At 44.8% G+C, this 115,343-nt stretch carries 103 protein-coding genes, 1 tRNA gene and 1 pseudogene (3 of these 105 cut by a window edge); 42 read left to right on the top strand and 63 right to left on the bottom strand.

Annotated features, from left to right (window positions below):
* On the top strand, nt 1-1,004 hold the final stretch of the coding sequence (locus MUK70_RS23170) for a DEAD/DEAH box helicase (protein ID WP_234655320.1). The gene continues 2,779 nt to the left of window position 1, outside the view; the window shows 1,004 of its 3,783 coding nt (coding positions 2,780-3,783); its start codon lies off the left edge, out of view; it ends in the stop codon at nt 1,002-1,004.
* A 14-nt stretch (nt 1,005-1,018) separates the two neighbouring features.
* Here MUK70_RS23170 and MUK70_RS23165 read toward each other — a convergent pair whose 3' ends face one another.
* The 6 genes from MUK70_RS23165 to MUK70_RS23140 form a co-directional block, all read right to left on the bottom strand.
* Nucleotides 1,019-1,336, bottom strand: a complete 318-nt coding sequence (locus tag MUK70_RS23165; protein ID WP_234603498.1) for a hypothetical protein — start codon at nt 1,334-1,336, stop codon at nt 1,019-1,021.
* Nucleotides 1,337-1,488: 152 nt separating this feature from the next.
* Nucleotides 1,489-1,872 (bottom strand): RidA family protein, encoded by a 384-nt coding sequence (locus MUK70_RS23160; RefSeq protein WP_234655319.1) that lies wholly within the window; start codon nt 1,870-1,872, stop codon nt 1,489-1,491.
* Between the two features lie 34 nt (nt 1,873-1,906).
* On the bottom strand, nt 1,907-4,057 hold the full coding sequence (gene recQ / locus MUK70_RS23155) for a DNA helicase RecQ (protein ID WP_234655318.1): 2,151 nt from the start codon (nt 4,055-4,057) through the stop codon (nt 1,907-1,909).
* Nucleotides 4,058-4,116: 59 nt separating this feature from the next.
* Nucleotides 4,117-6,231 carry a helix-hairpin-helix domain-containing protein gene (locus MUK70_RS23150; RefSeq protein ID WP_234655317.1) on the bottom strand — a complete coding sequence of 705 codons (2,115 nt, stop codon included), beginning with the start codon at nt 6,229-6,231 and terminating at the stop codon, nt 4,117-4,119.
* A 25-nt stretch (nt 6,232-6,256) separates the two neighbouring features.
* Entirely contained in the window at nt 6,257-7,120 is an 864-nt protein-coding gene (gene nadC, locus MUK70_RS23145) for a carboxylating nicotinate-nucleotide diphosphorylase (protein WP_234603491.1), read from the bottom strand.
* A gap of 57 nt (nt 7,121-7,177) precedes the next feature.
* Nucleotides 7,178-8,962, bottom strand: a complete 1,785-nt coding sequence (locus MUK70_RS23140) for a capsule assembly Wzi family protein (RefSeq protein WP_234655316.1) — start codon at nt 8,960-8,962, stop codon at nt 7,178-7,180.
* A 125-nt stretch (nt 8,963-9,087) separates the two neighbouring features.
* Here MUK70_RS23140 and upp point away from each other — a divergent pair, with 125 nt between their 5' ends.
* Nucleotides 9,088-9,732 carry a uracil phosphoribosyltransferase gene (upp, locus tag MUK70_RS23135; RefSeq protein WP_234603486.1) on the top strand — a complete coding sequence of 215 codons (645 nt, stop codon included), beginning with the start codon at nt 9,088-9,090 and terminating at the stop codon, nt 9,730-9,732.
* A gap of 8 nt (nt 9,733-9,740) precedes the next feature.
* Here upp and MUK70_RS23130 read toward each other — a convergent pair whose 3' ends face one another.
* Nucleotides 9,741-12,821 (bottom strand): carboxypeptidase-like regulatory domain-containing protein, encoded by a 3,081-nt coding sequence (locus MUK70_RS23130; RefSeq protein ID WP_234655315.1) that lies wholly within the window; start codon nt 12,819-12,821, stop codon nt 9,741-9,743.
* A 297-nt stretch (nt 12,822-13,118) separates the two neighbouring features.
* On the opposite strand from MUK70_RS23130, the gene MUK70_RS23125 reads away from it, so the two are divergent.
* The 3 genes from MUK70_RS23125 (at nt 13,119) to MUK70_RS23115 (ending at nt 14,789) form a co-directional block, all read left to right on the top strand.
* Nucleotides 13,119-14,186 carry a mannose-1-phosphate guanylyltransferase gene (locus MUK70_RS23125; protein ID WP_234655314.1) on the top strand — a complete coding sequence of 356 codons (1,068 nt, stop codon included), beginning with the start codon at nt 13,119-13,121 and terminating at the stop codon, nt 14,184-14,186.
* A 92-nt stretch (nt 14,187-14,278) separates the two neighbouring features.
* The gene (locus MUK70_RS23120; protein ID WP_234655313.1) at nt 14,279-14,548 is read left to right on the top strand and encodes a hypothetical protein; all 270 of its coding nucleotides are present in this window, start codon (nt 14,279-14,281) and stop codon (nt 14,546-14,548) included.
* Entirely contained in the window at nt 14,508-14,789 is a 282-nt protein-coding gene (locus MUK70_RS23115; RefSeq protein ID WP_234655312.1) for a type II toxin-antitoxin system RelE/ParE family toxin, read from the top strand. The genes MUK70_RS23120 and MUK70_RS23115 overlap by 41 nt, the downstream gene beginning before the upstream one ends.
* Here MUK70_RS23115 and recF read toward each other — a convergent pair.
* Nucleotides 14,786-15,889: a DNA replication/repair protein RecF gene (recF, locus tag MUK70_RS23110; RefSeq protein WP_234655311.1), complete on the bottom strand. Its 1,104-nt coding sequence runs from the start codon at nt 15,887-15,889 to the stop codon at nt 14,786-14,788. The genes MUK70_RS23115 and recF overlap by 4 nt on opposite strands.
* A 127-nt stretch (nt 15,890-16,016) precedes the next feature.
* Between recF and pdhA the strand changes: the two genes are divergently transcribed.
* Both pdhA and tatC read left to right on the top strand, forming a co-directional pair.
* Nucleotides 16,017-17,048 (top strand): pyruvate dehydrogenase (acetyl-transferring) E1 component subunit alpha, encoded by a 1,032-nt coding sequence (gene pdhA, locus MUK70_RS23105; protein ID WP_234603470.1) that lies wholly within the window; start codon nt 16,017-16,019, stop codon nt 17,046-17,048.
* A 137-nt stretch (nt 17,049-17,185) separates the two neighbouring features.
* Nucleotides 17,186-18,055, top strand: a complete 870-nt coding sequence (gene tatC, locus MUK70_RS23100; protein WP_234655310.1) for a twin-arginine translocase subunit TatC — start codon at nt 17,186-17,188, stop codon at nt 18,053-18,055.
* 5 nt (nt 18,056-18,060) lie between these two features.
* On the opposite strand, the gene MUK70_RS23095 is transcribed toward tatC, so the two are convergent.
* The 5 genes from MUK70_RS23095 to MUK70_RS23075 form a co-directional block, all read right to left on the bottom strand.
* A complete protein-coding gene (locus MUK70_RS23095) occupies nt 18,061-19,164 on the bottom strand; it encodes an aminotransferase class I/II-fold pyridoxal phosphate-dependent enzyme (RefSeq protein ID WP_234655309.1) in 1,104 nt (367 codons plus the stop codon).
* 19 nt (nt 19,165-19,183) lie between these two features.
* Nucleotides 19,184-20,197, bottom strand: coding sequence for a dipeptide epimerase (locus tag MUK70_RS23090; protein ID WP_234655308.1), 1,014 nt, complete (start codon nt 20,195-20,197; stop codon nt 19,184-19,186).
* 11 nt (nt 20,198-20,208) lie between these two features.
* Nucleotides 20,209-21,084, bottom strand: a complete 876-nt coding sequence (locus tag MUK70_RS23085; protein WP_234603461.1) for an NAD kinase — start codon at nt 21,082-21,084, stop codon at nt 20,209-20,211.
* A 90-nt stretch (nt 21,085-21,174) separates the two neighbouring features.
* Nucleotides 21,175-21,846, bottom strand: a complete 672-nt coding sequence (locus tag MUK70_RS23080; RefSeq protein ID WP_234603459.1) for a CBS domain-containing protein — start codon at nt 21,844-21,846, stop codon at nt 21,175-21,177.
* 84 nt (nt 21,847-21,930) lie between these two features.
* Nucleotides 21,931-22,704: an alpha/beta fold hydrolase gene (locus tag MUK70_RS23075; protein WP_234603457.1), complete on the bottom strand. Its 774-nt coding sequence runs from the start codon at nt 22,702-22,704 to the stop codon at nt 21,931-21,933.
* 361 nt (nt 22,705-23,065) lie between these two features.
* On the opposite strand from MUK70_RS23075, the gene MUK70_RS23070 reads away from it, so the two are divergent.
* Nucleotides 23,066-23,989, top strand: a complete 924-nt coding sequence (locus MUK70_RS23070) for an alpha/beta hydrolase (protein ID WP_234655307.1) — start codon at nt 23,066-23,068, stop codon at nt 23,987-23,989.
* Nucleotides 23,990-24,000: 11 nt separating this feature from the next.
* On the opposite strand, the gene MUK70_RS23065 is transcribed toward MUK70_RS23070, so the two are convergent.
* The 6 genes from MUK70_RS23065 to glpK form a co-directional block, all read right to left on the bottom strand.
* Nucleotides 24,001-25,398 carry an NADH-quinone oxidoreductase subunit N gene (locus MUK70_RS23065; protein WP_234655306.1) on the bottom strand — a complete coding sequence of 466 codons (1,398 nt, stop codon included), beginning with the start codon at nt 25,396-25,398 and terminating at the stop codon, nt 24,001-24,003.
* A 7-nt stretch (nt 25,399-25,405) separates the two neighbouring features.
* Nucleotides 25,406-26,854: a complex I subunit 4 family protein gene (locus MUK70_RS23060; protein WP_234655305.1), complete on the bottom strand. Its 1,449-nt coding sequence runs from the start codon at nt 26,852-26,854 to the stop codon at nt 25,406-25,408.
* Between the two features lie 47 nt (nt 26,855-26,901).
* Nucleotides 26,902-28,818: an NADH-quinone oxidoreductase subunit L gene (gene nuoL / locus MUK70_RS23055; RefSeq protein ID WP_234655304.1), complete on the bottom strand. Its 1,917-nt coding sequence runs from the start codon at nt 28,816-28,818 to the stop codon at nt 26,902-26,904.
* Between the two features lie 30 nt (nt 28,819-28,848).
* Complete coding sequence (gene nuoK, locus MUK70_RS23050; protein ID WP_026629568.1) at nt 28,849-29,202, bottom strand: NADH-quinone oxidoreductase subunit NuoK; 354 nt, start codon at nt 29,200-29,202, stop codon at nt 28,849-28,851.
* Between the two features lie 104 nt (nt 29,203-29,306).
* A complete protein-coding gene (locus tag MUK70_RS23045; protein ID WP_233855060.1) occupies nt 29,307-30,116 on the bottom strand; it encodes a 3'-5' exonuclease in 810 nt (269 codons plus the stop codon).
* A gap of 131 nt (nt 30,117-30,247) precedes the next feature.
* On the bottom strand, nt 30,248-31,753 hold the full coding sequence (glpK, locus tag MUK70_RS23040; RefSeq protein ID WP_234655303.1) for a glycerol kinase GlpK: 1,506 nt from the start codon (nt 31,751-31,753) through the stop codon (nt 30,248-30,250).
* 105 nt (nt 31,754-31,858) lie between these two features.
* Between glpK and pbpC the strand changes: the two genes are divergently transcribed.
* A complete protein-coding gene (gene pbpC, locus MUK70_RS23035; protein WP_234655302.1) occupies nt 31,859-34,156 on the top strand; it encodes a penicillin-binding protein 1C in 2,298 nt (765 codons plus the stop codon).
* A 2-nt stretch (nt 34,157-34,158) separates the two neighbouring features.
* Here pbpC and MUK70_RS23030 read toward each other — a convergent pair whose 3' ends face one another.
* From MUK70_RS23030 to MUK70_RS23020, 3 genes are read right to left on the bottom strand one after another with little or no spacing between them, the layout of a single operon-like run.
* Nucleotides 34,159-35,157, bottom strand: coding sequence for a M28 family peptidase (locus MUK70_RS23030; protein ID WP_234655301.1), 999 nt, complete (start codon nt 35,155-35,157; stop codon nt 34,159-34,161).
* Nucleotides 35,158-35,159: 2 nt separating this feature from the next.
* A complete protein-coding gene (cysS, locus tag MUK70_RS23025) occupies nt 35,160-36,662 on the bottom strand; it encodes a cysteine--tRNA ligase (RefSeq protein WP_234655300.1) in 1,503 nt (500 codons plus the stop codon).
* Between the two features lie 32 nt (nt 36,663-36,694).
* Nucleotides 36,695-37,081 carry a DUF5618 family protein gene (locus MUK70_RS23020; protein ID WP_234655299.1) on the bottom strand — a complete coding sequence of 129 codons (387 nt, stop codon included), beginning with the start codon at nt 37,079-37,081 and terminating at the stop codon, nt 36,695-36,697.
* 185 nt (nt 37,082-37,266) lie between these two features.
* Between MUK70_RS23020 and MUK70_RS23015 the strand changes: the two genes are divergently transcribed.
* Both MUK70_RS23015 and MUK70_RS23010 read left to right on the top strand, forming a co-directional pair.
* Nucleotides 37,267-38,184 carry a PfkB family carbohydrate kinase gene (locus tag MUK70_RS23015; RefSeq protein WP_234603440.1) on the top strand — a complete coding sequence of 306 codons (918 nt, stop codon included), beginning with the start codon at nt 37,267-37,269 and terminating at the stop codon, nt 38,182-38,184.
* Nucleotides 38,185-38,263: 79 nt separating this feature from the next.
* The gene (locus MUK70_RS23010) at nt 38,264-39,067 is read left to right on the top strand and encodes a glycerophosphodiester phosphodiesterase family protein (RefSeq protein ID WP_234655298.1); all 804 of its coding nucleotides are present in this window, start codon (nt 38,264-38,266) and stop codon (nt 39,065-39,067) included.
* Here the strand turns inward: MUK70_RS23010 and MUK70_RS23005 are convergent, their stop codons facing one another.
* The 4 genes from MUK70_RS23005 to kdsA form a co-directional block, all read right to left on the bottom strand.
* A complete protein-coding gene (locus MUK70_RS23005; protein ID WP_234655297.1) occupies nt 39,068-39,619 on the bottom strand; it encodes a DNA-3-methyladenine glycosylase I in 552 nt (183 codons plus the stop codon).
* A gap of 23 nt (nt 39,620-39,642) precedes the next feature.
* A complete protein-coding gene (locus tag MUK70_RS23000; protein WP_234655296.1) occupies nt 39,643-40,104 on the bottom strand; it encodes a GyrI-like domain-containing protein in 462 nt (153 codons plus the stop codon).
* 84 nt (nt 40,105-40,188) lie between these two features.
* Nucleotides 40,189-40,872, bottom strand: a complete 684-nt coding sequence (locus tag MUK70_RS22995) for a phosphatase PAP2 family protein (RefSeq protein WP_234655295.1) — start codon at nt 40,870-40,872, stop codon at nt 40,189-40,191.
* The gene (gene kdsA, locus MUK70_RS22990; protein ID WP_234655294.1) at nt 40,872-41,684 is read right to left on the bottom strand and encodes a 3-deoxy-8-phosphooctulonate synthase; all 813 of its coding nucleotides are present in this window, start codon (nt 41,682-41,684) and stop codon (nt 40,872-40,874) included. The genes MUK70_RS22995 and kdsA overlap by 1 nt, the downstream gene beginning before the upstream one ends.
* 231 nt (nt 41,685-41,915) lie before the next feature.
* Between kdsA and MUK70_RS22985 the strand changes: the two genes are divergently transcribed.
* The 5 genes from MUK70_RS22985 to MUK70_RS22965 all read left to right on the top strand — a co-directional run bounded on the left by MUK70_RS22985 (nt 41,916) and on the right by MUK70_RS22965 (nt 46,623).
* On the top strand, nt 41,916-42,152 hold the full coding sequence (locus tag MUK70_RS22985) for an acyl carrier protein (RefSeq protein WP_026629555.1): 237 nt from the start codon (nt 41,916-41,918) through the stop codon (nt 42,150-42,152).
* Nucleotides 42,153-42,195: 43 nt separating this feature from the next.
* On the top strand, nt 42,196-43,449 hold the full coding sequence (gene fabF, locus MUK70_RS22980; RefSeq protein ID WP_234603429.1) for a beta-ketoacyl-ACP synthase II: 1,254 nt from the start codon (nt 42,196-42,198) through the stop codon (nt 43,447-43,449).
* A gap of 13 nt (nt 43,450-43,462) precedes the next feature.
* The gene (gene rnc / locus MUK70_RS22975) at nt 43,463-44,209 is read left to right on the top strand and encodes a ribonuclease III (RefSeq protein ID WP_234655293.1); all 747 of its coding nucleotides are present in this window, start codon (nt 43,463-43,465) and stop codon (nt 44,207-44,209) included.
* A gap of 231 nt (nt 44,210-44,440) precedes the next feature.
* A complete protein-coding gene (locus MUK70_RS22970; protein ID WP_234603425.1) occupies nt 44,441-44,872 on the top strand; it encodes an Hsp20/alpha crystallin family protein in 432 nt (143 codons plus the stop codon).
* A gap of 215 nt (nt 44,873-45,087) precedes the next feature.
* The gene (locus tag MUK70_RS22965) at nt 45,088-46,623 is read left to right on the top strand and encodes a Do family serine endopeptidase (protein WP_234603424.1); all 1,536 of its coding nucleotides are present in this window, start codon (nt 45,088-45,090) and stop codon (nt 46,621-46,623) included.
* Between the two features lie 80 nt (nt 46,624-46,703).
* On the opposite strand, the gene MUK70_RS22960 is transcribed toward MUK70_RS22965, so the two are convergent.
* A complete protein-coding gene (locus MUK70_RS22960) occupies nt 46,704-48,383 on the bottom strand; it encodes a pseudouridine synthase (protein ID WP_234655292.1) in 1,680 nt (559 codons plus the stop codon).
* Nucleotides 48,384-48,676: 293 nt separating this feature from the next.
* On the opposite strand from MUK70_RS22960, the gene MUK70_RS22955 reads away from it, so the two are divergent.
* From MUK70_RS22955 to MUK70_RS22940, 4 genes are all read left to right on the top strand, one after another.
* Complete coding sequence (locus tag MUK70_RS22955; protein ID WP_234655291.1) at nt 48,677-50,626, top strand: acetoacetate--CoA ligase; 1,950 nt, start codon at nt 48,677-48,679, stop codon at nt 50,624-50,626.
* Between the two features lie 137 nt (nt 50,627-50,763).
* Entirely contained in the window at nt 50,764-52,467 is a 1,704-nt protein-coding gene (locus tag MUK70_RS22950) for a S41 family peptidase (RefSeq protein WP_234603420.1), read from the top strand.
* 43 nt (nt 52,468-52,510) lie between these two features.
* The gene (locus tag MUK70_RS22945) at nt 52,511-53,263 is read left to right on the top strand and encodes an SDR family NAD(P)-dependent oxidoreductase (protein WP_234655290.1); all 753 of its coding nucleotides are present in this window, start codon (nt 52,511-52,513) and stop codon (nt 53,261-53,263) included.
* 2 nt (nt 53,264-53,265) lie between these two features.
* Nucleotides 53,266-54,498, top strand: coding sequence for an MFS transporter (locus MUK70_RS22940; protein ID WP_234655289.1), 1,233 nt, complete (start codon nt 53,266-53,268; stop codon nt 54,496-54,498).
* 173 nt (nt 54,499-54,671) lie between these two features.
* Here MUK70_RS22940 and MUK70_RS22935 read toward each other — a convergent pair whose 3' ends face one another.
* From MUK70_RS22935 to MUK70_RS22925, 3 genes are all read right to left on the bottom strand, one after another.
* Nucleotides 54,672-55,352 carry a peptidoglycan DD-metalloendopeptidase family protein gene (locus MUK70_RS22935; protein ID WP_234655288.1) on the bottom strand — a complete coding sequence of 227 codons (681 nt, stop codon included), beginning with the start codon at nt 55,350-55,352 and terminating at the stop codon, nt 54,672-54,674.
* An 85-nt stretch (nt 55,353-55,437) separates the two neighbouring features.
* A complete protein-coding gene (locus MUK70_RS22930; RefSeq protein ID WP_234655287.1) occupies nt 55,438-58,017 on the bottom strand; it encodes a zinc-dependent metalloprotease in 2,580 nt (859 codons plus the stop codon).
* A gap of 97 nt (nt 58,018-58,114) precedes the next feature.
* The gene (locus MUK70_RS22925; RefSeq protein ID WP_234655286.1) at nt 58,115-59,050 is read right to left on the bottom strand and encodes a Ppx/GppA phosphatase family protein; all 936 of its coding nucleotides are present in this window, start codon (nt 59,048-59,050) and stop codon (nt 58,115-58,117) included.
* A 156-nt stretch (nt 59,051-59,206) separates the two neighbouring features.
* Between MUK70_RS22925 and rpsU the strand changes: the two genes are divergently transcribed.
* The 3 genes from rpsU to MUK70_RS22910 all read left to right on the top strand — a co-directional run bounded on the left by rpsU (nt 59,207) and on the right by MUK70_RS22910 (nt 63,033).
* Nucleotides 59,207-59,401 (top strand): 30S ribosomal protein S21, encoded by a 195-nt coding sequence (gene rpsU / locus MUK70_RS22920; protein ID WP_026629542.1) that lies wholly within the window; start codon nt 59,207-59,209, stop codon nt 59,399-59,401.
* Between the two features lie 107 nt (nt 59,402-59,508).
* On the top strand, nt 59,509-60,381 hold the full coding sequence (locus MUK70_RS22915; RefSeq protein WP_234655285.1) for a tyrosine-type recombinase/integrase: 873 nt from the start codon (nt 59,509-59,511) through the stop codon (nt 60,379-60,381).
* A 66-nt stretch (nt 60,382-60,447) separates the two neighbouring features.
* Nucleotides 60,448-63,033, top strand: coding sequence for a phosphoenolpyruvate carboxylase (locus MUK70_RS22910; RefSeq protein ID WP_234655284.1), 2,586 nt, complete (start codon nt 60,448-60,450; stop codon nt 63,031-63,033).
* 80 nt (nt 63,034-63,113) lie between these two features.
* On the opposite strand, the gene MUK70_RS22905 is transcribed toward MUK70_RS22910, so the two are convergent.
* The 3 genes from MUK70_RS22905 to MUK70_RS22895 form a co-directional block, all read right to left on the bottom strand.
* A complete protein-coding gene (locus tag MUK70_RS22905) occupies nt 63,114-63,644 on the bottom strand; it encodes a hypothetical protein (protein WP_234655283.1) in 531 nt (176 codons plus the stop codon).
* Between the two features lie 75 nt (nt 63,645-63,719).
* The gene (locus MUK70_RS22900) at nt 63,720-64,322 is read right to left on the bottom strand and encodes a hypothetical protein (RefSeq protein ID WP_234655282.1); all 603 of its coding nucleotides are present in this window, start codon (nt 64,320-64,322) and stop codon (nt 63,720-63,722) included.
* A gap of 7 nt (nt 64,323-64,329) precedes the next feature.
* Nucleotides 64,330-66,189: a zinc-dependent metalloprotease gene (locus tag MUK70_RS22895; RefSeq protein ID WP_234655281.1), complete on the bottom strand. Its 1,860-nt coding sequence runs from the start codon at nt 66,187-66,189 to the stop codon at nt 64,330-64,332.
* 240 nt (nt 66,190-66,429) lie between these two features.
* On the opposite strand from MUK70_RS22895, the gene MUK70_RS22890 reads away from it, so the two are divergent.
* The 3 genes from MUK70_RS22890 to MUK70_RS22880 all read left to right on the top strand — a co-directional run bounded on the left by MUK70_RS22890 (nt 66,430) and on the right by MUK70_RS22880 (nt 68,242).
* Nucleotides 66,430-66,864 (top strand): MarR family winged helix-turn-helix transcriptional regulator, encoded by a 435-nt coding sequence (locus MUK70_RS22890; protein WP_234603401.1) that lies wholly within the window; start codon nt 66,430-66,432, stop codon nt 66,862-66,864.
* Between the two features lie 191 nt (nt 66,865-67,055).
* Nucleotides 67,056-67,787, top strand: coding sequence for an SIMPL domain-containing protein (locus MUK70_RS22885; RefSeq protein WP_234603400.1), 732 nt, complete (start codon nt 67,056-67,058; stop codon nt 67,785-67,787).
* Between the two features lie 122 nt (nt 67,788-67,909).
* Nucleotides 67,910-68,242: a YtxH domain-containing protein gene (locus MUK70_RS22880; protein WP_234603399.1), complete on the top strand. Its 333-nt coding sequence runs from the start codon at nt 67,910-67,912 to the stop codon at nt 68,240-68,242.
* Nucleotides 68,243-68,251: 9 nt separating this feature from the next.
* Here the strand turns inward: MUK70_RS22880 and nudK are convergent, their stop codons facing one another.
* The gene (gene nudK, locus MUK70_RS22875; RefSeq protein WP_234655280.1) at nt 68,252-68,878 is read right to left on the bottom strand and encodes a GDP-mannose pyrophosphatase NudK; all 627 of its coding nucleotides are present in this window, start codon (nt 68,876-68,878) and stop codon (nt 68,252-68,254) included.
* A 156-nt stretch (nt 68,879-69,034) separates the two neighbouring features.
* Between nudK and MUK70_RS22870 the strand changes: the two genes are divergently transcribed.
* Nucleotides 69,035-69,541 carry a cupin domain-containing protein gene (locus tag MUK70_RS22870; RefSeq protein ID WP_234655389.1) on the top strand — a complete coding sequence of 169 codons (507 nt, stop codon included), beginning with the start codon at nt 69,035-69,037 and terminating at the stop codon, nt 69,539-69,541.
* Nucleotides 69,542-69,557: 16 nt separating this feature from the next.
* Here the strand turns inward: MUK70_RS22870 and MUK70_RS22865 are convergent, their stop codons facing one another.
* Nucleotides 69,558-70,898: a hypothetical protein gene (locus MUK70_RS22865; RefSeq protein WP_234655279.1), complete on the bottom strand. Its 1,341-nt coding sequence runs from the start codon at nt 70,896-70,898 to the stop codon at nt 69,558-69,560.
* A gap of 47 nt (nt 70,899-70,945) precedes the next feature.
* Nucleotides 70,946-72,712, bottom strand: coding sequence for a gamma-glutamyltransferase (ggt, locus tag MUK70_RS22860; protein ID WP_234655278.1), 1,767 nt, complete (start codon nt 72,710-72,712; stop codon nt 70,946-70,948).
* Between the two features lie 144 nt (nt 72,713-72,856).
* Between ggt and MUK70_RS22855 the strand changes: the two genes are divergently transcribed.
* A complete protein-coding gene (locus MUK70_RS22855) occupies nt 72,857-74,098 on the top strand; it encodes an ABC transporter permease (RefSeq protein ID WP_234603389.1) in 1,242 nt (413 codons plus the stop codon).
* 66 nt (nt 74,099-74,164) lie between these two features.
* On the top strand, nt 74,165-74,614 hold the full coding sequence (locus MUK70_RS22850; RefSeq protein ID WP_082217555.1) for a DUF8785 domain-containing protein: 450 nt from the start codon (nt 74,165-74,167) through the stop codon (nt 74,612-74,614).
* 108 nt (nt 74,615-74,722) lie between these two features.
* Here the strand turns inward: MUK70_RS22850 and MUK70_RS22845 are convergent, their stop codons facing one another.
* The gene (locus tag MUK70_RS22845; protein WP_234655277.1) at nt 74,723-75,058 is read right to left on the bottom strand and encodes a translation initiation factor; all 336 of its coding nucleotides are present in this window, start codon (nt 75,056-75,058) and stop codon (nt 74,723-74,725) included.
* Nucleotides 75,058-75,936: a diacylglycerol/lipid kinase family protein gene (locus MUK70_RS22840; RefSeq protein ID WP_256464056.1), complete on the bottom strand. Its 879-nt coding sequence runs from the start codon at nt 75,934-75,936 to the stop codon at nt 75,058-75,060. Before MUK70_RS22840 ends, MUK70_RS22845 begins: the two co-directional genes overlap by 1 nt.
* A gap of 225 nt (nt 75,937-76,161) precedes the next feature.
* Here MUK70_RS22840 and MUK70_RS22835 point away from each other — a divergent pair, with 225 nt between their 5' ends.
* Entirely contained in the window at nt 76,162-76,596 is a 435-nt protein-coding gene (locus MUK70_RS22835; protein ID WP_234603380.1) for a YybH family protein, read from the top strand.
* Nucleotides 76,597-76,648: 52 nt separating this feature from the next.
* Here the strand turns inward: MUK70_RS22835 and MUK70_RS22830 are convergent, their stop codons facing one another.
* A complete protein-coding gene (locus tag MUK70_RS22830; RefSeq protein ID WP_234655275.1) occupies nt 76,649-77,128 on the bottom strand; it encodes a lipocalin-like domain-containing protein in 480 nt (159 codons plus the stop codon).
* Nucleotides 77,129-77,267: 139 nt separating this feature from the next.
* Nucleotides 77,268-78,254, bottom strand: a complete 987-nt coding sequence (gene meaB, locus MUK70_RS22825) for a methylmalonyl Co-A mutase-associated GTPase MeaB (RefSeq protein ID WP_234655274.1) — start codon at nt 78,252-78,254, stop codon at nt 77,268-77,270.
* Nucleotides 78,255-78,391: 137 nt separating this feature from the next.
* Here meaB and MUK70_RS22820 point away from each other — a divergent pair, with 137 nt between their 5' ends.
* Nucleotides 78,392-80,386: a M1 family metallopeptidase gene (locus tag MUK70_RS22820; RefSeq protein WP_234655273.1), complete on the top strand. Its 1,995-nt coding sequence runs from the start codon at nt 78,392-78,394 to the stop codon at nt 80,384-80,386.
* Between the two features lie 73 nt (nt 80,387-80,459).
* Here MUK70_RS22820 and MUK70_RS22815 read toward each other — a convergent pair whose 3' ends face one another.
* The 5 genes from MUK70_RS22815 to yihA form a co-directional block, all read right to left on the bottom strand.
* Nucleotides 80,460-81,404 (bottom strand): 3-oxoacyl-ACP synthase III family protein, encoded by a 945-nt coding sequence (locus MUK70_RS22815; protein ID WP_234603370.1) that lies wholly within the window; start codon nt 81,402-81,404, stop codon nt 80,460-80,462.
* Between the two features lie 144 nt (nt 81,405-81,548).
* A complete protein-coding gene (locus tag MUK70_RS22810; protein WP_234655272.1) occupies nt 81,549-82,670 on the bottom strand; it encodes a glycosyltransferase in 1,122 nt (373 codons plus the stop codon).
* Complete coding sequence (deoC, locus tag MUK70_RS22805) at nt 82,667-83,326, bottom strand: deoxyribose-phosphate aldolase (RefSeq protein ID WP_234655271.1); 660 nt, start codon at nt 83,324-83,326, stop codon at nt 82,667-82,669. Before deoC ends, MUK70_RS22810 begins: the two co-directional genes overlap by 4 nt.
* A gap of 79 nt (nt 83,327-83,405) precedes the next feature.
* The gene (locus MUK70_RS22800; protein ID WP_234655270.1) at nt 83,406-83,927 is read right to left on the bottom strand and encodes a DUF5606 family protein; all 522 of its coding nucleotides are present in this window, start codon (nt 83,925-83,927) and stop codon (nt 83,406-83,408) included.
* 106 nt (nt 83,928-84,033) lie between these two features.
* A complete protein-coding gene (yihA, locus tag MUK70_RS22795; protein ID WP_234655269.1) occupies nt 84,034-84,642 on the bottom strand; it encodes a ribosome biogenesis GTP-binding protein YihA/YsxC in 609 nt (202 codons plus the stop codon).
* A 155-nt stretch (nt 84,643-84,797) separates the two neighbouring features.
* On the opposite strand from yihA, the gene MUK70_RS22790 reads away from it, so the two are divergent.
* Nucleotides 84,798-85,277, top strand: coding sequence for a thioredoxin family protein (locus MUK70_RS22790; protein ID WP_234655268.1), 480 nt, complete (start codon nt 84,798-84,800; stop codon nt 85,275-85,277).
* A 78-nt stretch (nt 85,278-85,355) separates the two neighbouring features.
* Here the strand turns inward: MUK70_RS22790 and gmd are convergent.
* Both gmd and MUK70_RS22780 read right to left on the bottom strand, forming a co-directional pair.
* Nucleotides 85,356-86,464, bottom strand: a pseudogene (gene gmd, locus MUK70_RS22785) (GDP-mannose 4,6-dehydratase).
* Between the two features lie 58 nt (nt 86,465-86,522).
* Nucleotides 86,523-87,149, bottom strand: a complete 627-nt coding sequence (locus MUK70_RS22780) for an SPOR domain-containing protein (RefSeq protein ID WP_234603356.1) — start codon at nt 87,147-87,149, stop codon at nt 86,523-86,525.
* Between the two features lie 55 nt (nt 87,150-87,204).
* Here MUK70_RS22780 and murB point away from each other — a divergent pair, with 55 nt between their 5' ends.
* Complete coding sequence (gene murB / locus MUK70_RS22775) at nt 87,205-88,221, top strand: UDP-N-acetylmuramate dehydrogenase (RefSeq protein WP_234655267.1); 1,017 nt, start codon at nt 87,205-87,207, stop codon at nt 88,219-88,221.
* 2 nt (nt 88,222-88,223) lie between these two features.
* Here the strand turns inward: murB and MUK70_RS22770 are convergent, their stop codons facing one another.
* The 4 genes from MUK70_RS22770 to MUK70_RS22755 all read right to left on the bottom strand — a co-directional run bounded on the left by MUK70_RS22770 (nt 88,224) and on the right by MUK70_RS22755 (nt 92,796).
* Nucleotides 88,224-90,215, bottom strand: a complete 1,992-nt coding sequence (locus MUK70_RS22770; protein ID WP_234655266.1) for a T9SS type A sorting domain-containing protein — start codon at nt 90,213-90,215, stop codon at nt 88,224-88,226.
* 121 nt (nt 90,216-90,336) lie between these two features.
* Complete coding sequence (locus MUK70_RS22765) at nt 90,337-91,047, bottom strand: glycosyltransferase family 2 protein (protein WP_234655265.1); 711 nt, start codon at nt 91,045-91,047, stop codon at nt 90,337-90,339.
* A gap of 55 nt (nt 91,048-91,102) precedes the next feature.
* Nucleotides 91,103-92,011, bottom strand: a complete 909-nt coding sequence (locus MUK70_RS22760) for an ROK family protein (RefSeq protein ID WP_234603345.1) — start codon at nt 92,009-92,011, stop codon at nt 91,103-91,105.
* A gap of 74 nt (nt 92,012-92,085) precedes the next feature.
* Nucleotides 92,086-92,796, bottom strand: a complete 711-nt coding sequence (locus MUK70_RS22755; RefSeq protein WP_234655264.1) for an SDR family oxidoreductase — start codon at nt 92,794-92,796, stop codon at nt 92,086-92,088.
* A gap of 62 nt (nt 92,797-92,858) precedes the next feature.
* Here MUK70_RS22755 and MUK70_RS22750 point away from each other — a divergent pair, with 62 nt between their 5' ends.
* On the top strand, nt 92,859-93,587 hold the full coding sequence (locus tag MUK70_RS22750; protein WP_234603343.1) for an MlaE family ABC transporter permease: 729 nt from the start codon (nt 92,859-92,861) through the stop codon (nt 93,585-93,587).
* A 41-nt stretch (nt 93,588-93,628) separates the two neighbouring features.
* Nucleotides 93,629-94,375 (top strand): ABC transporter ATP-binding protein, encoded by a 747-nt coding sequence (locus MUK70_RS22745; RefSeq protein ID WP_234603342.1) that lies wholly within the window; start codon nt 93,629-93,631, stop codon nt 94,373-94,375.
* Nucleotides 94,376-94,380: 5 nt separating this feature from the next.
* Here the strand turns inward: MUK70_RS22745 and MUK70_RS22740 are convergent, their stop codons facing one another.
* The 7 genes from MUK70_RS22740 to MUK70_RS22710 all read right to left on the bottom strand — a co-directional run bounded on the left by MUK70_RS22740 (nt 94,381) and on the right by MUK70_RS22710 (nt 103,965).
* On the bottom strand, nt 94,381-95,883 hold the full coding sequence (locus MUK70_RS22740) for a lipopolysaccharide biosynthesis protein (protein WP_234655263.1): 1,503 nt from the start codon (nt 95,881-95,883) through the stop codon (nt 94,381-94,383).
* A gap of 128 nt (nt 95,884-96,011) precedes the next feature.
* The gene (locus MUK70_RS22735) at nt 96,012-96,617 is read right to left on the bottom strand and encodes a TetR/AcrR family transcriptional regulator (RefSeq protein WP_234603339.1); all 606 of its coding nucleotides are present in this window, start codon (nt 96,615-96,617) and stop codon (nt 96,012-96,014) included.
* 248 nt (nt 96,618-96,865) lie between these two features.
* Nucleotides 96,866-96,936, bottom strand: a tRNA-Gln gene (locus tag MUK70_RS22730).
* Between the two features lie 66 nt (nt 96,937-97,002).
* Entirely contained in the window at nt 97,003-97,881 is an 879-nt protein-coding gene (fabD, locus tag MUK70_RS22725) for an ACP S-malonyltransferase (protein WP_244784507.1), read from the bottom strand.
* A gap of 96 nt (nt 97,882-97,977) precedes the next feature.
* Nucleotides 97,978-100,251 carry a T9SS type B sorting domain-containing protein gene (locus MUK70_RS22720; protein ID WP_244784505.1) on the bottom strand — a complete coding sequence of 758 codons (2,274 nt, stop codon included), beginning with the start codon at nt 100,249-100,251 and terminating at the stop codon, nt 97,978-97,980.
* Nucleotides 100,211-100,864, bottom strand: coding sequence for a hypothetical protein (locus MUK70_RS22715; RefSeq protein WP_244784503.1), 654 nt, complete (start codon nt 100,862-100,864; stop codon nt 100,211-100,213). The genes MUK70_RS22720 and MUK70_RS22715 overlap by 41 nt, the downstream gene beginning before the upstream one ends.
* A 215-nt stretch (nt 100,865-101,079) precedes the next feature.
* Complete coding sequence (locus tag MUK70_RS22710) at nt 101,080-103,965, bottom strand: T9SS type B sorting domain-containing protein (RefSeq protein WP_234655261.1); 2,886 nt, start codon at nt 103,963-103,965, stop codon at nt 101,080-101,082.
* 287 nt (nt 103,966-104,252) lie between these two features.
* Here MUK70_RS22710 and MUK70_RS22705 point away from each other — a divergent pair, with 287 nt between their 5' ends.
* The 3 genes from MUK70_RS22705 (at nt 104,253) to MUK70_RS22695 (ending at nt 107,840) form a co-directional block, all read left to right on the top strand.
* Nucleotides 104,253-104,924: a succinate dehydrogenase cytochrome b subunit gene (locus MUK70_RS22705; protein ID WP_234655260.1), complete on the top strand. Its 672-nt coding sequence runs from the start codon at nt 104,253-104,255 to the stop codon at nt 104,922-104,924.
* 60 nt (nt 104,925-104,984) lie between these two features.
* On the top strand, nt 104,985-106,973 hold the full coding sequence (locus MUK70_RS22700) for a fumarate reductase/succinate dehydrogenase flavoprotein subunit (RefSeq protein ID WP_234603331.1): 1,989 nt from the start codon (nt 104,985-104,987) through the stop codon (nt 106,971-106,973).
* Between the two features lie 114 nt (nt 106,974-107,087).
* Nucleotides 107,088-107,840: a succinate dehydrogenase/fumarate reductase iron-sulfur subunit gene (locus tag MUK70_RS22695; protein WP_234603606.1), complete on the top strand. Its 753-nt coding sequence runs from the start codon at nt 107,088-107,090 to the stop codon at nt 107,838-107,840.
* A 2-nt stretch (nt 107,841-107,842) separates the two neighbouring features.
* On the opposite strand, the gene MUK70_RS22690 is transcribed toward MUK70_RS22695, so the two are convergent.
* The 5 genes from MUK70_RS22690 to MUK70_RS22670 all read right to left on the bottom strand — a co-directional run bounded on the left by MUK70_RS22690 (nt 107,843) and on the right by MUK70_RS22670 (nt 113,966).
* On the bottom strand, nt 107,843-109,495 hold the full coding sequence (locus tag MUK70_RS22690) for a hypothetical protein (RefSeq protein WP_234655259.1): 1,653 nt from the start codon (nt 109,493-109,495) through the stop codon (nt 107,843-107,845).
* A gap of 161 nt (nt 109,496-109,656) precedes the next feature.
* Nucleotides 109,657-110,277 (bottom strand): OmpH/Skp family outer membrane protein, encoded by a 621-nt coding sequence (locus MUK70_RS22685; RefSeq protein ID WP_234603329.1) that lies wholly within the window; start codon nt 110,275-110,277, stop codon nt 109,657-109,659.
* 96 nt (nt 110,278-110,373) lie between these two features.
* On the bottom strand, nt 110,374-110,700 hold the full coding sequence (locus tag MUK70_RS22680) for a hypothetical protein (RefSeq protein WP_244784501.1): 327 nt from the start codon (nt 110,698-110,700) through the stop codon (nt 110,374-110,376).
* An 8-nt stretch (nt 110,701-110,708) separates the two neighbouring features.
* Entirely contained in the window at nt 110,709-113,195 is a 2,487-nt protein-coding gene (locus MUK70_RS22675) for a penicillin acylase family protein (protein WP_445438795.1), read from the bottom strand.
* 42 nt (nt 113,196-113,237) lie between these two features.
* The gene (locus MUK70_RS22670; RefSeq protein WP_234655256.1) at nt 113,238-113,966 is read right to left on the bottom strand and encodes a copper homeostasis protein CutC; all 729 of its coding nucleotides are present in this window, start codon (nt 113,964-113,966) and stop codon (nt 113,238-113,240) included.
* 114 nt (nt 113,967-114,080) lie between these two features.
* Between MUK70_RS22670 and MUK70_RS22665 the strand changes: the two genes are divergently transcribed.
* Nucleotides 114,081-114,458: a helix-turn-helix domain-containing protein gene (locus MUK70_RS22665; protein WP_234655255.1), complete on the top strand. Its 378-nt coding sequence runs from the start codon at nt 114,081-114,083 to the stop codon at nt 114,456-114,458.
* Between the two features lie 159 nt (nt 114,459-114,617).
* Entirely contained in the window at nt 114,618-114,839 is a 222-nt protein-coding gene (locus MUK70_RS22660) for a DUF2795 domain-containing protein (protein ID WP_013927448.1), read from the top strand.
* A gap of 188 nt (nt 114,840-115,027) precedes the next feature.
* Nucleotides 115,028-115,343, top strand: the 5' portion of a protein-coding gene (locus MUK70_RS31010; protein WP_310590016.1) for an AlbA family DNA-binding domain-containing protein. 2 nt of this gene lie beyond the right edge of the window; only the first 316 of its 318 coding nucleotides appear in the window; the start codon lies at nt 115,028-115,030; only part of the stop codon is in view: it crosses the right edge, with 1 base visible at nt 115,343.
* Nucleotides 115,311-115,343: the beginning of a hypothetical protein gene (locus MUK70_RS31005; RefSeq protein WP_310590015.1), read on the top strand. 339 nt of this gene lie beyond the right edge of the window; 33 of the gene's 372 nt are visible here — the first part of the coding sequence; its start codon is at nt 115,311-115,313; its stop codon lies off the right edge, out of view. The genes MUK70_RS31010 and MUK70_RS31005 overlap by 35 nt, the downstream gene beginning before the upstream one ends.

The raw sequence follows: 115,343 nt of genomic DNA, 5'->3' as shown, positions 1-115,343 counted from the left end.
CCATAAAAAATCCGGATTCGCTCACTTCGAAAGCTTCCAGATTATTGCATGCAAAGAACCGCTTGACGATGACGGGAACGCCGGTTGAGAACAACACATTTGACCTTTATTCGCAATTTGAGTTCTTGAATCCCGGAATGCTGGGCCACGCGGACTTTTTCCGCAGCGAATACGCGACGCCAATCGACAAATATCAGGACAAGGAAAAGGCGGCAGAATTGCGCAAGCTCGTCTATCCTTTTATGCTAAAACGTACAAAAGAGGAAGTTGCAACAGATTTGCCGGATAAAACAGAAACGATATTGTTCTGCGAAATGGGCGTTAAGCAACGCAAGGTTTACGATACATTCCGCGAAAAGTACAGGCTTGAAATTGCAGAAAAACTCGCTACGGAAGGCTTGAATAAGAGCAGCTTCCTGATCCTGGAAGCACTGTTGAAGCTAAGACAGATCTGCGATTCACCCTCAATATTATCAGGTGATGAAGACTTTGGAAATGAATCAGCCAAGCTGGAAGAGATTGTAAGGGAAATTGAGGAGAATGCTTCAAATCATAAAATATTGATTTTTAGCCAGTTCCTGGGAATGCTGGATTTGATTCGTCAGCATCTTGAAAAAGTTAACATTCCATATGAATACCTGGACGGGCAAACAGTAGACCGCGCCGGTCGTGTAAATCGTTTTCAGAGTGATCAGACTTGCCGCGTGTTCCTGATGAGCCTTAAAGCAGGTGGTGTAGGCCTTAACCTCACCGAAGCGGACTACGTCTACTTAGTTGATCCATGGTGGAACCCCGCCGTGGAGCGCCAAGCCATTGACCGGACACACAGAATCGGTCAGACGCGTAAAGTGTTTGCTTATAAGATGATTTGCAAGGATACGATTGAAGAGAAAATTCTTTTGCTTCAACAACGGAAGCAAGACCTGGCGGAAGACCTGGTTGGAGGAGAATCGGGTTTTATCAAAAAACTTAGTCAGGAGGACATTATGGGGCTTTTCAGTTAAGCTCCATAATGCCTTTAGTTATTTAGCATTTTCGTTCCCGATGAAATATTGAGCAAGCTGTTGTTCATCAATTTCACTGAACTTACCGACTGTGAAGAACTGTCTAACGAAGCAAAATCAAACAAATCCGTTTTAGACAGGATAGTTACCTCATCCGCCCGGTTCGTTTTCAAAATTTTCTTGTCGGCCAACTCGCCACTTCTGTCAATTGAGGGAATATTGTACATTTTTTCTACATTCCCACCAGTCATTGCCTTATAACGTGCTTCCTTTTGTAATACACAAAGCCCTAGTAAAAAGGTGGCTATGAGCAACGTATGTTTGTTTTTCATAATAAGATGTCTATTTTTTACGGGTCTTTATCAGACAACTACACCACAAAGAGCAATTTTCGCTCCAGATGGTTGTAACCATTAAAAAATTATTTAAGTACAAAAAAAGCCCATATTACTTTGTTTAGGCGTTTTGTAACTTTACTAATACTTTATTGCGCAACTGCGGTAAATTCAATTTCTACCAGGTATTCCGGAGCAACGAGTTTACTGATCTCATAAATGCCCGTAGTAGGCTTGATATCCTTAAAATATGCACCGTGTGCTTTGGCAATGTCTTCAAACAGGCTGATATCTGTTGTGAAAATGCGTGTTCGGATAACATCACTTAATCCTGCTCCGGCATCCTGCAAAACTTTTTCAATTCTTTCAATAATATTATTCGTCTGCGCAAAAGCATCGTCTGCCTTCACTTTTTCTCCGTCGACGATGGCGACTGTTCCTGCAACTTCTATAATGTTACCAATGCGCACCGCGCGGCAGTAACCCATTTTGTCTTCCCAGGGAGAACCGGAGAGTATATTTTGTCTTGACATGGCGTAAATGTTCTAGCTGGTGTAAAGATAAAACTTAATTTCGTGATTCCTCGAAAAGTGCAAGTGCGAGCCGGATTTGCCCATAGTCAAATTGCTCGTTCAAAAGCTCGAACAATGGTTTCAGCGGATCGTTTTTTCCTACTTGTATTTCCGCCGCAGCCTGTATAATGGTGTTATAGGCTTGATTATCAATTAGTCCTCGCAAATCAATGTCATGGCCGTCTTCCTTTAATTTTATTAGATGAGAAATAATTGTGACTGTACTCAGATCACGTTTTTCTGCAATTATTTTTAAAGAGTAACCTTCTTTGTACAAATCCAGTGTTTCTACGTAGGTCAATCCCTTTACGACGCGGGTTCCGGGCTTTGTATTTTCTCTTGCAAAGGCCAGGATTTCATTGATGAATGTTTCTCCGTAGCGACGGAATTTTTCTGCACCGATCCCCGAAACAGCTTTCATCTGCGCTTCGGAGATCGGTTTTTTCTGTGCCATTTCAGAAAGTGTTGCGTCACTGAAAACCACGTAAGGCGGAACACCCAGTGCATCAGCCATTTGTTTTCTCAAAATGCGCAGTCTTTCGAAAAGCGCGTCGCGGATGATTTCCTGTTTTGGTTTTTCTTTCGGGACAAGCTCTTCTTCCTTGGCTTTGCGCTCAGAAATTGGAATAAATTTCACCAGCTCAACTTTCCGCTCGCCTTTCAAAACCTGCTTACTGACCGGATTCAGCTTAAATGAATGTGCTTCGTCATAGGCAATGTCCATCACCCCGGAATTCAACAGCTGGCTAATGTATTCCGCCCATTCTTCGCCGCGCAACTCATTGCCCACGCCGAAAGTTGGCAGCCGGTCGTAACCGTGCTGTAAGATGTTTCGGTTGCGGCTGCCTCTCAAAATGTCAATTAGCATACCCATAGCGATCTTTTGATCTGTTCTGGCAATGCCGGAGAGCGCTTTCTGGGCAATTACAGTGGCGTCAAATCTTGTTCTGGGGTTTCGGCAAACGTCGCAGTTCCCGCAATCATAATCAACGGCTTCATTGAAATAACTCAGCAGAATGCGTCGCCGGCAGATATCCGCTTCCGCATATTGCTTCATCCGGTTCAGTTTGGCGTGCAAAAGCTCCTTCTGCTCCGCCGACTGATCGGAATTATTGATCATATCCTGTCTCGTAATGATGTCCAGAAAGCTGTAAAATAACACCGTGTCCGAAGCAGATCCATCGCGACCGGCCCGGCCGATTTCCTGGTAAAAGCTCTCGACATTCGAGGGCAGGTTGTAATGAATAACCCAGCGCACATTGGATTTATCGATCCCCATTCCGAACGCAATCGTGGCCACGATTACTTGAATGTCGTCTTTCAGAAACTGCTCCTGCACGCGCGACCGCTTATCCGGCGCTAATCCTGCGTGGTAATAATCGGCTTTGAAACCGGCGTTTTTCAGGCTTGCAGCCACGGTTTCGGTTCCCTTCCGGCTCAGACAATAAATGATGCCGGCTTGTCCTTCGTGTTTTTTCAAAAATTCCTGGATCTGCTGCATGCGCTTCCTGCCCGGAAGCACGCTCAGGCTGAGGTTGGGCCTGTCGAAACTGGCGATGAATGTTTCAGCAGATTCAATGTTAAGCTGTTTCAGAATGTCGCGGCGTGTCACCCGGTCCGCCGTTGCGGTTAATGCGATCACCGGAATGTCCGGAAAACGCATTTTCAATGTGTTCAGCGACCTGTATTCCGGTCGAAAATCATGTCCCCAGGAAGAAATACAATGCGATTCGTCCACAGCGAATAACTTTACATTCCACTCGCGTAGAAAATCAAATGTATTGCCTGAGAAAAGCCGCTCGGGCGCAATGTAGAGCAATTTTAATTCTCCTACTTTGGCCTGCCACATAACGCTATCCTGCTCAGAGCCAGACAGTGAAGAGTTTAAAAAGGCAGCATTTACACCATTTCCCCGCAGGGCTTCCACCTGATCTTTCATCAATGCGATCAATGGTGAAATGACCACCGTCAGACCGTCTTTGAGGATGGCAGGAATTTGAAAGCAAACTGATTTTCCGCCGCCGGTCGGCATGAGGACGAGGCAATCTTTGCCTGCCATAACGGTGTCAATGATTTCGGCTTGCTGCGGGCGGAAGGAGTCGTAACCAAAATATTTTTTTAGTGCTTCTAGTTTGTTGTCTTGCATTGGATCTTGAAAAAGAGGTCAAATTTTGGGATTAATTACGGGCAATCAAAAACATTTAATTAAAACTGATACATTACCTGGGCCTTCAACTCGCTTCGTTTGTCACCATTAATTTCATTGAGGCCCGAACTGATTTTATCCAGATTAGCATAACGCGTTTGCGACCATCTGAGCCACAGCTTCATATTTTTAGAAACCGCATAACGTGCCATGAGATAATGCCGTGTACCGACGTCAGAATAGGCCGGAATAGAGAAGGCGTAAAGCATGTCTTTTTCATAAACATATTGGCGGCTGTCATAATCATCCGTTTTGAAATACGCCACACGCGCACTCAATTCCAGCCTGGGAAATTGCCAGCTCACATCTTGCAAAACAGTAAAACCATTTGATTTTGAAATTTTTATGTAAGCGAGGTTACCACTCTGCAAGCGTGTTTTTAGGGAAAACCGAAGCGGTTTTTCATATTCCACATTAATCGTAGCCGTTTTGCGGACTGTGGAAAAAAGCCCGTCTTCATTTTTATCTGCGGGCGCATTACGCTGCTTTTTCTTTTGGTGATACAAAGCATAAGCGTTGAAGCGCTTATTGGGCTTCCAGAGAATGTGGAAATAATAATCATAGCCCTTCGAAGGCGCATCGACCAGATATTTCAGCCAGGGAAATTTGAAATAATCATAATAAGCACTTAGCCTCCAACGCCGGTTTGGCGCATAACGAAAGCCCGCATATCCGCCCGTTTCATTGATCGGCCGCGTTGCCTCAGCAGTGGCATTTCCATAAAATGTGTGAAAATTGCGGTCATAATGTCTTCCCAGCAAGCTGAAATCAAACTTTTTGCCTAATGCTGCGATCAAACCAGCGATAGCTCCCAAACCGCCACTTTCAGAGCGGGCGGCTTCTCCGAAAAAATGCACATTCTGCCATCGGTAATCGCCATGGAGGCCCACAATCAGATTGTGCTTTCCGGCAAATTCATAGCGATTGTAGGCAGCGTTTCGCTTTTGCAGCGTCATGTTATAGTTTGTATTGAGCAATGTCAGGCCAAGCTGGCCCGCCCTGGAAGGCAATTTGAAGAGCAGATGCGTGCCGATATTTTGTTCTGAAAGATTATTATGCTTGTCCCGTTCGCTGGCTGTACGATGGTAACCGGTTACAGGCAACGAGCTGGCAATGTGATCATTATCATTACTTACAGTTGCATCCCTTTTAGCGTAGGAATAAAAAGTAGTAAGCTCAAAATGCTTTGATATTGAAAATGTCGCTGCGGTTCCGCGGAAAAAGTTGGATTCCAATGCGGATGTGTAAGGTTTCAGCCCTAATGTGCTTCGGTATGCAGCGCTTATGACTTCCGCGCCCTTGCCCAGCGAAAATCCTGCTGCCATAACAAGCCCTTGTCCGGTCTGCATTTGATAATCGCCAACGATCAGGTTTTTGATCTTGCCCTGATTCATGATCTGGGCGTGAAAGGAAGAGAAATCCGAGCCGAGGATCTGCCGTTTTACATTCCAGTTCCACCACGTCTCGCCGGCGTCTTTTTCCATGGAGAAGCCGTAACTGTAAACACCGGCGCGGGAATTTCTGTATTTCAGATAGCCGTAAAGTGGCTTACCATTATATCTTGACGCCGTGGAGCCGGAATCAGCGGGTAGGAAGCCCTTTTGTTTTTCCATTAATTGGCCGGACCGGACAATCAGGAAATGCTGGGAAGGATTTTTCAGCGACTTGGCCAGGGACAATGTTTGCGGATGAACCGTCACAAATGGCAGTAACCGATAAATCGTGGCCAGATCAAAGTCTGGAATGGCTTGTAATTCGTAAAGGGAAATGAGCGAACCGAGCTGCTCGCGGTATTTGAAAAAGGAATTTAGCTGGATTTCGGAAAGGAGCATTAAGGCTGCCAGGTCATCCCGGTTGACCTTATTAATGTCCATTGGCTCTGCATATAATGCAAAGAGCGATTCGTAGAGTTCGCTGTAATCGGCCTCTTCGGAAGGATCGGTGATCAGGTTTTGGATGAAGGGATCAATGTCAATTTCCCTGCGTGGCGGCTCCTGGGCGGAAAGGTTTTTTGAATTAAATACAAAAATGAGTGCGAGGACGAGACGCGGCAGAACCGCCCGATGCAGCATTTTCAACTTAAATGCGTATGTTAATGTAGTTTGTTTAATCATACGCTTTTAGGTTTTTAGTGAAAGGTTAGAAAGCTTTTAAACTTAAATCCAGACTCCTTGCCTGGTGTGTTAATGCACCGCTCGAAATGCCGTCGATCCCGGTTTCCGCAACGGCACGCAATGTTTTCTCCGTAATGTTTCCTGAAGCTTCCGTTTCATACCGTCCGCCAATGCGCTTTACGGCCTCGCGCAAGTCATTGAGTGAAAAATTATCCAGCATAATAATGTCGACCATCCCCACACGCAGCACTTCGTCGACTTCTTCGAGATTTCTCGTCTCTATTTCGATTTTTAAATTCTTACCTAATTCCTGCCGATAGGCGCTTGCGCGCAAAATCGCCGGTTCAATGCCGCCTGCATAATCCACATGATTGTCTTTCAGCATGATCATGTCGTACAAGCCCATTCTGTGGTTGACCGCGCCGCCGATTTTTACAGCCAATTTTTCAAAAACCCGAAAATTAGGCGTCGTTTTTCTGGTATCAAGCAACTTTACGGGTAAATCCTTGATCAAATCTGACATCTGGCGGGCGTAGGTTGCAATGCCGCTCATGCGCTGCATGGTGTTGAGAACCAGCCGCTCAGCTTTCAGGATCAATCTTGCATTTCCTTCAACCGTAAATACCACGTCCTTGCTTTTGACGTAGGTTCCGTCAAGAAGTAACACATTTATTTTTAGGGGGGGATAATTATATGTAGCGGCGGTCTCGTCAAAAATGATCTGCGCAACTTCAACGCCCGCCAAAATTCCATCCTGCTTCACGAGCAATTGCGCGCGCTTGGTCGCATTTTCGGGCACGCAGGAGAGGGAAGAATGATCGCCGTCTCCAATATCTTCCAGCAAGGCAAGCCGGATCAGATCGCGCAATTCATGGGGGTTCGTTTCCATATTAATTATGGTTTTGATAAAAAATATCAGTTTAAAAATAAAGGAAGTCGTTGATTACTAGTAAGTCTGCTGGCGAAAAGCCATGTTGTAGCGCAGTGCGAGTGACCAAACGGTTGACTTGGCGGCTATTGATTCGTCGGGAGAATTAATTCTTCTTTGGAGAAAACGGCCGTCGATAAAAAGATTGTGCGCCAGCGAGTAGCTTGCCCGCAGGTCCGTGTAAGCAGTGGAAGCCTTAATGCCCTGACCGATCTTTTGGTTGAATTCCCCGTCACGGTCTACACTCCGGTTTTCGTAGCTTTTGGTAATGTCGCCCCCGTAACTCATGTTTACATTGTTACTCGGATCACGGCCTTGATTTGCCATCATGATCGTTCCGTAAAATGACAGTCGCGAAGTGGCCTTATAGCGAATTATGCCCAGATATTCCCGGAAATTCGCTCCTAACGGATGCGATAATGATTGTCCGTAATGTACATAATTGGCGCCGCCGTCCTTGTGCGAGTAAGTGTAGGGCCGCACCACATTATACTCGGCCTGTAAATCCAGGTTAGGCACGCCGAATGCATCCACATATTTCCCGCCAAGCTGAAAGCTGTATTTGTTGGCCCAGTAGCCGCTTCCGTTGAAAAGATATTTTGTCAAAAACTCATCCAACACAAATTGACTGTAAATAGAAGCTTTATTAGCAACCAGCCAGCGGAAATCGAAACCCAAAAGCGCATTATCCTCGCTTCCAAGGTAAGATTCTACGTAACGATAAAAAATGATCGGGTTCAGATAATTCAGATCATAACCCCCGCCCACAGAATCGCGGTTGAAAACCTCCGCTTCGAATACACCAATGTTGATGCGATCTGTCAGGTTAACGCTGAGATGGTGAATGGCAGCGAACTTTTTACCTCTTAACAGGCCGTTCTGAGCACTTTCGTAGGAATTGATCATGCTTGTATACAAATTGGTATAATGAAACTTACCAAGCTGTGTATCAAGTCTTAGGAATAAGTATGGACTGCTATTATCAGATAAGATCAATGATCTGTAACCGCTTCCAAAAACATTGTGGTCATGGCCAAATTTAACATTAATGCTTTTCAATGGCCGGAATGTAATGTAACCTCTGGCTGTCAAAAAATCGATTCCACGATTCCGGGTGCCTTTTCCGAAACCTTCGCCGGGGAAGCTGTTTTCGTGTTTAAAATCGTTGACATAACGTGGGTAACGTCCCTGTGTATCTGATACAAACGTATAAAAGCCAAGCTTTTCATTGATCATACCTCGAATTTCGACGCCGCGGGTGGTTCCCCAAAGTTGTGTAGGAGTTGAATCCTTATGTATGCCAAAGTTTTTACCGTAGCTGTTATCTTTACCTATGAAATTTGTTGTAGTAAAGTTAAAATGCAGGTCGAAATCTTCGTTATGTATGCTGTAAAGGTCGGCGGGATGATTAAAGAACCTGCGTTTCTCGCCGGGAGGCGGATCTCTGAAAAGGCCCAGGCGGGCCATTTTGTCATATTCAAGTGAATCTGTGGCGATCATTCCTCTTGTCCATTCCCAACTGTCTTCCCGCAGATAATCAATGGTTTCCCAGTCACGGTCGGTAAGGTTGATCGTTCCTTCCTTTAATATCGAATCCGTAAGTGCCACAATTGCCTTACGCTCAAAGGGTTTTACATTGGAATGAAATCCTTCTGTGAACTTGCCCCTTTTTATCTCCAAACGATCAATTAAATGGTAATAATCGTCATTGAAAGGAACAAACGAACTTTGTGCATGTACGTATGACAGGGATAACAGTGATAAAATCAATATTTTGACAAGTCGGATAATTCCTTGATCCATAGGCAAAAAAAATCTACTGTTCACACCATTCACCGTTTGCGGATGATTTTTCAAATAACTCTTCCAAATTACGTCAATGAATTTGTATTATCTTGCATGGAGTAGTTTAAAAAACTGTCCGAACTATGTTTTTACTTTCCCAAAAACCTTCTATTGCCGACCATTATCTGGCTGAATTGCGTGATGTAAATTTGCAGAAAGACCGGATGCGATTCCGCAAAAATCTGGAAAGGGTGGGAGAGTTGCTGGCCTACGAACTTTCTAAAACGCTCACATTTAAAACCGAGAAAGTAGAAACGCCATTGGGCCAGGCTTCGTCGCGCACATTGCTCCAACCCGTAGTTCTGGCCACGATTTTGCGCGCCGGGCTTCCTCTGCATGAGGGCTTTTTGAATATGTTTGATAAGGCGGATAATGCATTTATAGGCGCTTATCGTGGTCATCATATCAATATGGAAGAGGAATTCGAGGTTGAAATGGACTATATTACCAGCCCGGACCTGACTGGGAAAATATTAATCTTAATTGATCCGATGCTGGCAACGGGCCGTTCCATGGAAAAGGTCTATCATGCTTTGCTTCGTTTCGGAATCCCTGCGCAAACGCACATTGCCTCCGTGATCGCAAGCCCGGAAGGCGTCGATTATTTGCAGAAGCGCATTCCGCACTGCCGGTTATGGCTAGGTGCGATCGATCAGAAGCTCAATGAGCATTGGTACATTGTTCCCGGACTTGGCGACGCGGGCGATCTGGCCTACGGCGAAAAGTAAGCCGTTCTCTAATTCAGTAATTCGTCAAATGTAATGGACACGTAATAAGTCGAACCCACATTTGGGCTTCCGTAAGCCTGTATATACGACTTGCCAAACAAATTAGTGCCGCCCAGTTTGATAATGGATTTCAATGCATTCACCTTGTAACTGACCTGCGCATCAAGTACGCTCACCAAAGGCACACGCGTGTTTGAGAAAACCGGCACGTCCGTTGTTGTCGGCAAAACAAAGCTTGATTCCCACAAAAACGCCTGCTGATATTTGTATGCAATGTTAAATCCAACCAAGTTGTTGCTCGTAATTCTTCTGCCGAAAGAGAGGTTATAGCGATATTTTGGTGTGTTAAACTGCGAATACTGGACTTCCGGTGACGGTTTAAAGTCATTCAGCTCATTGTTGGCAACATTTCCTCCAATGTTAAATCCTTTTGGCAACGCATAAGTTAGTCCAATCGCAAACCCTCTTGTAGTAATGGTCTCCGTAGTGTTCACCGTTCTGGAATAACCATTGAAATTCCCAACACCAATGCCCGATTCGATAGGCAGACCAGGAGCAGCTGCGGCTGTCGGCACAACGATCACTGTTCCACCGATGAAATTTTTGTATTTGCTAATGTAGTAATAAGCGTCAACGAAAAGTTTTTTTGCAATAACTGCTTTATAGCCAATCTCATAAGAAGCAATGCGTTCGGGTTTAAGCTTTACCGGCTTGTATTTAGGCAATTTTCCCAAAGCATAGGCTTTTGCCAGATTAGGCACTAAACCCGGAACCTGCGCTGCTAAAATTCCCGGAAGCTGGGCAGCAAGAACGCCGGGTAATGCCTGATTTACACCCGCTGTAATCGCCGCCTGAATGGCGCCCGGTGTGTTGGGGATGGTCCCGGAGGCAACGCCCTGGTTTACGGCTGTTGTAACTTGCGCGGTTACGGCTGTGGCAATAGCTGTGGTGGCTTGCTGGGTTACGACTGCTTTCGCATAATTTGTGGCATTCTGCACAATGCTCGGGTCGCCCGCAATCACCTGTTTGATAGCATCTTCTGATAAATTCTGTCTTAAAATACCATTGGAAAGATTGTATCTGGCATCAAACTCAGGTAACCCGCCAATCAATGTTCCTGAAGGCGTTCTCAGGTCAATGTATTGGTTTTGAGTGGTGGGGATGCGGAAGCCGGTTTGGTAGGACAGGCGAATGTTGTGTTCGCCGAATGTGGTTACTGCGGAGATCCTGGGCGTAAACTGTCCGTCGAAATTTTCGTTTTTATCATAACGGATTGAACCGGTTAGTTTCAAATGATCGCTCAGAATGGTTTTTCCGGCCTGTAAAAATGCGCCGAATTCGGAGATGGGGATTTTGCCATCACGGCCTTCCTTCGTGTCTGCAAACAACGTTCCCGCTGATCTCAGCTCGTAAAGCCGGTAATTCGCACCGGCCAGCAGCTCCACAAATTTGATCTGGTTTTTGAAATTATAAAATCCTTCAATGTGGTAAAGGTTGGTTTTATCCGCAAAACCGCCTCCGCCATTTACAATCGCAAGATTTCTGTATTTGTCCAGTAACTGAGCATATTCGGCTGTTCCCGGCATAGGCATGCCTTTGTCCGCCACGCCGCGCGCCGCCAAATGCGCCTGATTTTCAGGCATTCCAGCGCCCCGGGCAGTTGCAAATGCGCCCACATATTCGCCAAACCAAGTGGCATGTGGTTTGATATCATTGAGCATGGAAACGGCAGCGAGTCCGGCGAGATAGGATTTTCCCGAGCGTTCCTGCGTTGTGTAAGCACGCACGGTAAAATTGTCAGCCTTCAATTCCAGTTTAGCTTGTGTCAGGTTGAAATCACGGAGCGAATAGCGGCCCGTTCCGGTATAAACCGTTGTTCCATAACCATAATTGACCTGTGCAATGGCTTCTATTTTCTCATTAATCCTATAATGAACTGCCGCATTGGCTTTGAAACTCTTGGTATTATAATCAACAATGTCCTTTTCCTGGTAACCCGTGCGACTTACAAATGTACTGGGAACGAGCGCCACGGCAGCTTGTGGGATCAAGCCGTTGGCCGCTAATGTGCCCGCAACAGCATTAATGTTGGTCTGAACCTCATCCCCATAAACATTCACACCATCATAATCGTTATCGGTTCCCGCGCCACGCCGGGGATCGGATGCGCCGCCTACGTTCAAATTGTTATAATTGGTTGCTTCCCAGTCTTTTGCAGTAATGTAAGACAAGTTGACCTTGAACGCCACTTTGTTATTGAATGCCTTGGCATAGCGAATGGTGCCATCGATAAACGGCGTCGTTGCTTTGGAGCGGTTCGACTCGTGCATCACACCCGATTTCACATTCGCGCTTAATCCCTGATATAAAAACGGGCTTTTGCTGTTCATCAAAATAAGGCCGTTGATCGCGTTAGGTCCGTAAAGTGCCGAGGCCGCGCCCGGTAAAACCTCTACATTCTCCACATCCAGCTCGGACATGCCGATGATATTATCCAAAGGAAAATTCAGGCCAGGAGCCTGATTATCCATCCCGTCGATCATTTGGACCGTCCTGGGGTTACCGGTGCTCCCAAATCCGCGCATGTTAACTGATTTGAACAAAACTCCCTGCGTGGTCATATCAATGCCTTTCAGATTCGCCAGGGCATCGTAAAAGTTGGCAGAAGGTGTTTCCCGGATATTCCTGATGTCCATTTTTTCGATCGCAACAGGCGATTTCATGACGCTTTCTTCTACTCTTGACGCCGAGACAATGATTTCCTGGCCAAGAACGACTTGTTCGGCCAGCTTAATGTCCAGTTTAGACATGCCGCCGGTCACCGCTATCTCCTGGGTTTGGAAGCCGACGGAGGAAACGATCAATACAAAAGGTGGATTGGATGTCGTAGTGAGGCTGAATGCTCCTCTGTTATCAGTAATGGTGCCGATTACTTTCCCTTTTACCTGAATGCTCACACCGGCAAGTGGTTCGGCAGTTGAAGATTCTGTGACTTGCCCGTCGATGGTAATCTGCCCGTATGCGGTGGAAAAGAGCATTAGCGGCAAAACCAGAGGGCATAATTTTAGAATAGTAAAGAAATGTTTCATGGTTATTAATGGGTTGATGTTGTCTTAGCAAGATAAAATAATAATGCATTATCGCATAGCATTATTATACTATTTTTTCTTCGAATCATTTTAAATTATACTTTCTTATCCTGTCTTGTATTTGAAAAAATTCTCCTGCACTTTTTGCTGACATAATTTGAATTTGATATGCTCTTAAAATGCGCTTTCACGCTACTTTCCCGACGCATTGATTCGGTCGGATTGGTCATAACTGCGGGTTTATGGTTAGCTTTGGGTAGTTTTTCATAGTGTGGATAAATAAAATTACCTTTCACAATGCAGGATTCTTTTGTTATTATAATGGCCGGTGGGGTTGGCACAAGGTTTTGGCCTTTCAGCAGAACGGACTTCCCTAAACAGTTTCACGATGTGTTAGGAACTGGAAAAACACTTTTACAGCAGACAGTTGAGCGTTTCGACGGCGTTTGCCCGATCGAAAATATTTATATTGTTACAAGTCAGGAATACAAGGACATTGTAAAAGAGCAGATTCCTGCTTTGACGGAAGATCAGATCCTTTTGGAACCAAACCGTCGCAATACGGCGCCTTGCATTGCTTATGCGTGTTACAAGATTGCCGCTAAAAATCCGAATGCGAATGTGGTTGTCGCCCCGGCGGATCATATTATTTTGAAGGAAGAAAATTTTAGGGATACAATTAACATTGCCTTGGGCGCAACGCGCAATGAGGATATTCTGGTGACGTTGGGAATCCAGCCAAGCCGCCCTGACACGGGTTATGGCTACATTCAATATATCCCTGATAAGATGACGGTTAAGAAAGTGAAATCTTTCACCGAAAAGCCTCATCTGGAATTGGCATTGCAGTTTCTGGACAGCGGTGATTTTGTTTGGAATGCCGGGATTTTTGTTTGGAATGTGAATGCATTTAAAAAAGCACTGAAATCGTTTCAACCGAATATTGCCGAGATTTTTGAAGGCGGTGACAACCATTATTATCTTGAAACCGAAGATGCATTTGTCCAAAGAGCCTACCAGCATTGCGGCAGCATTTCCATCGATAACGGGATTATGGAAAAAGCCGATAATGTGCACGTCGTGCTAAGTAATTTCGGCTGGTCGGATCTGGGAACCTGGAAATCGCTTTACGAAGTTTCGGAAAAGGACGCCAACCTGAATGTTATTGACGGCAATCTGATCCTGCACAACACAACGAATTCAATCATTAAAACGCCAAAAGACAAACTGGTAGTTGTCAACGGCCTGGATGGCTTCATCGTCGCAGAATACGATGGCGTCCTCCTCATCTGCAAAAAAGAAGACGAGCAGAAAGTGAAGGAGTTTGTGGCCGAGGCTAAGGAGTTGGATGTGAAGTACGTTTAAAAGCAGCCTATTGAGGCCAGATCGAGCAGTCTGGCTTTCTTGTTTTTAATGTGTAGATTTGTCTTAGTATTGCCATTTAAACAATGCTTTCTATGTCCAACCGGGAGTTGAAATCTGAGGTAATCCGACTCGTTAACGAAGTAGATGAAAACCGTATGGAAGACTTACTGCTTTCGATACGTTCCTTCATGGAACATCAAAACGTGGACAACGGCATTGACGCAAATTCTCCGGAACTACTCAAAGAACTCAACCAATCTTTACTTCAAGCAGAATTAGGACAACTGATTTCCAACAACGATGTCTTAACAGAAGTAAAGCGTGTCTTACGAGATAAAATGGACTCCGCTCGCAAAGGATAATTACTCTGAAACGGTATCCTACATTTATGATACCTGGGGAGAAGTAAGTGCTGAAAAATTTACAGATGATTTGGAAGCCAGTTTGAAAAACCGGGAACGTTTTCATTTTTTAGGTAAACCTTACGCCTTATTGCCATCTGTTCGCGAGTTGGTATTAGGCAAGCACCAAAGCTTGTTTTATACTGTATTTGAAAATAGTGTTTTGATCCTTAACCTGATCGATTCGAGAAGGAAGGTTTAATCTTTGCCCGGCAGCACCTTCTCAATCTCAAAAAACCGGACATCCGCTTTCACATTCTCTAAAATCTTCTGAGAACGTTCTGGCCGTGCATCGGTGATGAAGACCTGGCCTAGGAAGCCGGTGTCGATTAGTTCTATTAGTTTTTGAATGCGGCGGTCGTCGAGTTTGTCGAAGATGTCGTCTAGTAACAGGATAGGCGTTTTTTCTTTTTCTTCTTTCAGAAGTTCGAATTGAGCTAGCTTTAACGCAATCAAAAAAGACTTCTGCTGGCCTTGCGAGCCAAACTTTTTGAGCGTCACCCCGTCGATTTCAAAAGTGTATTCGTCCTTATGGACACCTTTTCCGGTTCGCTGCGCATGCAAGTCGCGGGCGCGGTTCTTTCTAAATTCGGCTGGGAAGTTTTCACTTGCGACCTCGCTTTCATAGACCACGTCCACTTGTTCATGACCGCTGCTCAGGAAATCGTAATTTTTATAAAATAGTGGCACAAACCGATTCATGAATGCGCTGCGGTGACTATGAATGCGCTGGGAAAGAATGATCAGCGGCTCATTATAGGTTTCCAATAAGTCTTCGTCTACATAATTCCGCTCTGCAAAAAGCTTTAGAAGTCCGTTTCGCTGACTCAGGATCTTATTATATTGAAGAAAATCGGTGAGATAACCCGGAGCGGCTTGTGCCAGAACGCCGTCAAAAAAACGTCTGCGCTCCTCACTGCCTTCACGGATCAGGTCAGTATCATTGGGTGCGATCAGAACCAATGGGAAAAGGCCTATGTGATCGCTTAGCCGGTCGTAGTTCTTTTTATCGGCCATGAATATTTTGCGTTGGCCGCGCTGCATGCTACAGGTGATCTGCGTATGTTTTTCGGAATTGTTAAAAATGCCATCCAGGACAAAGAAATCAGCCGTATGCCGGATACCAAGTGCATCCTGATTATGGAAAGCGCTTTTGGTAAGACTAAGAAAATAAATGGCGTCCAGGAGGTTCGTTTTTCCACTCCCATTCTCCCCAACCAGACAATTTACATGTTGCCCAAAGGTGAAGGCTTTCTCTTCATAGCTTTTAAAGTATGTAAGATGGAGCTTTTCTAGCCACATGAACTTCTTTGTTATTTAGTTTATGCTTATTTTCGCAAATCTAATGCGTGAGTACGGCAAAAACAGACTCTGTTCAAACCTCAAACTTTAAGACAAAGTTCTGTCTTTATAAACGAGAACCAAATACATGGCCACCGTTACTGAAAAAAAGAAAAAATCAGACCCAAAGAAGTTACAGCATCCGAAAGAACAATACATGTTCTGGTTCGAGAATATGCTTTTACAGCGTCGTTTTGAAGAAAAAGCCGGCCAATTATACGGTCAGCAAAAAATCAGAGGATTTTGTCACCTGTACATTGGCCAGGAAGCTTGTTCTTCCGGGGCCGTTACTGCGCTTAAACAAGGCGACAAATACATTACTGCTTACCGCGATCACGGAATTCCGCTGGCATTAGGAACTTCTCCTAACGCGATCATGGCTGAACTTTACGGAAAGAAAACAGGGACTACCAAAGGAAAAGGTGGATCCATGCACATTTTTGATAAAGAAAAAGGCTTTGTAGGGGGCCACGGAATTGTTGGTGCGCAAATTCCTTTGGGAGCAGGAATCGCTTTTGCTGAGAAATATAACAAAACCGGAAACATCTGCATTTGCTATTTCGGTGATGGAGCAATTCGTCAGGGTGCATTTCACGAAGCATTGAACATGGCGATGAGCTGGAAATTGCCTGTTATTTTCGTTGTTGAAAACAACGGATATGCAATGGGAACTTCGGTTGCAAGGTCGTCCAATGTAACGGAGCTTTACACATTGGGTGAAGCATACGATATTCCTTCTGAGCCTGTTGACGGCATGAGCGTTGAAGCCATTCACGAAGCAGTTGGCAGAGCAGCCGAGCGTGCGAGAAGCGGTGAAGGACCTACATTCCTGGAATTCAGGACTTACCGTTACAGAGGCCACTCGATGTCCGATCCTCAGAAATATCGTTCTAAGGAAGAAGTAGAAGAATACAAGCACCGCGATCCAATTGAGCAGATTCGTGCGGTGATCCTGGAAAATCAGCTGGCAACAGAAGAGGATCTGGAAAACATTGATAAGAAAGTCAAAGACATTGTTGCCGAATCCGTTCAATTTGCGGAAGATTCAGAGTTCCCCGATCCGAAGGAGGCCTACACCGATGTTTATGTAGAGAATGACTATCCTTTTGTAATGGATTGATCAGTTATAAAGCAATTTAAAAAAAACCCGCCGGATTATTTCGACGGGTTTTTTAAGTAAATTCGGCTTTTGCAATTACAGAACAATCTTGTTCCTGTTTTTTTACGTAAATAGAATTTTAGTAATAATATAAGAATATGCCCCTAGACCAGGACTTAGAAAGCGAAGAAGACGAAGAAGTTGGCAAGGAGATGTCATTTATCGGGCATCTTGAAGAATTAAGATGGCATGTGATTCGGGCAGGTGGATCTATTCTTGTTTTTGCAATTCTGGCTTTTGTTTACATCAAAGAAATTTACCATTATGTGATCATAGCACCTTCACAGCCCGATTTCTGGACTTATCGAATGCTATGTAAGCTTGCAGACAAAGTTCAGTATGATGAGTTGTGTATCAAGGCGTTGAACTTTAAATTGCAGGCAATTGGCGTAGGGGACCAGTTTACAATGAGTATGACTTCTGCTGTCATTGCAGGTCTGGTTTTCGCGTTTCCTTATGCATTCTGGGAAGTGTGGCGGTTTATCAAACCGGGGCTAAGGCCGGCAGAAAGGCGCTCGGCAAGAGGAGCCGTATTTTATGTGACATTTCTTTTCTTCTCAGGCGTATTTTTCGGGTACTATATTGTAACCCCTTTGGCTATCAACTTTTTAGCAAATTTCACATTAGATCCGTCTATCATTAACGAATTCAGTTTATCTTCCTATATTTCCCTGGTTGCAACGCTTACACTGGCTTGCGGAATCGCCTTCCAACTTCCAATCGTGGTTTACGTCCTCGCAAAAGTGGGTGTACTGACGCCTGCTTTTATGCGGGAATACAGGAAACACGCGATGATCGTCATCCTGATTGTAGCAGCTGTAATCACCCCATCCCCAGACATTTACAGCCAGGTAATCGTGGCTATTCCCTTGTTCCTGCTTTATGAACTGAGTATTTTGGTTGCAGGCAAGGTGGAAAGAGAAAAGATAGCGGAGGAAAAAGCTTTGGCTAATTCGGCAGAAGGCTGAGATTTTTAGAGAAACGAAGACTTAAAACTATTACAGACCTCAGCCAATCGGTTGAGGTCTTCTTTTTGATGGATTGCGCTGATGGCGATTCTGGTTACCGGAGTATCGTTGGCGCTTGGATAGGAAAAGCAGGAGGTCATGATCTGCTCGCCAAGTAAATGGTCGAAAAGAAGTGGATTTCGGCTGCAAAAGACGGGATAGCCGGGAGCGCATACAAAAAGGTCCTGAGCGATTAGTTTCTGATTGAAGTAATCAATATTGGCCGAAAGCATTGTATGCACGTTTGCAAAACGATTCGTTTCCAGAAGTTTCGACAGCGCATAGATATAGCCGGGTGCTGGCGGAGAGGCGCCTGCAAACCATGGCGCGTTGTGAAGTAAATCATATGTGGAACGCTCACAAGCTATTACGCCCCCGGGAATGCCCAGTGCTTTGTTCAGCGAAGAAACCATAATTACATTGGCTTTTCCAGATCCCTCAATCAATTGGTAAATGTCCTTTCCAAAGGTTTTGTGAACACCTAATGTGTGCGATGCATCAACAACAATCCAAATGTTTCTTCCAGAAGGCAAATTCGCAAAAACCGAAAAGTCGAACGCTTCCACCATTGGAGAACCGATTGCATCTGTGCATATAACGTGCGCTGTATTTGTTGATGAATGAATTATTTCATCAATGACTTGATATGCCCAGTCAATCCAATGATCGCCGGAAATTTTCAGGTTGTTTCCCCAGATCGCAGGGTGTGCTTTCGGTGCATAATGATATTGAACGGAGGATGTAGATGAGGTAAAATGCACAATGTTTTCTATACACTTCATTACGAGCTGGCCCGCCCACATGCCGGAAGAGATGAGTAGGGAGGTGGGGGTACCTATCCAGTTGGCTAGGTGCAACTCGGCCTCTTCGTAAATATCGAGTCTCAGACTGTTGTTTCGCGACGCTCCAAAATGTAGCCCGTATGCGTCAATCCCTTCCTGCAAGTAACTACGAAAGCTTTCGTCGTGACCCATTCCGAGGTAATCTGTTCCGCTGAACCAGAGATATTCCGAGCCGTCACTCGTTTGTACTGTTCTGCCGGGAAGATGGTTAGTTTGAAAGATCTTCACTTATAATTGGAAGTCAAAGTCAGGCATTGAGCATTGCGCCGGAGCCATTGCGGTTTGGGAAGATAATTTTTCCGTAATCGAAAGTTACCCCGGAAGCCGGATCATTTTTGATTAATAATGATCCGTCCATATCCACATAATCCAACAAAGGCAAAAAATGAGCGATGGAGGAAATGCCAACACTTGTCTCGGTCATACAACCGATCATTGTTTTCATTCCAAGGCTTTTAGCCTCGGCAATCATCCTTTTTGCAGCAGTAGGGCCGCCGCATTTCGTAAGCTTTATATTGATCCCATGAAATAATCCCTGGCAGGCTTTCACATCACTTTCGATAATACAGCTCTCATCCGCAATGACAGGAAGTGCACATTCAGCATACACTTTTTTCATTCCTACTATGTCGTTTGCTGCGAGCGGTTGTTCGATAAACTCAACTCCCAACTTTTTCAGTTCCGGAGCCAATGCAATAGTCTGCTCAGCTGTCCAGGCACAATTAGCGTCTACACGAAAAAGCGCATTGGTATTCTTGCGCAGTTCTGACACGATACGAAGGTCTTCGTTGGTTCCTAATTTGATCTTATAAATCGGCCAGGGAAGTTCTTTCATTTTCGACACCATTCTTTCAACCGTATCGATGCCGATCGTAAAATTGGTGAGCGGTATTTTTTCAATATTCAATCCCCATGCTTGATAAAGCTTCTGATTTTTCTTTTGAGCGAAAAGATCGTGCGCGGCTTCGTCCAAAGCGCATTGTGCAAAAGAATTCGATTCAAGAAGAGGGTGAACTAAACTCCAAAGTTCATCCGCGCTGCTATATGCGCCGTTTTCAATGACATCTTTCGCTGCTTCCATCGATTCGATCATATTCTGAATCGTAATGCCATAGTATGGGTTGCTTGTAGCTTCGCCTAAGCCGCTTAGGTCACCGTCACGCAGCTCTACGATTAATGTCGGCTGGACGTCGCGGGAATCGTGTGCAATGGTGAAGGTGTGCCTGTGTTGCAGGTCAAATGTGTGAAAGATAAGTTGCATCCGTGATCGTGTTAATTCCGCATATCCAGTCCCCAGGATAATTTATTCCGTAATGTATTCAGGAAACTGTCATCACGCATCTTTATTAATCGTGCCATGAAGCTGGCTTTTCTTACGGTGAGCAAGGTGTTTTCATCAACAACCCTTGATCTTGCATCTAAGGAAACCAGAAAGTTGTTGCTACGGCTCTTCACTTCGAGCCTGATCACCGCAGTATCTTCCACAACCAGAGGACGAACGTTCAAATTATGTGGGCTGATGGGTGTGATGATGAAGTTTTGGGAGTGCGGAACGAGCACCGGGCCTCCGCAACTGAGCGAATAGCCCGTTGAACCGGTTGGTGTGGAGACTATCAGGCCGTCGGCCCAGTAAGAATTCAAAAATTCATCATTCAGGTATGTATGAACGGTGATCATCGATGAAGTATCGGTTTTGGTGATCGTGAAATCATTCAAACCAAAATTCTGACCGTCGAACAAATCAATGTTGGATTCTATTTCTACGAGCGTTCTTTCGTCAATCCTGTACTGGCTGTTTTCGAGCGCCTGGATCATATCGGTGATCCGTTCGGGCGGAACAGTGGCCAGGAAGCCAAGGCGGCCTACATTGATCCCTATGGCCGGAATCTGTCTTTTTCCCACGTTTGAAATGGTTTCAAGCAATGTGCCGTCCCCACCCATGCTTACGATCAATCGCGCGTCAAATAGTTCGTCGGGTTTCTCATATACAAGCTCGGAGTAGTGCGTGATCCCGTTCTGATCCAAAAAAGTCCGAAAGGGTTTGGAGAGCTGGACTTCAACTTTCCGGCGAGACAGCTCACTGAACATATTTTCAATGAACGGACGGGCGGACTCATTAAAGTTGCGTCCGTGAATGGCTATTTTCATGGAAGAAAAAGTAGATCATCTTGTTTCTTCCGAAAGATACGCGCAAATATGCCGATTCAAAATAGCGGCATAAGAAGTAATGTGAAGAAATCAGGTGGCAAGATATCTCAAAAGCATATCCAAACGCTCCTGATCGACGCTTTCGATGGGATCGTTGGCGTGTGCTTCTTCAATCTCGTAGCCGAAACGCTCGAGTGTAGCGATGATAGGGGTAATATGCGTCCGGTTGAGCTTTAATGTAAGCCTTGCTTCATTCAACGGATTGTAAGTTTCTCCTGACGAATAATAGCTGCTCAGGACCTTTGTTCCGTTGGATTCTATCAAACGGCTGATTTCGGAAAGCGAATAGCTGCGTTCCGCGATTTTAAGCACAATGACGGCTCCTTTTTCCTGAACACCGAGTTCATTTACGAAATGTTCGATCAGATCATTCACCAAAATGCTTCCTGCAAAACTCCGGTCTTCATGCAACACGGGGATAATCTGCAAGCCAAACTGGTTTACCAGCCGCAAAAGTTCGTAGGGATGCTGATCTTCACCAGCGAAAATATCTTTGTGCTGGATTATGATCCTCGCGAGCGGATCGGAATTGTCAGTTACATCAAACAGGATATCTTCGGATACAATACCCTGATAAACGCCCGAATCTGCAACAATAAGCTGTTTTACACTGAATTCATCCATCCAGTCCAGTGCTGTACTCACCGAATCGGTCAGTTTCAGAACAGGGATCATTGGATTAATCAGGGTAGCAGCAAGCATATTTCAGTCCGTCATTTTTCGAATCTATAAAAAAACTATATATGTAACAACTTTCGTACCAAAAGAAATTCCCTCAGAAAATATTCAGGCAACGGGCACAGAAACGTTTTTTTCCAAAAAGCTTTCCAGTATCACATTGAATTCGTTTGGCTGTTCCATCATTGGCGCGTGGCAGCATTTATCTATAAAATATAACTCCGAACCAGCAATAAGCCTGTTGAATTCGTAGCCGACATGCGGCGGCGTAATGGTGTCGTTCAATCCCCAGACCAGCAATGTCGGAACATTGATCTCATGCAGGTCTTTGGCAAGATTATGGCGTTGCGCCGATTTGGCGATGCCTACAATGCTCATACATTTCGGAATGCTCGATGTTGTCTCAAAAACCTCGTCGATCAGATCTTTTGTGGCCACCTTCGGATCGTAGAATGTGTAAGCAACGCGTTCTTTGATGTAATCGTAGCTGCCCCGTTTTGGGAAAGAGCCGCCCATTGAATTTTCAAACAAGCCAGAACTTCCTGTTAAAACCAGCTTATGAACGTTCTGCTGGTTCTTTAAAGTATATAATAATCCAATATGCCCGCCCAGTGAGTTGCCAATTACAGTAACATTGGTGAGGTTTTTGAATATTACAAAGTCTTCCAGAAATGCAAGGAGCGCTTCCAATCCGGCCTCGCGCGGAGGCAGTTCATAAATAGGAAGTAGGGGAATTATGACGCGGTAACGATTTGAAAAATGATCAATGATGCCGTCCCAGTTGCTCAATGCACCGAAAAGGCCATGCAAAAGCAGTAATGTTTCGCCTTTTCCCTCGTCGATAAAATGAAACCTGCCTTCTGCATGTACTGTATATTTCATTCTGTTATTTTGAAATTATTATGATATGGACGAATTATAACGCATCAAAGAAACTAGTGCATGATTTCCATAAGCTACAAAACTAGTTAATTTTTTTTATCGAAAACAGATATAAAGTAACAAAGCAAATTCTATTTTCTTGTAAATATTATATTAATAATGTCAAAACCGGAAATATAACATAGAATGGTGCAATTTGGTTTATCTCCTTGCGGAAGTGGCTGCTATGGCGTAAACTTTCCGGTGACAGGTAAAAAGATGCTTTCAATTGCTTCAATTGGACAAAGGCAAGTGTAATCGAAATTTAGTTACATTTTACAGTTATCCTGATTAGAAAAATATTAAAACATAAATATTTAATATGACGCGCCAAAAAACATTTGTCACAAGATTGGATTTCATGTGTTTATTACTGGTTTTCTGGGCATTTTCAGCTGCCGCCCAGACTGTCATGCCGCTTTATCCAGGCAAAGTCCCGAACGCGATTGCGGGGCCTGATGAAGAAAGCAGCAAAGATCAGGTCATCAGAAAGGTGTCCAAGCCAACATTAACCGTCTTTTTGCCTCCCGCGGGAACAGCCAATGGGTCGGCGGTGATCGTGTGCCCCGGTGGCGGTTACGGCGTGCTGGTGATGGAATGGGAAGGTTACAGGATCGCCAGGGAATTGAACAAGTCGGGAATCGCTGCCATTATATTGAAATACAGGTTGCCCGACGACAAGACCATGAAGGATAAGTCCCTCGGCCCGTTGCAGGATGCGCAGCAAGCCATTAAGACGGTGCGGGAGCGTGCAAAGGAGTGGAAAATAGATCCGGCAAAAATTGGGATCATGGGCTTTTCGGCAGGCGGCCACCTGGCAGCAACGGCCGGGACACATTATGACAGCACATTCATTGACAATCCTGAAAAGACCATCCTCCGCCCTGATTTTATGATTCTGGTTTATCCTGTGATCAGTTTACTGGATAAAATCGGTCATAAGGGTTCCAGCAGCAATCTATTAGGTGCGTCGCCTACGGCTGAAAAGGTCAGGTATTTTTCAAACGAGCTGCAAGTAAAGAAAACAACGCCGCCCGCGTTCCTCACACACGCCGGGGATGACACCGTTGTGCCTGTTTTAAATAGCATTAAATTCTATGAGGCGCTCAATGCCAATGGCGTTGCGACGGACATGCACATTTATTCGAAAGGGGAGCATGGCTATCCCGAGACGCCTGGTCTGAATGAATGGTTTGGTCGCTGCCTGCATTGGATGAGCGTCAACGATTTTTTACCACCGAACTAATTACAGGTGATTTATATCAGGCCCTCGAATATACCCGGAGCAAGTCCGAAGAGAATTGTCAGGAACGTGGCAAGCAATAAAATCAATTGATAAAATGGTGCGACGCGGATTTTGATCATATCTCCTTCTCTTAAATAAGAAGCGATAATTACACGGAAATAATAGTAAATCCCAACCGCCGACATCAAAACGGCAACGACTGTGATCCAGATGATCCCTCTGTCCGCTGCACTCGTAAAGATGAAAAATTTACCCCAAAAACCGGCTGTTAACGGAATCCCCGCCAATGACAGCATCGAAACCGCCAGTACGAATGCGAGCAAAGGATTTTGTTTTGCCAGACCATTAAATGCCTCGTAGCGCTCGTTAGGCTGTCCTTCGAATGTCTTTTCTTTTGAAACCAACATTAAAACGCCAAATGCGCAAATGGTTGAAAGCGAGTAAGCAAACGAATAAAATACGATGGCGCTTTGCGATGGTTTGGTCAATGCAGTCAATGCAATAAGCATATAACCGGCATGTGAAATTCCCGAGTAAGCCAGCATTCGTTTGAAGCTGTTCTGACTCGTTGCACCAATGTTCCCGACAAGCAATGTGAGCACAGCAATGGCAGCGATAACAACCCACCAGAAACTGTAAATACCACTGAAAGAAGTGCTTAACAATCTAAAAAGTGCAGCAAAACCAGCCGTTTTGACGATTGTTGACATGAATGTTGTGAAAATCGTCGGAGCGCCTTCGTAAACATCCGGCGTCCAGAAATGGAAAGGCGCTGCTGAAACTTTGAAAAGCATTCCAATTAACAAAAGCAATAAGCCCGCATATAGAATGTAAGGCTGGCTGTTTGCCTGAATGTTGGATGCAAAACCTTGAATATGGGCGATTTTGAATGATCCGGTTGCTCCATAAATCAATGTAATTCCAAAAAGCATAAAGCCTGTTGCAAACGCGCCCATCAGGAAATATTTCAATGCAGCTTCATTCGAACGAAGATTTCGTTTGTTGCTTCCTGTCAGAATATACATCGCAACGGACAAGATTTCAACACCTATAAAAAGCATGATCATGTGTTCAAATCCGATCATCATCAGCGCTCCCACAAGCGAAAAGAGCATTAATCCAAAATATTCTGCCGGCTCTGAATCCGGGTTGTCTTGAAAACCTCCTGAAATGGCCACGATCATAAATGCGGATAGCAAGACAATGCCATTGAATGCAAGTGTCAGATTGTCAACGCGCAGCATGTCATAAAAATAAAGCAACGGGCCTTTGTTCCATTCCACGAAATTGCTGGCTAGGGCAAGAACGAGGAAGAATAACACGGCAGGAAGCAAAATATTCTTTGATTTCGAAAAGCCCAAAAACAGGGTTACGATGCCAAGAACAGACAACAATATAATGGGATACATATTTTGACTAGTTATTAACCATTTGTAAAAGTTGACTTACAGCTGGCTCTGTTAATTTCAGAAACGTGTTGGGATAAATGCCAATCCAGAAAACCATGATAACCAACGGCAAAAGCACAGCGCGCTCGCTCATGGTAAGATCCTGAAAACCTTCAACCCATTTGGAACGAGGCCCGAACATGGATTTTTGAAAAAGGCGCAGCATATAAACCGACCCTAAAATGATGGTAAGACCGGCAATGGCACCCAGCCAGCCGTCATATTGGAAAACGCTCGATAATAGCAGGAATTCGCCCACAAAACCATTCGTCAGCGGAAGGGCAACGCTTCCCAGCAGCAAAATCATAAAGTAAACGCTCAAATGCGGCGTACTCTGCGTAATGCCGCCCAGCTGATCCAGATAGCGCGTTTTGGTGCGGGAATAAATAATGTCAATGATAAAAAACAAGCCGATTACATTGATTCCGTGCGCCAGCATTTGAATAAGCGCTCCCTGTAATCCATTGATGGAATAAGAGAAAACCCCTGCCGCCATTAAGCCAACGTGCGCAAAGGAAGAATAAGCGATTAACCGCTTCATATCACTTTGCTGGATGGCTATGATGGAACCGTAAATAATGCCGATAACCGATAGGACCATCGCCATTGTGCCCCAAACCTCCATCCCGCCCGGGACGATTGGGAGCAAAAAACGGATCAAACCGTAAACCCCCATTTTCAGCATAATCCCTGAAAGCAGCATGGTCGCTGGCGTAGGGGATTCTGTATAAGTGTCTGGTTGCCAGGTGTGGAAAGGGAAAAGTGGCATTTTGATCGCAAAAGCAATGAAGAATGCCCAGAAAATAAAGCCCTGAACCTGCTTGCTAAGCTGTAATGCGTAAAATGCGGTGATCTCGGAAGTATGCGTGCCGGGAGTTTGGTAATACAAATAAACCAGGCCAACCAACATTAACAAACTCCCGAAGATGGTGTAAATGAAGAACTTGAATGTGACTTTTAAACGATTCTCGCCACCCCAGATGGCCGCAAGGAAATAGACCGGAATAAGTGCCGCTTCGAAAAACAGATAAAACAAAAATGCATCCGTAGCCGTAAAAACGCCGATTAATGCGGCTTCCATGAACAAGATCAGGGAATAAAAGGAAGCGGGTTTTCTGTAATCGTGATTGAATGCAGAAAGGATAATAAGTGGTGTCAGAAATGTCGTAAGCAGAACGAGAACCAAACTGATCCCGTCGATCCCGGCAGCGAAGGAAATGCCTCCCGATGCCAGCCAAGCATATTTAAAGCTGAATTGCGTGCCCGCAGCCGGATCAAATTGCAGCCAGGCAGCAATGGCAACGCCGAGAACGGCCAGACCGCTCACCAAAGCAACTTGCTTCGCCAGGCGTTCGCCCGAAAGAAGCGTAAGAACGCCTGCGGCAATGGGTAAAAGTATTAAAAGAAGAGTAAGCATATTTTCAAGTCAACGGTCAGCAACAAATGGTGAACGGATTTTAATGATCAAAGTAAAAGCTTCCAGAACAAGATGATCACCATGCCTAAAACCATGGCAAAAACATAGTCTCCCGTGGATCCTGTCTGTGTTTTTTTCAAAAGTCCTGCTAAAAACTGCGTCAGTCGGACAAAAGCATTCACCACAAGATCAATGAAAAATTCTCCGAAACTGTAAAGGATATTGGATAAAGTTTTGATCGGCTTCACAAAAACATTGTCGTAAAGCTCATCGACATAATATTTGTTGTAAACCAAACCTTGCAATGCTGATTTTGGCTGAGAATCCGGAGCGGGAACGGATGCTTTTTGCACATACATAACATAAGCCACAACCGCCGAAACCAACGCCACAGCCACAGAAACGCCCATGAGCAAATATTCTTCCGAATGTGAAAGCTCCGTTGGCAAGAAAGCCGCAGGATTAACCTGACGCGAGGCATCATACAACGGACTCATGAACTCAGCCAGATGATGCGTGCCATGCAATGCTTCCGGAACACCGATAAAACCGCCTAATGCTGATAAAACTGCCAAAATAACCAAAGGAATCGTCATCGAAGCAGGCGACTCGTGCAAATGATGCTCCTGCTCATGCGTGCCGCGGAATGTTCCAAAGAAGGTAAGGAACAGCAATCGGAACATATAAAATGAAGTCATCAGTGAGCCTAAAACCCCGATCACCCAAAGCAGTTTGTTGTGTTCAAAAACGTGCGCAAGAATTTCATCTTTGGAGAAAAACCCAGCAAATGGCGGAATCCCGGAAATTGCGATGGTTGCAATCAGGAATGTCAGGAATGTGATCGGCAGCTTTTTCCGCAAGCCACCCATGGAACGAATATCTTGCTCGTCGGACATGGCGTGAATCACGCTTCCTGCGCCTAAAAACAACAATGCTTTAAAAAATGCATGGGTAATAACATGGAACATGGAAGCCGAATAAGCCATTGCGCCCAAGCCCATAAACATATAACCCAGCTGACTCACAGTCGAATAAGCCAGCACTTTCTTAATGTCATTTTGTAAAAGACCAATGGAAGCCGCAAACAATGCAGTCGCCGCGCCAATAATGCCGACGATTTCCAATGTGGAAGGAGCCAGCGAATAGAGGACATTGGAACGAATCACCATATAAATCCCAGCCGTAACCATGGTTGCAGCGTGAATCAATGCGGAAACAGGCGTTGGACCTGCCATCGCATCTGGTAACCAAGTATATAAAGGAATCTGAGCCGATTTTCCCATTGCACCAATAAACAGGAACAATGTAATGGTGATGATCACCGGATCGCCGATTTCAAAATCCGTTGCTTGGCTGAAAACCTCAAGATATTCAACCGAACCGAATGTGGTAATGATCGTGAAAATCCCAAGTAAGAATCCCAAATCTCCTACCCGGTTCATGATGAATGCTTTACGAGCAGCATTATTGTAGTTTGTATTTTTATTCCAAAACCCGATCAGCAGGTAAGAACACAATCCAACGCCTTCCCAGCCAATGAACATGATCACATAATTGGAACCCAGGACAAGCAGCAACATGAAGAACAAAAACAGGTTCAGATAAGCGAAAAACTTACCAAAACCCTCGTCATGATGCATGTAGCCGATGGAATAAATGTGGATCAGTGAACCAACTCCGGTAATGATCATGAGCATTAAAAGCGAAAGCTGATCAACCTGGAAAGAGAACGGAATGTTAAGGTTCCCAACCGTGATCCAGTCGAAAAGCGGCACGATAACAGGCTGACTTCCAGCTACTAAAAACGCATTAAATGTCATAAGTGACAGCACGAAACTCGCCACAACAGCCAATGTTCCGATAATGCCGACAGCGCCTTTGGGTATGGTCTTAAATCCGATTCCGTTGATCAGGAAACCAATCAGGGGTAAAAGTGGAATCAGAATGAGTAATGATGCAGACATGTTTAATATTTAATCTTTATGGGCGGATGCTTACCACTTCAATTTGTTGAGAAATCCAATATCCGTATTTCTTGTGTTTCGATAGATCATTACGATGATTGCAAGCCCCACAGCCACTTCCGCAGCGGCAACAGCCATGATAAAAAACACAAAAACCTGCCCGGAAGGGTCAGATCTGTATGAAGAAAACGCGATAAGAAGCAAGTTCGCAGCATTTAGCATCAATTCCACAGACATGAAAATGATGATCGCATTCCGACGCGTCAAGACGCCGATAATGCCAATTACAAAAAGTAAAGTGCTGAGTATTAGATAATGTTGAAGTGGAATGTTCTGAATAACCGCTGGTATATTGACCTCTGGAATGTTAGGGTTTGGGATCATAGCAGGTTTACCTGGTTGGATATTCGGTTAAAATAGTCAAAAATAGATTTCCGGCAAAAATAGACATAAATACCGCTTACTCAAGTTAGTTCGCAACGATTATGTCATCGCTGGGTTAATGCCCTCAGTTTAATCTCGGTAAGTTTTCTTTTGGTATCTAAGGGAAATTCACCTTTCATGATCCAGTCAAAGAAAGAAGGCTCATTTTTCAAAACATCCAAGACACGTTTGCCATTGTGTTTACCAAAATTGAAAACTTCCTCACCTTTATCATTATAAGTCATACGACCAGCGAAATCGATCAATTTAGAAGCCGTAAGCTCGTGCAATGCAGCCACATCATTTTTGATAGGCTCGGTTTCAACGCCATGTGAATCAACGACTTTGACGCCTTCATAGCGAGCAATTTGTCCCTGCAAAACTTCGAATGTTGCAATCGTATCGGCTTCTGCGCTGTGCGCATTCAAAAGCTCTTTTCCACAATAGAATTTGTAAGCTGCGCCAAGGTTCCGGGGCTCCATCATGTGGTAAATGCGTTGCGCATCAACAGTCCGGCGATTCTTCATATCAAATTCAACACCAACGCGCAGAAATTCTTCCACAAGCATGGGAATGTCAAACCGATTGGAATTAAAACCAGCCAGATCGCATCCTTCAAGAAATGTTGCAAGATTTTTGGCGATGCCTTTGAATGTTGGTGCATCCTTAATGTCCTCGTCATAAATGCCATGTATCAGACTGCTTTCCAGCGGAATAGGCATTTCGGGATTAATCCTTCTTGTGCGAATTTCGGTTTCGCCATTAGGAAGTGCCTTTACGACAGATATCTCAACAATACGGTCGCGGACGATGTTGACTCCGGTTGTTTCAAGATCAAAAAAAGCAAGCGGCTTTTTCAGACGGAGGGTATGCATAAGGCACTCAAATTTGATTTTCGAGCCGTGAAGTTACGCCTAAACCTAAGATACCGCAAGAAAGAGGTTAGTTTATACAGATTATAAAAAAGTTAAAAATTTGAATGGGTGGGCTCGGTTATAAATCAGTCTTAATCCATCCAGCCATAAGATTTGGTAACCGCCTTCTGCCAGCCTTTATAAAATTTATCCCTGGATTCGTCGGGCATGTCTGGGTTCCAGGTGTGGGCGATGGCCCAGTTTTGCTTTAATTCGTCGGTGTTTTTCCAATAACCAACTGCCAGACCAGCGGCGTATGCAGCGCCAAGTGCTGTTGTTTCTGCTATTGCCGGTGATACGACTTGCGTATTGAGAATGTCGGATTGAAATTGCATTAAGAGCTCGTTCAACACCATGCCGCCATCAACACGGAGTGAAGCAAGCTTAATGCCGGAATCCTGTTCCATGGCGCGAACAACATCCACGGTCTGATAAGCAGTTGCCTCCAAAACAGCCCTTGCAATGTGGCCCTTGTTGACATATCGTGTTAACCCAGCAATGACACCCCGCGCGTCATTGCGCCAGTAAGGTGCATATAAGCCTGAAAATGCCGGTACAAAATAGGCTCCGCCGTTGTCTTCAACGGTTTTTGCCAGTTTTTCAATGTCACTGCTTTTTTGTATTAAACCCAAATTGTCCCTAACCCATTGCACCAACGCACCGGTTACCGCGACACTGCCTTCCAATGCATATTGAACCGGATTATCACCAAATTTATAAGCAATGGTCGTTAACAAGCCGTTTTCAGAAGTTTTAAGTTCGTTACCCGTGTTCATCACCAGGAAGCAGCCGGTTCCGTAAGTGTTTTTCGCCATGCCCGGCTCAAAGCAAGTTTGTCCGACCAATGCAGCATGCTGATCGCCTAAATCACCTGCAACCGGCACGCCAGGCAGGATTTCATTATTGACATAACCATAAATTTCACTGCTGCTTTTGATTTCAGGCAGCATATTTTCCGGAATGTCGTAAGCCGTTAGCATTTCCTTATCCCACTGTAATGTTTTGAGGTTCATAAGTTGCGTGCGGCTTGCATTGGTGACGTCGGTTACATGAATGCCGCCTTCTCCATGCGTTCCGCCAGTAAGATGCCAGATCAGGAATGTGTCCATGTTTCCAAAAATGGCTTCACCTTTCTCCGCGTCTTCACGGATGCCTTCGACATTGTCCAGAAGCCATTTTAATTTAAGGCCGCTGAAATAGGTCGAAACGGGTAATCCGGTAATGTCGCGAAACTGGTTCAGGCCGCCTTCGCGCTCATATTTTGCTACAAGTTCCGTCGTCCGCGTATCTTGCCAGACCAAAGCATTATAGTAAGGCTTGCCCGTCCGCTTGTTCCAGACAACCGTTGTCTCCCGTTGATTTGTAATGCCAATGGCCGCAATGTCCGCCGCCGTTGCCGACACATTGATCCGTGCAATAGCAATCACCTCCAATGTATTTTTCCAGATTTCGGTCGGATTATGCTCTACCCAGCCCGGATGCGGGTAAATTTGTTCGTGTTCCTTTTGTCCTACCGAAACAATATTTCCCTGATGATTGAAAAGTATGCAACGCGTGCTGGTGGTTCCCTGGTCAATGGCGGCGACGTATTTCGACATGGTGGTATTTTGATTGGCTTTTTTTGCAATAAAGTCAGTAATTAGGGAAAATTACCTGATCTGGACAAATCAGAACCAAAATGAACCCTCCCACACATTCCGGAAATGAAGCGTAAATTCAAAATAGCAGGACTGGCCGTGCTGTCCGCCGTTTGTTTGTTTCTAATCCTCGATTTCAGCTTTCCTTTCCAGCCCAAGATCAGTTATGCGACGCAGATTACCGATCACAAAGGCAATGTGATCCATGCTTTTTTGAGTAAAGATGATAAATGGCGCTTGTATGCGAGTGTTTCAGAAATCACGCCGCTGCTTCGAAAGACATTGATTTATAAGGAAGATCAATATTTTTATTCGCATCCCGGCGTGAATCCATTTGCAATCGTGCGAGCTGGCGTTCGCAATGTTTTCAGTGGCCGAAGAACTTCCGGCGCCTCTACAATCACGATGCAAGTTGTGCGGTTGATCGAGCCAAGAAAACGCACTTATTTGAACAAAATTCTCGAAATCCACCGCGCATTGCAGCTTGAACTGCATTATTCCAAAGCGGAGATCTTGCAAATGTATCTCAATCTGGTGCCTTATGGCGGGAACATTGAAGGAATCAAAGCGGCTTCATTACTCTATTTTGGTAAACCGCCTCAGTTGCTCAGCTTGTCGGAAATTACGGCATTAACCATTGTGCCAAACCGACCTTCCAGTTTGCGGCCCGGAGCGCGTAATGAAGCTTTGGTTATTGCCCGAAATGAATGGTTGCGCCGGTTTGGGGAAGAGCAGGTTTTTGATAAAAATATTATTCAGGATGCATTGAATGAGCCTTTGGTCATAAAGCGCTTGCAAGCGCCCAAACTGGCTCCGCATTTAGCATTAAGATTAAAAAAAGAGCATCCCGACCAGCCGGTGATTCACAGTCAGCTTAAAATTCAGCTACAAAACCAAATCGAGGAGCAGGTCAAAAACTACATTAACCGGCGCAAAATGATGAACATTCATAATGCGTCGGTGCTGGTGGTCAATAACGAGACGATGGAAGTGGAGGCTTACATTGGCTCGGCGGATTTTAATAATCCGTTTGATGGCGGTCAGGTGGACGGCGTAAAAGCGGTTCGTTCGCCGGGGAGCACTTTAAAACCATTGCTTTATGCCGCAGCATTTGACCAGGGATTGATCACGCCGAAGAACATTGTAAATGATGTTCCGAGTAATTTTAGCGGTTATGAGCCTGAGAACTTTGACCAGCACTTTAATGGTCCGGTTACCACGGAGTTCGCATTGGCCAATTCCCTGAACATTCCGGCGGTGAAGATATTAAAGGAAGTGAGCACGCCCTTTTTGATTTCGAAACTGCGAAAAGCCGGATTTAAAACTATTGACAAACAAGCCAAAGATCTCGGGCTTTCCATGATTCTCGGCGGCTGCGGCGTAACATTGGAAGAATTGACGCGGTTATTTGCAGCATTCTCTAATGAAGGCGAGCTGAAACGCTTGCGTTACACATCCGAAACGGCTTTGGACAAAAAAGGAACGCCCATCATTTCCCCCGAGGCAGCCTATTTATTAACCAATATCTTAACCCAAATCACCCGCCCTGACTTGCCCACGAACTTTGATAACACTTATCATTTGCCGAAAATCGCCTGGAAAACGGGCACTTCGTATGGCAAGCGGGATGCGTGGAGCATTGGTTACAACCGCAGATATACAATAGGCGTTTGGGTTGGTAACTTTTCCGGCGAAGGCGTTCCGGAACTCAGCGGTGCGAATACGGCCACGCCGTTATTGTTTTCGATTTTTAATGCTCTGGATTACAATTCGCCAAAGGGCTGGTATCAAACGCCGGCCAATGTTTCGCTAAGAAAAGTTTGTGCAGCCAGCGGCGATATTCCATCTGAGTTTTGCACGCACCAAATTCTGGATCAATACATTACAGGAGTGTCTGCTTACAAAAAGTGTCAGCATTTGAGATGGGTTTTTACAGATAAAACCGGCAAAATCTCCTACTGCACTTACTGCATTCCTGAAAACGGATTTGAGAAACGGGCTTATGCTAATCTGGCACCGGAGTTGATCGCTTATAATGAGCTGCAAAAAATCCCTTACCAAAAGATCCCGCCGCATAACCCTGATTGTGAGCGCGTTTTCCATGAAGGTCCGCCTTTAATAGTAAGTCCGAATGACGGAAGTGAATATTATTTACGCCCCGACGAGCCACAGCAGATCCAGCTGGCCTGCCAGACTTCCAATGATGTGCAGGAAGTTTTTTGGTATATTAATGATAAGCTGAGCAAAAAATCCGCTCCGCATGAAAGCGTTTTTGTAAGCCTTCCGCTGGGCAGAGTCAAGATTTCGTGCAGCGACGACAAAGGCCGAAACGCAAATATCTGGGTGACCGTAAAGAAGATGTAATGTTAAAGCGCCTGGCCTTCCGCCTCTTGATATACAACCTGGATCAACGTTTGCCCAACAGCCTTTAATGTCTTAGGATCAATGTGTTCCATGGTGTCATCGTTCGTGTGCCATTGGTCAAAGAATGTTTTTGACATGTTGTTTGGCTTCGTGTGAATGATGTCGATCATCGGGATTTTGGCGATTTTATTCACTGCCAAATGGTCGTCTGTGATCGAACCGCCTCTTTCGTTGATGAAGAAATTGCTGTAACCCAATCTGCTGGCCGTATTCCAAACCGAGTTTACAACGCTTTCAGCCATTTGAACAGAATAACCTTCCTTGAAGAATGTCGCACCTTTTGCGCCAGCCATATCCAGCAGAATTCCAAAGTAAGCCGTGTAATTAGGGGTGTGCTTATTAGCTGCCCAATATTGGGAGCCCAGGCAGAAACCGCCATATTCATCACCTGCCTTTTCTGAATTTCCCCAGTCTTCTGCATCAAAGAAAATAATATCAACGCCGATTTCAGGAGCCGGTTTTTGTGAAGAAAGCACTCGTGCAACTTCTAAAAGAATTCCTACGCCGCTCGCGCCATCATTGGCGGCCAGCACAGGCTTGTCTTTAACTAATGAATCCTGATCAGAGAATGGTCGTGAATCCCAGTGTGCTGCGAGCAAAATACGCTTTGAAGCCGTTGGATTAAAGCTGCCTATGATATTTCGGCCATTCAGAATCGTGTTATCAAAAGTTGTGTCTTTGAAAGTTTGCTCAGTAACTTGAAGTCCGTAAGCTTTTAATTTTGCTACCAAAAAGTCCCCGCAAGCATCATGCTGCTTTGTATTAGGGACTCTTGGTCCGAAATCAACCTGCTTTTGCACGAACTGATAAGCCGAATCTTCACTGAATGCTGGGCTTTTCACAAGTGCCGGAGCCTGTTCAGCTGCTTGTTCGGAACTGTCTTTGGTTTTGCAGCCGTAAGCCAGCACGAAAACAAACAATAATAGGGGTAACTTTTTCATAATCACTCTTCGTAGGCCCAGTCAATACGCGTTTTGGAGTCGCGGATTACCAGTCCCTGGTTTTTGAAGTAAGAACGGATTTCGTCTACTTTTTCGTAGTTCATTGATAATTTATATTCGCGATACAATTTCAGCATGCCGTCGAGGATCGCATAACCTTCGCTGACTTCTTCTTTCAAGCCTAAAACATCCTCGAAAAAAGTAACAAAATTGCTTTTCAAGGCATTGAATGTCTCTTCTCCAAGCGCAGCCGATTTAAGCTGGCCCATGTTGAGCATATTAATGTATTTAAGCAAATTGAAAAGATTTGCGAATGCAACCGATGTATTCAGGTCGTCATTCATGGCTCCATAGAAACCTTCAATGGCTTTTTCAATTTCGATTTTCTTGGTCTCGTCAATGCTTACGCCTTCTTCGTGCACATAGGAAAGCAGTTTCGCATTTCTCAAACCATTTGCCAATTTTTTATAACCCTTATGCGCAGCCTTCAATGCTTCATTGGAAAAATCAAGCGTGCTGCGATATTGACTTTGCAGCATGAAAAAGCGCACGGTCATTGGACTGTAAGCCTGATCTAATAATGGATGGCTTCCGGAGAAAAGCTCGGCGGGCAAAAATGAGTTGTTCAGCGATTTGGACATTTTCTGTCCGTTCACTGTCAGCATATTGGTGTGCATCCAGTAACGCACGGGTTCCTCATTTGTGAGCGATTTACCTTGCGCGATCTCGCATTCGTGGTGCGGGAATTTTAAATCCATACCTCCGCCGTGAATGTCGAATTGTTTGCCTAAATACTTGCCGCTCATGCAAGTACATTCCAAATGCCAGCCCGGAAAGCCCATTCCCCAGGGAGAATCCCATTGCATAATGTGCTCAGGACTGGCCTTTTTCCAAAGTGCAAAATCCAACGGATTGCGCTTTTCAGCCTGACCATCCAGCTCGCGGGTTTCGTTCAGAAGATCCTCAATAATACGGCCAGAAAGCTTGCCATATTCATTTCCGTCAGCCTGATATTTATTAATGTCGAAATAAACAGAGCCGTTGGATTCGTAAGCCGCGCCTTTTTCTATTAATGTTTTAACCGCTTCAATTTGTTCAATCAAATGTCCGGTTGCAGTGGGCTCAATGCTCGGCGGGATTAAATTAAATGTGGCCGAGACGTCGTGAAAATCATTCGTATAGCGCTGCACGATTTCCATAGGTTCAAGCTTTTGCAGCTTCGCCATTTTACCGATTTTGTCCTCACCTTCATCGCCATCGCCCACCAAATGTCCCACATCCGTAATGTTGCGCACGTAGCGAACCTTATATCCGATGTGCGTCAGATATCTGTAGAGAATGTCAAAAGATAAAAACGTGCGGATGTTTCCTAAGTGAACATTATTGTAGACCGTGGGACCGCAGACATACATGCCGACATAGGGAGGGGCAATCGGAACAAATACATCCTTTTTACGGGTAAGTGTATTGAATATTCTAAGCGGCTGGAAAGTTTGCGCGGTCATCTATGTTTTTACTTTCTTAAAAACTGATTCTATTAATGTTGTGTCTTTTCAAGCCGGGTTTCGACCCACTTGATGATTTTTTCTGCTTCTTCAAGTCCTACGGACGCTAGCTTGGCACTTTTGCTTCCCTGATAACCCATATCAATGTGCAAAACTTGATACGCTGTTGTAAACTTGGACAACAGGCTTTTGTCAACCTTGCTAAGTTCCATTTGATACCACTCCACGCTTTTCGGAGTTTTTTTATTTTTCTCGCCTAATAATTCATTCAATGCCAACAAGATGCCGGTGTAAGCTGTGTGTCCTGCAATCTTGACATATTTTTTGTCCTGATACATGCCATCCTGCTTCTTAGCATTGTTGCTCAAAAAATCCTTTGCATTATCAATGTGCCTTCTGGCTTCGCTTATTGCTTCCATAGTTATGTGCTAGTGGTGAAAGTGGTAAATTTTACAAAAATAGCAAATAACCGATGATAGAGTTAAACAGTTTGGCATAATACAATGCGGGCCGGATGCTATTCGGGCGTTTTGATTATCTTCGCAGCGCTTTTGCGAAGAAGGCCTAGTTTGAAACTATCTTAAAATCAATACAATACTAATTTATGAGTTTATTAACCGTAGGATCTGTCGCTTTCGATGCGCTCGAAACACCTTTTGGAAAAACAGATAAAATTATCGGCGGTGCGGCCACTTACATCACACTAGCAGCATCATATTTCACCAAAGAAAACAATCTCGTGGCCGTTGTCGGTGGCGACTTTCCCGATGAAATGATCTCCCTTTTGCAGGATCACGGCGTTAATACAGAAGGACTTGAAATCGTACAGGACGGGAAAACATTCTTCTGGTCGGGGAAATATCATGAGGATATGAACACCCGCGACACGCTTGTGACGGAACTGAATGTGATGGAGCATTTCGATCCCATCATTCCGGAATCTTACCAGGGAACGACGTTCTTAATGTTAGGAAACACGGTTCCTGCAACGCAAAAACTGATTATCGAGCGCATGACCACGCGTCCGAAGCTCATTATGCTCGACACGATGAACCTTTGGATGAACATTGCGATGGACGATCTGAAAGCGGTTTTGAAAATGGTCGACCTGATTACAATCAATGACGAGGAAGCACGCCAGCTTTCAGGTGAATATTCGTTGCGGAAAGCTGCGAAAAAAATCCTTGAAATGGGACCAACGACATTGATCATTAAAAAAGGAGAACACGGCGCATTGTTGTTCCAGGGAGACAGGATTTTCTTCGCACCGGCATTGCCTTTGGAAGAAGTTTTTGACCCAACCGGCGCCGGGGACACATTTGCAGGCGGATTTATCGGTTATCTGGCCAGCACGGATGACATTTCGTTTGAAAACATGAAACGTGCCATTATATATGGATCTGCTATGGCGTCGTTCTGCGTGGAGAAATTTGGAACTGAGCGCATTGTGAATCTTACACAAGAAGAGATTAATGCGAGGGTTCAGGATTTTGTAAATTTGTCAAGTTTCGAAATTCAATAATAAGTTTAAAGAGTTTATGAGTCTATGAGTTGAGAAGTTTTTATTCTTGCTTGTAGACTTGTTTTTTATTAAGCCAGTCATGCTCAACAAAGCCACAAACCCTTTCTTCCTGTCGTTATTAATGTCTTTGAGCGCAATTGCTCAGCAGGTTTTGCCTGAGGTTAAGCACAAAATCGTAGTTATTGCGCACCGAGGAAATCATGTTTCCGTTCCCGAAAATACGCTCGCTGCTGCCAGGGAAGCCATTGCTGCCGGAGCGGATTATGTGGAAGTGGATCTGCGGACAACCAAAGACGGCCATTTGGTCGTGCTGCATGACGCAACCGTGGATAGAACCACAAACGGCGCTGGTAAAGTAAGCACGATGACGCTGGATGAGGTTAAGCATTTGCAGGTTTTTAACAGGAATAAGAAGACAAACAGAATTCCCGAGTTCAAGGAATTGCTGGCTGTTTGCAAGGATAAGATCAACATTTACCTTGATTTCAAAGCAGCGGATGCGGCCCAAACGTGGAAGCAGATTCAGGCCGCGGGGATGGAAAAGCAGGTGATTGTTTACCTTAATAAAGAAAGCGATTTTCAGGAATGGCAGAAAGTGGCACCCACGGTTCCGTTAATGTCAAGTTTGCCCAAAGACATTGATACAAAAGAAAAGCTTACGAGCTTTTTGGAAAAATTACCTTTAAAAATCGTTGATAACCTTCCGCATCCGCATCTTTTGAGTGCATTAAATGAGGCAGGCGTGCAGGTCTGGCTGGATGTTCAGAGTGCAACGGAAGGGCCGGTTTCCTGGAAAGCGGCTTTACAAAAAGGCGTTCAAGGCTTGCAAACGGATCAGCCTGCTGCACTGATAAAATATTTGCAGGAAAATGAGGCACGATAATCAGGCTTTTGCAGTTGCCTCAATCAATTTGACTTTTTCAAAAATCGGACAGTCAGGCATGTGTGCGCCGGGCAGATAGCCCGTGCTCATGAGGAATTCGTTCACGATTTCGCCGCCGGTAAATTTAAATGTCTTTTTGAAAAGCTTGATCCATTCGTCCTTTGTCAAAGGATGATGCGCGTCGATCCAACCTTTGAAAGATCCGTAGTCTTTTCTCAATTCCAGAATCTTTTGCGCATTCACAATCGCAGCATTGATTTTCAATTTGTTGCGAACAATTCCCGCATCCAGTAAAAGTCTTTCGCGATCAGCCTCAGTGTATTGCGCAATTTTCTCAATCGAAAAGTTATCGTAAGCTTTTTTAAAACTCTCCTGCTTCCGCAACATCAATGTCCAGCTCAGCCCCGCCTGATTTATTTCCAGGATCAAACGGCCGAAAAGCTCGTCGTCATCCGTGATTTGGAAACCATATTGATTGTCGTGATAATGCTTGTTTAGCAGAAAGTCAGTCGTTTCTAAAACATTATTGTTGATATAGCTGCAATAAGACATGAGGTAAAATTGGTTTTGAAAACTTAATTGAGAATGCCGATCTGCACTTCGGTAATGTTGTTTTCCGGGTTTTGAAAATCCATATTTAAATATATTTCCCGGTTTTGGCCTGTCATAACGAGTTTGTTCGACATCAGTTCTGAAATCAGTTCACCGTATATTTTTCCCAAGCCAGCCCAACTTCCATAAAGCTGCACGGCAACGCAATGGAATGGTTCCAGATATTTTAATTTGAATTCAGAATCAGTCAAAGGTGTTTCGGGAGCCGTGACAGGCAATGCAATTGTCAGGTGAAATCTGGTTTCGGGCTTGCCGTCGGCACCATTGTAAATCCAGTAAATCGGACCGGTGATTTCCATTTCTTTGCGGATTGCTTCCCGATATAACCGGTGTGCCACAATGCGCACATAATCCATCAATTCATTCAGGGAAGTCTCGGTTTCGAAATATAGCACGTGTATCGGCTGAATGGTTTTCGTTTGCATATTTGACAAGGATTAAATGTTTTATGCAAATGAAGCAGCCTCTTGTGACAACCCTATGTCAGTTGATTTTTGCAAAACTGAAATTTAATGTTTCATCCTGCGAACGGTCTTTTGCAGCCAGGGATAACTTATATAAAGCGCTTTTGTGGCACCAATCCCTACCCCGGCGCCCATGAGGACGTCTGCGAGCCAATGTTTGTTATTTAAAATCCTTACTCCACCAACAGCCGTTGCCGTCCCGTAACCGCCAATGCTGTATAAAACGCTTCGCTGGCCATATTCTTCGTGCAGAATAGTCGCATTAGCAAAAGCTGTGGTGGTGTGGCCGGAAGGAAAGGAATGATAATCCGATTGATCCGGTCGTGGATATTTGATGACCCGCTTTAAACTTTGTGTCACGCCTTGTGCTATAATGTTGGAAAGTAATGCAAGAATCACCTGATCACCTAGCTTATGCTTGCCCTTTACGCCTGCCGAAGCCAGCCCAAGACTTATTACGCCAGGCGCATAGGGTAGAAATTCATCTGCTTTGGAATGAAAATTCGGATAATTCGAACGGACATCATCATGAAAATGTCGGCTGATTTTTCCCTGGGTTATTAGTCCAGCCAAAGCCAACGTTACAGGCGGAATTACATCACCTGGTTTGATGATCCAAAGCTTTGAATCCTTTGAAATGGAATCGTTTTGTGCAAAAACTTCCGGCGAAGCAATTTGAAAACAGAAAACAACGCAAAACAGCTGCGTTTTCAGAAATCGTTTTACCATCACATTACAGCCTCACGAACCCGTACCAACCTCTCCAAAAGTCCTTCCAGCTGATCCAGAGGCAACATATTAGCACCATCGGATTTTGCTTCCGTAGGATTAAAATGTGTTTCAATAAACAATCCATCCGCACCGACTGCGATAGCAGCTTTTGCAATCGTTTCAATCAGTTTGGGTTTGCCGCCCGTCACGCCCGAAGCTTGATTCGGTTGTTGCAGTGAATGCGTGCAATCCATCACGACTGGCACGCCGAATGAGCTCATTTCCGGAAGGTTACGATAATCAACTACAAGATCTCCATAGCCAAAACTGTTGCCGCGGTCGGTCAGGATTACTTGACATGCTGGGTTCACCTCATTGATTTTTTCAACGGCGAATTTCATGGATGCGCCGGACAAAAACTGTCCCTTTTTAACATTAACAGCTTTTCCCGTTCTTGCGGCGGCTGCAAGCAATTCGGTTTGGCGGCATAGGAAGGCTGGGATTTGCAACACATCCACATATTCGGCGGCAAATGCGGCTTCGTGCGACTCGTGAATGTCAGTCACTACGGGCACCCCAAAAGTATTTCGCACTTCTTCCAGGATCTTTAATGCCTTTTCATCACCAATTCCGGTGAAGGAATCGATCTTCGTGCGGTTGGCTTTCCGGTAAGAACCTTTGAAGATGTAAGGGATTTTCAGCCGGTCTGTAATGCCCGTAATGTGCTCTGCGATGCGTAATGCCATATCCCGGCCTTCAATTGCGCAGGGGCCAGCCATTAAAAAAAAGAGGGGTGATTCGGCATTTTTTATATTGGATATCGGAATCATACAATACTGTGTCAGGTGGTCAAAAAAAGTTTTGCAAATGTACGGTTATCGGCCGCGTTCTTTATATAATCGAAAGATTTAGTGGGACAGATCCCTGGTAAACATTTGATTTTCTGGTTTTTTTATTTGCAATACATTGAAAGCAATAAAATGAAAGGACTAAAAAAATTTTGACAAAGTGAATCGAAATTTCTTTCTTTGTTGCGATTTTAACCAAAAAGTGAATATAAAATGTCAGCAATTGCAGAAAGAGTTAAGCAAATTATCGTCGAAAAACTCGGCGTTGAAGAGTCGGAAGTAACATCGGAAGCAAACTTCCAGAACGACTTGGGAGCAGACTCTCTAGATACCGTTGAATTGATCATGGAATTCGAAAAAGAATTCAATCTATCTATCCCTGACGATCAGGCAGAGAACATTGGTACAGTTGGTCAGGCTGTTGCATATCTGGAAGAAAACGTGAAGTAATTCGGTTTCTAGACCAGTATCATTTTATTTCTGTCCCCATTTTATGAGTTTGAAGAGAGTTGTAATTACCGGAATGGGTGCATTAACGCCCGTTGGAAATGATGTTTCTACCTTTTGGAAAAATTTAGTTGCAGGTGTAAGCGGAGCGGCTCCTATTACGCGTTTCGACGCTGAGAAGTTTCGCACGAAGTTTGCCTGTGAAGTGAAAGGTTTAGACGTTCATAATTACATTCCTCGTCAGGAAGCACGTAAAATGGATCCGTTTACCCAATACGCCGTTATTGCAGCAGATGAAGCAATGAAGGACGCCGGCTTTGACGCAGATACGCTTGATCTCGACAAAGCCGGTGTAATTTGGGGAACAGGAATCGGTGGATTGAAGACCTTTGAAGAAGAGGTTATGAATTTCGCCGAAAATGGAAAAACGCCCCGTTTTAATCCATTCTTTATCCCCAAAATGATTGTGGACAGTGCGTCGGGAGTACTCTCGATTCGTTACGGCTTCCGCGGTCCTAATTTCATCACTGTTTCGGCTTGCGCTTCTGCGACCAACGCGCTCATTGATGCATTTAATTACATTAAGCTTGGCATGATGAACGTTTGTATTTCCGGCGGTTCGGAAGCAGCGGTTACCATTGCAGGTGTAGGTGGTTTTAATGCATTAAAAGCATTGTCTGAAAGAAACGATTCTCCCGAAACGGCTTCCCGCCCTTATGATAAGGATCGGGATGGTTTTGTACTTGGGGAAGGCGGCGCAGCGCTGATTCTGGAAGAGCTGGAACATGCAAAAGCCAGGGGAGCAAAAATTTATGCTGAAATGATCGGTGCAGGCATGTCTTCAGACGCTTACCACATTACAGCTCCGCATCCGGAAGGACTTGGCGCGCACATCGTGATGCGAAATGCGATAGAAAACGCCGGGATCAAGCCGGAAGATGTGGATTACATTAACACCCACGGCACTTCTACGCCAATCGGTGACCCGCAAGAAATTAAGGCCATCGAAAAATTCTTCGGTGAGCACGCTTATAAGTTGAACATTAGTTCGACCAAATCCATGACCGGACATTTGTTGGGCGGAGCCGGTGCTATTGAAGCCGCGGCTTGTATTCTTGCAATCCGCGACGGGGTGATTCCTCCTACGATCAACCATTTTACCGACGATCCGGAAATTAACCCACGATTGAACCTTACATTCAATCAAGCTCAAAAACGCGAGACCAAAATTGCCCTGAGTAATACTTTTGGTTTTGGCGGTCATAATGCATCAGTCGTTTTTAAAAAATATGAAGACTGATAACTGATTACAATTGGCAAAGCGCATTCTTATACCGATACTCAATCTTTTCAGAACCGGAAGTGCTGAGGATAAAAAATTCAAAGAATCTATTGCGCATGTAATTGGCGACAGGCCTTCTAATCTGGGCGTTTACCAACTCGCTTTCCGTCACACTTCTGCTTCGAGGGAAACTGCAATCAAAGGCTTTCGCGAATCGAATGAGCGGCTGGAATATTTGGGTGATGCAGTTTTGGGAATGGTTGTCGCTGAATTTCTCTTCACAAAATATCCTTACAAAGACGAAGGTTTCCTCACCGAAATCCGTTCGCGCATTGTTAACCGCGAATCGCTAAATCAAATCTCCAAAAAACTGGGTTTGGATCGCCTTATCGAGTATGATGGAAACCGCCGGGGAATGTCTCCAAGATCTTCGATGTACGGAGATGCGCTGGAAGCATTTGTAGGTGCCATTTATCTGGATAAGGGTTTCCGGTTTACACGGACATTTATCATTAGCAAGCTGATTACACATTACGATCTGGACAGCATTATCCAGAACAATGCAAACTTCAAAAGTCTCATCATCGAATGGGCGCAGCGGGAAGGCAAAGAAATCCGTTTTGAAATCCTCGAAGAACGCGGCACACGCCATCACCGCGAATTCATTTCTCAAATACTGGTAAACGACGAGCCTTTCGCACAAGGCAACGGTTTCACCAAGAAAAAAGCGGAGCAATCTGCCTCCGAACAGGCTTGCGCATTGCTCGAGTTAAAATAATCTATTTTTTACTTCTTGGTTTGCAATTACTCTGTTTCAGGGTAATGTTACATTTTGTCTTGTTTTCTCGCATTTATAAGCCATTGTGTCATGCTTAAAATCCTGATTTAGCGTGAATTCAGACATTATGTCTTGTTTTATTTACTTTTTACATGTCGGAATGAGAATTGATATTTAGCTCACATACCACGACGGTAAAAATTAGAAACTGACAATTAAAAACATAAAACCATGAGCACATTAGTAAAAACCCATTTCGCAAATCCATCTTACGTAAACGGATTTTTTGGCAAAGACCTTTTTAATGAACTTGCAAATCCAGCATTTTCCGGCAGCGTTCCAGCTGTAAATGTTGTTGAAAGCAAAGAAGGTTTTAGAATTGAAGTGGCCGCCCCCGGCTTGCAGAAATCGGATTTCAAATTGAATCTGGAAAAAAATCAGTTGACCATTTCCGCACAAAAAGAGCAGAAGGAAGAAGACGCTAACGAAAAATACACACGCAGGGAGTTCAAATACTCCTCCTTCCAACGCACCTTCACATTACCAAACTCAGTGGACGGAGACAAAATCGAAGCCACTTATAACGAAGGCGTGTTAAGCATTGCATTGCCAAAACGTGAAGAAGCAAAAGAAAAACCTGCTCGCACAATTGACATCGCTTAATCCAGGCTAACAACTCAAAAAGGCGTTATTATTTATAATAGCGCCTTTTTTGTGAACAAAGATTTGAATAAATTGTTAGTTGAATTGGCAGGATATTTTAGAAGAAGACAAATAGAATATCTTTGTTAAATTATGTTAAATGAGGCGTCTGCGGGAATAAATTAGTAATTGCATTGCGTTATTTATTTACAAAAATATAACCCCAACAAATGTATATGAAAACAAATTGGAAAGGTTTAGTGTTGGTTGGGTTGATTTCAAGCGCATCAACTCTTGCCGGCTTTAAGCTATTAGGTGATAACAATGGTACAGATGTAATTTTCAAAGAGGCTCCGGCCGAGTCGATTACACGTTTCACTTCTACCGGGACACCGGTGGGGGCTCCCGGGGATTTTGTTTATGCCGCTGAGGCTACAACACCAACGGTTGTCCATATTAAATCTACAATGACGCGCCAGGCATCTCGTGGTGGCGGTCAGCAAATTCCTGATATTTTTCGGGATTTCTTTGGTGACGAATTTGAAGGCGGCTCGCGCGGCCCTCAGTCACAAGAGGCGTCCGGTTCAGGTGTGATTATTTCGGCTGATGGTTATATCGTAACCAACAACCACGTTGTTGAAGGTGCTCAAGAATTGGAAGTTACATTGCATAACAAAGGAAAGTTCAGAGCAAAAGTGATCGGAACTGACCCATCTACGGATATTGCTGTGATCAAAATTGAAGCAAAAGATTTGCCAGCAGTAACATTAGGCAATTCCGACGCAGTGAAAGTAGGAGAGTGGGTTGTGGCTGTGGGTAACCCTTTCAACCTTGAATCGACTGTAACGGCTGGGATTGTAAGTGCAAAAGGACGTGGATTGGGCATCATCGGTCAATCAAGACGTGGCGGTGGCGTAACGCCTACATCAGCAGCTTCTGTGGATTCTCCGCTTGAATCATTTATCCAAACGGACGCAGTTGTAAACCCTGGAAACAGTGGTGGTGCATTGGTTAACCTGAAAGGTGAATTGATCGGGATTAATACCGCGATTGCCAGCCCAACGGGAAGTTTTGCAGGTTATGCATTCGCGGTGCCTTCTAGCATTGTGAAGAAGGTTTCGAGTGATTTGATCAAATTCGGTAATGTACAACGTGGTTATTTGGGAATTGCCCTTGATGACCTGGACAGCAGAAAAGCCGAAGAATATGGTGTGAAAGTGAACGACGGTGTTTATGTGCGTGAATTCACAGAAAACAGTGCTGCAAAAGCAGGTGGTGTAAATAAAGGCGACGTGATCGTAAAAGTGGACGGTGTGAACATTCACTCAATCCCTGAATTGCAACAATCGATCGGCTTGCACAAACCTGGCGATAAAGTGAATTTGACTGTTAACCGTGACGGAAAAGAAAAAGAATTGGATATCACATTGCGTAACCGCACAGGTGGTTCTGACATTCTGAAACGTGACGAGTCAGCGGCAATCATGAATGCTTTGGGTGCACAATTTGGCAACCTGAGCGACCAGGAAAAACAACGTTTGTCTCGTTACAAACTGGATGGCGGTGTGAAAGTGGTTTCTATCGACGGCGGCAAGTTTGCCCGTTCACAAGTGGAAGAAGGTTTTATCATTACCAAAGTAAATGGTAAGCCCGTGCGTACAGTGAAAGAATTCCAGGCTGCAATCGCTGGCAAGGAAGAATCGATGGTGCAGTTTGAAGGTCTTTACCCGGACGCGCCATACGACGTTTATTCATTCGGATTCCGTTTGTAATATATATAAGGTTCAAAAAAGAAACCGGCTGTTACGTTTATCGTAGCAGCCGGTTTTCTTTTTGTTTTATTCCAAAAATCTTAAAGCATGAATTTCAGCTTCACCACTTCTTTCTCACTTAGAAATCTCCATTTTCCACGCGGAAGATCTTTCTTGTTTAATCCCGCAAACACGGTGCGGTCCAGCTTTTGAACTTCGTAACCTAAATGTTCAAACATTCGGCGAACAATGCGGTTACGGCCACTGTGAATTTCAAGTCCTACCACCATGGCATCGGGCGTTACAATGCCGACTTCGTCAGGGCGAATGAAACCGTCTTCCAGCTCTAATCCGTGTTGCAGCTTTTCGAAATCTTCGGTTGTAATTGGCTTATCCAATTCAGCCTGATAGATTTTTTTGATTCCGCCTGACGGGTGTGTGAGCTTTACGGCCAACTCGCCATCATTCGTCAAAAGCAACAAACCTGTCGTATTTCTGTCCAAACGACCCACCGGGTAAACACGCTCAGCACATGCTCCCTGAATCAGGTCAAGCACAGTTTTACGCTCTTCCGGATCGTCGGTTGTAGTAATGTAATCCTTTGGTTTATTGATTAATATATAAACCATTTTCTCCGGGTTCAACGCCTTTTTACCGTATTTCACAACGTCCGCAGGCATTACTTTATAACCCATTTCTGTAATCGTTTTACCATTCACAGAAATTTGTCCCGATGCAATCAGATCATCCGCCTCGCGACGCGAGCAAATTCCTGCATTGGAAATGTATCGATTCAGACGAATGAGGGCAGATTCTTCTTTCTCTTTCTTCTTAGGCGCATTCTTCTTTTCGTAGCTGGAAAGATTGTAGCGCGGCGCACTTTCAAAACGGCCCACTCTTCTATCTAACCCGCTGCGATCTTCGGCTTGTTCTGCGCTTTCATTCTGGGCGGATTTTTCAAAATCACGCTCTACATGCGCGGTTTCATCTTTTTTTTTAAATTCTGGCTTACCGTCTCTGCTGGGACGGCCAAAAGAACGCTCAGCTGATGGTCGTGAATCACGGCTTCCACCGTCACGCGCAGGTCTTTCAGTACGAGGTTTGAATTCTCTGTCACCAGTTGGTCTTTCAGCACGCGGCTTAAATTCTCTGTCGCCCGTTGGTCTTTCGCCTTCGCGTCTTTCAAAACGTGGTTTGAATTCTCTGTCGCCAGTTGGTCTTTCTCTTTGTCCAGATTCTTCTCTTGAACGGAATGGACGGGAATCGCCGGATTGTGCAGGACGGTCGTCGCCTCTATTTTCAAAACGTGGCCTGTCGCCTTCGCGTGCTGGTCTTTCGAAGCGTGGTTTAAATTCTCTGTCGCCAGATGGCCGTTCTCTTTGTCCGAAATCTTTTTTATCAGCCGGACTGCGGAAACCGCCTTCCTTTTTTGGATATCCTGGCTTATCACTGCGAGGCTTGTCGAAGCCAGCTTTGAATGATGGCTTGTCGAAACGTGGTTTATCAAAACGCGGCTTATCGAAGCCGGTTCTATCGCTGGATCCTTTTTCGTGGTCGAAGCTGGGACGTGCTTTTTGGCCGGCGTTGTCTCCGTTGCCGGAAGCAACGCGGAAGCTTGACTTTTTAATGCTGGGTTTGCTGAAGCGGCTTTCTGCTTCCGGGCGGGCTTTCTTGAATGGGTGGCCTGCGCCGTCGTTGGATTTGCGGAAAGTTTTTTGTCCGCCGGTCGAAGGTTGCGACGCTCTTGGCGCCTTCGACGGTGTTGATGTTCTTTTTCTCATTAGGAATGCAGTATCACTACTGGAATTTTGTTCCTCTTACTATTTGCCGTGTACTAATCAGGCGGTTTTTTGGTATTTGCGAAATTGCCACTAAAACCGGCTAATCAACGTATCTGATGATCAGAGTACTAAGTGTTTTATTTAAGACTGCAAAGATACAGGAAATTTTTAAGTAAATATTTTCCCTTCGGTTTATGCCATTTTTCGTAACCGAACGTTTATTAGTACTATTGGTTAAATGCGCCACAAACGCCTTTTTCCACGACCTAACCTTCACCTATAAAGATTTCAATATGTCTACTGATATCCAGCCTCAACCGCTATGGAAACCAGGGAGAGCCCTTTTGGAGCAATCCAATCTTAAAAAATACATGGATTGGCTTTTTGTGAAAAGAGGCCTTTATTTCCGCTCTTATCAGGACCTCTGGGATTGGTCTGTGACGGATCTGGAAGATTTTTGGGAGAGTTTGTGGCTCTACTTCAATATAAAATCGCATGACCTTTACTTGGAAGTTTTGCAGCGGCCAAAGCATGGAATGATCGGCACAAAATGGTTTACGCGTTCCAAACTCAACTACGCCGAACATATTTTCAGAAATAAAACAAAAGACCGTCCAGCCATTATTTTCCAATCGGAGCAAACCGGATTAACCGAAATCTCCTGGGAAACGCTTGAAACGGAAGTGGCTGCTGTGGCTGCCTGGCTCAAACAACGTGGCGTGCGACCGGGGGATCGCGTAGCAGCCGTTTTGCCTAATATCCCACAGGCAATAGTTGCGTTTCTTGCAACCAATGCTGTGGGCGCCGTGTGGTCGTCCTGTTCACCGGATTTTGGTAAAACAGCCATTACAGACCGTTTTTCACAGATAGAACCCAAGGTGCTTTTTGTAACTGATGGCTATGTTTATAACGGTAAGACGTACGACATTACATCATTTGCGCAGGAACTGTCATTCACCTTACCAAGTGTGAAAGACACGGTTTTAATTAATAACATTAATACAGAAAACCGTGCGGATAGGCTTACTTCCTGGGAAGATATTCTGCATCTTCAGAACTTCGGACTTGATTTCGAGCCGCTCTCCTTCGATCATCCGATCTGGATTCTTTACTCATCGGGAACCACTGCAAAACCGAAGGCAATTACGCACAGTGTGGGCGGTTGCATTATAGAGCATCATAAAGCATTGATCCTGCATCAGAATGTAAAACCGGGCGACCGTTATTTCTGGTATTCGACCACAGGCTGGATGATGTGGAATTATGCATTGGGTTCGCTACTGTGCGGCGCGACGCTGGTGCTGTATGATGGCGCGCCTGCGTTTCCTTCCTCGCAGGTTCTCTGGACTTTGGCGGAAAAAGCGAAAATAACGCACTTTGGAAGCGGCGCAGCTTATTTTATTGCGTCCATGAAAGCAGGCGTAAGCATTACTTCTGAAAGCCTGAATGCTTTGGAAACGATCGGCTCCACAGGCTCACCGCTGCCTCCGGAGGCTTATGAATGGATTTATAAATATGTAAAAAAAGACGTTTGGCTTATTTCGCTCAGTGGCGGAACGGATGTATGCAGTGCTTTCGTAGGCGGCTGCCCAATCTTGCCCGTTTATTCCGGGGAAATTCAATGTCGGATGCTCGGCTGCCGGATTGAGGCTTATAGTGAAGATGGAAAGCCATTGATCGACGAATTAGGCGAAATGGTGATCACGCAGCCTATGCCCTCTATGCCCATTTACTTCTGGAATGATGAAGATGATGAAAAATATCTGAACAGCTATTTTGAAATGTATCCCAATATCTGGCGTCACGGTGATTGGATCAAGGTTACGGACCGAAATTCGGTGATCATTTACGGCCGGTCCGATGCGACGTTAAATAGAGGAGGAGTGAGGATTGGAACTGCTGAAATTTACCGTGCCGTTGAGCGTATTCCCGAGGTGAAGGACAGCCTGGCGGTATATCTTGAAAAAGAAAACGGGGATGGCACCATCTCGTTATTTGTCGTTTTAAGCAAGGACAAAACCTTGACGGACGAACTAAAACAACGCATTAAAGATGTTTTGCGCAACGAATACAGTCCGCGGCACGTGCCGGATACGATTGAGCAGGTGAATGACATTCCCTATACGATCAACGGCAAAAAAATGGAGGCACCTATGAAGCGAATTTTGATGGGGCAAGATCCGGCCAAGTGCATTAATCCCGAACTAATGCGCAATCCGGAGTCCTTAAAGGCGTTTGTCTGACGGCCGGAGCTGGGCTAATATCTTAGAAATCACCTGAGATCCATTTGCTTTAGGCAACCAAAATTGCTTACTTCACGTTAGGAAAATGTGCCCGCTGCAACCGGCATTCGTACAACGCTTTCAAATAATTTATTGGCATGAATCAACAAAAATCTCCTAATCCGATTCATAATTCCCGCTCTGTGGTTCGCCTGCCTATCATAATAGCCATTACATTGGCTGCCGGCGTGCTGTTGGGAAGCACTTTCTTTAGCGGCGGCCGTAAGCTTTCGGACGTAGCCAAAGGTTATGCCAAATATCGCGAGGTGCTCATGCTCGTCGAGAATAACTATGTAGATTCGGTTAATACGGAGGAGCTTGTAGATTTTTCTATCTCTAAAATGCTCGAAAAACTGGATCCTCATACAGCCTATTTTAACACCGATGAAGCAACGGCTGCCAGGTCGCAACTGGATTCGGGGTTTGATGGTATCGGCGTGGAATTTAACATATACAATGACACCGTTTATGTGGTTACACCATTGAGCGGAGGCCCTTCGGAAGCTGCGGGAATCCAGAGCGGTGACCGCATTATTTCGGTTAATAAAGAAAACTTATCTGGTCCCGGTGTTACTAATGCGCAGGTTTATAAGCTGTTACGTGGAAAAAGGGGCACTAAGGTCGATTTGGCGATTGAAAGAGTCGGGTTAAATGAGAAAATGAACTTTGCAGTCGTTCGCGATCGTATTCCCACCTATTCTGTGGACGCATCCTATATGGTCGATCAGGAGATTGGATACATTAAGGTGAGCCGTTTCTCAGAAACTACTTATGACGAATTCAAATCAGCCTTAAAGACATTGAAAGCAAATGGGTTGAAAAACCTGATTCTTGATCTGCGCGGCAATCCGGGCGGCTATATGGAGCGTGCAACAAGCATGGCGGATGAATTCATTGCGGGCGACAAGCTTTTAGTCTATACGGAAGGGAAAGACAGTCGTTTTGACAGAAAAACACGGTCGCACATTGACGGTTTGTTTGAACAAGGACCGCTGATTGTGCTTGTAGACGAAGGCAGTGCATCTGCTTCGGAAATTTTAGCAGGCGCATTGCAGGACCATGATCGTGCGCTGGTTGTCGGCAGAAGGTCTTATGGAAAGGGTTTGGTTCAGATGCCGATCAAGCTTTCCGACGCATCCGAACTTCGCCTGACCATTTCACGCTATTTCACGCCAAGCGGCCGAAGCATTCAAAAACCTTATGAGCTTGGAAAAGGAGAGGATTATAGCCAGGATTTATCACATCGTTACGAAAGCGGCGAGTTATTTAATGTTGATAGCATTAAGTTTGATAAGTCCAAAGTCTACAAAACAGATGGCGGCCGGGTGGTTTATGGCGGTGGCGGCATTACACCGGATATTTTTGTCCCAAAAGATACATTGGAAAACAGCAAGTATTTATTTGAATTGTATTCCAAAAACATCATCCGCGAATATGCGCTTCGCTATGCCAATGACAATCAGAAAAAGCTTGAAAAACAGTCATTTAACGACTTTTTAACCTCGTTCCAAATCACGGATGCCATGCTTGCGGAGATGGTTAAGGATGCTTCCAAAGCTGGAATCAAGCCGAATGAAAAAGAGTTGAATCTTTCAAAAGCCGTTATAACTTCGCAGACCAAAGCCATTATTGGCCGATATGTCTGGGGCAGAAAACAGAAAAACGGGCTTAACAATGAAATTTTCCAGGTATTGAACCCGACGGATAACGTTTATCAGCAAGCCGTTCAGCTTTTTAGTCAGGCTGCGCAACTGGAAAAAGGGAAGTTCAGCAGTATGAACATTCCAAAAAACAAAAAGTGAGCGTCTCAGGATGCTCACATCCATTGACGAATTTAGATTTATAATGTCTCGAATTGCATTGATCACCGGAGCAACATCTGGAATTGGAAGGGCAACTGCAGAGTTATTTGCAGGCGCCGGAATTGATCTCATCCTTTGCGGCCGTCGCCAGGATCGTTTGGATGAAATTTCTGCTGAATTGTCTGCAAAAGTAAATGTTACCACACTTGTTTTTGATGTGCGTGATAAAGGCGCAGTGATCGCTATGATCGGATCATTGCCGGATGATTGGAAAAATATTGACATTCTGGTTAATAACGCTGGAAATGCGCATGGAATGGGATCATTGGATGAAGGCGACACGGACGATTGGGATGCAATGATCGATGGAAATGTGAAAGGCCTGCTTTACGTTTCGAAGGCCGTGATTCCGCTAATGCTTCAAAAAGGAGCGGGGCACATTGTCAATATCAGCTCCATTGCAGGAAAGCAAACTTATGTTAATGGTGCTGTATACTGCGCGTCCAAAGCGGCAGTCGAAGTTCTAAGTGAAGGCATGCGTCTGGAACTGACGCAGCATGGCATTAAGGTGACAAATGTTGCTCCCGGCGCTGTAGAGACCGAATTTTCACTTGTTCGTTTCAAAGGAGATGAAAACCGGGCTGAAAAAGTGTACGAAGGATTCGATCCGTTGCAGGCTTCTGACATTGCCGATGCCATTCTCTATGCGGTGAATGCGCCAAGCAGGGTTACCATCGCCGACATTACAATTTTAGCTGGTGCGCAATCTGCCGCAACGACAATACACCGGAAATAAGCATGAAATCCATTGAACAAGACCCCATTGCTGCCGACTCAACAGCAGCAATAAGCACTTCGCAAACGGTTTTCCCTATTTTACTTGCGTTGAGCTTTTGTCATTTACTTAATGACACCATGCAGTCGTTGATCCCCTCCATTTATCCGATGGTGAAGGAGTCCTTTCAACTGAATTTTACGCAAATCGGGCTGATAACGTTCACATTCCAGGTGAGCGCTTCGGTTCTGCAGCCTGTGGTGGGTGCTTTTACAGACAAGCGGCCGCAGCCTTTTGCTTTGGCTGTGGGAATGTGTTTTACATTGCTTGGACTAATTTCTTTGTCACTTGCAAACAGCTTTAATCTTGTTTTACTTTCGGTTGGATTGATCGGCGTTGGTTCTGCGGTTTTTCATCCTGAGGCATCCCGCGTGGCCCGTATGGCTTCCGGTGGCAAGCATGGCATGGCGCAGTCGCTGTTTCAGGTTGGAGGCAATGCAGGCAGTTCGCTAGGGCCTTTGCTGGCGGCACTGATCCTGTTGCCGTATGGACGTTTTCAGGTTATCTGGTTTTCGCTGGTTGCGCTCCTGGCGATCGTTATTTTATCGTGGGTCGGCGGCTGGTATAAACGCAGTCTGGAAGTGGTTGTTGCTAAAAAATCAGCTGCTAAGGCAACTAACGCATCTCATCTTTCGAGTGGAAAGATCACCTTTGCCATTGCCATATTGCTGCTTTTGATTTTTTCAAAATACATTTATATGGCCAGCATTTCCAGTTATTTTACTTTTTATCTGATTGATAAATTTGGCGTTTCCATTCAGAATTCACAGATCTATCTTTTTGCCTTCTTGTTTGCTGTTGCTGCGGGAACATTTATAGGAGGTCCGGTTGGTGACAGAATTGGAAGAAAATATGTGATCTGGATCTCAATATTGGGCGCAGCTCCGTTCGCATTGCTGCTTCCTTATGTGAATTTGTTCTGGACGGGCGTTTTGAGCTGCATAATCGGGCTTATTCTTTCCTCGGCATTTTCAGCAATTTTGGTTTACGCACAAGAACTTATCCCGGGAAAAGTGGGAATGATCGCCGGTCTGTTTTTCGGCTTTGCTTTCGGTATTGCGGGAATCGGCTCAGCCATTTTGGGTAGCGTTGCCGACAAAACCAGCATCGAATACGTCTTCTGGATTTGCTCGTTTTTACCGCTTATTGGGCTGTTAACAGGATTCCTGCCGAATTTGGAGAAGAGTAGAGCTTAGCTTGTAGAGCCAAAAATTCTTTTAGGTTGTGAACAGGCGAAGCTTTATCTGAAAACTTGTGCAATTGTTTATAGGCCTTTACTTGAGTCAGTAACGCTATCCTCAATGCTGATATTTACTCTAGCTTTTAGGAGATAAGTATGCGCATGATTCAAAAACAACGCGCATAACTATTAACAATTCTCTGCAATCCTCAAAATCAGATTCGGATCAGGGCAGAGATTCAAATAGTGCTCCTGATCCTGAATGCTGCTTACACCTGGAAAATCGCCTTTATAATCCCCTATATTTCCAATGATCTGGAAATGCAGATGCGTGGGCCAGTCGCCGTTTTCTGGATAGCAACCTATGGTTGCAAATTTTTCGTTAGCTGCAATGCTTTTGCCTACAAATAAATCTTCAAGTGATTCTAATGACAAATGTCCGTATAGCGTACAGAATGTGAGATTATCCAACGTGTGGGCGAGGATGATTGTCGGGCCGTAGTCGCCGTAATGATTGTTGAATGCGAAGCCGTGTACTTTTGCATTTAAGGGTGCGTAAATGGGTTCTCCGGCTTCAGCCCAAATGTCTGTGCCGAGGTGAATGCTTCTTGGTTGTTCGTCTTCGTTGTTGAAATGTTTCCGCTGGCGGTAAATAATCCGGTTTTCACCATAGCCACCAATTCCTGCGAATGTGTTTCCTGCAAGCATTTCATCAAATACAAACTTTGAAAAAACGGAAGTTTCAGATAAGTCACGACTTGTCAAAGCTTGATTTGAAGCTGAAAAGTCAAGTTTTTTAAATGGCTTGGCACTTTGGATTATGGGTGCAAATTCTTCGTGCTTTTCGAGAATTTCTTGAAGTTTTGACATTGTTTGGTTGGTAAAGTAGACTTGCTAAGTCTTTAAGACTTGGCAAGTCTCGCTTCTAACTTGCCAAGTCAGGCAGTTCCTAAAATCACTTCGGGTCCAGCGCCATCTTAATCCGTTGCAAAACATCCTGTAAGTGATATTTCGTGATTTTATCTGTTGATTTCGCGATAGCAGGCTGCAATGCTGTTTTTAAATTTTCCAAATGCGCCCTTGCGACAGACGGTAAATCCGTTTTTTCAAGTTCAACAACTCTTGTAGAAAAACCGTAAGTAACACCCACCGGAACGGAAAGGACATTGGCTTTGCCGGGCTTCAAAAGATCTACCAACTTTTCAATATACACTTTTTGGAGATTTCTGCGATGCAGGTCAATACTTTTGCCGGTTTTCGTTTCCGACCAAATGCCGCTTTCCAAATCCGTGAAAAGATCGTCCAGCGTGTAGTTTTTGCCAGAAATTCCTGTTTCCATTAACCTGACCGCACGGTCGCCTGCGAAGAGCGTGGTTAATGCATATTCCTGCAAGGCTTTTATCGCTTCAACACCAGTTTCGGGTTTGATTTTATTTAAAATATTTTGGTCCAATAACCAGGTCGGCGTTTTAAATAACTGATTATTCAAAAATGCAACTGCCTCTTTCTGAGTTGTTTTTGGAACAGTTTCAAAAGTGGAACCTTCCATATCATAGGTCGTCGGATTATCATAAATCCCACCCACATTCTTCATCACATGCCCGAGATAGCGGCGATATTGCTGGATCACATTGCTATAAATTTCGTCCAGCTCTTTATAACTTTCCCCGTCCTCCCGGCTCCATTCGATGAGGTTTGGTAAAATCCGTTTCAAGTTTTTAATGCCGTATTCCGAAGCTTTCATGGCATTATCACTCAAATCCTCAGTCTGATAACGTGGGTCGTACGGGCTGATTTCGGTTCCAAAATGCAGGCGGGAATCCTTATAAGCTTCTTTGGTCATCGCATTTAAAAGCTGTTTTTCAGCCTTTACATCTTTGGCATCTATGAAATTGCTGTAACCCCACTGGATCGCCCATTTGTCATAATCCCCAATCCTCGGAAATAAATTGGTAATGCTGTCTTCGGGCTGAGCAACGTAATTAAACCGCGCATAATCCATGATGGAGGCGGTGTGACCATGTTTTTCAATCCACTCCTTGTCACGCAGCTTTTCAACCGGCGTTGCCGAACTGGCGCCCATGTTATGCCTCAATCCCAATGTATGACCGATTTCATGAGAAGAGACAAAGCGCACAAGCTGGCCCATGAGCTCGTCATCAAACTTTTTTGCGCGCGCCTTCGGATCCACGGCTCCTGCCTGGATAATATACCAGTTGCGCAGTAAACGCATGACATTGTGATACCAGCCAATATGACTTTCCAGGATTTCGCCGCTCCTCGGATCATGCACATTAGGTCCATAAGCATTCTGGATATCGGCAGCGAAGTAACGAATCACCGAGTAACGCGCATCTTCAAGGCTCATAGTCGTATCATTCTCAGGCCAGTACTCTCCTCGGATCGCATTTTTCCAGCCTGCTTTTTCAAATGCTTCCTGCCAGTCGTCCACACCGGCTTTTAAATATTTGCGCCATTTTTCAGGGGTGGCGGGATCAATGTAGTAGACGATTGGTTTTTTAGGTTCAATCAGTTCACCGTTTTGCTGCCGTTTTGCATCCTCTGCATGCTTCGGCTCCAAGCGCCATCTTACCGCAAAAACTTCTGTATCAGAGCGCTGCGATTCTTCACCAAAAATGGCATATTGATTTGCAAAATAACCCACCCGACTATCAAAAATCCTTTTCCGCATGGGCTTTTCAGGCAGCAGGATTAACGAAGTGTTCATTTCCATGGTCACAACGCCGGCATCGAGTCCGGAGGGCAAATACTGACCGATGGATGGGGTAGGAGAAGTAGAAAGCAGTTGCGGCGTTACGGAAAAAGTTTTAACCGTACGGATTTCTGTATTGATTGGAAAAGACCTGATTTTCTCAATATAAGACGCTTCCTTTTTGAAAGAACTCAATTTCAAGAGCTGCTTACTAACCGAGCTTAGCGAAAACACCTGGTTATCAGCATTAAAGAAATCAGTCACATCAATAACAGATGATTTTGCATCAGGCTCTTTTCGAACAGCCTTTATTTCAAAGACTCCAATGATCGGATCTGAATTCGAATTTTTTACCGCCTGGAAAATAGGCTTAGTGCTATCCGGGCTTGCTACAACCACCGTTACAGAGCGCAACAACAGGTTGTGATCCATTCCTTTTTCCCAGCGGATCATTTGCCGGTTAACTTCCTCACCTCCAAAAATGCCCCCGCCGGCGGCCGTCTTTGCATAACGTGTAACGGCCATAATGTCTTTATCCAGGAGAGAATCGGGGATTTCAAAATACCACTTGTCGTCCATTTTATGAACGGAAATCATGCCTTTCTGGCTCACAGCGCTGGTGTCGATCAGGTCTTTGAAAGCTTTGGGGCCTTTTTTTCGGTCGTCTTTGAGTTTCTCTTTTACCGCTGTGGCTACTGCGTCCACTGCTTTGTCAATTTTAACGTCTTCCTGTTTTTCTTTTTTCTTCTTTTTTTGTGCGTAAGTGGTTGTGGTAAACAGGAATGCGATTCCTGCAAGGAGGAAATAACGAATTAATCTCATAGAGTTGGTTTATGTTTTTGCTTGCTTACAAAAATAGAAGTTTGCCTGACAGGACGTATAAATAATTCGCTACGGCTTACGCAAATTCGGACAAGACTTATTTAGATAAAAGATCAGCGACGACCCCTTCTTTCAAGGCATAGCTTGAAATCTGTATCTCCTTGATTCCATAGCTTTTAAGAACATAATCAATGAGGCAAACTGCCACCACGATCATATCGACGCGCAGCTCAATCATGCCCGGAATCTGCATTCTGTCGTTGTGATTTCCGGAAAGAATGAGCGCATAGGCCCGATAAAATTCTTCGAGTGGCAATGGAAAATCCGTCTGGCTTTTGGGCGGCCAGCTATTGAGGCGAAAGTGGAAATCCATGTCCACCAATGTATCAAATGTTCCCGACGAGCCTACGAGTTTTTCCGGAGAATATTGATGCACTGCGTTCGCTAGCGGAATCAGGCTTTCTTCAAAATAATTGTAAAGATTTTTTCTGTCGCCCTGTGACAGCGGATCATTGCGCATGAATTTTTCCATCAACCGCTGCCCGCCGATCTCAAAACTTTGCTTCCAAAAGATTTGTGACTTGTTACCAATGATAAATTCGACACTCCCGCCGCCTATATCCATGATTAATGATGGCCTGTCACCAATGTCCGCACCGTGGCGAACGCCTTTATAAATATATTCGGCTTCACGATTCCCATCAATGACAGTGATAATAATGCCTGTTTTGGAAAGGATTTCTGCACAAAAATCCGCCTGGTTTTCTGCGTTCCGGATTGCGCTGGTGCCAAAAGCGAAAGTGTTCGCATCAAGAACATTATACTCGTCCAGCTTTTCCCGAAAATAAGTCAGGACGGTCAGCGCGCGCTGCAAGGCTTCTTGTGTAATGATCTTTTTGTTGATTCCTCCCAATCCGATCCGGGCCGGCCTGCTTTCATGAAATATATTGATGACCGCATCTCCGTTTTTATCCACAATGAGCAGGTGAAAAGTGTTTGTTCCTAAATCAATTATTCCCAGTCGCGAGCTCATATCGGGCGTTTAATCTGTTAAAAGCTTTTTCCTCAATGCAATGATCACAAAAATAACCTAATAATAATGACTTATTTCTTGATTTTGTGTTTGATAAAGCTTTTCTTTGCAGTCCGATTTCAGAAACCAATTCAAAGAACATTACAATTTATAAGCATGCTTATCATAAACATTAAAGACAACGAATCGATTGACCGCGCTCTTAAGCGTTACAAGAAGAAATTTGAAAGAACTGGTACAATGCGCCAGCTTCGTGCTCGTACTGCTTTCGAAAAACCATCTGTAAGACGTCGTTTCGAAGTTTTGCGTGCCGTTTACAAAGAAAAAACTTACGGTCATTTAGAAGACTAGTTCCTTAGGAATGGTGTTCTGAAAGATTTCGACAGGATTATTATATCCATATCATACGCAAAAAAGGGCTGCTTGTTAAAGGCAGCCCTTTTTTGTATGTTGCTGATATGATTACGCAATTCATTGATTTTCTAAAATTCGAAAAACGCGCCAGCGTCCATACGATTAAATCATACACGACCGATCTGGACCAGTTTCAGAAATATCTGTTGTTTCAGTATGAGCTGGATAAACCCCAGGAAGCAAAAGCTCCCATGCTTCGGTCATGGGTTGTCAGTTTGATGGAAGAGAATATGAACCCATCTTCGATCAATCGTAAAATAGCCTCATTGCGCACGTTTTATGGGTTTTTGAAGAGGAAAAATATGGTTTCCCAGGATCCTACCAAGATTCTCTCCGCATTAAAGACACGTAAAAAACTTCCTGCTTTTGTGGAAGAAAAATCCATGGAAATGCTTTTCCAGCCAGATACTTTCACGGACGATTTTGAGGGAGTTCGTGACCGCACCATTATGGAACTGCTTTATGGAAGCGGAATCCGGCTTGCAGAGTTGGTTTCTCTTGAAACAAATGACCTGAATCTTCCTGCAAGGACCATTCGTGTTTTTGGTAAAAGGTCAAAGGAGCGCGTAGTCCCTATTTCCACTTCTCTTGCCAATTTACTTTTTCAATATTTATCACTGCGGGCACCCGGGGAGGAAACTAATGTTTTAATTTTAACAAATTCAGGCAAAGCAGTTTATCCGGTTTTTGTGCAGCGAACTGTTGGGAAATATTTATCCGCCGTAACGACATTGGCGCAAAAAAGTCCGCACGTGTTACGCCATACATACGCAACGCATCTGCTCAATCGCGGAGCGGACCTGAATGCAATTAAGGAGCTTTTGGGCCACGCAAGTCTGGCCGCTACGCAGATCTACACGCACAACTCCATTGAAAAGCTTAAAAAAACGCATCAACAAGCCCATCCAAAAGCCTGAAACCCATTTTTTAGAAGTATATTTGCCATAATTGCAGTTTCCAGAATATAATTTTGTCACTCCAGTATGAATAACAGTTTCCAGGACGCGGTTGTCACGAAGTACAATATTTTTAATAGTCTTTTTCTGAGTTTGCCTTACCGGGGCATTTTTCAGACGGGATCGTTACTCCCCATACTAACGCAGCAAAGTGAGATCGGATTTCAAGAAGGAAAGTCGCCTAGGGAGATTATAGAGCACTTTTTTTCCGAATTGTTAGAAACTGCAACGCCTAAGGAAAGGGCTGACCTGCTGTTTGCTTTTATCCAATACATTGAAAGGCAGGTTGTACTTTTCGACTCTGTGGAGGACGCAGCATTTGATCAGACGCATGACCTTACAGGCAAAGGATCAGTGAATTATTTGACGGATCGCCTGGATAATGATGAGCTAAGAAAAAAGCTGCTGACCAAGCTGGAAGATTTCAGTGTCCGGATCGTGTTGACTGCGCACCCAACGCAATTTTATTCCGGTAAGGTGCTGGGAATCATCAATGATCTGGAAGATGCGATCAAAGAAAACGACTTTACGGAAGTAAACCAGTTGCTTCTGCAGTTGGGTAAAACCGCATTCATTAACCATGAAAAACCCACGCCTTTTGATGAAGCCGTGAGTCTTTGCTGGTTCTTGGAAAATGTATATTATGACGCCATTCCCTCCATTCTCGAAAAGCTGATCAATGGACTGGGCATGAGTGTTCACGACTGGCCGTATCCAAATGTGTACAGATTAGGCTTCTGGCCGGGCGGTGACCGCGATGGAAACCCGTTTGTCAATCCCGAAATTACGCTGCAAGTGGCTGCCAGATTGCGCGAGACGCTTCTGAGAGGTTACTATCGTGATTTGAGACAATTGAAGCGCAGGCTGACTTTTAAAGGTGTGGACGAGGCGATCAGCCTGGCTGAGCGTAAGATGAACAGCACCATTTTTGGGCCGTTTGAAGAGGGTTATAACAGTGCACAGGAGTTGATCGATGAGTTCCTGAAAGCACGCGAAGTATTGGTTTCCAAGCATCAGGGACTGTTTGTGGAGCTGCTCGACAACTTTATTCTTAAACTGAACATCTTCGGATTTTTCTTTGCGAGCCTGGATGTACGTCAGGATAGCCGAAAGCATGGAAAGGCCTGGGAGGATATCCTTAAAAGACTTGAGAAAAAAATTCCGCTGCTGAAATACAGCGATTATGAAAGCTGGGATGAGGCGAAGAAAATAGATCTGCTGCTCTCGTTGAACATTCCGTTGCGGGACGAAGATTACGAAGACGAGCTTACCAAAGATATTTTAGGCTCCATTCGTGCGATCAAAACGATCCAGGGAAATAATGGAGAAAAAGGCGCTCACCGTTATGTAATCAGTAATAACACATCTGCATTGAATGTCATGCAAGTGGTTGCGCTGGCTAAAAACCTTATTGCCGATGAAAGCGGGAAGCTGGCGCTTGACGTCGTTCCGCTTTTCGAAACGGTCGATGACCTGGCTAATGCTCCGGAGATCATGCGGACATTATATGAAAATGAATTTTACCGAAACCATGTGCAAAACCGGGAAAACCACCAGACTATCATGGTTGGATTCTCTGATGGAACAAAAGACGGCGGTTACTTGCGTGCGAACTGGTCAATTTATCGTGCTAAAGAAGAATTGACAAAAGTTTCCCGTGAATTTGGTATTAAAGTGACATTCTTCGACGGCCGCGGAGGCCCTCCTGCGCGCGGCGGTGGCAATAACCACAACTTTTATTCCTCTCTCGGAACTGACATTGAGGATAAGGAAATTCAGTTAACCGTTCAGGGCCAGACGATTAGCTCCAACTACGGAACAGTGACGACGGCCATGTACAATCTGGAAAGATTGTTTACGGCGGGTCTGGAAAACCATCTGTTCCGGGGCAATCGTGTTGAAGATGAGCTGAGTGGGGATGACAAAGTGTTGATCGAGGAAATGGCTGCTTTGGCTTACGACTCCTATCTCGACCTGAAAAATCATCCCATGTTTGTTAAATATCTTGACAAAAAGACGCCGTTGCGTTTTTATGGACAAACCAACATTGGAAGCCGACCTACGAAGCGTGGTAATGATGACGAGGGTTTGAAGTTTGAAGATTTGCGTGCGATTCCGTTTGTGGGGTCATGGGCTCAGATGAAGCAGAATGTGCCTGGCTTTTACGGTTTCGGAACGGCGATCGAGCAGATGGGTAATGACGGTAAGAAGGAGGAAATCAAGCAGTTGTATAAAAAGTCGCTATTTTTCAGGACATTGATTGAAAACTCAATGCAATCATTGTCAAAAGCGTTTTTCCCGGCCACAAAATACCTTCGCGACGAGGTGGATTACAAGGAGTTCTGGGATAAAATGTACAACGAGTTCCTTTTAACCCGCGACCAGTTACTGGAAGTATCCGGGCAAAAAGAGCTTCTGGACAGCAACAACGTCACCAAAGTCTCAATCAAAACGCGGGAAAGGATCGTCCTGCCATTGATCACAATCCAGCAATATGCACTGCAAATGCTCGCCGAGGATCCAAAGAATTTGCCGGTCGATGTAGAAACGTATAACCAGTTGATTATGCGGGCTATGTTTGGGATTATCAACGCGGCGAGGAATTCGGCTTAGCGGCTAGAAATATAGAAAGTTTAAATGCTCCTGATCGTTCTGGTCAGGAGCATTTTTTTTGTTTTATGGTTGGATGAAGCTTACCGTTTTCGCTTTGGAATAATCTTAGTATGAATCTTGCCATTCTTAAAATGCAATGTATCCTTTAAAACATGACTTGATCCTTGACTCTCCAGTACAAATGTCACTTCAAAACTTGCTTTAAGTTCCTTTGTTTTCGAATCATAGCTTTCTATTTCAAGAAAATTATTAGCATTGGTTAGCACCTTATAGTTGTCACCTAACACGTCTCCATCCGACGTCCAAGTATAAAAATTCGCACAAACAGGTTCTTTTTCATCGCATTTATTATACTCATATGGCAGGATCTTGTATCTACCTTTTTGTAATGGAAACTTGTAAAGCAAGAATGACTGACGCAGATAACTATTTTCATTATATAGCTCTGAGCATAGAAAAGTGCTTCTGTCACACGGATTGGGAGCGCCGTTAGTTTCATCCAAAGCATATGTACCTTGATATGCGTTTTCGTAAGTTTTGTTCCATAATAAACTACCGTTGACCTCTGCATTAACAAATCCGTAGGAAATACGAGGCATTGGATTTTCCATGCAAGAATCTATTAGGATGGATAGTGATACAAGGAAAATACCACAGATCATTATTTTTTCCAGTTTCATAGTTCGTTAAAGCCTGAAAGGAGCTCTCGGTTTTGCTGGTGGAATGATCTTCGTATGGAATCGGCCGTTTTTAAAGCGTAATGTATCAGCTAGAACATGACCCCAACCTTGTCTTTCTAAAACAAAGGTTACTTCAAATTTTCCTTTCATTTCTCTTGTTTCCGGGTTGTAATGTTCTATTTCAAAAAAGTTATTTGCTCCCGGTAACACGGTATAGTTGTCACCTAATACGTCTCCATCCGATGTCCAGGTATGAAAGTTTGCGTATACAGGGTCTTTTTCATCACAATAACCATTCACGAAAGGAACAATTTTATACCTACCTTTCTCCGGATGTAATTTAATTAATAGAAAGGTTTGGCGTAAATAACTGTCTTCGTTGTAGAGCTGTGAGGATAGCTTGGTGTAGGTATCACAAGGAATGGCAGAGCCATACGTTCCGTCACGCGCGTATGTTGTTTGGTAGGCGTTGTTGTAAGTTTTATTCCATTGCTTTCCATTGACTTCGGCATTTAAAAATCCGTATGAAATGCGAGGCATTGGATTCTCCTGACACGAGTCGCTAAGAATGCAAGTCAAAAGGATGACCAAGATGTTGATTGCTTTCATCCAAAGTTTATTTTACAATTTTCATAAGTTTTATCTGACTTGCGCCCTCTGAGGTAAATCTAACAAGATAGGCTCCATCCTTATAGCTACGAAGATCCCATTGCTTGACATATGGACCTTTCGTTCTGGGAATGTCCAAATCACTAACCAGTAGTTCAACCAGATGGCCTGAAAGGTCTAGAATTTCAATTTTTACACGAGCATCCTGTTTGAGAAAATAGCTGACTCTTGCATTATTTGATGATGGGTTCGGGAAAATTGTAAGCTTTGGGTCTACCGCAACCGTATCCTTGGATTCAATAGCGGTTTTGTATGGATTTGGCACTTGGGACGTGACAGCAATAAAGGCTGAAACAGACTTTCCATTCCCCGTTACTGTGGCCTTAATCCAAATTTTCTGAGTCTGATAAAAATACCAGGTGAAAATGTCCGTGGTCGTGTTGGAAGGGAGATAGTTGATCCCGTCATAGCTGTAATGCCAAACGATTGAATAAGGTGCTGATCCGCAACTATATGTTACTTGATAATCTTTCCCGCCAGGACTTGTCACAAATGTTGGTCCGTCAACATGGGCAACGAAAGCTGGATTTGGATTCGGTTTAAAGGCGCTTACAATGGGATGAGACTCGGTGATCCGCTTCGCATTGTTTTCGTTATTGGTGCCGGAAGCTTTTCCGCCCACCTGCACATTGGGATTTGAAAAATTTAACAAACGATTTTTGGCTTGTTGATCGGATATAGCCTTACCAACCATCATTGTTCGATCTGTAACTATGCCCAGGCCGTTTTTGATACAATAGGCTTGTGCATATGTGGGAGAACCTGATGTGTCTTCGTGTCGGCAACCATATAAATGGCCCACCTCATGTGCAAATGTTTTTCTGGATGTGGAAGACCAGACTTCTACAATTGAGTAGGATCGAACACTCTCAAGTGTTACGGTGCCTGAGCCTCCTCTTGTATTGCCTTCTGAGTAAACACCGTCAGTAAACAAAACAACTAAGTCTGCCTGATACTGGTTTCGCAGACTTTGCGCATCAGCATTTATAATGAGTTTCTCCAAATCCGGACCAAGCTCATCCTCTTCGTTAAAGTTCAATGGCGCTATACCGACCAACGTCAAAACGGCATTACTCGTTATGCCGCTGTTATATATTGTGTTGTTAAACTGCGCGACTGATAAATTTGCCTGATCAGTTATAGTTGCAACGCTTCCTACGTATGCCAGGGCTTTCGGCGTGTACAACACAAGCACACGTGGGCTTATCAGCGGCTGGCAGGGATTCATCTTGGCATTCGCATCAATAGGAGGAGATTTTTCAGTTTCTAACTCAGTAATCTTTTCACCTTTTGATTCCACTTCACCAGTAACGCAGCCCACATCATCCCCTTGCGAAGTGTCAACCTCCTGCAAGCAATACAGACCACCCGGAGCGGAAAAAATTTCGTAGACGCCGTCCGGGGTTGAGAAATGCGCGGAAATTCTGCCTGCCTTTGATAGGATAATGATGGTTCCACGGTTATCGTCCGTTTTGCCAATCCACTCGTAATCGCTGGCTGAGTGATATTTTACTTCACTTGCTTCGGCAATGATGGGCTTGTCTTTTCCTGGAATTTCTAATGTTAAAATGCCTTCTTTCTGAGCGGTTGCAAGGGGATTTAAGTGGATGAAATGATAATTCGAAATGTTCGGGTTCTTTTTTAGCCTGTCAATGTATGCAGTCATTTCCGGATTGTCAGGGACGGTGTTACCTGGAACTGCCTCGATAAATTTCTGCACTTGTGCGGATGCCGGATTACAGCAAATAAGCGAGATAAACATGCAGAAAACGCAACTTTTGAATGTTAGGGTAAATAATTTTTCCATAGTGTCTGTCAATTAGTTTAAGTTATTGCACTGCCGAATGTTGTCTTATTTCGAGATGAAACAAAATAATTCTATGTTCCAGTTATCCTGGTGTGGCTATGGATTATTCATCGGTAATTGTAACCGGTATGCACTAAATTTATCGGTAATTTTCCTTGCAATAATTAGTAGACGAATAGTTGAAGGGACTTATAATTGGTAATCATTTACTCAATGCCCAAAGCTTCAACCTAACCGACCATGACGCATCATTCTGATCAGCGTGCCTATTTCTTTAAAATAGATACGACAATCAAAAAAATCCGCAATGCTTTACAAAAACAATTAACGGAGGCTGGTTTTGACCTTACGGTAGACCAGTGGGTGCTTATCGATCACATTTTCAGAAGACAGGGAATTAGTCAGAACGAACTTGCAGAACTTACTTTTAAAGATCCGCCAACGGTTACGCGCATCATCGACTTACTGGAAAAAAAAGGATTGGTGGAACGTGGACCGGCGGCAGGTGATCGCAGGAAATTCAATTTATTTCTAACTAAAACAGGAGAATCAACTTATAACCAAGTGTTCCCCATCGTTGCAGACATCCGCAGAAAGGGCTGGGGAAGCCTCAATGAGTCCGATTATCAGCATTTTGTCCGTATTATGGACTCGATTTACCAGAACTTTACCTGAATCGGGCAAGGAAAAAAAATTCATTTGTAAGTGGGAGAATAACAGCGGGTTGCGTTATGCTCCCATTTTCATTTTAAACCTTTGGTATAACATTGCATCTAAACTACGTTGACGGCATTTAATCATCGCATTACAACGATATGCCTGCCGCTTGCATCTGTACTTTATATCCAATATTATTAATGAAAGCCATGAAGAAAATTATTTTGAGTTCCCTGCTTGCCATGACTGTTTTGTTTCCTGCTTTTTCCCAGGTTAAGTATGAGCAGCAGATCGTTTCGCCTAAGATAGAAGTAGCAGGATTTGCCGAAATGGAAATCGTGCCTGATGAAATTTATTTCAGTATTTCGTTGCGGGAATATTTTGAAGATGAAAAAAGCCAGAAGAATAAAGTCGTGATCAGCACTTTGGAAAAACAGCTTCTCAAAGCAATTGCAGATGCAGGACTTCCCAAAGAAGCGTTGTCTATCAGTGGGTTAGGAGGTTACCAAAACTATACAGATAAGAAGAAAAAGCCTGCCACTTTCCTGGAAAGCAAGCAATACGAGCTGAAAGTTAGCAGCGCAGATAAGCTGGACGGCATCTTGTCAAAAGTGGAAAGCCGCGGCGTGCAGTATGCAAATGTTGCGCGTGTGGATCATTCGAAAAGAGAAGAATACAAAAAACAGGTTAAAATCGATGCTTTGAAAGCGGCGAAAGTGAAGGCGGAATATCTCGTTGCTTCGCTGGATGAAAAGCTTGGTAAGGTGATTGAAATCAAAGAGCTGGATGAAAATCTATATTTCCCACAGCCCGTTTTTGCCAAAGCCAATATGAGAACATTGGCACAGGAGGAGTCAGCGGATGCGGTAGTCGAGAGCGATGTTCAATATCAAAAAATTAAGATCAGTTACCGCATGCAGGCTGCTTTTGAGATCAAGTAAGCTGATGTCTAAACAAGGTGGGCATAGTTTTTTTTGAGAAATAGCGTAATACTTGGAGCATTACCTTTGTAACAAAACATTAGTTTCTTTAAATTTAATCTCAAACTAAGTAACTGGAAATCATGAGCATAAACGCAAAACACCTTGCCACATTTATTCTTGGAGCCGCCGCTGGAGTGGCAGCGCATAAGTATCTTCAAAGCGAAGAGGGCGAAAAGCTTTTGGAAGACCTGAAAACCAAGGCTAACAATCTAAAAGCCGAAGCGGAAGGTGCGATGGATAAAGCCCCGGAATATTTCGAGGAGTTAAAAACAAAAGGTGCGGACACGCTTAAAAGCAGTTTCCCTGACGCTGAGAACTTCTTTAAGGAGCTTTATGATAAGTTCGTAGGCAGTAAAGGCGGCGCCGAAACTGCAACCCCTGCCAACACACCTACGCCCGATCCGATCTCATAAATACAAGACTTATATGGCCGGAGAGAGTTGATAGGACTCTTTCTGGCCATTTTTTGTGAGCAAATGGTTAAGCTGGGCATATTGCAACAGCATAATGGTTTTCGCATCTCTGATTTCACTTGTCTTCACCATGGCTAATGCCTTTTCAAATGGCAGTTCCATCACCTCAATGTTCTCCTGTTCCTGCTCACTGCCACCGCCATCGCTCACTTTCATGTCATCGCTGTATTCGGCCACAAAAAAGTATAGGATTTCCGTAACAGAGCCAGGCGACATATAAGCTTCAAATATCTTCTCGACAGCACGAATCTTGTAGCCTGTTTCTTCTTCTGTCTCCCTCTTAATGCAATCGTCAGCATTATCCCGATCCAGAAGTCCGGCACAAGCTTCTATCAGCATGCCGTCTTCGTTCCCATTCACATAAGTAGGAATGCGGAATTGCCGTGTCAGTAAGACCGTTTGCTTCGCGCGGTTATAAAGTAATATCACAGCCCCATTTCCGCGGTCATAAGCTTCCCTCGACTGCCTTTCCCATTGGCCGTCAGCGCGCTGATAATCAAATGTGTATTTTTTTAATGTATACCAATTATTAGAGAGCACTTCGTCGGCCACAACCTTCACACGATCATTTTTCATTTTGATTGACTTTGAGTAAATATGATTTATTTTGATCAAATGTAGTCAAATATTTGGCGAGTTGGTTGGATGTGACTTTTTTTGTTTAACGAAAAAGCACCTTCTGATGCTTCAATTATTAAACGGTCGTGCTATCTTGGCTTTACTATGAAAAACCTGAAACCAGCCAGTTACTGGATTGAGAAATACGCATTAGCCCCGCATCCGGAAGGCGGTTACTACGCAGAAACTTATCGCGCAGCCGAAAATGTGCCACAGCAAGCATTACCGAGCCGATTTAATGGAGACAGATCGTTTTCGACCGGGATATATTTTCTATTGGAAACGCATAATTTTTCCGCATTTCACAAGATCAAGTCGGATGAAATGTGGCATTTCTATGCGGGGGAAGCATTGGAAATTTTTGTAATCCACGAAGAACAAATGGAAATGCAGGTTATAAAGCTGGGCGATGATCCTGAGAACGGCGAAACCTTTCAAGCGGTTGTTCCGGCAGGAGCGTGGTTTGCATCCCGTCCGGCGCAAGGCAGCACATACGCATTGGTTGGCTGCACAGTCGCGCCTGGTTTTGATTTTGCAGATTTCGAAATGGCAGAACGAGCAGCATTACAAATGCAGTTTCCTGAATTTGATCAAATTATCGAGGAACTGACAAGATCCTGATCATGTGAATGAACCCTTAATTAACGCGCATTTTTGCCCAATACGGCTTGGAAACGGTTTTGTCAGGGAACACAGCCATCACTTCGTATTGTCCGGCCGCGAGATTTGCAGGCACAACGTATTTTCCAACCGGATAACTTACTCCCGCCGTTGCCCAGTTCACAACAGCCAATGTCGGTTTCAGATCAACGGTTGTTGCACCACTTTTCAGCCGCAACGAAGGCAGTTTCTTCACATCGAAATTAGTGTTGGAAGAACCATATTCTACGGGGGATGGCTTCGCATAAAAAGTCTCCCCTTTTTTGAAGGTCAATGGTTCGGTGTTTCTGGTCAAAGCTTGCATTAACTCGCCTTTCCAAACAGATTCAAGGGATTTAGGAGCCGTATTCGCCACATAAATTGCGCCTTTGCCAATTAGTTTCCCGCCTTCGTGGAATGTTAGCAGGTAAGAACCTTCGGCAACATTGGAAGGAAATTTTTCCAAATTCAGGCTTGTCGGGCTAATGAATTTCAATGAAGCCGTTGCTGGTGTGGTCACAAAATCACTGGTAAATTTGACAGTATATTTTGATGTGGAAACGAAATAGCCTCCGCTAACGAAAACTGAGTCTTTGGTTGAATACACAAATTTAGCATCCGGAATCCATGAAAATGGCTCTCCACGGGTGAATGTTATTCCTTCAAAAACAACTGGATCCTTATCTGCAAAAAGAACTTCCAGTTTGATCGGATCAGCGCCTACAAGCTTTTCAATGTCTTCAAACGTGATATTTTCCTGATTCTGATAGTAGGTTGTCTGGGTGGTAAAGCCTGTTTTTGCATTGGAGGCCTTAATGACAGGCGGTGTCTGTCCAGGACGGGAAGGAATTGTTCCAACTCCCGATACAAATTTGAATGGTGACTTAAAACCATTGGTATTGATCGTAATCGCCTTTGTAAGCAACTCCACTTTGGGTGCGCCCGCAATTTCAAAATAAACCGTAAACGAACCGGCAAACTTATCCTCCTTGTCACGCAATGTAAATGACAGCGGCTGATTTCCCTTGAAATTGTATGTGATTGTGCTATCCGTTGTGGCTTTTCCGAGGCTGTCGATGAGCACCACATTTTTGTTCAGCGACATTTTCAATTCGGCGGAATTGCTAAAATAAGATTCCGGCAAGCTGATCTGATAATTTTTGGTAACGGAGTCGAATGTGATTTTTTCAGAACCGGGCACCTCAAATGATCTCAGAAACTGGATCGGGGTGTAGGGCTGGTTTGTATCCGGGTCAGGCCCAGGATCCTTTGAGTCTTTTTTACAGTTGGATAAACACGCAACGGATATAAATAGCAGTAGGAATGTAAGTTTTCTCATAACAAATAAAGCAATGCTTAATAGTAACGCTCAAAAGTGCTATAATATTAGTACCCGATACTAGTATCATCACCTCTCGGATCAGAGCCTCCTTCCAATGAGCCGTCGGGGAGCACGAGTATGCAGTCCATGCGGCCTATTGTATTCCGTTGCTGTTCAAGAACGTAACCTTTATCCTGCAACTTTCTGATGGCTCCTTCGGAGAAAGCATTGGCCTCGAAAGTTGTTTTATCAGGAAGCCATTGGTGGTGAAATTTTAATGCATTCACCGATTGTTGCATCGTCATGCCGTGTTCCAACACATTTAGAATGGTTTGGTAAACGGATGTGATAATGGTAGATCCACCCGGCGTTCCGACTACCATCAGCAGTTTCCCTTCTTTTTCTATGATGGTTGGCGTCATGGATGAAAGCATTCTTTTACCTGGCGCAATTGCATTCGCCTTGTTACCAATCAGTCCATACATGTTGGGCGCGCCTGCTTTCACGCTGAAATCATCCATTTCATTATTCATAAAAAACCCGCCGCCTTTGATCACAACCCGGCTTCCGTAGCCGCCATTTAATGTTGTCGTGAGGGATACTGCATTGCCTTCTTTGTCGACAATGGAAAAATGTGTGGTTTCCAAACTTTCATATCCCGGGAAAACGCCCCCACTAATGTTCTTGCTATCAGTGGCTTTGTCCCAATTAAAATCGTTCCATCGCTTGCTCAGATAATCCTTGCTGATCAGGGTTTCTACGGGCACCTTTACAAAATCAGGATCGCCGAGAAATTTGGCACGGTCGGCGTAAACCCGGCGTTCCGCTTCGATCATAACCTGAATGGTGGAATCGCTGTGCCAGCCCCATTTCCGCAATGGATGTTGCTCGGTGAGGCGCATAAGCTGCAACAATGCAACGCCTCCGCTCGAAGGCGGTGCCATGGTGATCACTTTGTATTCCTTATAATTTTCAGTAATCGGTTCTCGCCACTGCGCTTTGTAGTCGGCTAAGTCTTTTTTGCTGATAATTCCCTCCTTATTTCTATTGATATCTTTAACCAAACGCCTGGCAGTCTTTCCCTTATAGAAGCCATCGTGTCCCTTTTTCTGAATCCGGCGTAATACTTTGCCTAAATCTTTCTGAACCAGCAAATCACCGGCAGCCCAGTCTTTTCCGGTTGGGTTAATGAAATATTTTGTGCCAGGATTCAGTTCTGAAATGTCCTTTTTTACAGCGTTCAGTCCACGGGCTTCCCTTTCCGTTTGTACTACGCCCTTTTCGGCAAGATCAATAGCAGGTTGAAGAAGCTGTTTCCAGGGTAGTTTTCCGTGTTTGGCGTGCGCTTCCGCCATGCCCGCGACTGATCCCGGTACGCCCGACGCAAGGCGGCCAAGTATGCTGGAGTTGGGGATTACGTTGCCATCTTTATCTAAATACATGTCCGCATGGCCCTTTGCGGGCGCCTTTTCGCGAAAATCGATGCTGTAACTTTTACCCGTTTTATCTCTCAATACTAAAAATCCGCCGCCGCCCAGATTTCCCGCGGAAGGATGCACAACTGCTAATGCAAACTGCACCGCAACAGCAGCGTCTACTGCATTGCCCCCGGCTTTTAATATTTCGACACCCACTTTCGAAGCATCGGGATGGGCTGTCGCCACCATGCCATTTTTTGCGATGGTGCCTGGCCTGTCATTAAAAAATGGTTTCTGATTGGGATCATCGGAGAGGAACTGGTAGAATCCGGTCGACTCCCGGACAGGATTTTGCGCGGCCAGAAATCCCGGTAAAGTACAGATAATACATGCGAGCTTGTAGCGTAATGTCATTATAGGAGTGTTATAATTCAGTTTGTAATTTATCAAATCAATCACTTTATCTTGCCATTTGTAACAATTTATTTCTAAGCCTGATACTTTAAACTTAACTTTTGGTTTGAAAGGATTTTGAAAGAAACATTATATCCGAAGGCTATGAAATTTTTACGGCAGGTTTTAGAAAGTTTTCGTTTTGCCTGGCAGGCCCTCAAATCCAACATTACCAGGACAATTTTATCGCTCCTGGGCGTGACCGTAGGCATTTTTGCCATTGTTGCCGTTTTTACCATTGTTGATTCCCTTGAACGCAGCATTAAAGACAGCATGAGCTTCATCGGCGATAAGGTTATCTATGTTCAAAAGTGGCCCTGGGGGTTTGGAGGCGAATATCAGTGGTGGAAATATTTTCAGTGGCCGGAGCCTACCTACGCAGAATACAAATTCCTTTACGAAAATCTCGAGAGCGCCAGCGCCGTGGCTGTAATGGATTTTCGGGGAAGCACCACATTGAAAAATGGCTCCAACAGCATTGTCGCACAAATTCAGGGCGTTTCTTACGAGTACAATCAAATTTCAGATATTCCCATTCAGGATGGACGTTATTTTATCCCACTTGAAACGAATAATGCACGCAATGTTGCTATCGTTGGAGCAGATATCGCTGCGGCGCTTTTTCCGGGGCAAGATGCGATTGGCAAAACATTCAAGCTTGCAGGAAACAAATTTACAATCGTTGGCGTCCAGGTCCGGAAGGGTGAAAGCCTTGTGGATTTTGGCGGAAGTCCGGATAAGAACTGCATTATTCCATTTGCTTCTTTCTCAAAACTCTTTCAATCCGGCCGGCGCAGTGCGGACATTGTGGTGAAAGGCTTTCCAGAAGATGAGGGAATGAAAGAAGTGGAAGCCGAAATTACGGGCTTGATGCGCACCAAAAGAGGCATTAAGCCGCGCGACGGCAGCAATTTTTCCCTGAATCGTCCCGAAGCGGCAGCAGAGGCAATCGGTCAGCTTTTTGCCGTGCTGACGATTGCTGGTTGGGTGATCGGCAGCTTCTCCATATTAGTGGGAGGATTTGGGATTGCGAACATCATGTTTGTATCGGTGAAAGAGAGAACCAATCTGATTGGCATTCAAAAATCACTGGGGGCAAAAAATTATTCAATCCTGTTCCAGTTTCTTTTCGAGGCTGTTATGCTCAGTTTGGTAGGTGGTTTGGTGGGCATATTTTTAGTCTTTCTCCTATCGTTCATGCCGATGGGCTCATTGCAAATCCTGCTGACACCAGGCAACATTATTCTTGGGCTGGGCGTTTCGAGTGTTATTGGCGTGCTGTCCGGAATTGTTCCCGCAATGCTTGCTGCACGCATGGACCCGGTTATTGCGATCCGCGCGAAATAATAACTAGGAATAATCAATCCGTTTTGCGAAGTTCGCTGCTATCAATAAACTCAGAAAAACACTGTTATGCGTAAATGGGTCATATTTGCCATATTTCTGGCGATTATTTTCGGAATCCTTTATTACCTCACTTTCGGCTATTATAGCGAAGGGAAACGCGGAGGGTTTATTACAAAACTGAGCAACAAAGGTTATTTGTTCAAAACATATGAAGGCGAGCTGAGAATGGGTGGCCTCTATGAAGGCGACGGCACAATGAATTCCTCGGAGTGGGTATTTTCAGTTAGCGCCAAAAACAAAGACGCCATTGCCAAATTGGAAGAAGCAATCAAAAACGGACAACGCGTTTCATTAACTTACGAAGAGAAGTTCTTTACCCTGCCTTGGAATGGTGATACCAAATATTTTGTGACCAATGTGGAAGTGCTGGAAAACGTACGTTCAAACCAGTTGCCCCAGCCCCCACCGTCGAATCTCCCCGCACCGACGGATATAGATACGAATAAGGTCCTTTGACTCTTCTGCCCCTAAATCCCCTAAAGGGGACTTTTCCATCAAACTATGTAAAGTCCCCTTTAGGGGATTTAGGGGCATGTAAAGTCCCCTTCAGGGGATTTAGGGGCACTACCCACCCGCCTTTTTCGCCTTATAGCCCTTCCCGGCCAGCCAGTTAATCACTTTATCCCGGTGATCGCCCTGGATTTGCACTTCCTGCTCTTTCACGGTTCCGCCGCTTCCGCAAAGGGTTTTTAGTTGTTTGCCCAATGTTTCCATATCTGCATTGGTTCCAATGAATCCTTTTACTATCGTGGTCACCTTTCCGCCTCCTTTGCGATCCAGCCAGATCCTCAGGTCTTGCTGCGCGGGCGGTAAAGTATCCGGTTCGTCGGCTCCGGCATCAGTGTATTCGAAGTCGGGGTTTGTGGAATAGATGACTCCTGTGCGGTTCTTTTTTGACATCAGACAATTACTCGCAGGCTCTGCGGTTTTATTTTAACTTCTATCCTCGTTGTATCAAGCTGAAATGGCTCACCGTCGTAATGTATCATGGGCGGCGCTTGTGTTTCAACCACGGCTTCGGTCATATGCTGGTAGTCAACGTAACGGGACGCCTTCATTTGCTTGGTGAAAAGTTGGTATGCCAAAGATGAGCCATACCATTTGGGGAATGGCTTAATGGTGCAAACATCCAGCAGACCGTCCTGTAAGTTGGCCTGAGGCGCAACCCAGGCATTATTCCCAAATTGACCGGCATTGGCAAACGACAATGAAAACGCATCTGTTTTTACGCCATTCAGTGTAAAAGTCTGCGGCTTATAACTCCAATACGACTGAAACGAAACGTTAATGTAAGTCGCCAATCCCCGCTGATTTTGTTGACTGAACAAATGCCCGACATAGGCGTCGAAACCCATTCCCGCTGTGCAGAAAAATGGAATGTCGTTGATTTGGGCGCTGTCAATGGTTGTTATTCTTCCTTCAAAAAGCCTCGTTAATGACGCTTCCAAGGTAAGCGGAATGCCCAAATGGCGCGCCAGCCCATTGCCTGAGCCGAGCGGAATAATGCCGATGGGCTGCTCCGTGTTCACAAGCGGCTGGGCGATCTCATTCACTGTTCCGTCACCGCCCACTGCCACAATGGCCTTCCAGGGCTGCAAATCCAGGTTTTCTTTCACTAATGTTGTAGCGTGAGCCCTTTCCTCTGTAAAAAGCATTATTGCCTCGGCTCCGTTTTTCTTAGCAAACGATTCAATTGTTTGCTGCACCTCACTAGCGTTTCTACCAATTGAAGTGCCGGAGTTGGGATTTAAAATAAACAAATAGGAAGGCTTGCTCACAGGTCAGGCAAAGAATAGGAACAAAATGAACAGAAAAACAATGATGAACAAGTAATAAAGCCCGTCGATAAACGGATATCTCTGACGGTCAAGCTTTTTAAATATCTCATCGAACTTACTCATTCTGATATTTCTGATTTGGATTTTTGGTCTTGCAACCGCTTCCCTTATTTCTTTCACGTATATTTAAAATCAGGAAACGATTTACAAAAATCCGCAAAAATTATGAGAAACCGGCTCTTTACGCTCATCCTGATCACGATTTCGCTTTTCGCAAAAGCGCAGTCTCCCAAAGACAAAGAAACGATTTACGCAACGATGGACAGGCAAATGGCCGATTGGAACCGCGGCGACATCGATTCGTTTATGAATGGTTACTGGGAATCGGACTCGCTTATGTTCGTCGGAAAGGCCGGCATAACTTACGGCTACAAAGCCACGCACGAAGGTTATTTGAAGCGTTACCCGGACCGGGCGACTATGGGAACACTGAAATTTACTTATTTAAATCTCACGTTTCCAGGTAAGGACGTGGCATTTCTGGTAGGGAAATTTCATCTTACCCGGCCGGAAAAAGGGGATTTGGAGGGACATTATACATTGCTCTGGAAGAAAATAAATGGCAAATGGGTGGTGATCTGCGACCACACCAGTGGATAAAAAAAATGCCCTGCCTTTAAAGGCAGGGCATTTTGAGTTGTATCAGGCTTATTTATAGCTTCTTAAATTTCAACAGCGCATTCACCGCAGGTTTTGTTGCATCAACTTCTGTGTTAGCAACTACAGTAAGCTCAGTTGGTGTCTGTGTGAATTTGAAATCCTTTGCCGTAGTGCCGCTTTTAAGGTTTAGCACATCTCCATTCACTTTCCATGTTGAACCATCTCCTACTGGCGCAATTGCACTAATGGCAAGGACGGCAATAGGACAGTCAGCAGTGGTCAATGTATTATCTGATTTGAAAGTAAGTTTTAAATCAAGATAACAGGGCGCAGCTCCCGCTAATTGAGCCAATTGTGGAATTGTTCCGGGAGTTTCAGCAGACACAGAGGTCAATTGCCAGGTTCCGACGATCGGATTGTCATCCACTTGTGGGGCCGGATTCTCGTCATCGTCCTTACAAGCCGTTACGACGAAAGCCATAATCATGAAAGTCAAGAGGGTAAGTTTGCTTAATACTGCGTAAATTTTCATAGCTGACTGAAATCGTTGTTTAGTTTCGTATATCGTTAAGTCTAACGTCCAAACTTACCGGAAAAATGTTTTTGCAAGAAATTTTTATATGTTAACGTGACGAATTGATACTTGAAGCTGAAAATGAGGCATTAACGATTTATTTGGTCAAAAAAACATCCAGCAAATCCTGTGCTGCTGATCCGGGAAGCTCTTTTCCTTCTTTAACTGAATGTTCAAGCTCCTGCAACTTGGTTTTCACCTTCGGATCGCCATAAAACAAATCATCTAGCGCCTCCCTGATCTGATCGTGCATCCAGTTGATGTTTTGTTTTTGCCTGTTTTGATGAAAAAAACCATTTGCGCGCGTCACCTGCTCATATTCCTGAATGAGCGCCCAGATTATATCCATGCCGTTTTCCATTAGTGCCGAGCAAGGAAGCACTTTCGTAAGAAAACCCGATTCTGATTTTGGAAACAAATGCAATGCATTCTGATAAGCGGAGATTGCGTGATTAACCGCCATAACATTATCGCCGTCCGCTTTATTGATTGCGATGGCATCCGCCATTTCCATAATTCCCTTCTTAATTCCCTGCAATTCATCGCCCGCACCGGCGAGCATCAATAACAGGAAAAAATCAGTAATGCTTTTGACCAATGTTTCCGATTGCCCGACGCCCACGGTCTCGATGAGGATAATATCATAGCCAGCCGCTTCACAAAGCAACATGATTTCACGTGTGCTTTTGGCAATTCCACCAAGAAACAGGCCGTTTGCGGACGGCCGAATATAGGCCATAGGGTTGTGAGCGAGCTTTTCCATCCTCGTTTTATCCCCTAAAATGCTTCCCTTGGATTTCTGGCTGCTCGGGTCGACGGCCAGCACAGCAACACGCATTCCTTCGGACGTTAAATAATTGCCGAAAGATTCTATAAAAGTGCTTTTCCCAACTCCGGGAACACCCGTTATTCCAATGCGAAAAGCGTTGCCTGAATGAGGAAGGATTTCTTTGAGAATAGCCGCCGCGAGTTCCTTGTCCGCCGGTAACCTGCTTTCCGTCACGGTAATAGCCTGGCTCAGCATGATCCGGTCACCAGCCAGTATTCCGGTTGTGTAGTCTTCGATGGAAAGGCGCTGGCGCATGGTTTATTATCAGATGTAACCGGAAATATTTTAAAGTAACTACCGGTTAGCAAAAATGAAACTTTTTATATTAAAAAAGGCGAAAAGCCGTATATTGCTCGTTTACAATCACATGTTTTTAATATATAATCATTAGAATGAAAATTTCAATATTTCGTCTGGGCTTGTTCTTTACGGCAGGTCTTGGATTTTTTAATGCCCACGCACAAGAGCAGGAGAAGGTGAAATACGACTCACACGTGCTTTTTCACCCATTATTTAATTTTCAGCCAGGTAATGAATACCGTACAGGCAGCGGTTCGCCCGGACCAAAATATTGGCAGAACCGTGCAGATTACAAAATCAATGTTGCCCTGGAAGAGGAGAAAGGAACCGTGAGTGGTGACGTCGAACTGACTTATAAAAACAACAGCCCCGAAGCACTTGATTTTATCTGGCTACAACTCGACCAAAATGCATTTAATGACCAGTCAAGAGGCGGAAAAACGACACCGGTAACCGGAGGACGGTTTGGTAATACAGGTTTCAGCGGAGGAGATTCCATTAAAACGGTAACTGTTCAACAAGGAAAAGGTGGTTTTGTTGAAGCTAATTATAAGATCACAGATACACGCATGCAGATCAGGCTTGCAACACCTGTGAAACCGAATGGAGATGTTATCAAAATTAAAATCGCTTATTCATTCAAAATCCCTGAGTATGGATCGGATCGGATGGGAACATTGGAAACCAAAAACGGCATTGTTTACGAGATGGCGCAATGGTATCCGCGTGTGGCCGTGTTTGACGACATTGAAGGCTGGAATTTACTCCCTTACCTGGGCGCAGGCGAGTTTTACCTGGAATATGGCGATTTCGAATATAATGTTACTGTGCCCTGGGACCACATTGTGGTGGGCTCCGGCGAATTGCTGAACCCGGGCGAAGTGCTTACAGCGGAGCAGAGAAAAAGACTGGCTGATGCCGCAAAAAGCGATCAGACTGTAATGATCCGTAGTGCCGAAGAGGTTACCAATCCCGCGTCAAGACCAAAACAATCGGGCGCGCTTACGTGGCGTTTCCGCTGCCTGCAAGCGCGAGATATCGCCTGGGCAACTTCAAAAGCATTTGTTTGGGATGCGGCAAAAATGAATTTGCCGAAAGGTAAAACTGCATTGGCACAGTCGGTTTACCCGGCAGAAGACGGTGGATTGGATGGCTGGGGCCGCTCAACCGAATATGTGAAGGGCTGCATCGAGTTTTATTCAGGTTATGTGCATGAATACACTTACCCGGTGGCGACTAATGTTGCCGGAATTGTTGGTGGAATGGAATATCCGGGAATCGTTTTTTGCAGCAGCAAAAGTCGTAAGGATGATCTTTGGGGCGTAACCGATCATGAGTTTGGGCATAACTGGTTCCCGATGATCGTAGGTAACAACGAACGTAAATATGCGTGGATGGACGAAGGTTTTAACACATTCATCAACTTCCTGTCTGCCGATAATTTTAACAATGGCGAGTACAAAAGCACGCAAATGAATGATTTGCAGCGTCTTGCGCCTATTATCTTCCGTCCGAAAGCGGATCCGATTATGACTATTCCGGACGTTGTGCAAGCTGTGAACCTGGGCTGGGAAGCTTACTATAAGCCTGCTCTCGGTTTGAAAATGTTGCGCGAGCAAGTTTTGGGCAAAGAGCGTTTTGACTATGCTTTCCATTTGTATGTTCAGCGCTGGGCTTTTAAGCATCCAACTCCTTACGATTTTTTCCGGACGATGGAAGATGCTGCTGGGGAGGATCTTGGCTGGTTCTGGAAAGGATGGTTCTTTGAAAATTATAAGCTCGATCAAGGCGTTAAAGGTGTAACTTATGTTGAGCAAAACCCGCAGAAAGGTTCCTTCATTACGATTGAAAACCTGGATCAATGGGCTATGCCGGCTAAAATTGACATTGAAGAGGTGAGCGGCAAAAAAACGCGTGTTGAATTACCGGTTGAAATCTGGCAGCGCGGCGGAAGCTGGACTTTTAAGGCAGCGACGCAACAGCCAATTCGTTCGGTAACCATTGATCCGGAGCATAATCTGCCAGATATCAATCCTGAAAACAATGTCTGGAAACCGACAATGTTCTCAGAACCAGAGGTGAATTAAAGACTGATAGCAGACACAAAAAAGGCCCGCATTTCACCAATGCGGGCCTTTTTTGTGTTTTTATAAACAAATATCAGACCGTGATCAGCATGGCTCCGTAGGAATAGCCGCCACCGAAAACAGTAATTACAATGTTATCACCCTTCTTGAATTTGTCTTTATTTTCCGACAATGCAATCGCGCAACCAGCGCAACCAGTATTTCCTAAATATTGAATGTTAGAAATCAACTTTTCAACTGGAATTCCTAACGTGTTGATCACATTAAGGCTAATGCGGTGATTGGCCTGATGTGGGATCAGATAATCCAGGTCGTCGATCGTAAGTCCGCAAGCCTGCAAAACCTGCTGGCTTACCTTGGGCATATACTGGCAGGCATTCTGGAACACATCCCGACCGTAAGGCATGATCACGCCCCGGTCATTGGGCCGTAAAACAACGGCTTCAATGGCTTTTCCGCTTGTTGCCGCGCCGCCGGTAATGAGGTTTTTAATCTCCATATCAGAATCCGTCTGGCGTTCTTTGGAAATCAGAAGTGCCGAAGCGCCGTCTCCCCACAAATGGCCTGAAACGGTGTCCATTTCATTATAATAGGCTGTGTTATGATCCGAAACCACAACCACAGCCTTCGAAGCTTTGCCTAATGCGAAATAGCCTTCAACAATCTCAATAGCATTCAGTAACGAAGAACAAGCAGAAGAGATGCTGACAACCGGAATGTCCGGAATTTGAAGCTGGTGCTGCACTGCATGCGCTAATGTAACGATCGTGTCATAAGGTGTATAAGTGGCACCGATAATCAGGTCGATTTCATTTTTGCTGTAAGGGATATTTTCAAGTAAGGCCTCAACCGCTTTCATAGCCATCGTGGAAGTATTTTCTTCCGGAGAAGCCTTACGTCTTTCTGAAATTCCTGTGCGTTCTACAATCCACTCATGGGACAGATTGTTAATATTTGTAAAATATTCATTACCAATAACTTCGCTTGGTAAATAATGACTAACTGTATTAATATACATGATTGAGAAGTTGACTTCGCAAGCTACGATTCTTTTTAATTCCGAAAGTTAAATATTTCGTAGAAATCGTAGTACTTAATATTTGAACAATTCAATAATAAGTTTATAAAATTATATTATCTAATAAAATTTGCTGAAACAACTCTAATTTTTAAGCAAACTCCGGTAAAATGACAAAAGCGTGCCTTCCTCGGACGTCCAGCTGTACATTTTTTCAACCGATTCCCGGCCGTTAATGCCCATTCTCAAACGCTCTTCCGGATTTTCAATCAGCCATTGCAGCTTTTCTGACAGCAAATCGGCGTTATATGGTGAAATACAAAAACCACATTCCGATTGTTCGACCACATTTTTGTATAATGGGAAATCTGATGTAATAACCGGCACTTTCAAGGACATATATTCAAACAGTTTGGTTGTGTAAGACTCCGGATAATCGGCGACGGGCTTCAAAAGGGCAATTCCTGCAATCGCATTACTGGCATATCCCAAGACTTTTTGCTGATCTGTATAACCGTAAAAAGTCAGATTTTCCGCAATCTCATCGAAGCCTGGCAGTTTTTCTACTTTGTCTCGGGCAATCCGCACGTTGCCAAACAGATGCATTTTAAAATTTGGGTAGCTTTTCTTCAATGTTGCCAAAGCAACTACAATAACATCAAAAGATCGTTCCAGTGAAACAACTCCTATGTAAATAATCTCGGGACTGGTGCTGGTTAATGGTATGTCCGCCCGATATCTGTCTATAAATGAAGGAAGTGCAAAGTTGCGGACGGTTGCGGACGGGTAAGCCAGTTTATCATACTCAATCAAATAGGCGTCTTCAGTGAAAATCAGCGAAAAATTTCTTCTCGCCCAATGGTCAAACAATCTGAAAAGCTTCCGAAAAATCCAGGCATTGTTGTAAGTCTTGATGCTGAATTTCTTGAATAAATTTTCCTGGACCTCGTAAATCACTTTTGCCCCAAAGCATTTGAATATAAATGCAACAGGAATCAGCTCCGGGACGAAAATGTGAACCAGATCCGGCTGGATACGCAGGCATTTCCATAAGACAACAATGTGTGAAAAGAGCAGTCGGAGACACAGACTTTGAAACTCAGGAAGCCGGATCATGGTGCATGTATTCTCTGCTGTAACAGGCTTCGCATTTGGAAGCGCGCAAAACACGTCATATTCCTTTGCGAGCGAAGGCGCGATTTTGTAAAAAATCCTAGGATCGGTTGCCGGATGAACGGTGCTGACAAGGAGGACACGCCGTTTCACACTGCGCTGACAATGGTGACGCCCGCAGATGTCCCGATGCGCTCAGCGCCCGCGTCGATCATAGCAATGGCCTGTTCCCTGGTTTTTATCCCACCCGATGCTTTAATTTTGACATGGGGCGGAAGGATCGAACGCATTTTTCGAACAATGTCAGCATCAGCGCCTTGTGGTCCGAAACCGGTGGAGGTTTTTACAAAATCCGCATTCGATTCAGCACAGATTTCACAGGCCGTGTAAATGTCAAATGAATCGAGATAGGCCGTTTCAATGATCACTTTAATCATTGCATTCCGCTCGTGTGCAAGGGCTGCGATTTGGCTCAGTTCTTCACGAACGCTGAGATAGGCCATGGATTTAAATTGTGCAATGTTCATCACTACATCCAACTCAGTGGCACCGTTTTCCAATGCATTATTCGCTTCGAAAATCTTGGTTGCTGCCGTAGAGTAACCAAAAGGAAAGCCCACAACGGTTGCGATTTCGATCTTTACCGGACAGAATTCGAGCATTTCTGCTGTATAAGCAACATAAGCAGGGGCAACGCAGACTGCCTTAAATTGATGGATCCAGGCCTCTTCACACAATTTCCGTATCTGGGTTTCACTTGCATTGGCAGCGAGTAAAGTATGATCGATGTAGGCGGACAGGGATGTCATAAATCAGGAAGGCAATAAGTTTAAAAAGTAAAAACCCCGTCGTAGTGACAGGGTTTATGCAATGATCTATAAACTGAGATTATTTTTTGCTCTTTTTTTCTTTCTCAGGAGTTTCGGCAACCTGTTCTGCAACCACTTCCGGGGCTTCTTCTGCTTCCGCTTCTTCTGGTGCGGCTACAAACAGCTCGGGTGTATATTTAGACAATAAGTTATACCAGGTAATGATTTTCTTAATGTCAGAAACGTAAACTTTCGACCTGTCAAATTCCGGGAGAATTTTATCCAAAAATTCGATCAGCTCTTTGTCTGATGCTGTTTTTGGCTGCAAAGTCACTTCTTCTCCATGCGCTTCATGAATTTTCAGGAAAACGTCTGCCAAAGGCACTGATTCTTCCTCTCCGTCTGTAAAAATAGAAACGTCTTTCAAAACAGAAACACGCGCAGTTGGCCCGATCAACGTTTTTTCGCGCTTTTCATCCAAACTTTCTACGATGACGCCTGCGCGGCTAGGTTTAAGAATACGAAACAATCCGCCTTTTCCTGAAACATTCGCTATCTCTTTCAACAAATCCATTCCTGTTGACTCTACTTTTTCACTCATCCTTTCTTACTAATTAGTTATATCTTAATAATGTTATGTTGAATGCGATGACCAATTCAATTTTGCGCAAAATAACGGAAAGATTGAGCGCTAAACAACCTTTGCTTTACTTTGTCCTTTCAAACGTCTGATTATAAGTTTCTATTGTCTCCATAATGGGATCGCGGCCTTCGTTTTTTTCTGCCGACGTAATGAACATCGGCGGCACTTCTTCCCACATTTCAGCCAGCTTTTCTTTATATGCCTCCATTTGGTTGATCGCCTGCGTCGGTTTCAGCTTATCGGCTTTTGTGAAAATAATGTGAAAAGGAATGCCGGCTTCACCCAGACCGGCCATGAATTCAAGATCAACCGGGAGTGCGCTGTGCCGAATGTCGATCAGTACGAATGTGCAGATCAGGTTTTCGCGGTTGTGCAGATAATCGCCGATCATTTTTTCCCACTTCTCGCGCTCAACTTTGCTCACTTTGGCATAACCATAACCCGGCAAATCGACCAGATACCAGGATTCGTTGATAAAATAGTGGTTAATGAGCTGTGTTTTACCGGGTTGCTGCGAAGTTTTCGCAAGGCCTTTCTTTCCGGTCAACATGTTAATTAATGAAGATTTACCAACATTGGAGCGCCCGATGAACGCATATTCAGGCAAAACCGGGTCAGGACATTTCTGATAATCCGAGTTACTCATTACGTATCTTGCTTCCTGAACTTTCATGCTTTTTTGACGTTAATAATAGTGCGAAGTTACTTTTTCTTTCTTTACTAACCTCGAATGCTCTGGTGGCATACTCCGTAAAGGTGATTGGATAAAATAAATGAATAGGGTATTTTCGTTGTTAAAGAGTTGAAACCATAACTAAATCAATAAAGATGAAAAGTCTTAAAAAACTATCCTTTCTCATTGCAATCCTTACTTTGACATTTGCAGTGGCCATCGCGGCAAACAAGCCAGACGGAGATAAGAAGGAAACCAAAGCAGAAGAAAAGGGAATCCAGTTCACTGAAGCCAAATGGGCAGAAATCCTGAAAAAAGCAAAAGCTGAAAACAAGATCATATTTTTCGATGCTTACACCACGTGGTGCGGCCCTTGCAAAATGATGCAGAAAAATGTTTTCACGCGTGACGACGTCGCAGCGGTTTTTAACAAAGATTTTATCAATGTTAAATATGATATGGAAAGTGGCGAAGGATTGAAACTTGCTGGCAAATATCCATTGGAAGCATATCCAACATTGTTTTTTATTGATGCAAAAGGAAAAGTCGTAAAGCAGGTGATTGGTTACCAAACGCCTGAAAAATTGATCGAACTTGCAAAATCCGTTCAAAAGAAATCTCCTAAGGCGATCTGATTTTTGAGCGAAGCGATATAAAAAGAAGAACCCCGGAGGATTTCCTTCGGGGTTCTTCTTTTTCAGCAATGCTGTATGTTATTCGTAGTAATTTGGAACACGGTGTCCGCTGCTTTCCAAAAGCCTGTCTTTCTTGAAGAGCAATACATCGGCTGCAACCATATCATTAACCAATGCTTTCAAGTCATATTTAGGTTTCCAGCCCAGTTTCGTCATAGATTTGGTAGGATCACCGATCAAAAGCTCCACCTCGGTCGGACGGAAATATCTCGGATCGACAGCAACTACCTCTTTTCCAATTTCTACCTGGAAATCAGGATTGTTGCATTTAGTCACTTTCGCGATTTCATGCTCGCCTTCACCGCTGAAATCAACTTCGATGCCTACTTCGGCAAAAGCCATTCTTACAAAATCACGGATGCGTGTCGTTATCCCGGTCGCGATCACAAAATCCTCAGCAACTTCCTGCTGAAGAATCAACCACATTGCTTCCACGAAATCTTTTGCGTGTCCCCAGTCGCGCTGTGCGTCCAGATTTCCCAGATAAACTTTATCCTGCAACCCCAAAGCGATCCGGGCAACTGCGCGAGTGATTTTACGGGTTACGAATGTCTCTCCTCTTAATGGAGATTCGTGGTTGAAAAGAATTCCGTTCACCGCAAACATATCATATGCTTCACGGTAATTGACTGTGATCCAGTAACCGTAAAGCTTGGCAACTGCATAAGGGGAGCGGGGGTAAAATGGGGTAGTCTCAGACTGAGGAACCTGCTGCACCAAACCGTAAAGCTCAGATGTTGAAGCCTGGTAGAGTTTTTTTAGTTAAACCCAAAAGGCGAACTGCTTCCAGGATACGCAATGTTCCAATCCCGTCCACATTGGCCGTGTACTCAGGCTCTTCAAAGCTCACCTGAACGTGAGACATGGCACCTAAATTGTAAATTTCATCAGGTTGCACTTCCTGAATGATGCGAATAATGTTGGTAGAATCGCTCAGATCACCATAATGCAGTTTGAACCTCACATTTTTTTTCGTGCGGATCCTCATAAATATGGTCAATACGCTGCGTGTTAAATAACGAACTGCGACGCTTTATTCCATGCACCTCGTATCCTTTGCTTAAAAGGAGTTCAGCCAGGTAAGCACCGTCCTGTCCGGTGATTCCGGTAATTAAGGCTATTTTCATTAGTATGTATATATGGATAAAATAATATCCGGGTTAAAAAGTTAGAAACAATCAAATCCTAATTGCTTTCGGCAGTAGGGTTTACCAGGAGGCTCCGCTTGATGTCGACACGGTCTGCCAGGATCACTGCTGAGGAATACCGTTCGCGGATGAGTTCCAGATATTGCTCTGCATCAGTGCGATACATAAAGTCGCCCACTTTTACGCGGTAAGTCGGTTGCGTATAGGAAACGTAGGGATTAAGGTCCGGGAAAGCCCCGTAAACGTAACTTTTCGCATCGTCCGCTTCTTGCCTTACATTGCCCACATAGATCTGGATCCGGAAGCCGTTGGCATAACGAATTGATTTATTGTGCTTTGCTAATGTATCCAGCACCGTTTCCAATCGTTTGTTGACATACAACGGCTTGTCTGCATTTCCCTTTGGCGCTGTATTGGTTTTGGGGGTGCTTACCGGGGCAGCTTTTTCGGTAACTGTCGGTTCAACATAGTCGAAACGAGGTCTCACCGAAGACAAATCTTCTTTGTATTCCGAACTGGAAGAGCTTACAACAGACTTTTTGCTGCAACCTGAAAGAAGGATGATGAAAAGATGAAGAGCCCATAAAAAATTCTTTTTCAGCATCATATCCTTAGCCTTTATTACTGAGCCTGCAAACTTAATCAAAAATGGATGAATCACCATAACATGCTATTTTGAATGTAATAGCTAACTTTACAAGGATTTATTTATTGGTTCAATGCAAATTCAATCTAACTTTTCGCTTCGGCATTTCAATACATTCGGCCTCGAATCCGTAGCTTCCTTTTTCGCCGAAGTCAGTTCGGTAGAAGAATTAACTGAAATTTTGGTAGATCCGGTATGGAGGCAATCGTCAAAATTTATTCTCGGAGGCGGAAGCAATGTGCTCTTCACTCAAAATGTCGACGCATTGGTGATCCATCCGGCGATTAAAGGAATTGATAAAATAAATGAAGACGAACATTCCATCAGACTGAAAGTAGGGGCGGGGGAAAGCTGGCATGACTTCGTAATGCATTGCGTTGAACATAACTACGGCGGCGTCGAGAACCTGTCGCTCATTCCGGGCACGGTAGGCGCGGCGCCGATGCAAAATATCGGTGCCTATGGTGTCGAAATCAAGGATGTTGTAGAATCGGTTGAGGCCGTTTCGATTTCGGAAGGTCGTAAAAGGATTTTTTCCAATGCCGAATGTGAGTTTGGTTACCGGGAGAGTATTTTTAAAAAGGCGCTGAAAAATCAATATGTGGTAACTGGGGTGACTTTTGTTTTGAATAAAAAACCGGTCATTAATATTGGCTATGGTGATGTGCAGAAAACATTGGCCGAAATGAATGTCTCCGAACCGACCATTAAGGACGTAAGCCAGGCCGTGATTGCCATTCGCCGCAGCAAACTCCCTGATCCCGCCCAAATCGGTAACGCGGGCAGCTTTTTTAAGAACCCTGAAATCCCATTAGAGCAATATAACAGCCTAAAAAATGCATTTCCGGACATGCCGGGATATCCGGTGAGTGAGACAATGATAAAAGTGCCGGCTGGCTGGCTTATTGAGCAGGCAGGCTGGAAAGGTTATCGCCAGGGCGCTATTGGCGTGCACGAAAAGCAAGCGCTCGTACTCGTCAATTATGGTGGAGGAAATGGCAACGATATCCGCGAGCTGGCAAGCACCATTCAGGGTTCCGTTGAAGTCAAGTATGGCATTCGCTTAACGCCGGAGGTTAATTTTGTATAGTCTCAACGCACCAGTACAACCTTACTGGTGCTGATTTTATTTCCATAATAAACCCGGAGAATGTACTGGCCGCTGCTAAGATCGTTCACATTGAATGTTGCCCAATCCTTGTTTGCATAACCCGCGTCCTTAACCTTCTTGCCATTGATTGTGAATAATTCTACCAGATTGATGGCGGATTGGGTAGAGACAATATTTATGAAGTCGGTGACAGGGTTAGGATACACATTAATGCTTAATTCCTGAATGTCCTCACCCAGTATGATGTCGATGTCCTCACCCTGTTTCGTAATCGTCGTGGACGCCAGTTTTGATTCGGACTGGTCGGTGTAACCTCTGATCCGATAAATATACGTAATGCCTTTTTTCGCGGATGGATCTGCATATTGAAGTTGATTTGCGGGGAAATGCAGAATTTCGTGTGCAGCAAGCGTATCATTGGCTTGTAATCTCTCCAACATATATCCGGTTGCATTAGGCAATTTGTTCCAGTTCAAGATCACTTGTTTATCTTGTTCTGAGGAAGCAAGAGTCATGGTGCCCAGATTTGTATACGGGAAAATTTTGTTGTGATGGAAAGCAAAAGCACGCAATCCTTTTGTGTTCCTTAAAAATGGACCAATATACACCCAGGCAGCATTCAAAAGCCCCGAATAGTGATATTTGGAAGGAAGATATTTGATCGTAGAATCATTCCCGGCCTCTTCCAGCTTTACGATAATTTTATTGGCCTCCGCTCTTCCCGAAGCCAGTTTTTTCCACTCGGCATTCAAATAAAAATAGTCTTTCATTGAAAAGACGGAAGACGGTTCCAGGCTTCCCTCAATGTTCACGGCAGTGGTGTCATTGGGATAAACCATCTGCTGATAATCCTCAAAAACCATCGTTATTTCATCCCTCTCGGGTGTAGAATAGAATGCTTTCTGCAAGCTGGGCGAAGTAATCTTTTCCTTTTGGCCGTAATGATTGTGTCCTGCCATATCGGCCATATCACGGCCGAGTTGCAAATATCCCTCCAATCCATAGTGAAACCCGTTCCATCCTACCGCCCCTAAGGCTGCATAAGGCTGAATAATAGGATATTTCCGGTCCAATGTTCTTTGCTGCTCACGCAAGAGACCAATGCGGTCGTCATATACGCCGCCGCCGAAAAGAGGAAGCTGAAAGACATAGATTTTTTTGACCATCGGATAATCTTCCTTCCACATTTGCACGAGCTTGTCAAAGCGCGGCGCCCACGTAAGCGGGTTATCAGATGATGCTTCGGTTTCGCCTTGCCAGTAAAATATGGCTTTCAGAGACGGCAATAATCCGGTTTCTCTGGCGGCATTGAGCAAGTGTCCGTAATAACTGGATTTATCGGTAAGGTCAATCAGGGAAGCGCCTGCGGCAGAACCATTAAGAATGCAGGTGGGAACCTGGTATCTTTCGGCGATCACCCTTTGAAATTCTATTCCAAAGATGCCCACGCGCTGACCAATGCCGTTCGCCAGACCCCATTCGGCCGGCCCGCCGGACGATCCGTAAGTTCGCGCAAATTCATTCCGGTAAGCATAGTCAACCTCCCAGGCCACGGCATTGGATTGGCCGTAAATGAGATAGAAATCACCGGCTACAACGTTGTCACGCTTTACAATCAATGTGGAATCAGATCCGGATTTGCATGCATAGACTTCATATCCATACTCGGCAAGCTCGGCTTTGATCCTGAATGTGAAGTTAAATGGTGCTTGTGAGCCGTCGTATTGAAGGTTTTTGCGCTGGTAAGCGTTCCTTGTTTTATTCCTGTACTGAACAACAGAAAAATAGGCATATCCGGGTGTTTGAACTCTCCCCAGAAACTCAACATTGGCATATCCGGTGCTATCCCTTGCAAAAAGCTGCATATTGGCAGGGACTTTATCCAGGATTGCTATGCCCGATTGCTGTGCATCAGCATTCGAAATAAATAATCCGATAAATGTTGATAAAACCAGTAGTAGAGTTTTCTTCATGCGAAAAAAGCGGAATTGATAGAGAGATTTTCCTTGATCGTAATGCCAAAGCCGTTGCCATAAGTACGATCAACGGGTGAAAACGGATCACAATAATTATTCCAAGGCGGATTTGAATTCCCTACCGGCCAAAACCGTACCGCACAATGCAGTAAAGCGCACGAAATCCGTCTTTCCAGTTGATCTTTTTGCCTTCCTCATAAGTGCGGCCGTAGTAGGAAACGCCTACTTCGTAAATGCGTATTTTAGGTATTTTTGAGATTTTGGCCGTAACCTCGGGTTCGAAACCAAAGCGGTTTTCTTTGAGCTCGAGGCCTTTGAGCAGATCGGCGCGGAAGAGTTTGTAACAGGTTTCCATATCCGTCAAATTGAGATTGGTGCACATGTTACTCAGGAAAGTCAGGAATTTGTTGCCGATCGTGTGCCAAAAGAAAAGGATCCGGTGCGGGCGTCCACCCATGAACCTGGACCCATAAACTACGTCGGCGTAACCATTGATAACCGGTTTCAGCAGAATGTTGAATTCCTCGGGATCGTATTCCAAATCGGCGTCCTGCACAATAATGTAATCGCCGCTGGCTTTGCGAATCCCCGTATGCAGGGCTGCACCTTTGCCCTGATTATACTCGTGGCGGAAGTAACTTACTTCCAGTGAAGGGTTTTCTGCAATAAAACGCTGGGCGACTCCCTCGGTATTATCCGCTGAACAATCATTTACAATCACAATTTCCTTTTGAAAACCACCAATCAATTCGACGGATTTGAGCTTTTCGAGCACTTTCCAAATCGTTTTTTCTTCATTGTACGCGGGGACAATTACTGATAATTTCATCAGGTAAAAATTGTGGAGGATATAAAGGACCGTTCAGCGAGTAAGGTAAAAGCTATTAATCAAAACATAAAGAGGCCGCGCCCAAAAGACCTGCGTCATTGGCTAATGTTGCTCTCTTAATGGTAATTGTTTTCAGGTAATATGGGGTCAACCAATATTCAAAACGCTCATTAATAGCGGGCAGAATATATTCAAACGAAGCAGAAATTCCTCCGCCTATCAAAATGGTTGTAATATCCAGAATGCGGATCATCGAAACCAGTCCTTCGCCCAGCAGATAGCCCATTTCCTGGAATACTTGCATGGCCAGTTCGTCACCTTTCGATGCCGCCGCTACAAGGCCTGTTGTCGAGATTGTTCCGTCAGATGGGAGCTGCGTTTGTCCTGTATAATTGGTGCGCATGGCGATGGCAAGATCCAGAAGCTCTTTTTTACCAATGTTCCTTTCCAAAACTTTGCCGTTTTTAGAAGGCACGTGACCCGGCTCCATGGCATTTCCGCCGCCACCCTTAAAAACTTTTTTATCAATGATCGCTGCACCGCCGATGCCTGTGCCCAGCGTTACGAAGATGTAGTCTTCGGGAAGTTTGTCTTCACCAAAATAATATTCGCCCAATGCAGCAGCATTCGCGTCATTTTCAAGGTAAAAATCGTGTTCAGGAAATCTGACTTTCAGATCAGGAACAATGGCAATTCCGTCAATTTCAGGTATGGCTGTGATCTCGATCAATGTAGTCCTGTCGCGGGTGGTGAGCCCCGGAACGCCGATTCCCACTTTTTTAACCTCGGGATATTCAACAAGCTGGAGCGCTATCGCATCTCCCAAGCGGTCTATAAAATGCCCTGAACTGCGCCAGCTGGCGGTATCGTGACTGTAAAAATTTGAAATTCTTCCATCCGTAGCGTCAACGATCCCCATTTTTACGTTAGTACCGCCCACGTCTATACCGAGGTATTGTTCCATGAAATGAAATATGGGTTTTAATAAATAATTTTAAAAATGCGGCAATTTAGCAAAATTGCGCTATTGTTCACTAATCAATCTAAATCTCCAAGCTGCGGCCTGATCAAAATCTCTTCCATCACCGCTCTCGGGGATAATGTATACGCAGCCCAGATGGTGTCTGCAATGTCTTTTGAGTCCATAAACCGGTCTTCGGCGAGGTCAGTGCCTTTCCAGCTGTCGGTGAATGTTGCTCCTGGCAGCACGGCTGTCACTTTTACGTTGTGCGACTTCATTTCTTCCCGCAAAACTTTGGTCATTCCGTAAAGCGCAAACTTGGAAATACAGTATGAGCCGCCATTTGGATAGGCCATAATGCTTGCTGTGGAGCACATTGTGAAAATATGTCCTTTGCGTCTTTCAATCATTCCGGGAATAATCGCCCTCGTGAGGTGGTAAGCGCTGTAAAGGTTGGTCTCCATTGTTTTTTCCAGGATGCCTTCCGTTTCATTGTGGATCTGGCCCGGAATGAATACGCCGGTGTTGTTGATAAGGACCTCTGCAAATGCGTTTTTTGAAATAATAAATTCAATAAAGGCGTTGAGATCTGCTTTTAGCGAAAGATCGGCGACCTGATAATATAATTTCGCCTGATCAAACCGGTTGTTCATTTCTTTTTCGAGTGCTTCCAGGTCGTTAGCATTTCTCGCACAGGTAATTACATCAAACCCCTCACTTAAAAACCGCTCGATGCATGCTTTCCCGATCCCTTTCGTCCCTCCGGTGACAACCGCTAATGGATTCATTTTTCTGATTGCTTCTTTTTTTACCTAATTTTCCCGAAAATATTGAATACAATTAAGATATCATGTCTGTAATCGGGAAATACTTCATTTTTTTAGGAACGCTATTCGGAAAGGGTGAAAAACTATCGGTGTACTGGCGGCGGCTCATGGAAGAATGTGTGGGAATCGGAGTGAGCTCAATATTCATTGTTGCCATTGTTTCTACATTTATCGGGGCCGTTTCCTGCATTCAAACGGCCTATAACCTCGTTAGCCCGATCATTCCTATTTCAACGGTTGCGCTCATCGTGCGGGATATGGAAATTTTGGAGCTTGCGCCTACGATTACGTGCATTGTGCTTGCGGGAAAGGTTGGTTCCAACATTGCCAGTGAGCTGGGCACCATGCGCATTACCGAGCAGATTGATGCCCTGGAAGTGATGGGGATCAATTCATCATCGTATCTCGTGCTTCCAAAAGTCGTGGCAGCGATGCTGACTTTCCCTATGCTGGTTATTTTTTCTGCATTTCTCGGGATCCTGGGCGGTTATCTGGCGGGCACCTTAACAGGCGTTATTACCGAGCGCGATTATTTGTACGGGATCAGGGATTCATTTGTGCCGTACAACATTTTTTTTATGTGTGTAAAACCTTTTGTTTTTGGCTTCCTGATCGCTACAATATCTTCGTTTAAGGGATTTTTTACGGAAGGCGGCGCGTTGGAAGTGGGTAGGTCCAGCACCGAAGCGGTGACCAACAGCTGTATTTCTATTTTGGTTGCCGATTATCTTTTAGCCCAGCTTTTATTGTAAAAGCACATTTAGCCATGAATTAAGAATAACTGGATCAGCAAATGATTGAAGTAAGCAATATTTCCAAAGCATTTAATGGTAAGGAAGTTTTAAAAGGCATTAGTGCATCATTTAAAAAAGGAGAAACCAATCTGATCATCGGCGGCAGCGGAACCGGAAAAAGTGTTTTGCTTAAGTGTATGATCGGACTCGTGAAACCGGATCAGGGCAATGTACTTTACAATGGCCGCGATTTTTACAATTGCGATAAAGAAACGCAGCAGTCGATCCGACGTGAAATGGGCGTTTTGTTTCAGGGAGGGGCGCTTTTTGATTCCAAAACAGTGGAAGAAAATGTGCGTTTCCCGCTGGACATGCTTACGGACCAATCCGTTCAGGAAAAGCAGGAGCGGGTTGCATTTTGTTTGCAGCGCGTAGGCCTGGAAGCTGCGGCGAAGAGAATGCCTTCCGAAATCAGCGGCGGGATGAAAAAGCGCGTGGGCATTGCACGGGCCATTGTAATGAACCCCATGTATCTTTTCTGCGACGAACCCAATTCCGGACTCGACCCGCTTACTTCGGTTAAAATTGACGAATTGATTAAAGAAATTACCGAAGAATACCAGATCACGACGATTATTATCACCCACGATATGAACTCGGTGATGGAGATCGGGCAGAATATCATGTTTCTTTACCAGGGCGACAAACTTTGGGAAGGGCTTAATTCTGAGATTATCAGAACGGATGTTCCCGAACTAAAAGAATTTCTTTTCTCCAATAAGCTGCTCCGCGAAATGGAAAAATAGGCTTCCTAACGCCTGTTCAAAAAAGGAATATTCTTCCGCTCAATTAAAAATACAACAAACGCAAAGAGCGCCAGCACCAGCATATGCACCGGAACTGCAATGTACAGATTTGGGATTTTGACAAATGTTGAAGCCGTAATTACCAGCCCGCCAATGCCAATATAACCCACTGCAGAAAGTACGTCGTACGGAACAGGATAATATTTTTGGCCAAAATAATAACACAACGCGACCATAATGAACGACGACGCTGCAAATGCAATGGCAAATCCCAGATAACCGATTTGCGGCACGAGCATAAAACTCGTCGCAATGGTGATCGCAGCACCCATTAATGTCAGCCAGGTTCCGTATTCTGTTTTGTCTGTAAGCTTAAACCAGGTTGCGAGATTGTAGTAAACGCCCAGGAAAAGATAACCTGCCAGCAACCAGGGCACTACGGGTAATCCTTCGTGATAGATTTTTTGTTTCAAAAACAATGCTGCCAGCAAGTCCAGGTTCAGGCATATGCCCACCCACATCAGTACGCAGATAATGATGAAGTATTTGGTCACCTTAGCAAATACAGGCGGCGCATTCTTGTCTTCACCTTTGGAGAAGAAAAACGGTTCCGCAGCGTATTTGAATGACTGGATTGCCAGGTTCATGAAAATCGAGAGCTTGTAACATTGTATGTAGATCCCGATGGCTTGCTTGGAGGTTCGTCCCGGATAGAAATTTTCCGGCAGCAAAAACTGGATGAACGCCCTGTCAAACAACATATTAAGCACGCCGCCCGCATTCATGATCATGATCGGGTAGGCGTATATCCACACGGGACGGAAAAGTGTTTTATTAAATACAAATTTGAAATCGGCAAATTCCTTCCTTAACATGAAGAAAAACAGGATGTTAGCAACCAAATTCGCCATCACGATATAGTCGGGCGCGCGCAAGGGATCATAAATTGCGTCAATGGCAGGTTGAAGAAATGCCAGATATTTTCCGGCATGGATATCGCGGCAAACGATCAGGAAGAATAAGTTTAAAAAGATATTGACCGCAATATTGGCAACGCGCACAACAACAAACTTCTTCCCTTTTCCTTCAAGGCGCAAACGTGCAAATGGGATTGAGACAATGCCGTCAATCGCCATAATCACCGCGAACATTCTCACCAGCGCGACGCTTTCGGGATATTTTATAAATTCTGCCGCCGGACCGGCGAAAATAAAAAGCAACCCGGAGAAGAACACGCTGATGATGATAACAGCGCTCAGGATCAGGTTATAGTAAGCTTTGCGATCCGTTTCCTGCCGGGCAAAACGGAAGAAGGCCGTCTCCATCCCGAATGTGTAAAGCACCATTCCGAGGCCCGCATAAGCGTAAAGCTGACCCTGGGCGGCAATTTGTTCCGGTTCAAAAAGTTTGGTGTGTAAGGCAACAAGCAGGTAATTCAGAAATCGCCCAAGCATCGTGCTGATGCCATATATGGCGGTTTCGCTGGCTAATTTTTTTAAAACGCTCATTCCATGTTAACCTGCAGCAAGTATTTGCAGGAGCGCAAATATAGAACAAGGAGTGTACAATATTTCAAATGAAATAGCTGTACACTCCCTGATAACTTGTAAAATACTTTGAATAATTTTTTAGCAGGTTAATTCCGGATGTCGGTAATAATACGTTCGATCACTTTTTCAATGCGTTGCCAGCCTTCATCGGAGTGCAGGTCAACGTCGATCATTTTTTCACGGTAATCTGTGGAAATGGTCATAAAGTAAATGCCGGCGGAGAGAAACGATACGAGGGCGCTGGTATCACTGTAATTGGGCAGATTGCCGATTTTGTCGAGGATACGCGTCGCAACCTGGTTACGCGCATCGGATAGCATGGATTTGCCGGTGCCGATCTCCCAGCGCAAAAGGTCCCGGGTGGCTTTCCGTTCCCTGAGATCATTCATAAAAGTGTGCATCAGGCTGGTAAGCGCCTTACTGCGTTCTTCTGGTGCCAGAGTCGGAATGTTGTCAATGTACTCTGTTGCGGTTGTAGAAGTGTATTCGCCGGATTTGACGTATTGTTCCATTAATCCGTCTACACTCTCAAAGTATCGGTAAATCAAAACCTTGTTGACCCCCGCCGTTCGTGCAATTAAATTTACGCCTACTTTTTCTGTTCCATGTTGTTCGATTACTTCGCCTACTGCTTTAAGGATTTTACTTTTTGTCCGCTCTCGGTCGCGCTTTTTTACTTTCTCAATTTTCATGTTGGGTGCCGTTTAGGTTAATAACATAGTAAATTTAATATTTCATATGGAAATATTATACCTGCCAAATGCCCTAAGTCACCATTTCTGAAAATTTGTTTCCTAAATGTGCCTTTATCGATAAAATTGGCCAATTCATAGATAATAATGGCCAGTTCGTCGACTAATTTGTACAGATTCTTAAAAAGGAATGGGGCGAAAGGGCATAAAAAAAGAGCTCACCGAAATGAGCTCTTAAACTTTCACTGTTGGCCGACAAGGACTCGAACCCTGAATAAGACAACCAAAATGTCCTGTGTTACCATTACACCATCGGCCAAAACCGTAAACAGTGGTGCAAAAGTAATGCGGGTAATTCAGGATGTCAAGTTTTTAGAGAAAAAAATTAAATGCTTTTTATCTCGGCAGCAGGAGCGATCTTTTTTACAAGCCCTTGAAGGACTTTTCCAGGGCCGCATTCAATAAATGTTACTGCGCCGTCATTCACCATCTGCTCAATCGATTGCGTCCATCTTACGGGTGCCGTTAGCTGTGAAATAAGGTTCTCTTTGATAACATTGACCTCGGTTGCAGGTTTTGCATTTACATTTTGATAAATAGCGCAAATGGGTTGCTCAAACTGCGCTTCATGTATCGCGGTAGCCAATTCTTCCCTTGCAGGCTCCATCAAAGGCGAGTGAAATGCGCCGCCGACGGGTAAGATTAATGCTCTCTTAGCACCGGCAGCTTTCAGAAGTTCACAAGCTTTTTCAACACCTTCAAAAGTACCTGAGATCACAACCTGTCCCGGGCAATTGTAATTTGCCGGAACAACGATTTCGTCCGTTATACCCGCGCATACTTCTTCTATAATGTTATCAGCCAATCCGAGGATCGCCGCCATCGTTGACGGACGGATTTCACATGCTTTCTGCATGGCATCTGCCCGTTTTGCAACAAGTTTCAGTCCATCCTCAAACGATAACGCGCCAGCGGCAACCAATGCAGAAAATTCGCCCAGGGAATGACCGGCGACCATACCAGGGTCAAAATCGAGGCTTATTTTTGCCAGTATGACAGAATGTATGAAAATAGCGGGCTGTGTTACATTAGTCTGTTTCAGTTCCTCGTCGGAGCCTTCGAACATGATTTTGGTTATATCAAAACCAAGAATGCCGTTGGCCTGATCAAAGAGCGTTTTGGCAGAATCTGAGGATTGATAAAGATCAAGTCCCATTCCTTTGAACTGAGAACCCTGTCCTGGGAAGATGTATGCACTTTTCATGATGATCGTTTTTGTTTGGGGATTTGAAATAAAAAGCCCGGTCATTACAACCGGGCTACAAAGGAAATACTTCGGTGTCAAAGAAAAAAGGCGTGCCTATCTGATGATCTGCACCCAGCCTTTCATTGTAGTTGGTGTACTTTCTCTTTTGGAAGATTCGAATAAGATGGTCACTTCGTAATAATATTGACCGGCAGCCAGGTCTTTTCCGCCATTGGTTTTACCATTCCAGTTAATGTTAACGTCATTGGTTTTAAACACCTGCGCGCCCCATCTGTTGAAAGCCTTGAATTCGAGCGACTGCACAAAAGCAGGGCATTCGTAAGGCCGGAATTCGTCGTTTTTACCATCCGCGTTGGGTGTAAATACATTGGGTAAAACATACATCGGGCAGTTGTCCTTGCATACAATGTTGCTGGGCGCACTTTCGGCCCCGAACCTGTTTACTGCCGTCACATAATAGCAGCCTGCAAAAGAGGTAAGCCCTTCGTGGTTGAATGTGGTTGCCAAAGGCGATGGCGGCGTGGTAACGGTTGCAATCAATGTCGGCGTATCACCTTCGTAACGGGCATAGTAAATGCGGTAAGCGGACACATTCGGGTCACAATCTTTGCCATCCAGGGATTGCGGGTAAGTCCATGAAAGATGGTTGGTCAAACCTGTGGGGCTGCAAAATGCTTCGGGATGTGCGCGCAAGGAATCGCAATTCAGCTGGTCAATGGCCAGCACCGGTGGGCAGGGCTTGGTTGTATCCGAAGATGAAACACACAGGATCTGCGAGAAATTGTAAAGGACCGAGGGTTTGATCTGACTGTTATTATAGGAACCAACCGTTTCTACTTTATAACAATAAGTGGAATCGCTGACAATGGTTGTGTTCACTGTGCCGTCGGCAGCATATTTATCAGACCCATCATCCAAATAATTGAATGTCTGCGGACCTTGGACGGTCACCTCTGCAATGCGGTTGAATGTTCCCGGCCTTGCTTTGTCTTCACGGTAAACCCTGTGGGTGCGGTTGCCATTGTCCCATGGCACCAGCGCCGACCAGTTCAGACGGATACGGTTGGGTTCTGCAGCACCTTGTTCTAGTCTTACCGAGCTGGCCGGTTTAATGTCGTCCATTTTAACAAGCTGACCGCCTTGTGTTGCGTAATATTCGAGCTTGTAATTATACGGGTTGGCTAATGTGTTAAGCCCGCGGTCAACGAAAATCGTATCAGCGGCGCCTGGGGTAAGGTTTGTGTTAATGGTGGCGATCTGCGTGAAAACCGATCCATTTTGTCCCACAGCCCTGAACAGTCGATATTGCGCAGGAAGTCCGGATGAAGCAGCGGGTTTTGTCCATTTTATTGTGATAACCCCTCTTGTTTCGCTGGTTGAATCGACCGTGACATTGGTAATAACCGGTGCCAGCATGGGCAAATTCAGGCAGAACTCATCGGAGGCGACACTTTCGCCACCGCCGATCAAACTTCCAGGTTCGTTAATGTTTGTTCCCGGACGCGGAAATTCAACAACGAGCCTGTAACTGTAAGAAATGCCGGCGCGGAGTCCGTCCCCATTGTTATTATCTAAATACGTGGTCTGATCCACGGCAACACTTCCAATTTCCTCGTAGCCTGAGCCAGCCGGAATGCCTGTCAAGCAAGGTTCAACAGGGATATCAGAACAGCCTTCACGTCTGTAAATAACTACTCTTGCGCCTGGAACAGGACATTTGTAGGAAGTCCAGTTGAGGCGGTAAGCCGTTCCTGCCGGATCTGTGGTTGCGACAGCTCTTAATCCAAGCGGTTTTGGTCCATAAACTTTAATGCTGAGCGTGGTCATATCCACGAGTTTGCGGAACAGATTCGGATTCGCGTTCGTGCCGGGAGCGTCTTCTACTTTAAATAGCACATCATAAGGCTCCAACCGAATGTGGTTACACGAAGTTTGCCATGTAAACTGTCCCGTAATCGTACCAATTGCGGATTGCTGCGGAACAGTAAACCGGGCCAACTCAGGACTGATCAATGTTCTTTCGTACACGCCACCTGTTGATGTAAGGTTAAGCCTGTCGCCATTTTTATCCGTTGCCTTAATTTGCTGGTTAATGAGCGTTCCTGCTTCCACGCAAATGTCCGGGATCGGCTGTGCCAGCGGCCGGTCGTTCCTGGCATCTTCTACGATAATCTGCATGTCGCGCACAATTTCGCCGATGAGCACGCCATCACGCCATTCTTCCACGATGAAGGCGACATTGTAATATCCTTTGGTAACAGGCGCGTCCCAGGTCAGATCACCTGTGAGGCGGTTCATGCCAAAAGTGGCAGGCGATGCACCGGTTTCAGTCTTTCCCGGAGCATTGATTTGATTGGGGTTTACCATATTGTAAATTAACACCTGCGCCGTTAGAAGTTCCTCTTTGCGGCGTATACAAGCGGTATGCAAGACTGTCACCATCTGCATCGAATGCATTCGGGTTGTGAATGTAGCGCTGTCCCACGGCAGCAAGGTCGATAGGAGCGTTCAGAAGTACGGGGGTCTGGTTCAAGCCGAAATTTGCATTAATTTCCAGGATAGTGCTCACATAAAAGTTAAGGTTTTGTGTAGGAGGCGGACCAATGTTTAAGATTCCATTGTTCCGGTTATCTTCCTCAAATGATATCCTGAATTTACCCGCAGAAGGGAATGTATATCTGACAATGTAAATGTTCTGGGTGGTGTTGTTCCCAATGTTGATAATGGGCAAAATCCTGGGGGCTTCGATAGGGCCGTTGCTTCCTACATAAAACTGAACAAAGTTCTGGGCATTCGCAGCGCCTTCGCCATTTTGCATATCAAAATAGGCCGTTAGCCTGATTTCATAAGTCAATGCCGTTGCAGACACCCGTTTCGCAGTAATCTCACCCGCGCGGATGTGCGTAGCATTCGCCTCATAGCCAATGCCAAGCAATGTCAGAAGAAAAGAGACTAATAATAATCGTAAAGCAGATCGCATAAATATATCAGGGTCGAGCTTTTTTAGATAGAGGTCAGGGCAGAAAATGCATCCGCCAAACTATTAATTCAACGAAAATTTGAATAAAAATGTGTGCTGGTGAAGGTAATATAATAGGTGCTATCGTAAACTTACAAAACAAGTTTATAAAACATATAGCGTATTGCCATAAACTGGTGTTATGGCAATACGCTATAAAGTTACATGGGTTTGAACTATCTGATGATCTGCACCCAGCCTTTCATTGTAGTTGGTGTACTTTCTCTTTTGGAAGATTCGAATAAGATGGTCACTTCATAATAATATTGACCGGCAGCCAGGTCTTTTCCGCCATTGGTTTTACCATTCCAGTTAATGTTGACATCATTGGTTTTAAACACCTGAGCGCCCCATCTGTTGAAAGCTTTGAATTCGAGCGACTGCACAAAAGCAGGGCATTCGTAAGGCTGGAATTCGTCGTTTTTACCATCCGCGTTGGGTGTAAATACATTGGGCAAAACATACATCGGGCAGTTGTCCTTGCATACAATGTTGCTGGGCGCACTTTCGGCCCCGAACCTGTTTACTGCCGTCACATAATAGCAACCTGCAAAAGAGGTAAGCCCTTCGTGGTTGAATGTGGTAGCCAAAGGCGATGGCGGCGTGGTAACGGTTGCAATCAATGTTGGCGTATCGCCTTCGTAACGGGCATAGTAAATGCGGTAAGCGGACACATTCGGGTCACAATCTTTGCCATCGACGGATTGCGGGTAAGTCCATGAAAGATGGTTGGTCAAACCAGTGGGGCTGCAAAATGCTTCGGGATGTGCGCGCAAGGAATCGCAATTCAGCTGGTCAATGGCCAGCACCGGCGGGCAAGGCTTGGTTGTATCCGAAGATGAAACACACAGGATCTGCGAGAAATTGTAAAGGACCGAGGGTTTTATCTGACTGTTATTATAGGAACCAACCGTTTCTACTTTATAACAATAAGTGGAATCGCTGACAATGGTTGTGTTCACTGTGCCGTCGGCAGCATATTTATCAGACCCATCGTCCAGATAATTGAATGTCTGCGGACCTTGGACGGCCACCTCTGCAATGCGGTTGAATGTTCCCGGCCTTGCTTTGTCTTCACGGTAAACCCTGTGGGTGCGGTTGCCATTGTCCCAGGGCACCAGCGCCGACCAGTTCAGACGGATACGGTTAGGTTCGGCGGCACCCTGTTCCAGTCTTACAGAGCTGGCTGTTTTAATGTCGTCCATTTTAACAAGCTGACCGCCTTGTGTTGCGTAATATTCGAGCTTGTAATTATACGGGTTGGCTAATGTGTTAAGCCCGCGGTCAACGAAAATCGTGTCAGCGGCGCCTGGGGTAAGGTTTGTGTTAATGGTGGCGATCTGCGTGAAAACCGATCCATTTTGTCCCACAGCCCTGAACAGTCGATATTGCGCAGGAAGTCCGGATGAAGCAGCGGGTTTTGTCCATTTCACGGTGATAACCCCTCTTGTTTCGCTGGTTGAATCGACCGTGACATTGGTAATAACCGGTGCCAGCATGGGCAAATTCAGACAGAACTCATCAGAAGCAACACTTTCGCCACCGCCGATCAAACTTCCAGGTTCGTTAATGTTTGTTCCCGGACGTGGAAATTCGACAACGAGCCTGTAACTGTAAGAAATGCCTGCGCGGAGTCCGTCCCCATTGTTATTATCTAAATACGTGGTCTGATCCACGGCAACACTTCCAATTTCCTCATAGCCTGAGCCAGCCGGAATGCCTGTCAAGCAAGGTTCAACAGGGATATCAGAACAGCCTTCACGTCTGTAAATAACCACCCTTGCGCCTGGAACCGGACATTTGTAGGAAGTCCAGTTGAGGCGGTAAGCTGTTCCTGCCGGATCTGTGGTTGCCACTGCTCTTAATCCAAGCGGTTTTGGTCCATAAACTTTAATGCTGAGCGTGGTCATGTCCGTCAGCTTTCGGAAAAGGTTTGGATTTGTGCCGGGCGATGGCGCGTCTTCTACTTTGAAAAGCACGTCGTAAGGCTCCAGCCTGATATGGTCGCAACCGGTTTGCCATACAAACTGTCCCGTAACTTGTCCAGTCGCTTGTGCAGGAACGGTGAAAGTTGCCAACGCCGGTTTAATGAGCGAGCCTTGGTAAACGCCACCGGTGCTAGTCATGGTTAGCGGGTTTCCATCTTTGTCAACCGCCTTAATCTGCTGATTAACACGCGTTCCCGCCTCGACGCAAAGGACCGGAAGCGGATCAATGGTAGGTCTGGCATTGCGGGCATCTTCCACGAGGATCTGCATATCGCGCACGATCTGGCCAATGCGCACGCCATCGCGCCATTCTTCCACCACGAATGCCACATTATATTGTCCTTTAACCGTCGGCGCGTCCCATATCAGGTCGCCCGTAATTGGGTTCATCCGGAATGTTGCCGGAATGGCGCCCGCTTCTGTTCTGCCGGGTCCCTCGACCAGGTTAGGGTCTTCGTAAGGGATATTGATGCCATTTCCTCTGCCATCACCACTCTGAGGCGTAAATAATTTGAACGACAAGCTGTCGCCGTCCGCATCAAAAGCATTGGGATTGTGAATGTAACGCTGGCCAACCGCCGCCAGGTCGATAGGTGCATTCAGAAGCACCGGCGTCTGATTTGTGCCTATTAAGGGATTGATTTCCAAGGTTGTATGCACAAAGAAATTGATCCGGTCGGTTTGCTGACCTTTGTTGAGGTTCAATGTGTTGGCATTCCGGTTATCCATTTCCACCGAGATCTCGTAAGACCCCGCAGCTGGGAAAGTGAACGTGGTAACGTACTCATTGAACGTCGTATTATTGCCTATATTACGGATCGTAGACTCTACGCGCGGCACGGATCTGGGGCCTTCGCTTCCAAAATAAAAGTTAATGGTACGGGCATTATCCGCAGCGTCCTTACCAGGAGGCGACACATCAAAATAGGCGGATAAACGAATCTCGTAGGTAAGCGAAGAAATCCGTCTGGCTGTGATTTCTCCCGCCCGAAAGTGCGTTGCGTGAGCACTAAAAGTAGAAAATAGCAAAAACAGAAGCGCAATGATCGGGAGGAGTCGTAAAGAAGGACGCATACGAGTTGTTTAATGGATCGCCGTTATAGAAATGTGAACGAAAAATTCTATCAAAAATGTGTATGTTTTTGAAGGATGGCGGTCAGTTTGGGATAAAATTTTATAATGTAACCAGGGCTTGCAGTATCTGAGATTCTTGTGACTAACTAATTCTTCATAATGATTATAAATAATAACCCGCTTTACAAAAATGAACATGATTCTTTGCCTTGCATGGGTTTGTGATATACCTTTGAAAGGTTCTAAATATACCTAATTTTTTTGCACTAAAACGATTCGTTTTTGATATGTCGTGGTTTTCACAAACGTTAACGAGCTCCATTGGTAAGAAACTTCTGATGGCTCTTACCGGATTATTTTTGATAAGCTTTCTGGTGATTCATGCCACAATAAATGCCATGATTTTTTACAATGACGGAGGGGAAACCTTTACGCATTGGGGGCATTTTATGGGAACAAATCCCATTATTCGCACGCTTGAAATTGGTTTGGTTGCCGGGTTCCTGATTCACATTGCGGATGGATTTATTCTTTGGAAAAACAATTCAGATGCCCGCCCGGTTAAATACGCGGTTAACAATCCTTCGGCAAACAGCACCTGGTATTCGAGAAGCATGGGGCTGCTTGGCACATTATTGTTGATTTTCCTGGTAATTCACACAGCACATTTCTGGATACCGAACCGTTCCAACCAATTTGCCACGGGAGAGGAACTGAACCTTTATCAAATGATGCTGGACATATTCCAAAATCCTATTGTGGTCATCATTTATGTACTGGGGTGTATCTCACTGTTCTGGCATTTACTGCATGGTTTCAAAAGTGCTTTTCAGACATTGGGCTTGAACCATATCAAGTATAATGGTGCTATCAACTTTCTGGGAACGGCTTTTTCTGTCGTCGTCCCGACCATTTTCGCATTGATGCCGATCTCCATTTATCTGGGTTGGGTCTACTAAACCGCTGCGGTTAATGCAGCAATTTTCAATTAACTTTTTTGATTAAATAACATTCAATATATGGCAACTTCATCTAGTCTGGATGCCAAAATACCACAGGGGCCGATTGAAACGAAATGGAGTAAATACAAATCTTCGGTTCCGCTCGTAAACCCTGCGAATAAACGTAATCTTGAAATCATTGTAGTGGGAACAGGTCTTGCAGGTGCTTCGGCTGCTGCAACGCTTGCTGAAATGGGCTATAAGGTAAAAGCATTTTGTTTTCAGGATTCCCCACGTCGTGCGCACTCCATTGCAGCGCAAGGAGGAATTAATGCAGCGAAAAATTACCAGAACGATGGTGACTCTGTTTACCGGCTTTTTTACGATACAATTAAAGGAGGGGATTACCGTGCAAGAGAGGGGAATGTCCATCGTTTGGCAGAAGTTTCCGGAAGTATCATAGATCAATGCGTTGCAGCAGGAGTTCCTTTTGCACGTGAATATGGTGGTTTGCTTTCCAACCGTTCGTTCGGGGGAACACAGGTGCAGCGTACGTTTTATGCTGCCGGGCAAACAGGTCAGCAGTTGCTCCTGGGTGCATACTCAGGCTTGCAGCGTCAGGTAGGAATGGGAACGGTGAAAATGTATAACCGCCACGAAATGCTTGATGTAGTAAATATTGATGGCAAATGCCGCGGTATTATTGCAAGAAACTTAGTTACAGGTGAAATAGAGCGTCACGGGGGTCATGCTGTGTTGCTTTGTACAGGAGGTTACGGAAACGTATTTTATCTGTCGACCAACGCAATGGGCAGCAATGTTACCGCTGCGTGGAAAGCGCACAAACGCGGGGCCTACTTCGGTAACCCTTGTTTTACACAAATTCACCCTACTTGTATCCCGGTTTCAGGAGAGCACCAGTCGAAATTGACTTTGATGTCTGAATCCCTTCGAAATGATGGTCGGATTTGGGTGCCGAAAGCAAAAAATGATACACGTCCGGGAAATGAAATTCCTGAAGAAGAAAGAGATTATTACCTGGAACGCCGCTACCCTGCATTTGGTAACCTGGTTCCGCGTGATATCGCATCCCGTGCTGCGAAAGAAAGATGTGATGCCGGATATGGCGTCGGCAACTCAAAATTGGCTGTTTTCCTTGATTTTGCCGCTGCTGTGGAACGCTATGGAAGAGGAGAAGCAAACAAGAACAACATTGCTAATGCATCAAAAGAAGACATTACAACTTGGGGTAAAGCAGTTGTAAAGGAAAAATATGGTAACCTTTTTGATATGTATAAGCAAATCACGGGTGAAGATCCATATGAGGTGCCTATGCGTATCTATCCTGCAGTGCATTACACAATGGGCGGGCTTTGGGTTGACTACAACCTGATGACCACTGTGCCGGGTCTTTATGCATTGGGAGAGGCCAACTTCTCTGATCACGGAGCTAACCGCCTCGGAGCATCTGCTCTGATGCAGGGACTTGCCGATGGATATTTTGTGATTCCGTATACGATCGGTGCTTACCTGGCCAAAGAAATCGGAACAGGTAAAATCCCAACAGATCACCCGGAATTTGTTAAAGTCGAGAAAGAAGTGAATGACCGTATCGACATATTAATGTCGATCCAGGGAAAAACGTCTCCTGAATTATTCCATCGCCGCCTGGGTAAGATCATGTGGGATAAATGCGGAATGGCGCGCAATGAGCAAGGTTTGAAAGAGGCGATCATCGAGATCCGTGAACTCCGCAAGGAATTCTGGAGAGACGTGAAAGTGATGGGTAGCAAGAATGAGTTTAACCCCGAACTGGATAAGGCAGGACGCGTTGCCGATTTTATTGAGCTTGGTGAGCTGATGTGCATTGATGCGCTAACGCGTGAAGAATCTTGCGGCGGACACTTCCGCGAAGAGCATCAGACAGAAGAAGGAGAAGCATTGCGCGATGATGAAAATTTCATGTTTGTGTCTGCGTGGGAGCATAAAGCGCAGGAACAGTGGGAGCTTCATAAGGAAGAGCTGATTTACGAGAATATTAAGATTGCCCAAAGAAGTTATAAATAATGGCTGTCGGCTGTCAGCATTCGGCTATCGGCTGTTTGCAGTGGGCTATCGGCTTGTTCAATATTACTGGTTAATTGCTAACCGTTAACTATTACAACAATGAGTGCAGGTAACATGCATATTAAGCTTAAAGTCTGGAGACAAAGCAATAGCAATACAAAAGGAGATTTTGAAAATTACAGTCTGGACAATGTTTCTCCGGATATGTCCTTTCTGGAAATGTTTGATGTCCTCAACGAGCAATTGATCGAGGAGGGTAAAGAGCCGGTAGCATTTGACCACGATTGCCGCGAAGGTATTTGCGGAATGTGCTCTATGTATATCAACGGCAGGGCCCATGGACCGCTCAAAGGCGTTACAACCTGCCAGCTGCACATGCGCTCTTTCAGTGATGGCGATACGATCGTTGTGGAGCCCTGGAGAGCCGGTGCATTCCCCGTTATCAAGGACCTTGTCGTTGACCGCGACGCTTTTGACAGGGTGATTTCTGCGGGAGGCTTCGTGTCGGTAAATACAGGTAATGCCCAGGATGCAAACAGCCTGCCTATCCCGAAAGTGGCCGCGGATGAGGCATTTGCAGCAGCAGCGTGTATCGCCTGCGGTGCCTGCGTAGCGGCTTGTAAAAATGCATCTGCAATGCTTTTTGTATCTGCAAAAATTTCTCAATTGGCATTGCTTCCGCAAGGACAGGCTGAAAGAAGCATTCGTGCAGAGAAAATGGTTGCGCAAATGGATGCGGAAGGATTTGGGAACTGTACAAACATGGGTGCGTGCTCTGCGGAATGTCCTAAGGAGATCGGGCAAGAGAATATTGCGCGAATGAACCGTGAATATATCGGTGCTAAGCTTTCCTCTTCGGCAGTTTAGCATTAAGGGATGTAAACATCATTGAACCATCGATCAGAAAGCCACGGTGTAACATTCTGAGTGACGACAATGGTGTCTTGAATTGAAATAAAGGAAGTTTGCTCAGGGAGATATACCGAAATGGTGTATCTCCCTTTTGGTATCCAGTCATATGAAATGTTGGCTTCCCGCTCCGTGGCGAAAAAGTGCCCGCCGGAGAGAAGAAAATCGGAAAGCAAATTCCTGTTTTTCCGGACCGGAAATACGCAGCTTCCGCTATCTGATTTGAGCACGAGATACGACTCATTAAATAAACCCGACTCGTCACGCCACTTTACGGCGTATTTGTTACTTCTTTTAAGGATTTTTGGAGACTGAAGACTAATATCATTGGTATACTTGCTTGAAATAAAAGTATTCTGGATCGCAGGGTCGTCCGGTGATTTTATGCCAAGATCTTTCAATGCATTGATTCTTTGGTGAAATGAGGATTCCGCTCTCTGTGGGCTGTTTAAAATAGTCAAATAGTCAGCTTTTCTGACTGATTTGTATTCCAGCATTTCAGGATAATAACGCCAGAAAAAAAGCAGCCAGAGGCCCAGGCAAGCAACATTGATGACATTGAGACTAATGTCCATCCACTTGCGGGGTAATTGCGAGAGCACCATATTATATGTAGCGAGCAGGCATAATGTTGAAATTATCTTGTATCTGTTCTCGACATAAGAGCCGCGGCCAAGGCTAATTGCGATGGCTGACAGCAGCCCAAAAAGAAATGCTCCGATGAGGAACTGGCTTGCCGGATCTTTCTGGATTGCCTTTAATCCGGTTCTGCCAAGACATAAGACAAATATGGAAATAATCAGAAAACCAGCTAACACCGGAATAAACGGTGTGCCCCTTTCGTGAATGTCAAAAGTGCCCCCAATTATTCCCAGACAAATTTCCGGCATGTTCATCAGCTTTGTTGCAATGCTGGTGTCTTCGACAACAGGAAAATGGTAGGAGAGAAGAAAGAGATAAACAGAGCATATTCCCAACGCTAACATTATGGCGCCCTTCACCATATCGCCGCCGACCATTGCAACGACAATGAAGACGATCCATATCATAGGTCCGGTGCCGCTGGAAAATGTGGTGATAAATGCAAAAATGACCCCGATACATGGCGCTGTGGCATCGGACCTTGTTACCAACCATATTGCTGAACATGCAAGCGCTATAACGCCCAGGTTTTGAAGGGCGCTTGTGGCCCAGAGCAAACTGCCCATATGCTGGAATTGGAAGGATAGCAGCACCACCGGAATAATGGACAGGACATTTTTGCTGCTCTTGCAGGCTTCAACACAGAAAATGATTGTGACCAAAAACAGGTTTATACTTCCAAAGAAAATGAGATGGCGAAGATTGGTGCATCCGAATAGATAGTAATCCAGCAAAACGATTATCCGGGCGTAACCGATCCGGTGTTCGTTATGCTGCCGGAAAATGAAATGTATCTTGTCCAGTAGTGAACCGGCTCTCAGATATTGGATTATAAAATCCAGCAACGCATTATAATCGTCAATAAATGGGATGTCAAGGGCGGCATCGGAAATGAAGAATGACAATGTCGCTACGCAACATATAACAATCAAAAACCAGATCAGCCAGGAGTGTTTCGAAATTGCGGACATTAACTTTGATGATTAGCGAAGGGAATAACGCTATTTATCAAAGCTGCACGGTCGCAGCCAAATCCGATGATTAAAGGGTGGATTTGAATTAGTCTAAGGGGCATAAAAAAGCAGGCCGCTAAAAGCTAGCGGCCTGCCCTCATTTTATAAGTCAATGTTGCTTACTTCTTTTTAGTAGAATCCGCTTTTGATGTATTGCTTCCTTTGTATTCCTTGTTCAAGCCGTCGAGGATCTTCTGTGTAACGTCCAATGATGGATTAGCAAACAAAATTCCGCCGCCTAATGAGTAACCCAGAACATATTCAAAACCATTCTCTTTGTTATATTTCTCAATATAAGAACGGATGTTTTTGTAAAGCTCTTCGTTTTTCTTAGCCTCTTCCTGTCCCAACGCTTGTGCAGATTGATCGCGGTAAGCAACCAGGTCCTGCTGCTTTTTCATCAATTGTGCCTCTGTCGAACGTGCCTGCTCCGGCGTCATTGTTTGTGCTCTCTGCTGAAAAAACTGAACTTCATTTTGCAATGAACGGCCTTTTGTATTCAATTCGTTTTCAAGTTGGAAGTTTTTATTTTCCAGTTCTTTTCTTGTATCCTTAAAGAATTCGTAGTTTTTCAACAAAGAATCAACCTGAACATACACGGTTTTACGACCTGCCACTACGCCACCATCTGCTGCTGCACCAGCATCTCCCGAAGGCTTGCCTGAAAAATGTAAAAAGAATAACACCGCCACAGCCAGAGAAAGCACGATGTTCCATATTAATGAAGTATTGTTGTTCACGTTTTTTGAGTTTTGTTTTTTGAACGAGCCGCAAAGATAATAATTTGTGTTTAAGTACAATGAATATGAGGCCCTGTGTAACATTTACACCAAGTTTTACAGCGACACGCTTTTTGGCGGGGCCGAAACAAATGTTCTCCGGACCAACTGCCCCGATAATGCGGCTAAACCGCCCGTTAAACCGCCTACCAGCGCTGAAACGAGTAGCAGGATAATGCCATTTGGTAAAGAGAATATTCCTGCAATCCGGTCGGACATGGCGCCATCGGAAATAAAATGCAAATAAAAGCCATAAGCCATCCATAGCACTGCAATAGCCGCAAATCCAGTCCAGAAAGCGTGGGATGCACGGCCTGGTCTGATCAGAAAAACTATAAAAGGAACAACTGCTACAACCCACCATGGAGCGACAATTTGGAGCAATGCGGTTATCAGTAGTATATGATAATGAAGTTCATAATGGCGAAGATTAAGGTTTTTGAAGCTTCACAACCGACGTCATATGCGGGTGCTTCTGGGATGGTTCGAGCAGGTAAATAAGCTCGTTCAGCTCCCCATTCTCCCATTTCTTTAGCAAATTCAAATAATAAGGGCTCCCTGGATTGCCCGATTGGCCGCCCGGATAAATGCCATAAGCCCTCGGAACTGGTCCCCAGCTCCACCACCATGCGCCAGGAAGGCCCGTTTCGCTTGGTGATAGCATTTACGATGCTCCGGCCACCACCTACTTTCAATGGCGGCGCATTGAATGGTTTCAAGCTTCGGCTTAAATGCCTGATTTCCGTTCCTTTCACTTTTGCCCATTGCCACGATTGGCTCATGGGGCCATGCCGGGTGGTTAATGTGTCAATTGCGGCTTTAAAGCTGGTTGCGGTGAGGTCGGCCAAAGTTTCTTTTTCCGGCGTGGTAATGTTGTCGAACCATTTTTTATCGGGCTCGTTAATAATCATATATAATGTTCGGTCGCGCGTGGGATATTCCAGATTTTCGCCAAATTCATCGTTCCAGATCCGGGCTTGCAACAAGGGCATCCATTCTTCAAAAATAGAGGTGGCAACTGACTCGGCTGTGTTCTGATAATTCCAGTTGGATAGTGTGATCGCAGCGGCTTTTTGAGCAGGGGTCAATGCTGTTGATTTTAATGTTTCCAATAATTTGGGTAAAATGTTTCTTGCCAAAACGCTGAAATTGTCGTTTTGTAACATTCTCAAACTATCGGCATTGGCGCGGGTCATGGACGTCAGGCGTTCATTGATACGCACGCCACGCTCCGTGGGTGCAAAAACCCAGTTGATAAAATAAGGATAGGAGGGATCTGTAGAAGACTGATTTGCACTGCTGACAAAACCTCTTTTTGGGTTCTTAACAAAAGGATTCTGTGCCGCCGGGATCCAGCCTTGCCAGTCATCGGATGCATGGGTGCCATCCAGAATGAATTTCCCCTGTTCCTTATATTTCAAAGGTAATTTTCCGTTGACTGTCAGCGCGATATTCTTACTGTTATCGGCAAAAACGAAATTTTGTGCCGGCCCTACATAATAGGATAGTGCCTTTCGGTAATCATCATAATTTTTGGCCTTATTCAGCTCATAGAACGTCAGAAAGCTGTTTCCAGCCTCATGTCCGATCCATTTTATGGCAAGTTCAGGATATTTTCCGGAGCTGTTGTCCGTTTCTGTAACCGGCCCGTGGTGGGTGTAAATGACTTCTTCTTTTAAAGGTTCTTTTTGGCCCTTTATGATGATGGTTTCAACGCGCTTTCGTGTAGGTTTCCACTGATTATCATGCCAGTATTGTGTCCTGGATTCATCTTTGAATTTAATTTTATATAAGTCAAAAACATCAGCATCCGTATTGGTAACACCCCAGGCCACATGCTGATTAAATCCAATAATCACACTCGGAATGCCCGGAAGCGACACGCCATAGACATTCATGGATGGAGAATGCAGCTGCACCTGATACCAGATGGACGGCAAAGTCAGTTCAAGGTGCGGATCATTGGCAAGGATAGGATAGCCCGTGACCGACTTCTGAGCGCTCACTGCCCAGTTATTGCTGCCGATTCCTTCCGGTTTCGTTTCCCGGTGCATTAATGCAGCGGGAATATTTTTAAATTGGGCTATAGTGTCGCCGTTTGTAGCGGTTTTGGGTTTGTTGGGAATAGGAAGCGGCTCAAAATCCCAGGCAGTTCCGGAAGGAATGACCGGGCTTTCCTGGAACATGGGATAGTCGGGAAACAGATCATTGACCACTTTCTCTCCGTATTTTTTCAGGACATTGCTCATATTGAGCTCATTGGATCTTCCGGCCAATGTTAATGTCATCTGTTCCAGCATATACATGGTGTTGATGGGCTTCCATGCCTCCGGTTTGTAACCCAGCAGTTTGAACTCGATTGGATAATCTTTTGGTGAAAGCTGATCAATGTAAGCATTCACACCAGCTGTGTAACCGAGCAATGCTTCCCGTGAATGCGGGTTCTCCATCGCCACTTTGATATTTGCCTCAGCGCCATAGCCCATTCCAAGCCGACGGCTCTGCTGATCTATTTGCAATGTTGCTTTGCCCAGCACTTCGGAAAGCCGCCCGGAGGCAGCGCGGATCTGCAAGTCCATTTGCCAGAGCCTGTCCTTAGCCGTTACAAATCCCTGTGCGTAAAATAGATCAAAGTTGTTTTTGGCAAAAATGTGGGGAACGCCTGAGTCGTCGTAGCGAATCGTCACTTCTTCTTTCAGTCCGTCCAGTTTGAGAATTGTTTCAGCCTGGTTATCGATGATTTTGTCTCCATTTTGTCCAAATCCTGTGTACGGACTCAAAAAAGGCCCCAATGCGGGGGCCGGACCGAGCGGCTTATTCAGGAAATAAACAAGGCAAATTGTTGCAGCGAGTGAAACAAAAGCTTTCAAATACTTCATAGAGGAAGAATTGGGTGACGCAATTTTAAAAGCCCTGCGTCCTTAGGAAACTACTTGCACAATGGCTTCAACGAGCGCCAGATCAGCATACATTACCGAATGTTCGTCGGGAACGCCCCCTGCCATGGAAATGTCCGAAGGGAAATATTTTTGTCGTCCGGGGCGGAATGCTTTGGCCGTTAAATGCAAAGAATGTACGCCAGCAGCTGCCAACTGCACCGCATTATTATGGTTAACCCCACTGCCAGCCATGATTTCAATCGAATCCCCTGCTTCTTTTGCGAGTTGTTCCAATAAAGAAATGCCCTCAACAGCAGTCGGTTTCTGGCCGGAAGTAAGGATTCGCTCAGCGCCGGTTTCAATGACTGCTTTCAATGCTTTGATCGGATCTGGAGTAAGGTCAAATGCGCGGTGAAAAGTGACTCTCATTGGTTTTGCATAGTCTACGAGTGCCTTCGTACGCGTTACGTCCACCTGGCCGTCATTGGTTAAAATGCCTAATACGACGCCGTTTCCACCCAATTTCCTGGCAAGGTCGATGTCTTTTCTCATAATCTCTTCTTCGAAAACGTCGTAAACGAAATCGCCGCCCCGGGGCCGGATCATGACGAAAACATCAATGTCAATATGTTGCCTTACCAGTTCTATCAAGCCTGCACTCGGCGTGGTGCCGCCTTCCCCCAGTCCGCCGCATAGTTCAATCCTCCCTGCGCCGCCAGCCTGTGCATTGATACAAGATTCCAACGAATAAGCGCAAACTTCAATGGTCATATGATTGCTTTTATAATGATTGGGAAAATTACAAAAAGGTTTTCAGGATTGAAGAAGGCACCAGGGAATTGTGCTTAATTTGGGCTGCTATTCATGAATTAACTTTAATGGCCGATGAAAACGATACAACAAATCAAGTCCGAGCTAAAACCGATTCATTCGGATGCGGATTACAGAGCTTATCTCAAAGTCATAGATTCATTGGTTGACTGCGCTGAGAACAGCCCGGAGGAAGAATTATTGGAATTGATCTCGATAATTGTAGAGGATTATGAAACGGTGCATTTTGCTATTGAGCCACTTGATCCGGTTGAGGCGATCAAACTAAAAATGGAGGAGAATGGATTGAAGAAAAAGGATTTGGTGGACTATTTTGGAAGCGCCAGCCGCGTATCTGAAGTGCTAAACCGAAAAAGGCCGCTGACGCTTGAAATGATTCGCAGGATTCACAAAGGTTTAGGGATATCGGCTGCGACTTTATTGGCTTCCTGAATATTGCAACTGGCTGGTAAATAGTAAGTTGATAATTACGAGAAAATTAAATTTTGAGGGAAGCAATTATTTTTGTTTTTTTTCGCTTTAAGCTTTTAAAAGATGTCAAATTTTTTACTTTTGCAGAAAAGTAAGTAACTATTAATAGGCGAAAATATTATGTACTGGACTCTCGAACTCGCGTCATATCTTGAAGATGCTCCCTGGCCAGCTACCAAAGACGAGCTCATTGACTTTGCAATCAGGACAGGCGCTCCGTTAGAAGTAGTTGAAAACCTACAGGAACTTGAAGATGACGGTCAGCCTTATGAAAGCATTGAAGAGATTTGGCCTGATTATCCCACCAAAGACGATTTCTTTTTCAACGAAGATGAATATTAAATAAAGAAAACGGCACCTTATCAGTGCCGTTTTTTTTATTCTTATAAGTGAAACTTTACGAAATCCGCTAGTCAATATTTTTTTAATCCGGCAAAAGGAATGTAAATTGTTAGCGTTATCAAGTAGAAAGACGAGGAAGTTACCGAAAGTGATTTTGTCATAATTCAGATATCTATCCATTCCAACCGATGGAGCTTCGATTGTTGAGAGAGTTGGTTAAGAAAGGTGAGGGTGAACATGTGGAATTCAAATTGAAGTCCAATCACCCGGAAAAGATTGTCCGTGAAGTTGTCGCGTTTGCCAACTCCGGTGGTGGAAAACTCTTCGTCGGGGTGGGAGACGACAAAACGATCAAAGGCCTTAAAGACGCGGAGGAAGATGAGTACACGCTCACAAAGGCCATCGACAAATACATTTATCCCAAAATCAGCTACAAAAAAAGAAAGGATCCCGGTAAGTCCGGACCGCGATGTGCTGGTGCTAACCATTCACAGGAGCATCGAT

The sequence above is a fragment of the Dyadobacter chenwenxiniae genome (genome assembly GCF_022869785.1).
In the GTDB taxonomy this organism is placed as follows: Bacteria; Bacteroidota; Bacteroidia; order Cytophagales; family Spirosomataceae; genus Dyadobacter; species Dyadobacter chenwenxiniae.
This window is presented reverse-complemented; position numbering and strand designations above follow the sequence as displayed.

Coding starts and splice junctions, on each gene's coding strand:
- MUK70_RS23165 (WP_234603498.1), bottom strand. CDS start 1,336: ATGAAAAACAAACATACGTTGCTCATAGCCACCTTTTTACTAGGGCTT.
- MUK70_RS23160 (WP_234655319.1), bottom strand. CDS start 1,872: ATGTCAAGACAAAATATACTCTCCGGTTCTCCCTGGGAAGACAAAATG.
- recQ (WP_234655318.1), bottom strand. CDS start 4,057: ATGCAAGACAACAAACTAGAAGCACTAAAAAAATATTTTGGTTACGAC.
- MUK70_RS23150 (WP_234655317.1), bottom strand. CDS start 6,231: ATGATTAAACAAACTACATTAACATACGCATTTAAGTTGAAAATGCTG.
- nadC (WP_234603491.1), bottom strand. CDS start 7,120: ATGGAAACGAACCCCCATGAATTGCGCGATCTGATCCGGCTTGCCTTG.
- MUK70_RS23140 (WP_234655316.1), bottom strand. CDS start 8,962: ATGGATCAAGGAATTATCCGACTTGTCAAAATATTGATTTTATCACTG.
- upp (WP_234603486.1), top strand. CDS start 9,088: ATGTTTTTACTTTCCCAAAAACCTTCTATTGCCGACCATTATCTGGCT.
- MUK70_RS23130 (WP_234655315.1), bottom strand. CDS start 12,821: ATGAAACATTTCTTTACTATTCTAAAATTATGCCCTCTGGTTTTGCCG.
- MUK70_RS23125 (WP_234655314.1), top strand. CDS start 13,119: ATGCAGGATTCTTTTGTTATTATAATGGCCGGTGGGGTTGGCACAAGG.
- MUK70_RS23120 (WP_234655313.1), top strand. CDS start 14,279: ATGTCCAACCGGGAGTTGAAATCTGAGGTAATCCGACTCGTTAACGAA.
- recF (WP_234655311.1), bottom strand. CDS start 15,889: ATGTGGCTAGAAAAGCTCCATCTTACATACTTTAAAAGCTATGAAGAG.
- pdhA (WP_234603470.1), top strand. CDS start 16,017: ATGGCCACCGTTACTGAAAAAAAGAAAAAATCAGACCCAAAGAAGTTA.
- tatC (WP_234655310.1), top strand. CDS start 17,186: ATGCCCCTAGACCAGGACTTAGAAAGCGAAGAAGACGAAGAAGTTGGC.
- MUK70_RS23090 (WP_234655308.1), bottom strand. CDS start 20,197: ATGCAACTTATCTTTCACACATTTGACCTGCAACACAGGCACACCTTC.
- MUK70_RS23085 (WP_234603461.1), bottom strand. CDS start 21,084: ATGAAAATAGCCATTCACGGACGCAACTTTAATGAGTCCGCCCGTCCG.
- MUK70_RS23080 (WP_234603459.1), bottom strand. CDS start 21,846: ATGCTTGCTGCTACCCTGATTAATCCAATGATCCCTGTTCTGAAACTG.
- MUK70_RS23075 (WP_234603457.1), bottom strand. CDS start 22,704: ATGAAATATACAGTACATGCAGAAGGCAGGTTTCATTTTATCGACGAG.
- MUK70_RS23070 (WP_234655307.1), top strand. CDS start 23,066: ATGACGCGCCAAAAAACATTTGTCACAAGATTGGATTTCATGTGTTTA.
- MUK70_RS23065 (WP_234655306.1), bottom strand. CDS start 25,398: ATGTATCCCATTATATTGTTGTCTGTTCTTGGCATCGTAACCCTGTTT.
- MUK70_RS23060 (WP_234655305.1), bottom strand. CDS start 26,854: ATGCTTACTCTTCTTTTAATACTTTTACCCATTGCCGCAGGCGTTCTT.
- nuoL (WP_234655304.1), bottom strand. CDS start 28,818: ATGTCTGCATCATTACTCATTCTGATTCCACTTTTACCCCTGATTGGT.
- nuoK (WP_026629568.1), bottom strand. CDS start 29,202: ATGATCCCAAACCCTAACATTCCAGAGGTCAATATACCAGCGGTTATT.
- MUK70_RS23045 (WP_233855060.1), bottom strand. CDS start 30,116: ATGCATACCCTCCGTCTGAAAAAGCCGCTTGCTTTTTTTGATCTTGAA.
- glpK (WP_234655303.1), bottom strand. CDS start 31,753: ATGTCGAAATACGTCGCCGCCATTGACCAGGGAACCACCAGCACGCGT.
- pbpC (WP_234655302.1), top strand. CDS start 31,859: ATGAAGCGTAAATTCAAAATAGCAGGACTGGCCGTGCTGTCCGCCGTT.
- MUK70_RS23030 (WP_234655301.1), bottom strand. CDS start 35,157: ATGAAAAAGTTACCCCTATTATTGTTTGTTTTCGTGCTGGCTTACGGC.
- cysS (WP_234655300.1), bottom strand. CDS start 36,662: ATGACCGCGCAAACTTTCCAGCCGCTTAGAATATTCAATACACTTACC.
- MUK70_RS23020 (WP_234655299.1), bottom strand. CDS start 37,081: ATGGAAGCAATAAGCGAAGCCAGAAGGCACATTGATAATGCAAAGGAT.
- MUK70_RS23015 (WP_234603440.1), top strand. CDS start 37,267: ATGAGTTTATTAACCGTAGGATCTGTCGCTTTCGATGCGCTCGAAACA.
- MUK70_RS23010 (WP_234655298.1), top strand. CDS start 38,264: ATGCTCAACAAAGCCACAAACCCTTTCTTCCTGTCGTTATTAATGTCT.
- MUK70_RS23005 (WP_234655297.1), bottom strand. CDS start 39,619: ATGTCTTATTGCAGCTATATCAACAATAATGTTTTAGAAACGACTGAC.
- MUK70_RS23000 (WP_234655296.1), bottom strand. CDS start 40,104: ATGCAAACGAAAACCATTCAGCCGATACACGTGCTATATTTCGAAACC.
- MUK70_RS22995 (WP_234655295.1), bottom strand. CDS start 40,872: ATGGTAAAACGATTTCTGAAAACGCAGCTGTTTTGCGTTGTTTTCTGT.
- kdsA (WP_234655294.1), bottom strand. CDS start 41,684: ATGATTCCGATATCCAATATAAAAAATGCCGAATCACCCCTCTTTTTT.
- MUK70_RS22985 (WP_026629555.1), top strand. CDS start 41,916: ATGTCAGCAATTGCAGAAAGAGTTAAGCAAATTATCGTCGAAAAACTC.
- fabF (WP_234603429.1), top strand. CDS start 42,196: ATGAGTTTGAAGAGAGTTGTAATTACCGGAATGGGTGCATTAACGCCC.
- MUK70_RS22970 (WP_234603425.1), top strand. CDS start 44,441: ATGAGCACATTAGTAAAAACCCATTTCGCAAATCCATCTTACGTAAAC.
- MUK70_RS22965 (WP_234603424.1), top strand. CDS start 45,088: ATGAAAACAAATTGGAAAGGTTTAGTGTTGGTTGGGTTGATTTCAAGC.
- MUK70_RS22960 (WP_234655292.1), bottom strand. CDS start 48,383: ATGAGAAAAAGAACATCAACACCGTCGAAGGCGCCAAGAGCGTCGCAA.
- MUK70_RS22955 (WP_234655291.1), top strand. CDS start 48,677: ATGTCTACTGATATCCAGCCTCAACCGCTATGGAAACCAGGGAGAGCC.
- MUK70_RS22950 (WP_234603420.1), top strand. CDS start 50,764: ATGAATCAACAAAAATCTCCTAATCCGATTCATAATTCCCGCTCTGTG.
- MUK70_RS22945 (WP_234655290.1), top strand. CDS start 52,511: ATGTCTCGAATTGCATTGATCACCGGAGCAACATCTGGAATTGGAAGG.
- MUK70_RS22940 (WP_234655289.1), top strand. CDS start 53,266: ATGAAATCCATTGAACAAGACCCCATTGCTGCCGACTCAACAGCAGCA.
- MUK70_RS22935 (WP_234655288.1), bottom strand. CDS start 55,352: ATGTCAAAACTTCAAGAAATTCTCGAAAAGCACGAAGAATTTGCACCC.
- MUK70_RS22930 (WP_234655287.1), bottom strand. CDS start 58,017: ATGAGATTAATTCGTTATTTCCTCCTTGCAGGAATCGCATTCCTGTTT.
- MUK70_RS22925 (WP_234655286.1), bottom strand. CDS start 59,050: ATGAGCTCGCGACTGGGAATAATTGATTTAGGAACAAACACTTTTCAC.
- rpsU (WP_026629542.1), top strand. CDS start 59,207: ATGCTTATCATAAACATTAAAGACAACGAATCGATTGACCGCGCTCTT.
- MUK70_RS22915 (WP_234655285.1), top strand. CDS start 59,509: ATGATTACGCAATTCATTGATTTTCTAAAATTCGAAAAACGCGCCAGC.
- MUK70_RS22910 (WP_234655284.1), top strand. CDS start 60,448: ATGAATAACAGTTTCCAGGACGCGGTTGTCACGAAGTACAATATTTTT.
- MUK70_RS22905 (WP_234655283.1), bottom strand. CDS start 63,644: ATGGAAAATCCAATGCCTCGTATTTCCTACGGATTTGTTAATGCAGAG.
- MUK70_RS22900 (WP_234655282.1), bottom strand. CDS start 64,322: ATGAAAGCAATCAACATCTTGGTCATCCTTTTGACTTGCATTCTTAGC.
- MUK70_RS22895 (WP_234655281.1), bottom strand. CDS start 66,189: ATGGAAAAATTATTTACCCTAACATTCAAAAGTTGCGTTTTCTGCATG.
- MUK70_RS22890 (WP_234603401.1), top strand. CDS start 66,430: ATGACGCATCATTCTGATCAGCGTGCCTATTTCTTTAAAATAGATACG.
- MUK70_RS22885 (WP_234603400.1), top strand. CDS start 67,056: ATGAAGAAAATTATTTTGAGTTCCCTGCTTGCCATGACTGTTTTGTTT.
- MUK70_RS22880 (WP_234603399.1), top strand. CDS start 67,910: ATGAGCATAAACGCAAAACACCTTGCCACATTTATTCTTGGAGCCGCC.
- nudK (WP_234655280.1), bottom strand. CDS start 68,878: ATGAAAAATGATCGTGTGAAGGTTGTGGCCGACGAAGTGCTCTCTAAT.
- MUK70_RS22865 (WP_234655279.1), bottom strand. CDS start 70,898: ATGAGAAAACTTACATTCCTACTGCTATTTATATCCGTTGCGTGTTTA.
- ggt (WP_234655278.1), bottom strand. CDS start 72,712: ATGACATTACGCTACAAGCTCGCATGTATTATCTGTACTTTACCGGGA.
- MUK70_RS22855 (WP_234603389.1), top strand. CDS start 72,857: ATGAAATTTTTACGGCAGGTTTTAGAAAGTTTTCGTTTTGCCTGGCAG.
- MUK70_RS22850 (WP_082217555.1), top strand. CDS start 74,165: ATGCGTAAATGGGTCATATTTGCCATATTTCTGGCGATTATTTTCGGA.
- MUK70_RS22845 (WP_234655277.1), bottom strand. CDS start 75,058: ATGTCAAAAAAGAACCGCACAGGAGTCATCTATTCCACAAACCCCGAC.
- MUK70_RS22835 (WP_234603380.1), top strand. CDS start 76,162: ATGAGAAACCGGCTCTTTACGCTCATCCTGATCACGATTTCGCTTTTC.
- MUK70_RS22830 (WP_234655275.1), bottom strand. CDS start 77,128: ATGAAAATTTACGCAGTATTAAGCAAACTTACCCTCTTGACTTTCATG.
- meaB (WP_234655274.1), bottom strand. CDS start 78,254: ATGCGCCAGCGCCTTTCCATCGAAGACTACACAACCGGAATACTGGCT.
- MUK70_RS22820 (WP_234655273.1), top strand. CDS start 78,392: ATGAAAATTTCAATATTTCGTCTGGGCTTGTTCTTTACGGCAGGTCTT.
- MUK70_RS22815 (WP_234603370.1), bottom strand. CDS start 81,404: ATGTATATTAATACAGTTAGTCATTATTTACCAAGCGAAGTTATTGGT.
- deoC (WP_234655271.1), bottom strand. CDS start 83,326: ATGACATCCCTGTCCGCCTACATCGATCATACTTTACTCGCTGCCAAT.
- MUK70_RS22800 (WP_234655270.1), bottom strand. CDS start 83,927: ATGAGTGAAAAAGTAGAGTCAACAGGAATGGATTTGTTGAAAGAGATA.
- yihA (WP_234655269.1), bottom strand. CDS start 84,642: ATGAAAGTTCAGGAAGCAAGATACGTAATGAGTAACTCGGATTATCAG.
- MUK70_RS22790 (WP_234655268.1), top strand. CDS start 84,798: ATGAAAAGTCTTAAAAAACTATCCTTTCTCATTGCAATCCTTACTTTG.
- MUK70_RS22780 (WP_234603356.1), bottom strand. CDS start 87,149: ATGGTGATTCATCCATTTTTGATTAAGTTTGCAGGCTCAGTAATAAAG.
- murB (WP_234655267.1), top strand. CDS start 87,205: ATGCAAATTCAATCTAACTTTTCGCTTCGGCATTTCAATACATTCGGC.
- MUK70_RS22770 (WP_234655266.1), bottom strand. CDS start 90,215: ATGAAGAAAACTCTACTACTGGTTTTATCAACATTTATCGGATTATTT.
- MUK70_RS22765 (WP_234655265.1), bottom strand. CDS start 91,047: ATGAAATTATCAGTAATTGTCCCCGCGTACAATGAAGAAAAAACGATT.
- MUK70_RS22760 (WP_234603345.1), bottom strand. CDS start 92,011: ATGGAACAATACCTCGGTATAGACGTGGGCGGTACTAACGTAAAAATG.
- MUK70_RS22755 (WP_234655264.1), bottom strand. CDS start 92,796: ATGAATCCATTAGCGGTTGTCACCGGAGGGACGAAAGGGATCGGGAAA.
- MUK70_RS22750 (WP_234603343.1), top strand. CDS start 92,859: ATGTCTGTAATCGGGAAATACTTCATTTTTTTAGGAACGCTATTCGGA.
- MUK70_RS22745 (WP_234603342.1), top strand. CDS start 93,629: ATGATTGAAGTAAGCAATATTTCCAAAGCATTTAATGGTAAGGAAGTT.
- MUK70_RS22740 (WP_234655263.1), bottom strand. CDS start 95,883: ATGAGCGTTTTAAAAAAATTAGCCAGCGAAACCGCCATATATGGCATC.
- MUK70_RS22735 (WP_234603339.1), bottom strand. CDS start 96,617: ATGAAAATTGAGAAAGTAAAAAAGCGCGACCGAGAGCGGACAAAAAGT.
- fabD (WP_244784507.1), bottom strand. CDS start 97,881: ATGAAAAGTGCATACATCTTCCCAGGACAGGGTTCTCAGTTCAAAGGA.
- MUK70_RS22720 (WP_244784505.1), bottom strand. CDS start 100,251: ATGGTAAACCCCAATCAAATCAATGCTCCGGGAAAGACTGAAACCGGT.
- MUK70_RS22715 (WP_244784503.1), bottom strand. CDS start 100,864: ATGCGATCTGCTTTACGATTATTATTAGTCTCTTTTCTTCTGACATTG.
- MUK70_RS22710 (WP_234655261.1), bottom strand. CDS start 103,965: ATGCGTCCTTCTTTACGACTCCTCCCGATCATTGCGCTTCTGTTTTTG.
- MUK70_RS22705 (WP_234655260.1), top strand. CDS start 104,253: ATGTCGTGGTTTTCACAAACGTTAACGAGCTCCATTGGTAAGAAACTT.
- MUK70_RS22700 (WP_234603331.1), top strand. CDS start 104,985: ATGGCAACTTCATCTAGTCTGGATGCCAAAATACCACAGGGGCCGATT.
- MUK70_RS22695 (WP_234603606.1), top strand. CDS start 107,088: ATGCATATTAAGCTTAAAGTCTGGAGACAAAGCAATAGCAATACAAAA.
- MUK70_RS22690 (WP_234655259.1), bottom strand. CDS start 109,495: ATGTCCGCAATTTCGAAACACTCCTGGCTGATCTGGTTTTTGATTGTT.
- MUK70_RS22675 (WP_445438795.1), bottom strand. CDS start 113,195: ATGAAGTATTTGAAAGCTTTTGTTTCACTCGCTGCAACAATTTGCCTT.
- MUK70_RS22670 (WP_234655256.1), bottom strand. CDS start 113,966: ATGACCATTGAAGTTTGCGCTTATTCGTTGGAATCTTGTATCAATGCA.
- MUK70_RS22665 (WP_234655255.1), top strand. CDS start 114,081: ATGAAAACGATACAACAAATCAAGTCCGAGCTAAAACCGATTCATTCG.
- MUK70_RS22660 (WP_013927448.1), top strand. CDS start 114,618: ATGTACTGGACTCTCGAACTCGCGTCATATCTTGAAGATGCTCCCTGG.